The organism is Agromyces sp. NPDC055661, from assembly GCF_053618135.1.
This window is the reverse complement of record NZ_JBSHHC010000001.1, coordinates 1935737-2046681: the sequence shown is the minus strand read 5'-3', so window position 1 is coordinate 2046681 and position 110945 is coordinate 1935737. Positions and strand designations below refer to the sequence as shown.

108 protein-coding genes (1 of these 108 cut by a window edge) are annotated in these 110945 nt (G+C 72.3%); 56 read left to right on the top strand and 52 right to left on the bottom strand.

Annotated features, from left to right (window positions below; translation table 11 throughout):
• The 4 genes in view from ACWGO8_RS09405 to ACWGO8_RS09390 are tightly spaced (each overlapping or abutting the next) and all read left to right on the top strand, a layout consistent with a single transcriptional unit that may run on beyond the window.
• Positions 1-131: the 3' end of a sensor histidine kinase gene (locus ACWGO8_RS09405; protein ID WP_452042800.1), read on the top strand. Its footprint begins 1189 nt before the window's first position; 131 of the gene's 1320 nt are visible here — the last part of the coding sequence; its start codon lies off the left edge, out of view; the stop codon is at positions 129-131.
• Complete coding sequence (locus tag ACWGO8_RS09400) at positions 128-871, top strand: LytR/AlgR family response regulator transcription factor (protein WP_376953218.1); 744 nt, start codon at positions 128-130, stop codon at positions 869-871. Before ACWGO8_RS09405 ends, ACWGO8_RS09400 begins: the two co-directional genes overlap by 4 nt.
• Positions 868-1251, top strand: coding sequence for a hypothetical protein (locus ACWGO8_RS09395; RefSeq protein WP_452042799.1), 384 nt, complete (start codon positions 868-870; stop codon positions 1249-1251). Before ACWGO8_RS09400 ends, ACWGO8_RS09395 begins: the two co-directional genes overlap by 4 nt.
• Positions 1248-2729, top strand: coding sequence for a sodium/solute symporter (locus ACWGO8_RS09390; RefSeq protein WP_452042798.1), 1482 nt, complete (start codon positions 1248-1250; stop codon positions 2727-2729). Before ACWGO8_RS09395 ends, ACWGO8_RS09390 begins: the two co-directional genes overlap by 4 nt.
• Positions 2730-2786: 57 nt before the next feature.
• Here ACWGO8_RS09390 and ACWGO8_RS09385 read toward each other — a convergent pair whose 3' ends face one another.
• The gene (locus tag ACWGO8_RS09385; RefSeq protein ID WP_452042797.1) at positions 2787-3425 is read right to left on the bottom strand and encodes a GNAT family N-acetyltransferase; all 639 of its coding nucleotides are present in this window, start codon (positions 3423-3425) and stop codon (positions 2787-2789) included.
• 263 nt (positions 3426-3688) lie between these two features.
• On the opposite strand from ACWGO8_RS09385, the gene ACWGO8_RS09380 reads away from it, so the two are divergent.
• Positions 3689-3910 (top strand): antitoxin, encoded by a 222-nt coding sequence (locus tag ACWGO8_RS09380; protein WP_452042796.1) that lies wholly within the window; start codon positions 3689-3691, stop codon positions 3908-3910.
• 70 nt (positions 3911-3980) lie between these two features.
• On the opposite strand, the gene ACWGO8_RS09375 is transcribed toward ACWGO8_RS09380, so the two are convergent.
• The gene (locus ACWGO8_RS09375; protein ID WP_452042795.1) at positions 3981-4796 is read right to left on the bottom strand and encodes a helix-turn-helix domain-containing protein; all 816 of its coding nucleotides are present in this window, start codon (positions 4794-4796) and stop codon (positions 3981-3983) included.
• Positions 4797-4856: 60 nt separating this feature from the next.
• On the opposite strand from ACWGO8_RS09375, the gene ACWGO8_RS09370 reads away from it, so the two are divergent.
• Positions 4857-5306, top strand: a complete 450-nt coding sequence (locus tag ACWGO8_RS09370) for an SRPBCC family protein (protein ID WP_452042794.1) — start codon at positions 4857-4859, stop codon at positions 5304-5306.
• On the opposite strand, the gene ACWGO8_RS09365 is transcribed toward ACWGO8_RS09370, so the two are convergent.
• The 3 genes from ACWGO8_RS09365 to ACWGO8_RS09355 all read right to left on the bottom strand — a co-directional run bounded on the left by ACWGO8_RS09365 (position 5303) and on the right by ACWGO8_RS09355 (position 8701).
• Positions 5303-6589 carry an adenylosuccinate synthase gene (locus ACWGO8_RS09365; protein WP_376953209.1) on the bottom strand — a complete coding sequence of 429 codons (1287 nt, stop codon included), beginning with the start codon at positions 6587-6589 and terminating at the stop codon, positions 5303-5305. The two genes, ACWGO8_RS09370 and ACWGO8_RS09365, sit on opposite strands and share 4 nt — an antisense overlap.
• A 1-nt stretch (position 6590) precedes the next feature.
• Positions 6591-7139 carry a DUF3151 family protein gene (locus ACWGO8_RS09360; protein ID WP_452042793.1) on the bottom strand — a complete coding sequence of 183 codons (549 nt, stop codon included), beginning with the start codon at positions 7137-7139 and terminating at the stop codon, positions 6591-6593.
• A gap of 119 nt (positions 7140-7258) precedes the next feature.
• On the bottom strand, positions 7259-8701 hold the full coding sequence (locus ACWGO8_RS09355; RefSeq protein WP_452042792.1) for a S8 family peptidase: 1443 nt from the start codon (positions 8699-8701) through the stop codon (positions 7259-7261).
• 199 nt (positions 8702-8900) lie between these two features.
• On the opposite strand from ACWGO8_RS09355, the gene argG reads away from it, so the two are divergent.
• From argG to ACWGO8_RS09315, 8 genes are all read left to right on the top strand, one after another.
• Positions 8901-10328: an argininosuccinate synthase gene (gene argG, locus ACWGO8_RS09350; RefSeq protein WP_452042791.1), complete on the top strand. Its 1428-nt coding sequence runs from the start codon at positions 8901-8903 to the stop codon at positions 10326-10328.
• A gap of 126 nt (positions 10329-10454) precedes the next feature.
• Positions 10455-11165, top strand: coding sequence for an ABC transporter ATP-binding protein (locus tag ACWGO8_RS09345; RefSeq protein WP_452042790.1), 711 nt, complete (start codon positions 10455-10457; stop codon positions 11163-11165).
• On the top strand, positions 11162-12463 hold the full coding sequence (locus ACWGO8_RS09340; RefSeq protein WP_452042789.1) for an ABC transporter permease: 1302 nt from the start codon (positions 11162-11164) through the stop codon (positions 12461-12463). The genes ACWGO8_RS09345 and ACWGO8_RS09340 overlap by 4 nt, the downstream gene beginning before the upstream one ends.
• A gap of 208 nt (positions 12464-12671) precedes the next feature.
• Complete coding sequence (gene cls, locus ACWGO8_RS09335) at positions 12672-14144, top strand: cardiolipin synthase (RefSeq protein WP_452042788.1); 1473 nt, start codon at positions 12672-12674, stop codon at positions 14142-14144.
• A gap of 27 nt (positions 14145-14171) precedes the next feature.
• Positions 14172-14840, top strand: a complete 669-nt coding sequence (locus ACWGO8_RS09330; protein WP_452042787.1) for a GAP family protein — start codon at positions 14172-14174, stop codon at positions 14838-14840.
• 50 nt (positions 14841-14890) lie between these two features.
• The gene (locus ACWGO8_RS09325; RefSeq protein WP_452042786.1) at positions 14891-15550 is read left to right on the top strand and encodes a TetR/AcrR family transcriptional regulator; all 660 of its coding nucleotides are present in this window, start codon (positions 14891-14893) and stop codon (positions 15548-15550) included.
• Entirely contained in the window at positions 15547-16215 is a 669-nt protein-coding gene (locus tag ACWGO8_RS09320) for a hypothetical protein (protein ID WP_452042785.1), read from the top strand. The genes ACWGO8_RS09325 and ACWGO8_RS09320 overlap by 4 nt, the downstream gene beginning before the upstream one ends.
• Complete coding sequence (locus ACWGO8_RS09315; RefSeq protein ID WP_452042784.1) at positions 16212-18068, top strand: YhgE/Pip family protein; 1857 nt, start codon at positions 16212-16214, stop codon at positions 18066-18068. Before ACWGO8_RS09320 ends, ACWGO8_RS09315 begins: the two co-directional genes overlap by 4 nt.
• Positions 18069-18087: 19 nt before the next feature.
• Here ACWGO8_RS09315 and ACWGO8_RS09310 read toward each other — a convergent pair whose 3' ends face one another.
• The 3 genes from ACWGO8_RS09310 to ACWGO8_RS09300 form a co-directional block, all read right to left on the bottom strand.
• Positions 18088-18456 carry a nuclear transport factor 2 family protein gene (locus tag ACWGO8_RS09310; RefSeq protein ID WP_376953195.1) on the bottom strand — a complete coding sequence of 123 codons (369 nt, stop codon included), beginning with the start codon at positions 18454-18456 and terminating at the stop codon, positions 18088-18090.
• Between the two features lie 258 nt (positions 18457-18714).
• Positions 18715-19731: a magnesium and cobalt transport protein CorA gene (locus tag ACWGO8_RS09305; RefSeq protein ID WP_452042783.1), complete on the bottom strand. Its 1017-nt coding sequence runs from the start codon at positions 19729-19731 to the stop codon at positions 18715-18717.
• Positions 19732-19858: 127 nt separating this feature from the next.
• Entirely contained in the window at positions 19859-20497 is a 639-nt protein-coding gene (locus tag ACWGO8_RS09300) for a TetR/AcrR family transcriptional regulator (protein ID WP_452042782.1), read from the bottom strand.
• 54 nt (positions 20498-20551) lie between these two features.
• Between ACWGO8_RS09300 and ACWGO8_RS09295 the strand changes: the two genes are divergently transcribed.
• On the top strand, positions 20552-21922 hold the full coding sequence (locus ACWGO8_RS09295; protein ID WP_452042781.1) for an MFS transporter: 1371 nt from the start codon (positions 20552-20554) through the stop codon (positions 21920-21922).
• Here ACWGO8_RS09295 and ACWGO8_RS09290 read toward each other — a convergent pair.
• A complete protein-coding gene (locus ACWGO8_RS09290) occupies positions 21885-22493 on the bottom strand; it encodes a TrmH family RNA methyltransferase (protein WP_452043541.1) in 609 nt (202 codons plus the stop codon). The two genes, ACWGO8_RS09295 and ACWGO8_RS09290, sit on opposite strands and share 38 nt — an antisense overlap.
• Before the next feature lie 181 nt (positions 22494-22674).
• Positions 22675-22986 carry a hypothetical protein gene (locus ACWGO8_RS09285; RefSeq protein WP_452042780.1) on the bottom strand — a complete coding sequence of 104 codons (312 nt, stop codon included), beginning with the start codon at positions 22984-22986 and terminating at the stop codon, positions 22675-22677.
• 206 nt (positions 22987-23192) lie between these two features.
• Here ACWGO8_RS09285 and ACWGO8_RS09280 point away from each other — a divergent pair, with 206 nt between their 5' ends.
• Complete coding sequence (locus ACWGO8_RS09280) at positions 23193-24650, top strand: Nramp family divalent metal transporter (protein WP_452042779.1); 1458 nt, start codon at positions 23193-23195, stop codon at positions 24648-24650.
• A 164-nt stretch (positions 24651-24814) separates the two neighbouring features.
• On the opposite strand, the gene ACWGO8_RS09275 is transcribed toward ACWGO8_RS09280, so the two are convergent.
• A complete protein-coding gene (locus tag ACWGO8_RS09275; RefSeq protein ID WP_452042778.1) occupies positions 24815-27322 on the bottom strand; it encodes a rhamnogalacturonan lyase in 2508 nt (835 codons plus the stop codon).
• Between the two features lie 146 nt (positions 27323-27468).
• Here ACWGO8_RS09275 and ACWGO8_RS09270 point away from each other — a divergent pair, with 146 nt between their 5' ends.
• From ACWGO8_RS09270 to ACWGO8_RS09255, 4 genes are all read left to right on the top strand, one after another.
• The gene (locus ACWGO8_RS09270) at positions 27469-28122 is read left to right on the top strand and encodes a metal-dependent transcriptional regulator (RefSeq protein WP_452042777.1); all 654 of its coding nucleotides are present in this window, start codon (positions 27469-27471) and stop codon (positions 28120-28122) included.
• A gap of 114 nt (positions 28123-28236) precedes the next feature.
• Positions 28237-29862, top strand: coding sequence for an FAD-dependent oxidoreductase (locus tag ACWGO8_RS09265; protein WP_452042776.1), 1626 nt, complete (start codon positions 28237-28239; stop codon positions 29860-29862).
• Positions 29859-30191, top strand: coding sequence for a UBP-type zinc finger domain-containing protein (locus ACWGO8_RS09260; RefSeq protein WP_376953183.1), 333 nt, complete (start codon positions 29859-29861; stop codon positions 30189-30191). The genes ACWGO8_RS09265 and ACWGO8_RS09260 overlap by 4 nt, the downstream gene beginning before the upstream one ends.
• A 98-nt stretch (positions 30192-30289) precedes the next feature.
• The gene (locus ACWGO8_RS09255) at positions 30290-31084 is read left to right on the top strand and encodes an HAD-IIA family hydrolase (RefSeq protein WP_376953182.1); all 795 of its coding nucleotides are present in this window, start codon (positions 30290-30292) and stop codon (positions 31082-31084) included.
• 13 nt (positions 31085-31097) lie between these two features.
• Here ACWGO8_RS09255 and ACWGO8_RS09250 read toward each other — a convergent pair whose 3' ends face one another.
• The 6 genes from ACWGO8_RS09250 to ACWGO8_RS09225 all read right to left on the bottom strand — a co-directional run bounded on the left by ACWGO8_RS09250 (position 31098) and on the right by ACWGO8_RS09225 (position 37668).
• Complete coding sequence (locus ACWGO8_RS09250) at positions 31098-31274, bottom strand: hypothetical protein (RefSeq protein ID WP_452042775.1); 177 nt, start codon at positions 31272-31274, stop codon at positions 31098-31100.
• Between the two features lie 222 nt (positions 31275-31496).
• A complete protein-coding gene (locus tag ACWGO8_RS09245) occupies positions 31497-32429 on the bottom strand; it encodes a nucleoside hydrolase (RefSeq protein ID WP_452042774.1) in 933 nt (310 codons plus the stop codon).
• Positions 32426-33409, bottom strand: coding sequence for a ribokinase (locus tag ACWGO8_RS09240; protein WP_452042773.1), 984 nt, complete (start codon positions 33407-33409; stop codon positions 32426-32428). Before ACWGO8_RS09240 ends, ACWGO8_RS09245 begins: the two co-directional genes overlap by 4 nt.
• A 1-nt stretch (position 33410) precedes the next feature.
• Positions 33411-36761 (bottom strand): septum formation family protein, encoded by a 3351-nt coding sequence (locus ACWGO8_RS09235; protein ID WP_452042772.1) that lies wholly within the window; start codon positions 36759-36761, stop codon positions 33411-33413.
• Positions 36761-37333, bottom strand: a complete 573-nt coding sequence (gene pyrE, locus ACWGO8_RS09230) for an orotate phosphoribosyltransferase (RefSeq protein WP_452042771.1) — start codon at positions 37331-37333, stop codon at positions 36761-36763. The genes ACWGO8_RS09235 and pyrE overlap by 1 nt, the downstream gene beginning before the upstream one ends.
• Positions 37334-37545: 212 nt before the next feature.
• Positions 37546-37668 (bottom strand): hypothetical protein, encoded by a 123-nt coding sequence (locus tag ACWGO8_RS09225; RefSeq protein ID WP_376953176.1) that lies wholly within the window; start codon positions 37666-37668, stop codon positions 37546-37548.
• Between the two features lie 135 nt (positions 37669-37803).
• Between ACWGO8_RS09225 and ACWGO8_RS09220 the strand changes: the two genes are divergently transcribed.
• The 3 genes from ACWGO8_RS09220 (at position 37804) to ACWGO8_RS09210 (ending at position 40404) form a co-directional block, all read left to right on the top strand.
• The gene (locus ACWGO8_RS09220; protein ID WP_452042770.1) at positions 37804-38751 is read left to right on the top strand and encodes a LysR family transcriptional regulator; all 948 of its coding nucleotides are present in this window, start codon (positions 37804-37806) and stop codon (positions 38749-38751) included.
• 62 nt (positions 38752-38813) lie between these two features.
• Positions 38814-39530, top strand: a complete 717-nt coding sequence (locus tag ACWGO8_RS09215; RefSeq protein WP_452042769.1) for a hypothetical protein — start codon at positions 38814-38816, stop codon at positions 39528-39530.
• Between the two features lie 64 nt (positions 39531-39594).
• Positions 39595-40404, top strand: a complete 810-nt coding sequence (locus tag ACWGO8_RS09210; protein WP_452042768.1) for an enoyl-CoA hydratase/isomerase family protein — start codon at positions 39595-39597, stop codon at positions 40402-40404.
• A 52-nt stretch (positions 40405-40456) separates the two neighbouring features.
• Here ACWGO8_RS09210 and ACWGO8_RS09205 read toward each other — a convergent pair whose 3' ends face one another.
• The 9 genes from ACWGO8_RS09205 to ACWGO8_RS09165 form a co-directional block, all read right to left on the bottom strand.
• On the bottom strand, positions 40457-41989 hold the full coding sequence (locus ACWGO8_RS09205) for a CoA-acylating methylmalonate-semialdehyde dehydrogenase (protein ID WP_452042767.1): 1533 nt from the start codon (positions 41987-41989) through the stop codon (positions 40457-40459).
• 3 nt (positions 41990-41992) lie between these two features.
• Positions 41993-43321 carry an aminotransferase class III-fold pyridoxal phosphate-dependent enzyme gene (locus ACWGO8_RS09200; protein WP_452042766.1) on the bottom strand — a complete coding sequence of 443 codons (1329 nt, stop codon included), beginning with the start codon at positions 43319-43321 and terminating at the stop codon, positions 41993-41995.
• 137 nt (positions 43322-43458) lie between these two features.
• On the bottom strand, positions 43459-44601 hold the full coding sequence (locus ACWGO8_RS09195; protein WP_452042765.1) for an ABC transporter substrate-binding protein: 1143 nt from the start codon (positions 44599-44601) through the stop codon (positions 43459-43461).
• A 96-nt stretch (positions 44602-44697) separates the two neighbouring features.
• Positions 44698-45540, bottom strand: coding sequence for an ABC transporter permease (locus ACWGO8_RS09190; protein WP_452042764.1), 843 nt, complete (start codon positions 45538-45540; stop codon positions 44698-44700).
• Entirely contained in the window at positions 45537-46424 is an 888-nt protein-coding gene (locus tag ACWGO8_RS09185) for an ABC transporter ATP-binding protein (protein ID WP_452042763.1), read from the bottom strand. The genes ACWGO8_RS09190 and ACWGO8_RS09185 overlap by 4 nt, the downstream gene beginning before the upstream one ends.
• Positions 46421-47344 carry an ABC transporter permease gene (locus ACWGO8_RS09180; RefSeq protein ID WP_376953165.1) on the bottom strand — a complete coding sequence of 308 codons (924 nt, stop codon included), beginning with the start codon at positions 47342-47344 and terminating at the stop codon, positions 46421-46423. The genes ACWGO8_RS09185 and ACWGO8_RS09180 overlap by 4 nt, the downstream gene beginning before the upstream one ends.
• Positions 47341-48357, bottom strand: coding sequence for a TIGR03842 family LLM class F420-dependent oxidoreductase (locus ACWGO8_RS09175; protein WP_452042762.1), 1017 nt, complete (start codon positions 48355-48357; stop codon positions 47341-47343). Before ACWGO8_RS09175 ends, ACWGO8_RS09180 begins: the two co-directional genes overlap by 4 nt.
• 60 nt (positions 48358-48417) lie before the next feature.
• Positions 48418-49854: a dihydropyrimidinase gene (gene hydA, locus ACWGO8_RS09170; RefSeq protein WP_452042761.1), complete on the bottom strand. Its 1437-nt coding sequence runs from the start codon at positions 49852-49854 to the stop codon at positions 48418-48420.
• A 30-nt stretch (positions 49855-49884) separates the two neighbouring features.
• A complete protein-coding gene (locus ACWGO8_RS09165; protein WP_452042760.1) occupies positions 49885-50733 on the bottom strand; it encodes a nitrilase-related carbon-nitrogen hydrolase in 849 nt (282 codons plus the stop codon).
• A 261-nt stretch (positions 50734-50994) separates the two neighbouring features.
• Between ACWGO8_RS09165 and ACWGO8_RS09160 the strand changes: the two genes are divergently transcribed.
• Entirely contained in the window at positions 50995-52404 is a 1410-nt protein-coding gene (locus ACWGO8_RS09160; RefSeq protein ID WP_452042759.1) for an aminotransferase-like domain-containing protein, read from the top strand.
• A gap of 287 nt (positions 52405-52691) precedes the next feature.
• Complete coding sequence (locus ACWGO8_RS09155) at positions 52692-55289, top strand: M64 family metallopeptidase (protein WP_452042758.1); 2598 nt, start codon at positions 52692-52694, stop codon at positions 55287-55289.
• 257 nt (positions 55290-55546) lie between these two features.
• Here ACWGO8_RS09155 and ACWGO8_RS09150 read toward each other — a convergent pair whose 3' ends face one another.
• Complete coding sequence (locus tag ACWGO8_RS09150) at positions 55547-57631, bottom strand: elongation factor G (RefSeq protein ID WP_452042757.1); 2085 nt, start codon at positions 57629-57631, stop codon at positions 55547-55549.
• A gap of 89 nt (positions 57632-57720) precedes the next feature.
• Here ACWGO8_RS09150 and cofD point away from each other — a divergent pair, with 89 nt between their 5' ends.
• The 5 genes from cofD to ACWGO8_RS09125 all read left to right on the top strand — a co-directional run bounded on the left by cofD (position 57721) and on the right by ACWGO8_RS09125 (position 62491).
• Positions 57721-58731: a 2-phospho-L-lactate transferase gene (gene cofD / locus ACWGO8_RS09145; protein WP_452042756.1), complete on the top strand. Its 1011-nt coding sequence runs from the start codon at positions 57721-57723 to the stop codon at positions 58729-58731.
• Positions 58732-58878: 147 nt separating this feature from the next.
• A complete protein-coding gene (locus tag ACWGO8_RS09140) occupies positions 58879-59898 on the top strand; it encodes a putative F420-0 ABC transporter substrate-binding protein (RefSeq protein ID WP_452042755.1) in 1020 nt (339 codons plus the stop codon).
• Positions 59898-61091, top strand: a complete 1194-nt coding sequence (locus ACWGO8_RS09135) for a putative F420-0 ABC transporter permease subunit (RefSeq protein ID WP_452042754.1) — start codon at positions 59898-59900, stop codon at positions 61089-61091. The genes ACWGO8_RS09140 and ACWGO8_RS09135 overlap by 1 nt, the downstream gene beginning before the upstream one ends.
• 34 nt (positions 61092-61125) lie before the next feature.
• Complete coding sequence (locus tag ACWGO8_RS09130) at positions 61126-61971, top strand: ABC transporter ATP-binding protein (RefSeq protein ID WP_452042753.1); 846 nt, start codon at positions 61126-61128, stop codon at positions 61969-61971.
• 10 nt (positions 61972-61981) lie between these two features.
• Complete coding sequence (locus ACWGO8_RS09125) at positions 61982-62491, top strand: hypothetical protein (protein WP_452042752.1); 510 nt, start codon at positions 61982-61984, stop codon at positions 62489-62491.
• Here ACWGO8_RS09125 and ACWGO8_RS09120 read toward each other — a convergent pair.
• From ACWGO8_RS09120 to ACWGO8_RS09110, 3 genes are all read right to left on the bottom strand, one after another.
• Positions 62469-63218 (bottom strand): ABC transporter permease, encoded by a 750-nt coding sequence (locus ACWGO8_RS09120; RefSeq protein WP_452043540.1) that lies wholly within the window; start codon positions 63216-63218, stop codon positions 62469-62471. The genes ACWGO8_RS09125 and ACWGO8_RS09120 overlap by 23 nt on opposite strands.
• A 184-nt stretch (positions 63219-63402) precedes the next feature.
• A complete protein-coding gene (locus ACWGO8_RS09115) occupies positions 63403-64395 on the bottom strand; it encodes an ABC transporter ATP-binding protein (protein ID WP_452042751.1) in 993 nt (330 codons plus the stop codon).
• Between the two features lie 11 nt (positions 64396-64406).
• Positions 64407-65702: a LolA family protein gene (locus ACWGO8_RS09110; protein WP_452042750.1), complete on the bottom strand. Its 1296-nt coding sequence runs from the start codon at positions 65700-65702 to the stop codon at positions 64407-64409.
• A gap of 172 nt (positions 65703-65874) precedes the next feature.
• On the opposite strand from ACWGO8_RS09110, the gene ggt reads away from it, so the two are divergent.
• Entirely contained in the window at positions 65875-67752 is a 1878-nt protein-coding gene (gene ggt, locus ACWGO8_RS09105; protein ID WP_452042749.1) for a gamma-glutamyltransferase, read from the top strand.
• Positions 67753-67891: 139 nt separating this feature from the next.
• Here ggt and fgd read toward each other — a convergent pair whose 3' ends face one another.
• The 4 genes from fgd to ACWGO8_RS09085 form a co-directional block, all read right to left on the bottom strand.
• Complete coding sequence (gene fgd, locus ACWGO8_RS09100; RefSeq protein WP_452042748.1) at positions 67892-68923, bottom strand: glucose-6-phosphate dehydrogenase (coenzyme-F420); 1032 nt, start codon at positions 68921-68923, stop codon at positions 67892-67894.
• A complete protein-coding gene (cofC, locus tag ACWGO8_RS09095) occupies positions 68920-69597 on the bottom strand; it encodes a 2-phospho-L-lactate guanylyltransferase (RefSeq protein WP_452042747.1) in 678 nt (225 codons plus the stop codon). The genes fgd and cofC overlap by 4 nt, the downstream gene beginning before the upstream one ends.
• Positions 69594-70592: a TIGR03557 family F420-dependent LLM class oxidoreductase gene (locus ACWGO8_RS09090; RefSeq protein WP_452042746.1), complete on the bottom strand. Its 999-nt coding sequence runs from the start codon at positions 70590-70592 to the stop codon at positions 69594-69596. Before ACWGO8_RS09090 ends, cofC begins: the two co-directional genes overlap by 4 nt.
• Before the next feature lie 169 nt (positions 70593-70761).
• Positions 70762-71541 (bottom strand): coenzyme F420-0:L-glutamate ligase, encoded by a 780-nt coding sequence (locus ACWGO8_RS09085; protein ID WP_452042745.1) that lies wholly within the window; start codon positions 71539-71541, stop codon positions 70762-70764.
• 107 nt (positions 71542-71648) lie between these two features.
• Here ACWGO8_RS09085 and ACWGO8_RS09080 point away from each other — a divergent pair, with 107 nt between their 5' ends.
• The 6 genes from ACWGO8_RS09080 (at position 71649) to ACWGO8_RS09055 (ending at position 75733) form a co-directional block, all read left to right on the top strand.
• A complete protein-coding gene (locus tag ACWGO8_RS09080) occupies positions 71649-72116 on the top strand; it encodes a DUF6264 family protein (RefSeq protein WP_452042744.1) in 468 nt (155 codons plus the stop codon).
• A gap of 61 nt (positions 72117-72177) precedes the next feature.
• On the top strand, positions 72178-72738 hold the full coding sequence (locus ACWGO8_RS09075) for a DUF6328 family protein (RefSeq protein WP_452042743.1): 561 nt from the start codon (positions 72178-72180) through the stop codon (positions 72736-72738).
• Positions 72739-72785: 47 nt separating this feature from the next.
• Positions 72786-73628 carry an exodeoxyribonuclease III gene (locus ACWGO8_RS09070; protein WP_452042742.1) on the top strand — a complete coding sequence of 281 codons (843 nt, stop codon included), beginning with the start codon at positions 72786-72788 and terminating at the stop codon, positions 73626-73628.
• Between the two features lie 117 nt (positions 73629-73745).
• Positions 73746-75035, top strand: a complete 1290-nt coding sequence (locus tag ACWGO8_RS09065; protein ID WP_452042741.1) for a protein kinase domain-containing protein — start codon at positions 73746-73748, stop codon at positions 75033-75035.
• Entirely contained in the window at positions 75035-75499 is a 465-nt protein-coding gene (locus ACWGO8_RS09060; protein WP_452042740.1) for a hypothetical protein, read from the top strand. Before ACWGO8_RS09065 ends, ACWGO8_RS09060 begins: the two co-directional genes overlap by 1 nt.
• An 84-nt stretch (positions 75500-75583) precedes the next feature.
• The gene (locus ACWGO8_RS09055; protein ID WP_452042739.1) at positions 75584-75733 is read left to right on the top strand and encodes a hypothetical protein; all 150 of its coding nucleotides are present in this window, start codon (positions 75584-75586) and stop codon (positions 75731-75733) included.
• On the opposite strand, the gene ACWGO8_RS09050 is transcribed toward ACWGO8_RS09055, so the two are convergent.
• A complete protein-coding gene (locus tag ACWGO8_RS09050) occupies positions 75700-76536 on the bottom strand; it encodes an SDR family NAD(P)-dependent oxidoreductase (protein WP_452042738.1) in 837 nt (278 codons plus the stop codon). The genes ACWGO8_RS09055 and ACWGO8_RS09050 overlap by 34 nt on opposite strands.
• A 46-nt stretch (positions 76537-76582) precedes the next feature.
• On the bottom strand, positions 76583-76954 hold the full coding sequence (locus ACWGO8_RS09045) for an iron chaperone (protein ID WP_376953140.1): 372 nt from the start codon (positions 76952-76954) through the stop codon (positions 76583-76585).
• A 69-nt stretch (positions 76955-77023) separates the two neighbouring features.
• Between ACWGO8_RS09045 and ACWGO8_RS09040 the strand changes: the two genes are divergently transcribed.
• Positions 77024-77491: a GNAT family N-acetyltransferase gene (locus tag ACWGO8_RS09040; protein ID WP_452042737.1), complete on the top strand. Its 468-nt coding sequence runs from the start codon at positions 77024-77026 to the stop codon at positions 77489-77491.
• Here the strand turns inward: ACWGO8_RS09040 and ACWGO8_RS09035 are convergent.
• Together ACWGO8_RS09035 and ACWGO8_RS09030 are read right to left on the bottom strand one after the other, a co-directional pair.
• Entirely contained in the window at positions 77488-78765 is a 1278-nt protein-coding gene (locus tag ACWGO8_RS09035) for an RNA polymerase sigma factor (RefSeq protein WP_452042736.1), read from the bottom strand. The genes ACWGO8_RS09040 and ACWGO8_RS09035 overlap by 4 nt on opposite strands.
• Positions 78766-78803: 38 nt before the next feature.
• Positions 78804-79148, bottom strand: coding sequence for a YciI family protein (locus ACWGO8_RS09030; protein ID WP_274379492.1), 345 nt, complete (start codon positions 79146-79148; stop codon positions 78804-78806).
• Between the two features lie 194 nt (positions 79149-79342).
• Here ACWGO8_RS09030 and ACWGO8_RS09025 point away from each other — a divergent pair, with 194 nt between their 5' ends.
• Positions 79343-80044: a DUF998 domain-containing protein gene (locus ACWGO8_RS09025; RefSeq protein WP_452042735.1), complete on the top strand. Its 702-nt coding sequence runs from the start codon at positions 79343-79345 to the stop codon at positions 80042-80044.
• A 95-nt stretch (positions 80045-80139) separates the two neighbouring features.
• On the opposite strand, the gene ACWGO8_RS09020 is transcribed toward ACWGO8_RS09025, so the two are convergent.
• On the bottom strand, positions 80140-80751 hold the full coding sequence (locus ACWGO8_RS09020) for a TetR/AcrR family transcriptional regulator (RefSeq protein WP_452042734.1): 612 nt from the start codon (positions 80749-80751) through the stop codon (positions 80140-80142).
• A gap of 69 nt (positions 80752-80820) precedes the next feature.
• Between ACWGO8_RS09020 and ACWGO8_RS09015 the strand changes: the two genes are divergently transcribed.
• A complete protein-coding gene (locus tag ACWGO8_RS09015; protein WP_452042733.1) occupies positions 80821-82338 on the top strand; it encodes a DHA2 family efflux MFS transporter permease subunit in 1518 nt (505 codons plus the stop codon).
• 76 nt (positions 82339-82414) lie between these two features.
• Here the strand turns inward: ACWGO8_RS09015 and ACWGO8_RS09010 are convergent, their stop codons facing one another.
• The 4 genes from ACWGO8_RS09010 to ACWGO8_RS08995 form a co-directional block, all read right to left on the bottom strand.
• Positions 82415-82693 (bottom strand): DUF4190 domain-containing protein, encoded by a 279-nt coding sequence (locus ACWGO8_RS09010; protein WP_452042732.1) that lies wholly within the window; start codon positions 82691-82693, stop codon positions 82415-82417.
• A gap of 171 nt (positions 82694-82864) precedes the next feature.
• A complete protein-coding gene (locus ACWGO8_RS09005; protein WP_452042731.1) occupies positions 82865-83233 on the bottom strand; it encodes a DUF4190 domain-containing protein in 369 nt (122 codons plus the stop codon).
• Between the two features lie 122 nt (positions 83234-83355).
• Positions 83356-84141 (bottom strand): DNA alkylation repair protein, encoded by a 786-nt coding sequence (locus ACWGO8_RS09000; protein ID WP_452042730.1) that lies wholly within the window; start codon positions 84139-84141, stop codon positions 83356-83358.
• A 99-nt stretch (positions 84142-84240) separates the two neighbouring features.
• Complete coding sequence (locus tag ACWGO8_RS08995) at positions 84241-84771, bottom strand: hypothetical protein (RefSeq protein ID WP_452042729.1); 531 nt, start codon at positions 84769-84771, stop codon at positions 84241-84243.
• Between the two features lie 365 nt (positions 84772-85136).
• On the opposite strand from ACWGO8_RS08995, the gene ACWGO8_RS08990 reads away from it, so the two are divergent.
• On the top strand, positions 85137-86654 hold the full coding sequence (locus ACWGO8_RS08990; RefSeq protein ID WP_452042728.1) for a DUF6421 family protein: 1518 nt from the start codon (positions 85137-85139) through the stop codon (positions 86652-86654).
• Position 86655: 1 nt separating this feature from the next.
• Positions 86656-87342 carry an SDR family NAD(P)-dependent oxidoreductase gene (locus tag ACWGO8_RS08985; RefSeq protein WP_452042727.1) on the top strand — a complete coding sequence of 229 codons (687 nt, stop codon included), beginning with the start codon at positions 86656-86658 and terminating at the stop codon, positions 87340-87342.
• Positions 87343-87369: 27 nt separating this feature from the next.
• Here ACWGO8_RS08985 and ACWGO8_RS08980 read toward each other — a convergent pair whose 3' ends face one another.
• Both ACWGO8_RS08980 and ACWGO8_RS08975 read right to left on the bottom strand, forming a co-directional pair.
• Positions 87370-88014 (bottom strand): hypothetical protein, encoded by a 645-nt coding sequence (locus tag ACWGO8_RS08980; protein ID WP_452042726.1) that lies wholly within the window; start codon positions 88012-88014, stop codon positions 87370-87372.
• Between the two features lie 115 nt (positions 88015-88129).
• Positions 88130-89449, bottom strand: a complete 1320-nt coding sequence (locus ACWGO8_RS08975; RefSeq protein WP_452042725.1) for an MFS transporter — start codon at positions 89447-89449, stop codon at positions 88130-88132.
• A 92-nt stretch (positions 89450-89541) separates the two neighbouring features.
• On the opposite strand from ACWGO8_RS08975, the gene ACWGO8_RS08970 reads away from it, so the two are divergent.
• The 4 genes from ACWGO8_RS08970 to ACWGO8_RS08955 all read left to right on the top strand — a co-directional run bounded on the left by ACWGO8_RS08970 (position 89542) and on the right by ACWGO8_RS08955 (position 92521).
• Positions 89542-89928, top strand: a complete 387-nt coding sequence (locus ACWGO8_RS08970) for a phage holin family protein (protein WP_452042724.1) — start codon at positions 89542-89544, stop codon at positions 89926-89928.
• Positions 89929-90081: 153 nt separating this feature from the next.
• Complete coding sequence (locus ACWGO8_RS08965) at positions 90082-90927, top strand: PIG-L deacetylase family protein (RefSeq protein WP_452042723.1); 846 nt, start codon at positions 90082-90084, stop codon at positions 90925-90927.
• 83 nt (positions 90928-91010) lie between these two features.
• A complete protein-coding gene (locus ACWGO8_RS08960; protein ID WP_452042722.1) occupies positions 91011-91838 on the top strand; it encodes an alpha/beta fold hydrolase in 828 nt (275 codons plus the stop codon).
• 23 nt (positions 91839-91861) lie between these two features.
• Positions 91862-92521 (top strand): TMEM175 family protein, encoded by a 660-nt coding sequence (locus tag ACWGO8_RS08955; protein WP_452042721.1) that lies wholly within the window; start codon positions 91862-91864, stop codon positions 92519-92521.
• A gap of 10 nt (positions 92522-92531) precedes the next feature.
• On the opposite strand, the gene ACWGO8_RS08950 is transcribed toward ACWGO8_RS08955, so the two are convergent.
• From ACWGO8_RS08950 to ACWGO8_RS08940, 3 genes are all read right to left on the bottom strand, one after another.
• The gene (locus ACWGO8_RS08950) at positions 92532-94298 is read right to left on the bottom strand and encodes a SulP family inorganic anion transporter (RefSeq protein ID WP_452042720.1); all 1767 of its coding nucleotides are present in this window, start codon (positions 94296-94298) and stop codon (positions 92532-92534) included.
• Between the two features lie 23 nt (positions 94299-94321).
• Complete coding sequence (locus ACWGO8_RS08945) at positions 94322-95740, bottom strand: FAD-binding oxidoreductase (protein ID WP_452042719.1); 1419 nt, start codon at positions 95738-95740, stop codon at positions 94322-94324.
• A 69-nt stretch (positions 95741-95809) separates the two neighbouring features.
• A complete protein-coding gene (locus ACWGO8_RS08940) occupies positions 95810-96205 on the bottom strand; it encodes a UBP-type zinc finger domain-containing protein (RefSeq protein ID WP_452042718.1) in 396 nt (131 codons plus the stop codon).
• A gap of 257 nt (positions 96206-96462) precedes the next feature.
• On the opposite strand from ACWGO8_RS08940, the gene ACWGO8_RS08935 reads away from it, so the two are divergent.
• The gene (locus ACWGO8_RS08935; RefSeq protein ID WP_452043539.1) at positions 96463-96783 is read left to right on the top strand and encodes an SHOCT domain-containing protein; all 321 of its coding nucleotides are present in this window, start codon (positions 96463-96465) and stop codon (positions 96781-96783) included.
• A 53-nt stretch (positions 96784-96836) separates the two neighbouring features.
• On the opposite strand, the gene ACWGO8_RS08930 is transcribed toward ACWGO8_RS08935, so the two are convergent.
• Together ACWGO8_RS08930 and ACWGO8_RS08925 are read right to left on the bottom strand one after the other, a co-directional pair.
• Positions 96837-97406 carry an EXPERA domain-containing protein gene (locus ACWGO8_RS08930; protein WP_452042717.1) on the bottom strand — a complete coding sequence of 190 codons (570 nt, stop codon included), beginning with the start codon at positions 97404-97406 and terminating at the stop codon, positions 96837-96839.
• 142 nt (positions 97407-97548) lie between these two features.
• A complete protein-coding gene (locus ACWGO8_RS08925; protein WP_452042716.1) occupies positions 97549-97926 on the bottom strand; it encodes a cupin domain-containing protein in 378 nt (125 codons plus the stop codon).
• Positions 97927-98160: 234 nt separating this feature from the next.
• On the opposite strand from ACWGO8_RS08925, the gene ACWGO8_RS08920 reads away from it, so the two are divergent.
• From ACWGO8_RS08920 to ACWGO8_RS08900, 5 genes are all read left to right on the top strand, one after another.
• The gene (locus ACWGO8_RS08920; protein ID WP_452042715.1) at positions 98161-98499 is read left to right on the top strand and encodes an ArsR/SmtB family transcription factor; all 339 of its coding nucleotides are present in this window, start codon (positions 98161-98163) and stop codon (positions 98497-98499) included.
• A complete protein-coding gene (locus ACWGO8_RS08915) occupies positions 98496-98969 on the top strand; it encodes an SRPBCC family protein (RefSeq protein WP_452042714.1) in 474 nt (157 codons plus the stop codon). Before ACWGO8_RS08920 ends, ACWGO8_RS08915 begins: the two co-directional genes overlap by 4 nt.
• Positions 98969-99532, top strand: coding sequence for a dihydrofolate reductase family protein (locus tag ACWGO8_RS08910; RefSeq protein WP_452042713.1), 564 nt, complete (start codon positions 98969-98971; stop codon positions 99530-99532). The genes ACWGO8_RS08915 and ACWGO8_RS08910 overlap by 1 nt, the downstream gene beginning before the upstream one ends.
• Before the next feature lie 85 nt (positions 99533-99617).
• Entirely contained in the window at positions 99618-100952 is a 1335-nt protein-coding gene (locus ACWGO8_RS08905) for a sensor histidine kinase (RefSeq protein WP_452042712.1), read from the top strand.
• Complete coding sequence (locus ACWGO8_RS08900) at positions 100949-101764, top strand: response regulator (RefSeq protein ID WP_452042711.1); 816 nt, start codon at positions 100949-100951, stop codon at positions 101762-101764. The genes ACWGO8_RS08905 and ACWGO8_RS08900 overlap by 4 nt, the downstream gene beginning before the upstream one ends.
• Here the strand turns inward: ACWGO8_RS08900 and ACWGO8_RS08895 are convergent, their stop codons facing one another.
• Together ACWGO8_RS08895 and ACWGO8_RS08890 are read right to left on the bottom strand one after the other, a co-directional pair.
• Positions 101765-104470, bottom strand: a complete 2706-nt coding sequence (locus tag ACWGO8_RS08895) for a CocE/NonD family hydrolase (protein WP_452042710.1) — start codon at positions 104468-104470, stop codon at positions 101765-101767.
• Positions 104471-104563: 93 nt separating this feature from the next.
• On the bottom strand, positions 104564-105922 hold the full coding sequence (locus ACWGO8_RS08890; protein WP_452043538.1) for an MFS transporter: 1359 nt from the start codon (positions 105920-105922) through the stop codon (positions 104564-104566).
• Between the two features lie 253 nt (positions 105923-106175).
• Between ACWGO8_RS08890 and ACWGO8_RS08885 the strand changes: the two genes are divergently transcribed.
• From ACWGO8_RS08885 to ACWGO8_RS08870, 4 genes are all read left to right on the top strand, one after another.
• On the top strand, positions 106176-107060 hold the full coding sequence (locus tag ACWGO8_RS08885) for an ABC transporter ATP-binding protein (protein WP_452042709.1): 885 nt from the start codon (positions 106176-106178) through the stop codon (positions 107058-107060).
• Entirely contained in the window at positions 107057-108253 is a 1197-nt protein-coding gene (locus ACWGO8_RS08880; RefSeq protein ID WP_452042708.1) for an ABC transporter permease, read from the top strand. Before ACWGO8_RS08885 ends, ACWGO8_RS08880 begins: the two co-directional genes overlap by 4 nt.
• A gap of 130 nt (positions 108254-108383) precedes the next feature.
• Positions 108384-109430 (top strand): hypothetical protein, encoded by a 1047-nt coding sequence (locus ACWGO8_RS08875; RefSeq protein WP_452042707.1) that lies wholly within the window; start codon positions 108384-108386, stop codon positions 109428-109430.
• 93 nt (positions 109431-109523) lie between these two features.
• Complete coding sequence (locus ACWGO8_RS08870; RefSeq protein WP_452042706.1) at positions 109524-110687, top strand: chaplin family protein; 1164 nt, start codon at positions 109524-109526, stop codon at positions 110685-110687.
• Positions 110688-110945: the final 258 nt, after the last annotated feature.

The window sequence follows — 110945 nt, the reverse complement described above, 5'->3', positions numbered from 1 at the left end:
CCGCTTCGACGAGCTCAGCGGGCGGAGGGAGCTCAGCGGGCGGTACCACTTCGCTCCCTGAGCCCGTCGAAGGGGCATCCGCCTCGACGGGCCCAGCGACCCGGAAGCCCGATGGGAGACTGGAACCGTGATCTCCGTGCTCATCGCCGACGACGAGCAGCCCGCGATCGACGAGCTGGCGTTCCTGCTCGGGCAGGACCCGCGCATCGGGATCATCCACCAGGCCGCGTCGGGCGCCGAGGCGATCCGGCTGCTGACGCGCGAGCCGGTCGACGCCGCGTTCCTCGACATCCACATGCCCGGGCTCAACGGCTTCGACCTCGCCCGGGCCATGCAGCGCTTCGAGCGCCGGCCCGCGCTCGTGTTCGTGACCGCCGACGAGGAGGGCGCGCTCGAGGCGTTCGACCTCGCCGCGGTCGACTACCTGCTGAAGCCCGTGCGCACCGAGCGGCTGCAGCGCTCGGTGACCCGCATCGTCGAGGCGATGAAGGCGCAGGCGACGCCGGCGACGGATGCCGCGGCATCCGCGCAGCCCGAGATGATCGCCGTCACGCTCGGCGGCACCACCCGCATGATCCGCCGCGACGAGGTGCGGTACGTGCAGGCGCAGGGCGACTACGCGCGGCTGCACACCGAGGAGGCGAGCTACCTCGTGCGCGTGCCGATGTCCGACCTCGAACGGCAGTGGTCGGACGCGTTCGTGCGGATCCACCGTTCGTACCTCGTCGCGATCCCGCACCTCGCGCGCATCCGGCTCGGCGGCGACCATCCGAGCGTCACCGTCGGCGCGGCGGAGCTGCCCGTGAGCCGGCGCCTGCTGCCCGCGCTGCGCGAGCGGCTCGAGTCGGCGACGATCCGGCCGCGGTCATGAGCGACGACCAACCACCACCCCGCGTCCGCGTGACCGCACCGCATGCGGGCTCCGCCGCGGCATCCGCCCGACCCGTGCCGCACCACGGCGCCGAGGCGCCGACGAGCGACATCGCGGGCGTCTACGTGCGCTCGCTGATTCGATCGCAGCTGCGCCTCGGGATCGTGTTCGCCGTGGGCTTCGCGGTCGCCACCGCGCTGTTCGTGCTCGCCATCGCCCTGGTGCCGCAGCTCGACGAGACGTTCGTGGTCGGCGTGCCGCTGTCGTGGCTGCTGCTCGGCGCGGGCGTCTATCCGCTCGCCATCACGGTCGGTGCGCTGTATGTTCGCGCGGCCTCGCGCAACGAGGCGCGGTACCGATCACTCACGGAGGACGAGTGAACGCCGCGATCGGCTACATCGCGATCGCGGCCGTGGCGATCGCGTCGGCGCTGATCGGGTTCTACGGGCTGCGGGTCTCGCGCACGACGAGCGACTTCTACGTGGCGAGCCGCACCGTGCGTCCGTGGTGGAACGCGTCGGCGATCGGCGGCGAGTACCTCTCGGCGGCGTCGTTCCTCGGCATCGCCGGACTCATCCTGCTCACGGGGTCGTCGGCGCTCTGGTTCCCGATCGGCTACACGGCGGGGTACCTCATGCTGCTGCTGTTCGTGGCGGCCCCGCTGCGGCGATCGGGCGCGTACACGATCCCCGACTTCACCGAGGCGCGGCTCGAGTCGGTGTGGGCGCGGCGGGTCACGAGCACGCTCGTCATCGTGATCGGCTGGTTCTACATCGTGCCGCAGCTGCAGGGCGCGGCCCTCACGGTGCGGATCACGACGGGCCTGCCCGCCTGGGTGGGCTCGCTCGCCGTCGCGGTCATCGTGGCCGTGGTCGTCGCGGCGGGCGGCATGCGCTCGATCACGTTCGTGCAGGCGTTCCAGTTCTGGCTGAAGCTGACGGCGCTCGCGGTCCCGGTGTGCGCGCTGCTGCTCCTCGTCGGCGACGTGCAGCCCGCGCTGCCGCCCGTCGAGGCCTTCCCGCCGAGCGCCGGACCCGGCGACCTCGAGGTGTACCGCACGGTGTCGCTCATGGTCGCGCTGCTCCTCGGCACGCTCGGGCTCCCCCACGTGCTCGTGCGCTTCTACACGAACCCCGACGGGGTCGCCGCCCGCCGCACGACCGTCATCGTGCTCGTGCTGCTCTCGGTGTTCTACCTCTTCCCCACCGCGTTCGGGTTCCTGGGGCGGGCGTTCGCCCCCGACCTCGCGGCCTCGGGCGACGCCGACGCGCTCATCCTTCTGCTGCCCGAGCGGCTCATCCCCGGGCCCCTCGGCGACGTGCTCACCGCCTTCGTCATCGCGGGCGCGTTCGCGGCGTTCCTCTCGACGTCGTCGGGCCTCGTCGTGTCGCTTGCGGGCGTGATCAGCCAGGACCTGCTCGGCGGCAGCGTGCGCGGCTTCCGCATCGCCGCCGTGCTCTCGTCGTTCGTGCCGCTCGTCGTCGCGCTCGCGACGCAGTCGTCGGGGCTCGCCGGCAGCGTGGGCCTCGTCTTCGCGTTCACCGCATCGACGCTGTGCCCGGTGCTCCTCCTCGGCATCTGGTGGCGCGGGCTCACGGCGCGCGGCGCCATCGCCGGGATGCTCACGGGCGCCGTGCTCTCCGGCGTCGCGATCCTCGGCGGCGCGGCCGTCTCGTCGTGGCTGCCCGCCCTGCGCCCGTTCCTCGAGCAGCCGGCGGCCTGGACGGTGCCGATCGCGGTGCTCGTGACCGTGCTCGTCTCGCGCGGCGACCGCCGCGGCATCCCTCGCGGCACCGACCGGTTCCTCACCCGCCTGCACGCGCCCGAGCCGGCGGGGCACCACCGCCGCGAGGGGTGAGCGCCGGGCCCGCAGTCGACGGATGCCGCGCGCTCGCGCCGCGCCGTCGCCGCTGACTCAGGCGGCGAGACGGACCGGCTCGTCGCCCCAGGCCGCGAGCCGCTTTTCGAGCCCCGCCCGCACCGCGGGCCAGTCGTCGACGATCACGGAGTACACGGCGGAGTCGCGCCACGACCCGTCGGCGCGCGGCTTGTGCCGCCGCGCGATGCCCTCGAACCGCGCGCCGAGCTTGAGGATCGCCGCCCGCGACCGGTCGTTCAGCGCGTCGGCCTGCAGCTTCACGCGGCCGAACCCATGGTCGAACGCGAGCCCGAGCAGCAGCAGCTTCGCCTCGGGGTTCACGGCCGTGCCCCAGACGCGCGGGTCGTAGGCGGTCCAGCCGATGTGCGCCGACTCGCTGCCGAGGTCGAGGTCGCCGAGCTTCGTCGCACCCACGATCGCGCCGTGATCGGGGCCGCCCTCGAGGCGCACGGTGAACGGCATCGCCGCCGGGCCGCCCGCGTAGTACCCGCTCGCGAACGACGCGAACGCGTCGGCGTCGCCCGGCAGGCCCGCGGGTCCGCCGCCGTAGCCGCCCGCGAACACCTCGGGTCGGCGCAGCGCGCGCTCGAGCTCGGAGAGGTCGGCGTCGGAGAACGGCGTGAGGCTGATGAACCGGCCGACGAGCGGCCGGTCGGCGGGGCGGGAGGCGGTCACCCGTCGAGTCTGGCATGTCGCGCCGAGGGGCCCGACCGCCCGGAGACGCCCGCGCGATCGACTCGACCCCGTGCGCGATTCAGGTGCGGAGGCGTGTCGTGGGCGCGATCCTCGGCGCGTCCGGGTGACACGCCGAGCGCGCACCTGAATTGCGCACACGACGGGAACGACCGGGGGCGCCGCCGGAGGCGCCGAGGGTTCCGGTTCCCAGGGCCGGACCCTACGATGGCCAGAGCACCGTCCGACGATGAAAGGTGGGGCACATGGGAGCGCTGGACGACCTGACCAAGAAGGCCCAGGACTTCGTGGAGGAGAACAAGGACACCATCAACGAGGCGCTGAACAGCCAGCAGGCCGAGGACATCAGCGACAAGGTCCTCGACGCCGTCTCCGACGCCGCGAAGAAGGTCACGCCCGACGAGCACGACGACAAGGTCGACTCCGTCCGCGACAACATCGACAAGGCCATCGGCACCGAGCCCTGAGCCGAGCCGACCTCCAGGTCTTCGAGGGCGGATGCCGCGCGGTCGCGGCATCCGCCTCGTCATGTGCGGCTCAGCGGAACGCCGCATCGGGATCGGGCACGAACCGCACGGCGTCGGGACCGGCGGCACTGACCCGCCGGTGGTAGTCGGCCGGCGTGTACCCGGTGAACCGCCTGAAGTCGCGGATCACGTGCGACTGGTCGTAGTAGCCGCCGTCGGCGGCGAGCGAGCTCCACGGCGCGGCGCCGGCCACGGGCGTCGCGTCGATGAGCCGGTGGAACCGCACGAGCTCGGCGTAGCGCTTCGGCGTCGAGCCGGTCGCCCGGCGGAACCTGGCGACGAATGCCGGATGCCGCAGGCCGTGCTCCGCGGCGAGCGCGCCGATCGGGTGCGCGGGGTCCGCCTCGAGCCGCCCGATCGCGTCGCGCACGACCGGGTCGGCCGCGCGACCCACGGCAAGGCGGTCGCTCAGCAGCGCCTCGATCGCGTCGAGCACGTCGTCGGCCGCGGCATCCGGACCGAGCGCCGCCGGCCCGTCGAGCCACGGCTGCGAGGTCACCGCGCCGGCGAGCCGTTCGGGGTCGAGCCCGAGCACGCGGAGCCCGTCGGCGCGCACGACCGCTCCCGCGTTCACGATGGCGTCGGGCGCGTCGCTCACGACGAACCGGGAGCGCATGCCCGAGCAGAACGCCGGCCCGAGCGTGCGCCACGGGGCATCCGCCGACTCGAGCACCCGGTAGGGCCGGGGCGAGAGGTTCACGACGAGGTGCACGTCGGTCATCGGGAAGATGCGCTCGTAGCGGGTCGGCGCCGGCCCGCGCAGGAACCAGAGCTCGCGCACCGCCTCCGCGAGCGGGCCCCGCGCCGGGCGACCAGCGACCTCCACGCGCCACCTCCGTGAAATCCATCCAATCGGATGCCGCGTGCGGCGGTCTAGCCTCGCCGCATGACGGCGACGACGGCAGCACCCATGAAGACCGCATTCACCGACGAGCAGTCGATCGCGGCTCCGGCCGACGCGGTCTGGACGCGGCTCACCGACTGGTCGGGCGCGGCCAACTGGATGCCCGGCGTCGACTCGATGCGCGCCGACGGCCCGCTCGCGGTCGGCACCGTGCTGCACTTCGTCGCGCGCGGCAAGGAGTGCACGTCGACGATCACGGCGATCGAGCCCGGTCGCGCGCTCACCATGCGCAGTGCCGTGGGCGGCGTGACCGCCGACTACGCGTACTCGATCGAGCCGGGCGCAACGGATGCCGCGGGCAGCCGCGTTCGGCTCGACGCCGCCGTGGGCACCCGCGGCCTCGTCTCGCTCCTCGCGCCCATGATCCGCGGCGCGATCGCCCGCGAGGACGGCGTGCAGCTCACCCGCCTGAAGGCGTGGGTCGAAGGCTAGTCGAGCAGGTCGTGCAGCTGGACGATCTCCTCGCGACCGGGGCCGACGCCGATCGCCGAGATGCGCGACCCGCTCATCGCCTCGAGCTCGCGCACGTACGCCTGCGCGTTCGCGGGGAGCTCCGAGAACTCGCGGGCGCCCGAGATGTCCTCCTGCCAGCCCGGGAACTCCTCGTAGACCGGAACGGCGTGGTGGAAGTCCGACTGCGACACCGGCACCTCGTCGACGCGCTGCCCGTCGACCTCGTAGGCGACCGCAACGGGGATCTTCTCGAGGCCCGTGAGCACGTCGAGCTTCGTGAGCACGAAGTCGGTGACGCCGTTGATGCGCGACGCGTACCGGGCGATGGGCGCGTCGTACCAGCCCGTGCGCCGGCGGCGCCCGGTGGTGGTGCCGAACTCGAAGCCGCGCTCGCTGAGGAACTCGCCCCACTCGTCGAACAGCTCGGTGGGGAACGGGCCGGCGCCGACGCGCGTCGTGTACGCCTTCACGACGGCGATCACGCGGTCGATGCGGTTCGGCGCGATGCCGGAGCCGGTGACGGCCCCGCCGCTCGTCGCGTTCGACGACGTGACGAACGGGTAGGTGCCGTGGTCGACGTCGAGCATCGTGGCCTGGCCGCCCTCGAAGAGCACGGTCTCACCGCGCTCGAGCGCCTGGTGCAGCAGCAGCGACGTGTCGGTGACCATGGGCCGCAGGCGGTCGACGTAGCCGAGCAGCTCGTCGACGACCTCGTCGACGCCGATCGCGCGGCGGTTGTAGACCTTCACGAGCAGGTGGTTCTTCTGGTCGAGCGCGCCCTCGACCTTCTGCCGCAGGATGTTCTCGTCGAACAGGTCCTGCAGGCGCAGGCCGACGCGGTTGATCTTGTCGGCGTACGCCGGGCCGATGCCGCGACCCGTGGTGCCGATCTGGCGCTTGCCGAGGAATCGCTCGGTGACCTTGTCGAGCGTGCGGTGGTACTGCGTGATGAGGTGCGCGTTCGCCGAGATGCGCAGCTTCGAGACATCCACGCCGCGGCTCGCGAGCCCCTCGAGCTCCTCGAAGAGCACCTCGATGTCGACGACCACGCCGTTGGCGATGACCGGCGTGACGCCCGGGGTCAGGATGCCCGACGGCAGCAGGTGGAGTGCGTACTTCTCCTCGCCCACGACCACGGTGTGCCCGGCGTTGTTGCCGCCGTTGAACTTCACGACGTAGTCGAGCCGGGAACCCAGCAGGTCGGTCGCCTTGCCCTTGCCCTCGTCGCCCCATTGCGCTCCGATGAGTACGGCTGCGGGCATGTCAGTCCTCTCCTGCCGCGTCGACGGCGGCGGTGGGTTCGGCGAGCGGCTCGCCGGTGCGTGCTTCGAACTCGGTCGCGGGCGTGATGACAGCCGCGGATGCCACGATCGGCATGAGCTGGGTGGGCGTGAACTCCGACGCGATGCGCGCCGGCGCCTCGGCGTCGGCCGCGGCGAGCTCGTCGGCGAGGCGCCCGGCGTGGCCGTCGAGCCCGAGCGCGAGCGCGGCCCGGCGCTGCGCGTCGAGCGCACGGAGGTAGGCGCGGTTCGGCTCGGTGCGCCACGGCACGGGGTTCCCGGGCTGCCAGCCGGATGCCGCGAGCTGCTCGCGCGCGAGGTCGACGGCGACGGCCGCGTAGGCGAACGCCTCGATGGAGTGGCCCTCGGAGTCGGCCAGGTCGGCCAGTTCGGCCCATGCGAGCGGTGACGACGGATGCCCCGCCACGACGGACGCGACGGATGCACGATCGGCCTCGGCGAGCGCCTGCCGCACCTCGGGCTCGTCGGCGAGCGACGCCTCGCCCTCGGGTGCTGATTCGTCTGGGGTCACACTCGAGTGTATCGCGGGGGTGTTCCGCGACCCGGGACCTTGACACGGGGCGTGACCGCGACGGCATGGACGAGGGGCCGGGCCATCCGGCCCGGCCCCTCGCGTTGCGGCTCAGCGGATCACTGCACCGCGTTGAGCGCGTTGACGTTGCCCGCGCCGTAGAACCCGTTGCGCTGGCCGCCCGTGCACGTGGCGGGGTAGCCGGGACGGGGCTCGAACACACCGGGCGGGCAGGCGATCGGCGTCGCCGTGCGCTCGAGGAACGAGGCCAGCTGACCGGGGTTCATGCCCGGGTGCGCCGACAGCGCGAGCGCCGCGACGCCGGCCGCGTGCGGTCCGGCCATCGAGGTGCCCTGCGACCAGCCGTAGCCGCCGCCGGGGATCGTCGAGAGCACGGCGTCGGTGATGGTGGACGACGCGCCGCCGGTGCGGAAGCGCGTGTCACCGCCGGGAGCCGTCACGTCGACGACGCCCTGGCCGTACGACGAGTAGTAGCTCTTCTGCTCGTTCGGGCCGACGGCCGACACGGTCACGACGCCGGGCGCCTCGGCCGGGAGGTCGCGGCACGCGCCGTTGATGGTGCGGTCCTCGACGGGGTAGCTGCCGTCGTTCGGGCTGCTCGAGTCGGTGAACTTGTGCTGCAGGTCGACGTTGCTGTTGCCCGCCGAGGCGACCGTCAGGGTGCCCTGCGCCGACGAGTAGCGCAGCGCGCGCTGCACGGCCTGCCACACCGGACGCTGGCGCGGGTCGTTCACGCAGTTGAACTCCCACGGGTCGATGAAGTAGCTGTTGTTCGTGATCGGCATGCCGTGGTCGGCGGCCCAGAGGTATCCGCAGATCGCGGCCTCGGGGTAGATGAAGCCGTCGTCGTTGACGACCTTCACCGACGCCACCTTCACGCCGGGCGCGACACCGGCGATGCCGATGCCGTTGATCGCGGCGGCGATGGTGCCCGCGACGTGGGTGCCGTGCGACGAGGTCGTCGGGCTCCACGCGGCCTGGCTCGTGTCGACGATGCCGCCGATGCACGAGGCGCTCTGGTCCTTCGCGACCTGGGTCGCGAGGTCGGGGTGGGTGGCGTCGATGCCCGAGTCGAGCACGCCGACGACGACCGAGGGGTCACCCGTCGTGATCGCGTGCGCGGCCGGCACGTCGATCTGCGCCATGTCCCACTGCGAGCCCCACAGCGGCTCGGCGGTCGGATCGCCCGACGCGTCGACGGCGGCGGTGCCGGACGCCTCGACGATGTCGTCGTCGATCAGCGTCGTGCCGAGCCCGTTCGTCGAGGCGACGGCGTCGACGCCGGCACCCGCGACCGCGGTCTGGAACGACGCGTTGGTCGAACGCGCCACGAGCACGCCGATCTGGTCGTAGGCGGCGACGACGGTGCCGCCCGCCGCGGCGACGCGCGCCGCGGCCTTGGCCGTGCTCTTGCCCTGCGGCGCGAGCACGAGGTAGGTGGTGTCGGGTCCGGCTGCGGCGGCCGGGACGGCCGCGGTGCCGATGAGCCCGACGGCGAGGGCGGCGGCACATGCCGCGCCGATCACCTTGCGGTTCTTCATCCAGTTCTCCGTTCAATGCGAAAAGCGCCGCCGCCCTGTTGGGCGACGGCCCGGCTCGTCCAGTGGATGCGACGCGCGACGGCATCTTTGGAGCCGCGCGACCGGTGGCGCGAGTCTAGGCGATACCGACCCCCGGGCGGGGGCCATTGACACCGGCCCGCGTCGTCGTGTGCCGAACCGCACAAGTAGGCTGGAGGCCATGTCCAAAGTCCTCACGAGCCTCCCCGTCGGCGAGCGTGTCGGCATCGCGTTCTCGGGAGGTCTCGACACCTCCGTGGCGGTCGCCTGGATGCGCGAGAAGGGTGCGGTCCCCTGCACCTACACGGCCGACCTCGGCCAGCCCGACGAGCCCGACGTCGAGGCCGTGCCCGGTCGTGCGCTCGAGTACGGGGCGGAGATCAGCCGCCTGGTCGACGTGAAGACCGCGCTCGTCGAGGAGGGCCTGGTCGCGCTGCAGTGCGGCGCGTTCCACATCCGCTCGGGCGGCAAGACGTACTTCAACACCACGCCCCTCGGCCGTGCGGTCACCGGCACGCTGCTCGTGCGCGCCATGATGGAGGACGGCGTCGACATCTGGGGCGACGGCTCGACCTACAAGGGCAACGACATCGAGCGGTTCTACCGCTACGGCCTCATGGCCAACCCGCGACTGCGCATCTACAAGCCGTGGCTCGACCAGACGTTCGTCACCGAGCTCGGCGGCCGTGCCGAGATGAGCGAGTGGATGCAGCAGCGCGACCTGCCCTACCGCGCCTCCGGCGAGAAGGCGTACTCCACCGACGCGAACATCTGGGGCGCGACGCACGAGGCGAAGAAGCTCGAGGACCTCGACGCCGGCATCACCATCGTCGAGCCGATCATGGGCGTGCGCTTCTGGGACGACGCGCTCGTGGTCGACGCCGAGGACGTCACCGTGCGCTACGAGCAGGGCCGCCCGGTCGCGCTCAACGGCGTCGAGTTCGACGATCCGGTGGAGCTCGTACTCGAGGCGAACCGCATCGGCGGCCGTCACGGCCTCGGCATGAGCGACCAGATCGAGAACCGCATCATCGAGGCGAAGTCGCGTGGCATCTACGAGGCGCCGGGCATGGCGCTGCTGCACATCACGTACGAGCGGCTGCTCAACGCGATCCACAACGAGGACACGATCGCGAACTACCACCAGGAGGGCCGCCGCCTCGGCCGCCTGATGTACGAGGGCCGGTGGCTCGACCCGCAGTCGCTCATGCTGCGCGAGTCGATCCAGCGCTGGGTGGGCTCGGCCGTGACCGGCGAGGTCACGCTGCGCCTGCGTCGCGGCGACGACTACACGATCCTGAACACCGAGGGTCCGGCGCTGAGCTACCACCCCGACAAGCTCTCCATGGAGCGCGTCGGCGACCAGGCCTTCGGCCCCGAGGACCGGATCGGCCAGCTCACCATGCGCAACCTCGACATCGCCGACTCGCGCGCACGCCTCGAGCAGTACGCGCAGCTCGGGATCGTCGGCGGCGCGACCGCGCAGCTGGTGGGCGAGATCGCCTCGGGCCAGGCCGCGCAGATCGCCGCGGGCGAGGCCGAGACCGAACTCGAGGCCGCGACGGATGCCGCGAACGAGGCCGCGGCGTTCGACCTCGGCACCGACTGACCGTCACTCCGCGTACTGCGACGGCGGTACTCGGAGTTACCTCTCCGGGTGGACGCGTCGCGCGTCGGCGCCGACGAGACTCGATGACGGTGCGCGACGCGCGCGCCGAACCCGAGAGGACTCGACATGGCGACCCCCATCCTGCAGGTCGACGACCTGCACAAGACGTACGGGCGAGGCGCGACGCGCTTCGACGCGCTCAAGGGGGTGAGCTTCGAGGTGCGCGAGGGCGAGTCCCTCGCGATCGTCGGCAAGTCGGGGTCCGGCAAGTCGACGCTCATGCACCTGCTCGCACTGCTCGATCAGCCGACGACGGGTACGGTCCGCCTCGCCGGGCGTGATGCGGGGACGCTCCGCGGCCGCGAGCTCAATCGCGCCCGCAACCGCACGTTCGGCTTCGTGTTCCAGCAGTTCTTCCTCACGTCGAACGCGAGCGTGCTCGAGAACGTCATCCTGCCGCTCAAGATCGCCGGCGTCGGCCGTGCCGAGCGCCGCCGCCGGGGTCTCGCCGCCCTGGCACAGCTCGAGCTCGAGGACAAGGCCCGCAACCGCGCCTCCGACCTCTCGGGCGGGCAGAAGCAGCGCGTCGTCATCGCCCGGGCGCTCGTGAACTCCCCGCAGGTGATCTTCGCCGACGAGCCGACGGGCAACCTCGACTCGGCGACCGGCGCGGTCGTCGAGGACATCCTGTTCGACCTCAATCGCGAGCAGGGCATCACGCTCATCATCGTCACGCATGACGAGGAGCTCGCCGCACGCTGCGACCGCCGGATCCACATGCGCGACGGCCTCCTCGTCGAGGCATCCGTCGACGCTGAGGAGGTGTTCGCCGCATGAAGACGACCGACGTGATCGCGACCGCGATCTCCAACACCTTCCGCTCGAAGACCCGCACGATCCTGACGATCCTCGCCATCTTCATCGGCGCGTTCACCCTCACCATCACGACCGGGCTCGGCACGGGCATCAACCGGTACATCGACCAGACGGTCGCCGAGATCGGCGCGGGCGACGTCATGACCGTGACGCACGCGCCCGACGAGGACGCCGGCGACGGCCCGCAGGAGTACGTCGCCGACCAGGTGGCGCAGCAGCGCACGGCTCCGGGCCCGCCGTCGGGCCAGTCCATCGATCCGATCACCGCGTCCGACCTCGAGGAGCTCGCCGCGACCGACGGCGTGGTCTCGGTCGAGCCCGTGAAGGCGATCGACGTGGACTACGTCCGGCACGGCGACGGCACGGCGTACCGGATCGACGTGGGCTCCTTCATCCCGGGCATGGAGGTGCAGCTCGCGGCCGGGGAGCAGCCCGACGCGGCATCCGACGCCCTGCAGGTGGTCGTGCCGGTGGACTACGTCGAGCCGCTCGGGTTCGACGACGACGCGGCCGCGATCGGGCAGGAGGTCCTCTTCGGACTGACCGACGGCGACGGCGCCGAGCAGACCGTGACGGCGACGATCGTGGGGGTCTCGGAGGCGGGACTCGGCGGTGCGGGCGGCAGCGCCTCGCCCAACACGGCGCTGACCGACGCCCTCTACGCCGCCCAGGAGACCGGTGCGCCGGCCGGGCAGGCGGAGTCGTACGGCTCGGCCACCGTGCGGTTCGACCCCGCGTCGACGCCCGAGCAGGTCGAGGCGCTCCGCGCCGACCTCGCGGATGCCGGGTTCCAGGCGACGACCGTCGACGACACGCTCGGCGCGTTCAAGACCGTCATCGACGGCATCGTGCTCGTGCTGAACGCGTTCGCGATCATCGCGCTGCTCGCCGCGAGCTTCGGCATCGTGAACACGCTCTTCATGTCGGTGCAGGAGCGCACGCGCGAGATCGGCCTCATGAAGGCGATGGGCATGGGCAGCGGACGGGTGTTCGGGCTGTTCAGCTCGGAGGCGACGTACATCGGCCTGCTCGGCAGCCTCGTCGGCATCGGCGTCGGGATGCTCGCGGGCACCGTCGTGGGCGGCGCGCTGTCGTCCACCCTGCTCGCCGACCTGCCCGGACTCACGCTCATCGCGTTCGACCCGGTGTCGATCCTGACGATCGTGCTCCTCGTCATGGGCATCGCGTTCGTCGCCGGCTCGCTGCCCGCCGCTCGCGCGGCACGGCTGAACCCGATCGACGCGCTCCGGTACGAGTGATCTGTTCCGCTGGTCGAGGAGCCGCGCAGCGAGCATCTCGGAACCGTCTTCGCGGGGGGTTTCGAGACGGCCCTGCGGGCCTCCTCAACCCGCGGACGCGGGCCTCCCCGGCGCGGAGGCCCCGTGCCATACTCAGTCAACTGCTCCGCGACCGTACTGGGGAGGACGCGATGACCGCTGGTGGACCCTTCGTGACGGGAGCCGGGCGTTGAGCGCCGAGCTGGCGAACCTCATCGGCGGCATCATCATCCTCGCCGACCTCGCCATCCGGATCGCCGCGCTCATCATCATCCCGCGTGATCGCAAGCCCACCGCGGCGATGGCGTGGCTGCTCGCGATCTTCCTCATCCCGTTCGTCGGCATCATCCTGTTCCTCATCATCGGCAACGTGAAGCTGCCGAAGAAGCGGATGGAACGGCAGAAGGAGATCAACGCGATCATCGAGCAGCGTGCGGAGGGCGTCGACCTCGATACCGACCCCGCGTCATGGCCCTCCTGGTTCCGCACGATCACGGAGCAGAACCGCCGACTCGGGGCGCTGCCGGCCACCGGCGGCAATCGCGCCGAGCTCATCGGCGACTACCAGGCGTCGATCGACCGGATGGCCGCCGACCTCGACCTCGCCGAGCGGTTCGTGCACGTCGAGTTCTTCATCGTCGCGTTCGACGACACCACGCGCGGGTTCTTCGCCGCGATGGAGCGGGCGGTGCAGCGCGGCGTGACCGTGCGGCTCCTGATGGACCACATCGCCTCGGCGAAGGTCCCGATCCACAAGGAGACCGTGGCCGAGCTCGACCGGATCGGCGTGATCTGGCGGTACCTGCTGCCGGTGCAGCCGTTCAAGGGCCACTACCAGCGGCCCGACCTGCGCAACCACCGCAAGCTCGTCGTGGTCGACGGCCGCATCGCCTACACCGGTTCGCAGAACCTCATCGACCGCAGCTACGACTCCCCGAAGAACCAGAAGCGCGGACTCAAGTGGCAGGAGCTCGTGACCCGCGTCACGGGCAGCTCCGTGACCGCGATCAACGCGGTCTTCCTGTCGGACTGGTACGCCGAGACCGACGAGAACCTCCTCGCCGTGGAACACGTGCCCGCGGCCGACGTGCCCGACGATCCGTCGCCCGACGCGCTCGTCTGCCAGGTCGTGCCGAGCGGCCCCGCCTACGAGCTGGAGAACAACCTGCGCCTGTTCCTCGGCCTGGTCAACGCTGCGCAGGAGCAGGTGATCATCACCAGCCCGTACTTCGTGCCCGACGAGGCCATGATGTACGCGATCACCTCGGCCCGGCTGCGCGGGCTCGAGGTGCAGCTGTTCGTCTCGGAGATCGGCGACCAGGGCTCGGTGTGGCACGCGCAGCGCTCCTACTACGGGGCGCTGCTGCGAGCGGGCGTCCGGATCTTCCTCTACCCGGGGCCGTACATCTTGCACGCCAAGCACCTCTCGATCGACGACGACGTCGCGGTGATCGGCTCGAGCAACATGGACATCCGCTCGTTCAACCTCAACTTCGAGATCTCGCTGCTCGTGCGCGGGCGCTCGTTCGTGGCCGACATGCGCCAGGTCGAGGCCGAATACCGGACCCTGGGCCGCGAGCTCACGCTCGAGGAGTGGGAGCGCGAGCCGGCGACGGCGACGTTCCTCGACGGCGTCGCGCGACTCACGTCGGCGCTGCAGTAGGCGGATCGCGGACACGCGGGGGCACGAATGCTGGAGGCGATCGGGCACGTCCTGCCGATCTCGATCGCGGTCGCGATCAGCTCGGTGCCGATCATGGCGACCATCCTGATCCTGCTCTCGCCGAACCGGTCGCGGTCGGCGCTGCCCTTCCTCATCGGGTTCGTGCTCGGACTCGCCCTCGTGGTCACGCTCTGCACGCTCTTCGCGCAGGCGATCCCGACGTCGCGATCGGAGCGCCGCCCGGATACCGCCGTCGGCACGGCTGAGATCCTGGTCGGACTGGCGCTCGTCGTGATCGCCGTCGTCGCCTGGGTGCGGGCCCGGCGGAACCCCTCCACCGCCATCCCGAAGTGGCTCGACGGCGTGGCCAAGCTCGGCCCGTGGTCGTCCTTCGGACTCGCGTTGCTGCTGAACGTGCGTCCGAAGGCCCTGCTGCTCGCGATCGCCGCCGGGCTCGCCCTGCGAGGAGACGGGGTGACGACGTCGCAGTCGCTGATCGTCATCGGGATCTACACCGTGATCTCCGCGTCGACGGTGGCGGTGCCGATCATCGCCACGTTGGTGGACCACCGCCGCATGGAACCCCGGCTGCTGAGTGCTCGCGAGTGGCTCGGCCGGAACAGCGGCACGATCGGCGCGCTCATCCTGCTGCTGATCGGCGTGGTGATCATCGGCACGGGGCTCGCGCGCCTGTGAGCTTGCCGAGATAACTTGCACACTGATGTGCAACTTCATAGCATAGTCCCATGCCGTCCGACATCGACGCGGGCCGTCGCCCTCGTCGAGACGCCACGGCCAACCGCGAAGCCCTCCTGGCCGCCGCCGCCGACGCCCTCGGCGAGGCATCCGATGCCCCGCTCGAGCGCATCACGAGTGCGGCCGGCCTCACCCGTCGCGCCTTCTACGGGCACTTCGCGAACCGCGACGAGCTCGTGGTCGCCGTCATCGACGTGGGCGCCGCGCGCCTGAACGCGATCGCCGCCGAGACCGACGCCCCGCACGCCCCCACCGCCATCGCGCTGCTCGGCGCGCGGCTCTGGGGCGCCGTCGAGCACGTGCGCCTCCTCGCCGGCATGGCCGTGCGCGAGCCGTACGCCACGCACGCCGCCGAAGCGCTGGCACCCGTGCGCGAGCGGCTGCGCGCGCTCGTCGAGCGCGGCGTCGCCGAGGGCACCGTGCGCCCCGACATCCGCGCCGACGTGCTCGCCCGCCTCATCGAGTCGGCCGCCATCGCCGTGCTGCTCGAGGCGGCCGTGACGGGCATCGCCGACCTCGAGGGACGGCGCCTCGTGATGCTCGCCGTGCTCGGCACGGCGGGGCTCTCGTGGCAGGACAGCGCCGACCTCATCGACACCGCGCCCGCGCTCGCGGCACCGCCGATCGCGTCAGGGGAGCCCACGGCATGAGGATCGAGCTGCGCGGCGTCGGCAAGGGACGCCGCAGCGAAGCGCTGCCGCCGACGACGGTCGGCTTCGAGTCGGGACGGGCGACGCTGGCCCGCGCCGAGACCGAGCAGCGCCCCACCGTCCTGGGCCTCCTCGCCTCGGGCCGCATGCGACCCGACACGGGCACCGTGACCATCGACGGGCGAGCGGATGCCGCCGCGATCCGTCGCACGGTCGCCCTCGTCGACGCGCCCGACGTCTCCGATCCCGCGCCGAACGTGACCGTGGCCGGCGTCGCCGCCGAGGAGCTCATGTTCGCGGGCGTCCCCTCGAACCCCGTATCGGTCGCCCGCTGGCTCGACGACCTCGGCCTGCGCGACGTCGCGCGGATCCCGATCGCGAACGTCGAGCCGGTCGTGCGGCTGCGCCTGCTCACCGAGCTCGCGATCCTCCGCGACGACGTCGAGGGACTCGTGCTCGTCTCCCCCGACCGCCACGGCGGCGACCCGCTCGAGTGGTGGGACCTCGCCAAGCGCCTCGCCGATCGCGGGTTCGCGGTGCTCGTCATAGCAGGCGACGCGTCGGCCGCCGCCATCGGCGCCGCCGCGATGATCGAGCGCATGCAGGCCGACGAGGTCGACGAGCTCGCGGAGCACGCGGCCCTCGCCGAAGGGGGACTCGCGTGAAGGTCCCCCAGATGATCGCCGCCGAGCTCCGGCGGCTCACGTCGACGCGCATGTCGGTCCTCGCGCTGCTCGCACTCGTCGCCGTGCCGGTGCTCTACGGCGGCCTGTACCTCTGGGCGAACCAGGATCCGTACGCGAAGTTCCCCGAGGTGCCCGTCGCGCTCGTCGTCGAGGACGAGGGCACGCCGGCCGACGATGCACCCGCGCGCAACGTCGGCGACGAGGTCGCCGACGAGCTGCTCGCCGACGGCGCCTTCGACTGGCACCGCGTCTCAGCCGAGCAGGCGGCGACCGGGCTCGACGAGTCCGACTACGACTTCGCCATCACCATCCCCGCCGACTTCTCCGATGCGCTCGCCTCGGTCGGCACGGATGCCCCGCGGCAGGCCGAGATCGTGCTGTCGACGAACGACGCCAACAGTTACCTCGCCGGCACGATCGGGAAGCAGGCGGTCGAACAGATCCGCGCGGCGGTCGCCGAGCAGGTCGGGCGCGAGGCCGCATCCACGCTGCTCGACTCGATCGCGACCATCCGCACGAACCTGTCCGACGCCGCCGACGGCGCCGCGCGACTCGCCGACGGTGCGGCGCAGGCGCTTGACGGCTCGGGTCGGCTCTCCGACGGGGCATCCCGCCTCGCCGACGGGAGCGCGCAGCTCGCCGACGGCACCGCCCAGCTCGCGGACGGCTCGGCACAGCTGGCAGCGGGCGCGCAGCAGGTCGCCGACGGGAACGCGCAGCTCGCGGCATCCGCCGATCGGGTGGGCGCGGCTGTCGACCAGGCCACCGCTGCGCTCCCGCAGGTGCGCGACGACGTGGCTGCGCGGCTCGCCGCGGCGGGCGTCGACCAGGCCACGATCGACGACGCGCTCGCGCGGCTCGACCCCCTCGGCGACGACCTCGCCGCCGGCAACGACCGCGTGCAGGAGGTCGTCGGGCAGATCGACCAGCTCGCCGCTGGCAGCGCACAGGTCGCCGACGGGTCCGCGTCGCTCGCGGCCGGGGCGCGCACCGCCGCCGACGGCGCGGCCGAGGTGGCGTCTGGCTCGAGCGCGCTGCGCGACGGGATCGGCACGCTCGGCGACGGGCTCGGTGAGCTGAGCGACGGCGCGGGCACGCTGCGGGACGGGCTCGCCGACGGCGTCGACGCGATCCCCGACTCCGACCAGGCCACGCGCGACGCGCAGGCGTCGACGATCGCCGACCCGATCGACCTCGAGACGAGCGCGGTGACCCAGGCGGGCAGCTACGGCGCCGGACTCGCGCCGTTCTTCGCCGCGCTCGCGGGCTGGATCGGCATCTACGCGCTGTTCCTCATCGTGAAGCCGATCTCGCGACGCGCGGTCACGGCGCTGCACTCGCCGATCCGCGTGACGCTCGCCGGGTGGCTGACACCCGGGATCCTCGGGGCCGTGCAGATGATCGGGCTGTTCGTCGTGCTCGCGGTGACGCTGGGGTTCCACATGGCGAACCCGTTCGGGACGCTCGGCGTCATGGTGGTCGCCTCGGCGACGTACGCGGCGATCATCCTCGCGCTCAACGTCTGGCTCGGATCGGTCGGGCAGTTCCTCGGGCTCGTGCTCATGGTGCTGCAACTCGTGACTGCGGGCGGCACGTTCCCGTGGCAGACCCTGCCGGCGCCGCTCGCAGCCCTGCACCACGTGCTGCCCATGGGCTACGTCGTCGACGCGATGCGGCAGTTCATGTACGGCGGCGACCTCTCACGGGCGGGTGCCGATGCGCTCGTGCTGCTCGCGTGGCTCGCGGGCGGGCTCGTGTTCGCGGCGCTCGGCGTGACGCGGATGACCCACTACCGCACGCTGCGCGACCTGCAGCCGAGCCTGATCGGCTGACGCCGCTCGCGGGTCGTGCTCAGGCGGGCGTCTGCTGGTGCGCCGCCACGCGCCAGGCGCCGTCGTCGTAGAGGTAGGTCGTCGACATGCGGAGGTCGGCCGTCTCCTCGCCGCGGCGCGCGACCGCCCGGTACACGAGCACTCCGGCGTGCTCGCCGAGGCGGATGACGGCGGGCTCATGCAGCTCGTACGAGTCCCACGGCGGGGCGCTGCGGAACGCCGCGCGCACCTCGTCGCGACCGAGCACCGCGCCCTCCACGACCATGAGGCCGTCGCGCGTCATCGCGCGCTGGTAGTGCTCGCCGCCATGCCCCTCGAGGATGGCCTTCCATCCGGCGTGCTCCTCGTGCAGGAGGCGGGCGGGCAGATCGTCGGTGATCTCGGTCATGCCCCAACGCTACTCGCCGCGCGTGCGCAATTCAGGTGCGGAGGCGTGTCGCTCGCGGTTGGTGCGGCGTGTCGCGCCGGCACGCCGCACGCAGACCTGAATTGCGCACGCTGGCCCCGACTTCTCCTCCACGAGTGGGCGATCCTTGCTGCGAATCCGGGCGGATGCCGCCAAGATCGCCCACTCGCGACATTGGAGGAGGAAGAAGGGCGACCGGATGCCGCGGCGGCGCCTCGCGGCATCCGCTCGGGACTTCGCTCAGAGCCAGCCGCGGCGCTTGAAGACGGCGTACAGGCCGGCGGCGAAGCCGAGCATGAGCGCGACCGCGAACGGGTAGCCCCAGGGCCAGTCGAGCTCGGGCATGTAGACGAAGTTCATGCCGTAGACCGCGGCGATGAGGCTGGGCGCGAAGATGATGGCCGCCCAGCTCGAGATCTTCTTCGTCTGCTCGCTCTGCGCCAGCGCGGTCTCGGAGAGCACCCGGATCTCCTCGTTCTGCCGCTGCGCGACGAGCGTGGAGTGCACCTGCAACGCGTTCTGGAGGAGCTGGCGGAACCCGTCGCCGTGCTCGACGATGCGGATGACGTGGTCCTTCACGTCGCGGAGGTACCGCTGCAGCTCGAGCTCGACGCCGTACTTCTCGAAGCCGCGCTCGAGCGCGTCGAACATGCCGACGAGCGGGCGCGTCGCGCGCTGGAACTCCATGACCTCGCTCGCGAGGTCGTAGATGCGCCGGGTCACCTCGGGGTCGCCCGAGAAGAGCTGCTCCTCGATCTCGTCGATGTCGTTCTCGAGCCCCAGGTCGACCGGCACGTACTCGTCGACGACCTCGTCGAGCACGGCGTAGAGCACGGACTCGGGCCCCTTCGCGAGCAGCTCGGGGTTGCCCTCGAGCCGGCGACGCACGCGCGCGAGGTCGGGGGACTCGGCATGGCGGATCGTGATGGCGAAGTCGGGTCCGATGAACACGTGCAACTCGCCGAACTCGACCTGCTCGACGTCGTCGAGGTAGCGCGCCGGACGGAGCACGACGAAGAGGGTGTCGCCGTAGCGCTCGAGCTTCGCGCGCTGGTGGCCCTTCTTCGCGTCCTCGACCGAGAGGGGGTGGAGCCCGAACTCGCTCGCGAGCGCGTCGATCTCCGCGTCGGTCGGTCGGTAGAGGCCGATCCAGGCGAATCCGCCGTGCGCCTCGCGGGTCTCGAAGGTCTCCTCGAGGGACGCCGGCGTGGCGACCCGGCGGCCGCCCCGGTAGATCGCGTTGTCGACGACGGGCATCGGCTCAAGTCTCGTGCGCGGCGGGGCGCCGCGGCATCCGACACGCGGCGGGGTCTCGGGCGCCGGCCGCCGGTCGCGGGCAACGGCAGCGGGGTCGCGGCAGTGCGGAGGGGGGCCGGGCGCCGGCTCAGGCGCTGTCGCTCGCGGCCCACTGGCCGCGCACGGCCGTGGGGCGCGACCGCTCGAGCGTGCCCTGGGCGAGCCCGAGCCGCCCCTCGGCCGCGGTGTAGACGACGTGGTCGGCCTCGGCGCGCGTGACCAGGCCGATGGCGTGGTGCTGCACGGCCATCCCGTCGACGAGGGCGGTGAGCATGCGCGCGTCGCCGGCCGGATCCTCGCTGCGGCCCAGCCCCGCCTCGTCGAGCCGCTCGATGATGCGCGCGAGCCGTCGCTCGCAATCGCGGTGGTGGCGCGTGAGCGAAGCGTGCAGTTCGGGGTTGCGGGGGGCCTCGCTCCACGCGTCGATCCAGACGAAGTAGTGCTCGCGGGGCGTCGAGGTGAGCCAGTCGGCCAGCGCCTCCACGGGCTCGACGCGCTCGGCGACCTCCTCGTCGCCCTCGAGCTCGGCGAGGACCGCGGCGTCGAAGGCCGCCGCAACCAGCTGCTCACGAGTGGCGAAGTAGTGCCGGATGAGGCCGTGCACCACGCCGACCTCCGCGGCGACGTCGCGCAGCGTGACGCGTGCGAAGCCGTCACGCGCCACCAGGCGGAGCGTCGCGGCCAGGATCTGCTCCCGCCGTTGCGCCGGATCGAGCCGATTCGCCATGCCTCCATGCTACCCCTCTTGTCCATGCGGACAATGACTGCTAGCGTGTTATCCATGTGGACAAGAAGGGGTCCAGCGCTCGACGCGATCGATCGTCACCGCCGCCGTCTCACGGCCGGCGTCGTGGCCGCCACCGTGCTCATGTCGTCGGGCGCCATGGTCATCTTCCCCCTGCTGCCCACGCTCCAGTCGCAGCTCGACATCTCGACCGCCGACATCGGCTTCGTCGCCGCGGCCGGCTTCGCGGCGTCCCTCGCCGCCGAGCTCCTCGTCGCGCCGTTCGCCGACCGCGGTCGCGCCCGCACCATGGGCGTCGCCGGGGTCGTGCTCATGACCGCCGCACTCCTCGGTTCGGCCATGGCGACCGAGAGCTGGCACCTCATCGCCGGTCGTGCGCTCGGCGGCCTCGGCCTCGGCGTCTTCATGGCCGCGGCGAGCGCGCTGCTCGTGCGCGCCGATCCCGCGCGCGCCGGCGAGGCGCTCGGGCGCCTCGGCGCCGCCGAGCTGGCCGGCATCGCGCTCGGCCCGCTCGCGTCGGGCCTCGCGATCGCGTTCGCGTCGCCCGCGGCGATCCTCGCGTGGTCGGGCGCGGTGGTGCTGATCGGCGTCGCCCCGGTCCTGCTCGCGTTCCGCGAGCGCACCGACCCGGATGCCGCGGCGGCGGGCCAGGCGGCGGGAGCCGCCGAGGCGCGTGCAGCCGGGGGCGGTTCCGCCGCGGCATCCGTGGACCCTGCAGCACGACCGCCTCGGGTGAGCTTCGATCTGCTGCGGTCGCCGATGGTGGTCGGCGTGCTGCTGCTCTACGGCGCGGTCATGGTGCCGACCGGCGCGTACGACGGCATCTGGCCGCGGTTCATGGCCGACATCGGCGCGAGCGAGTGGCTCACGGCGCTGAGCTACACGCTCTTCGCCGTGCCGTTCGCCCTCGTGGCGGGCTGGGCGGGTCGGCTCGCCGACCGTCGCGGCGGCGTCTCGGCGTACGTGCGCGGAGCCGTCGTGCTCGTGCCGATCGTCGCGCTGTACGGCGTCATCGGCAATCCGTGGGTGGCCACCGGCGTCGGCTTCGTCGAGTCGAGCGGTCAGGCGCTCGCGTTCATCGGCGCCGCGGCCGCGATGGCACAGGCCGTGCCGGCCGCCCGTGCCGGCGCCTCGCAGGGGCTCATGCGCGCCTTCGGGCTGCTCATGGCCACGATCGCGGCCGCCCTCTCGGGCATCGCCTACGAGTCGGGCGGGCCGCTCGTGCTGTTCGGCGGCACGGCGATCGTCGTCGTCGTGATCGCGGCCGCGGGGCTGCTCGTGATCCGGTCTGCGCGGCGGCGGGCGCGGGCGGATGCCGCGGCGGTCGCGGCATCCGTCGACACCGAGGTCGCATCAGCCGACGGCGAGCTCACCGGCCGGCGTGCCGGCGCACCCACTCGTGCATGACGATCGCCGCGGCCGCGCTCGCGTTGATCGAACGGGTCGAGCCGTACTGCGTGATCTCGACGACGAGGTCGGCGGCGGCGAGCGCCTCGGCGCTGAGCCCGGGGCCCTCCTGGCCGAAGAGCAGCACGCAGCGCTCGGGCAGCTCGATGTCGTCGACCGGCACCGAGCCCTCGACGTTGTCGACCGCGATGATCGGCAGCTCCTGCTCGCGGGCCCACACGACGAAGTCGGCGACATCGGGGTGGTACGCCAGGTGCTGGTAGCGGTCGGTGACCATGGCGCCGCGCTTGTTCCAGCGGCGGCGGCCGATGATGTGCACGGTCTCGGCGGCGAACGCGTTGGCGGTGCGCACGATCGAGCCGATGTTCAGGTCGTGCTGCCAGTTCTCGATCGCGACGTGGAACGGATGCCGCCGCGTATCGAGGTCGGCGACGATCGCCTCGAGGCGCCAGTAGCGGTAGCGGTCCACGACGTTGCGCCGGTCGCCGTGCTCGAGCAGCTCGGGATCGAACCGCGGGTCGTCGGGCCACGCGTCGCGACCCCCCGGCCACGGTCCGACGCCCTGCGGCACGGTGGGGTCGTCGTGCGCCTCGTCGGCGCCGGCCGCGGGCGCGTCGGCGCCCGCCGCGGGCGCGTCGGTGTCGGCCGCGGGCGCGTCGGTCTCGTGGGTCACGCTGCAACGCTACCTGCGCCGACCGGGCGACGGCCCCGGCGCGATGCCGGGGCCGTCTGGTGGATCGGACGGATCGCGTCTATCCGGGGAACGGCACGCCACCGCGGCAGGCGTCACCCGGGCTCGGGACCTCGCCCTTGAGCCCGGCGCGCACGTACATGCCGTAGCTCTGCACGTGTCCGCCCGTGACGGCGTCGTCGTCGAAGCCGGGCGGGTTGCCTTCGATGGAGTCGGGCAGGTCCCTGCCCGAGAAGGCGCAGGCCGAGTTCGCCTTCTCGGCACCCGGCACGGGATCGCCCTTGCCATTGGTCTCGCCCGCGAAGGCGGCGCCGGCGCCTCCGCCGACGACGAGGCCGAGTGCGACGATGCATCCGATCACAGCTCGCTTCATGGTTCTCACCTCTCTGTGGAGCCACGAGCGATCATCGGCCCGTTCCTGGTCGGCAGGGACGCGCGGCCCCCGGGAGATCGCCCGATGCATCGGAACCTACTCCTCAACCACCTCAGCCGGTTACCCGCGTCCGGGTGACATCGCGAGGCGGAAGCGACACGCGGCGGCAGGGTTTCGGTGTACCGAAATCCGGGTAATCTTTCGGTATGCCGAAATCCACGGATGCCGCAGCGACGCGGCCCCCGATCGAGAGCGACCCGAACCCCGCCGGGCTCGACGCCGAGCCGCGCAGCGATTCCGCCGCCCGCGCCGACGAGGCCACCGCGCCGCGCGAGCTCCGCACCCCCGCACGACCTACGATCCCGCGCCTCGCGTGGCTGATCGGCCCCGCGCTCGTGGCGGGCGTGGCCTACCTCGATCCCGGCAACGTCGCGAGCAACATGACGGCGGGCGCCCAGTACGGCTACCTGCTCGTGTGGGTCGTGGTGCTCGGCAACGTCATGGCGTGGCTGATCCAGTACCTCTCGGCGAAGCTCGGCATCGTCACCGGACGCAGCCTCCCCGAGGTGCTCGGTGGCCGTATCCGCAATCCGTGGGGACGACGGGCGTACTGGCTCCAGGCCGAGCTGGTCGCCATGGCCACCGACCTCGCCGAGGTCATCGGCGGCGCGGTCGCGCTCAACCTGCTGTTCGGCGTCCCGCTCATCTGGGGCGGGCTCATCACGGGCGGAGTCTCGATCGTGCTGCTCGTGCTGCAGTCGCGGCGCGGCCCGCGCACCTTCGAGTTCGTGATCATTGGCCTGCTCGTGATCATCGCGATCGGGTTCACGGTCGGCGTGTTCATCGCCCCGCCGAGCCCGGCCGGCATCCTCTCGGGCCTCGTGCCGCGGTTCGACGGCGCCACGTCGGTGCTGCTCGCCGCCTCGATCCTCGGCGCGACGATCATGCCGCACGCCATCTACGCGCACTCGGCGCTCAGCCGGGACCGCTTCGCCACCCACCGCGGCGAGCAGGCCGGCGCACGCGTCGACGGTCCGTGGCACGGCTTCGGCATCCGCCGAGGCACGGATGCCTCGCCCGAGCTCCTGCCCGGCACCGCGACCGCCGTGCCGACGAACCGGCTCCTCCGGGCGACGCGCTGGGACGTGTCCATCGCGATGGCGATCGCGGGGACCGTGAACCTCTGCATCCTCCTGCTCGCCGCCGTGAACCTCTCGGGTGTCGAGGGGACCGACACGCTCGAGGGCGCGTACGACGCCCTCGGCGTCGCGCTCGGCCCGGTCATCGCGACGCTGTTCGCGGTCGGCCTCCTCGCCTCGGGCCTGGCGTCGACCTCGGTGGGCGCCTACGCGGGCGCCGAGATCATGTACGGGCTGCTCCGCGTGCGCGTGCCGCTCATCCTCCGCCGGCTCGTCACGCTCGTGCCGGCGCTCGCGATCCTCTGGCTCGGGTTCGACCCGACGCTCTCCCTCGTGCTCAGCCAGGTCGTGCTGTCGTTCGGCATCCCGTTCGCGCTCGTGCCGCTCGTCGTGCTCACCGCGAAGGCGGGCGTGCTCGGCAGGTGGCGCAACCACTGGGCGACGACGGCGGCCGGCATCGCGGCATCCGTGTTCCTCATCACGCTCAACGCCGTGCTGCTCTGGCTGGTGTTCACCGGCGCCTAGCGCGCCGCGGTCGTCGCGGCAACGGCCCACAACCGCCGCGACATGGGGGACCGCCCCGGGTGCCGGCACGGAATTGCGGAACCCGGGGCGGTCGTCTCGAGCCGGGTGACGGATGCGGCCGGAGGGGGAACCGGCGCATCCGTCACTCGGATGCTCCGACGACGTCAGTCGTCGAAGTCGGCGCTCCACTGCGAGGTCGAACCCTCGGCGATGGAGTACCAGGCGGCGGGGACGGCCACCACGGTGGCCTCGCCGGTGACGCGGACCTTGCCGTTCGCCGACGTGACCTCCTCGCCGTTCACGTAGTACGTGATGCCGGCGATGTTCTTCGGCACCTGCACCTCGTCGTGGGCCGTGCCGGGGCGATCCTTGAACGTCGGCTCGCCCGGCGTGGCCGGCGTGGTGAGCACCGGCACCTTCGACCAGTCGAGGTCGCTCGCGAAGTAGTACGAGGTGTACGCCGGCTGGTTGTAGGTGGTCTGCTGGCGCGCGGTCTCCGCGCGGTACTGCACGTCGTGCATGAGCGTCGTCAGCTTGTGCGTCGTGATCTCGGTCGGCGTGAAGATCCGCAGCGCGCTCGAGTCCGCCGTGCGCACGAGCAGTTCCTCGCGCCAGTCGCCGAACACGTCGGCGACGAGCGACGGGTTGCCCTTCGTGCCGTTGTTCGTGCGCGTGTTCGTGGCGGTGAGCACGCGACCGCGCTTCCAGTCGTCGATGGTCGTCGTCTGGTTGCCGCTGCCGTTCACGACCTGCGTGGTGAGGTCGGGCGACCAGCGGATCGACATGTTCGTACCCGGCGAACCGCCCGGGATCACGGTGCCGTCGGCCGCGCGCAGGCGCATGCCCCAGTTCTCGATGCCGGGCACCTCGGGCAGGATGTCGCCGATCATGCCGCGGCCGGTGTCGCGACCGGAGTACTCGCCGAAGAGCACCTCGCCCGTCGCGGCATCCCGCATCGCGGAGCCGTACGGCGCGGAGGTCGCACCCTCGTGCACCGTCCAGACCTCGAGGCCCGGACGCGCCGGGTCGATGTCCGCGACGTGCATGGCGTCGCCGTGCCCGAGGCGGGCGTTCTGGCCGGGCGCCGCACTGCCCGCGGGAAGCACGCCGAACGAGCTGTACAGCAGGCTGCCGTCGTCGTCGATCGTGGCCGAGCCGTAGACGAGCTCGTGCTTCCCGTCGCCGTCGACGTCGGCCAGGCTCAGCGAGTGGTCGCCCTGCGTGGTGATCGTCGCGTACTCGGGGTTCGTGCCGTCACGTCCGTGGGGCGAGTCGTTGAACGGGTTCGTCATGGGCACGTGGCCGCTGTCGACGTACCAGTGCTCCTTCAGGTGCTTCCCGTCCCAGTCGTAGGTCGTGACCGTCGTGCGCGTGTAGTAGCCGCGCGCGAACACGGCGGTCGGGTGCTGCCCGTCGAAGTAGCCCACGCCCGAGAGGAACCGGTCGACGCGGTTGCCGGGCTCGATGCGGGTCATCGCGTAGTCGCCCCAGAGCAGGCCGTCGTCGCCGCGGCCGGGCTTGTAGGGGATCGTCTGCAGCTCTTCGCCCGTCGCGCTGTCGAACACCGTGAGGTACTCGGGCCCGTCGACGATGAACCCCTCGAACTCGCGCAGGCGGTTGTTGGCGCTGCGGCTCGGCGCGTAGACGTCGATGAAGTAGTCGGCCAGCTCCTCGGCGCTCTCGCGCGACAGCGGGTACTCGTGCGTCACGGGCACGCCCCACGCCTGCTCGAGCGTCGCCGGCCACTGGCCGGACACGACCTCGGGGCGCTCGCTCCAGCCCTGGAACATCTCGACGAGGTGGTCCTGGTAGCCGGCGGCGCTCAACCGGTAGTCGTCGGTGTGCTCGTAGCCCGCCTCGACGTCCTCCTCGGGCATCGTGACGAAGGCCTCGCCCGCGACCGAGCCGTCGGCCGCGTAGCGGATCGACTTCGTGCCCGGCGCGGTCTTCAGCATGGTCTCCGAGCGGCCGTCGCCGTCGAAGTCGTACACGAGGAACTGCGTGTAGTGGGCGCCGGCGCGGATGTTCACGCCGAGGTCGAGGCGGTTGAGCAGCGTGCCGTCGAGCTCGTACGTGTCGAGGTAGACGGGGCCGGTGTAGCCGCGCTGGGAGACGTCCTTCGAGTTCGATGGGTCCCATTTCACGACGAACTCGTACTGCCCGTCGCCGTCGACGTCGCCGACCGACACGTCGTTGGCCGAGTACGTGTACGCCTCGCCCTTCGGGGTGACGCCGTCGGCGGGCTTCTGCAGGGGAAGGTCGTGGTAGCCCTGCGCCCAGGCGGTCACGGGGTCGGATGCTGCGAGCTCGATGCCGTTCACCACGGGGGCGACGGTGTACTGCGCGCTCGCGGTGCCTGCGGCATCCGCGTAGTTCGTGCTGTCGGTGACGGTCGCGAGCTTCACGCCGTCGCGGTAGACGGCGAAGTCGGGACCGGCCAGGCCGGTGTCGGTGGCTCCGGTCGCCTCGGAGGCGAGGAGGCGCCAGCTGAGGAACACGCCCTGGGCGGTCGACACCGCGACGAGACCTCGGTCGAGGGCCTCGAGCTGCGGGACGCCCGTGGGCACGGAGTCGGGAGGTGCGGCGGTCGCGGGCTGCGCGACGCCGGCGATCAGGCAGCCGGCGGCGGCGACCGCCAGCGCTGCGCGGAACGGATGGTGTCCGAGATTCATCGTCGAATCCTTCTCTGGGCTGGTGACCCGGTGTGGGATAGCGCTTTCCGTGCGGGATCGAAACTATCCCCCTCACGAGGGACGGTCAAGTCCCAGTCGGACGAGTGACACGATTCACGGGTCCGGGCACCGCTATCCTGAGGCCGATGCCAGCCACGAGCCCCGCGATCGAGGACTACCTCAAGACGGTGTACGCCCACACCGAGTGGCAGCCCGACCCCATCACGCCGAAGGTGCTCGCCGACCGGCTCGGGGTCGCGCCGTCGTCGGTCACCGAGATGGTGAAGAAGATGGCCGCGGCCGGGCTCGTCTCGCACGTGCCCTACGGCGCGGTGCGGCTGACGGATGCCGGGCTGGCACGTGCGCTCGCGGTCGTCCGACGCCACCGCCTCATCGAGACCTGGCTCGTGCAGGAGATGGGGTACGGCTGGGACGAAGTGCACGACGAGGCCGAAGTGCTCGAGCACGCGATCTCCGACCGGCTGCTCGAGGCGATCGACGCCCGACTCGGGCGACCGGTGCGCGACCCGCACGGGGACGCGATCCCGGCCGCCGACGGCACGCTGGTCACGGAGCCCGCGGTGCGGCTCGACGAGGCGCCCGTCGGGCACACCGGACGCGTCATCCGGATCAGCGATCGCGACCCCGCCGTGCTGCGCGAGCTCGAGGAGGCCGGCGTCGGCCCGGGCAGCGAGCTCGCCGTCGACGCGGCCGACGCGGCATCCGTCGCCGTCGCCGTCGCCGGGTCCACGCGCGCCATCGCCCGCGACGCGGCCGCGGCCATCTGGGTCACCGCCTGAACGGACGGCACCGGTCAGCGCCTCGATCGAGCCCGTTGTCCGCCCCTGACGAACGCCCTCCCCTTCCGCGCCTCCGTCGTGCACGATGGTGTGATGGGACACAAGGCACCCAAGATGACCCCTGAACTCACCGACGCGCAGTGGGAGCGGATGCTGCGCTACGGCGTGTCCATCCGCGCCGAAGCGGGCGATGTCCTCTTCAAGTCCGGCGACCGCTGGTACGACCTCATCCTCGTCGAGTCCGGCTCCGTCGACGTCGTGCGCGATCCCCTGAAGTGGATCGACGAGACCCTGATCGCGAACCTCGGCCCGCGCACCTTCGTGGGCGAGCTCGGGCTGCTCAACGGGCAGCGCGCCTTCCTCACCGCCCGGGTCGCCGAGCCCGGGCGGATGCTCCGGGTCGACCACGACGCCCTCCAGCGCATGATGGCCGAGGACGACGAACTGTGCGACCTCATGCTCCGCACGCTCTGGGCGCGCCGCGAGGAGCTGCGCCGCGGGCCTGCGGCGTGGACGCTGAAGATCATCGGATCCGAGCGGTCGCGCGAGGCGGTCGCGCTGCGGCGGTACGCCGAGCGCCTCGATCTCGTGCACACATGGGTCGACGCCGACGATCCCGAGCGGGCCGCGGCGTTCGCCGGCCACGGCTTCACCCGCGACGACCTCCCGGTCGCGATCGTGCAGGGGGAGAACCTCCCGCACGCGACCCCCGGCCAGCTCGCCGAGCTGCTCGGCCTCGCGTACGCCGCCGAGGACGACGCCACCGTCGACCTCGCGGTCGTCGGCGCCGGGCCCGCCGGCCTTGCCGCGGCGATCTACGGGGCATCCGAGGGCCTCGACACCGTGCTGCTCGACGCCGTCGCACCCGGCGGGCAGTCGTCGGCCACCTCGCGCATCGAGAACTACCTCGGCTTCCCGTTCGGCGTGTCCGGCGACGACCTCACGGCACAGGCCTCCCTGCAGGCGATCAAGTTCGGGGTCCGCGTCGTCGCCCCGTGCGAAGCGGTGCGACTCGAGTCCGACACCGGCGCACTGCGTCTCACGCTCACCGACGGCGCGGTCGTGAACGCGCGCGCGGTCATCGTGACCACCGGGGTCGCCTACCGCTCGCTCGGACTCGACCGCTGGAAGGAGTTCGAGGGCGCCGGCATCCACTACGCGGCCTCCACGATGGAGCTCCGCCAGGTGGCGGGCTCCGAGGTCGTGGTGGTCGGCGGCGCGAACTCGGCCGGTCAGGCGGCGCTCGCGCTCGCCGCGAACGGATGCCACGTGCGCCTCGTCGTGCGCGCGAGCGAGCTCGGCGGCCAGATGTCGAGCTACCTCGTCGACCGCATCGTCGACGACGCCCGCATCGACGTGCACACGAGCACGCAGGTGGTCGGCCTGCACGGCGACGAGAACCTCGAGCGCGTGACGCTGAGCGGCGCGCTCGAGGACACCGTGGACTGCCGAGGCCTGTTCTGCTTCATCGGCGCCGAGCCCGCAACCGAATGGCTCGCCGACGTCGAGCGCGACGAGGCCGGATTCGTGCACACCGGTGCCGACGTCATCGCCCTCGACGACGCATGGCGCGACCTCGGACGCATGCCGCTGCCGTTCGAGACCTCGGTGCCGCGGGTGTTCGCGGCCGGCGACGTGCGGCGCGGCTCGATGAAGCGGGTCGCCGCCGCGGTCGGCGAGGGGTCGAGCGCCGTGGCCTCCGTGCACCGGGCGCTCGCCGCGGCCGAGGTCTTCGCATGAGCGACCTCGCTCCGCCGCCGTCGGGCACCGGCTGCGGCGACTGCGACGAGGGCGGCGGCTGGTGGTTCCACCTGCGCCGCTGCGTCGAGTGCGGGCACGTCGGATGCTGCGACGCCTCCCCCGCGCAGCACGCACGACGTCACTCGGAGCAGACGGGGCATCCGGTGGCCACCTCGTTCGAGCCCGGCGAGCACTGGTTCTGGAACTACGTCACGGAGTCTTCGGCGCCGCGCGTGCCCTTGAGCCCGCCGCTGTCGCGTCCCGAGGAGCAGCCCGCGCCCGGGCCCGAGGGACGGGTTCCCGAGGACTGGGAGTCGCTGCTGCACTGAGCCGCACGTCCCGGGGTCGACGTGGCCGTGCGAGCGGCGAAGCGCCCGCGGCATCCGCCGTTCATCGTGCTGTGATGTGCGCGCCCTAGGCTTGACGCATGGGACGACGTGAAGAGGTCGAGGCCTGGCTGACCGACATGGACGGCGTGCTCGTGCACGAGAACCACGCCCTGCCCGGTGCGGCCGAGCTCCTGCAGCAGTGGGAGGACTCGGGCACGCCCTACCTCGTGCTCACGAACAACTCGATCTTCACGGCCCGCGACCTCTCGGCGCGGCTCCGCGCGAGCGGGCTCAACGTGCCCGAGGACCGCATCTGGACCTCGGCGCTCGCGACGGCCGACTTCCTCAAGCAGCAGCTGCCCGGCGGCACCGCGTTCGTCATCGGCGAGGCCGGCATCCTCACGGCGCTGCACGAGGCGGGCTTCGTGATGACCGAGACGAACCCCGACTTCGTGGTCGTCGGCGAGACGCGCAACTACTCGTTCGAGGCGATCACGAAGGCCATCCGCCTCATCGGGAACGGATCGCGCTTCATCGTCACGAACCCCGACGCCACGGGGCCGTCTGCCGAGGGCCCGCTGCCCGCGACCGGGGCGATCGCCGCGCTCATCACCAAGGCGACCGGCAAGGAGCCGTACGTCGTCGGAAAGCCGAACCCGATGATGTTCCGGTCGGCGCTCAACAAGATCGGCGCGCACTCCGAGAACACCGCGATGATCGGCGACCGCATGGACACCGACATCGTGGCGGGCATCGAGGCCGGCCTGCACACCGTGCTCGTGCTCACCGGCATCAGCGACCAGGCCGAGATCGAGCGCTACCCGTTCCGGCCCGAGGAGATCCTCGCGGGCGTGCACGAGCTCGTGACCGAGCCGGCCGAGACCGAGCTCTAGGGCTCGAGCGCGCTCAGCGGAACCAGAACTTGAGCTCGCGGCGGTACTCCTCGGCCGCCATGATGGCCTCGGCCTGCTCGCGGTCGAGCTTGCGCACCTTGCGCGCGAAGCGCCGCTCGGAGAACAGCCACTGGAACAGCAGCCACAGCGCCACCAGCACACCCGCACCGACCCAGAACGTCCAGTCCACACGCACCTCCGAGCACACCCTAGCGGCTCGGCGGGTGGGGCTCGGCGCCGCGAGCACCCCTGTGGATGAGCGCGGGTTCAGGCGATCGGTCGCGATTCAGGCGCGGATCCGTGGGATCGGCCTGAGGCGCGGCCGATCGCCTGAATCGCGGCCGTCGCTCCGATAGGCGCGGGCGACGGATGGCGCGGACGACGCTCCGCTGGGCGAGGCGGCCGATCGCCGTCAGGCGAGGCGGCCGATCGCCTCGTCGAGCAGGTCCCAGAACCGGTCGACGTCGAGACCGGTCGCGACCCACGCGTTCGGCTCGCGCCGCAGCATCCCGTCGAGGTCGACGCTCGTGGCGCCGGCCGTCTCCGTGCCGGCGAGCTCGACGTCGAGCCGGGTGTGCACGCTCGTCACCACCTCGGGGTCGACGAGCACGGCGACGGCGACCGGGTCGTGCAGCGGCCCGTCGGGCATGCCGAACACCTCGGCGTTCGTGCGGCAGAAGAACTCGAGCAGCTCGTCGCCGAACGCCGCCGTGGCCGTGCCGACCGCCGCGAGCCGCTCGCGCACCGCCGCCGTGACGAGTGCCGAGTGCGTGACGTTGAGGCCGACCATGGTGAAGCGCACGCCGCTCGCGACGACGATCGCGAGGGCCTCGGGGTCCACCCACGCGTTGAACTCCGCGTACGGCGTGACATTGCCGCGTCCCGTCGAGCCGCCCATCCAGACGATCTCGCGGATCCGGCCGGCGAGCTCCGGTCGGTCGCGCAGCAGGATCCCGACGTTCGTGATCGGACCGGTCGCCACGATCGCGACGGGCTCGTCGGCGGCGAGCAGCACGTCGGCCATGAGCCCGACCGCGCCGCGGGGATGGAGGTCGATCGCGGGCTCGGGCAGCTCGGGCCCGCCGAGCCCGTTCTCGCCGTGGATCCACTCCGCCGTCTCGAGCCGCCGGGCGATCGGTCCGGCCGCGCCGGCGGCGACGGGCACGTCGGTCACACCCGCCACCGTCAGCGCGATGCGCGCGTTGCGGCTCGTGTGCTCGAGCGGCACGTTGCCGCCGACCGTCGTGATCGCGAGCAGCTCGAGCGACGGATGCCCCGCGGCCAGCCAGATTCCGAAGACGTCGTCGTGCCCGGGATCGCAGTCGATGATGACGGGGATCGTCATGCGGTCGACCCGCCGTCGCTGCCGTCGTCGGCGAGCCCGGCGGCGCGCAGCACGGCGCCCCGCGAGGCGTACGAGTCGACGGTGCCGCGGGCCTGCACCGCGAGGGCGCCTGCCGCGACCGCGATCCGCAGCGCCTCCTCGAGCGACCGGCCCTCAGCGAGGAACGCCCCCAGGGCGCCCGTGAACCCGTCGCCCGCGCCGGTCGTGTCGACGGCGTCGACGTGCGGAGCGGGGGCGGTCCACGAGTCGTCGGCGGAGGCCGCGACGGCACCGGCCGAGCCCAGTGTCACGACGATCGAGCGCGCGACGCGTCCCACGGCGGATGCCGCGGCGGCGCGCCAGGCGTCGAGCGAGGCGTTCGCGGCATCCGTGCCGTCCGCGGCGGCCGTGCCGATGCCGACCGCGCGCGCCTCGTGCTCGTTGAGCACGAGCGGATCGGCGACCGCGAGCGTGGCGGCGGCGACGGGCGCCGGCGGCGCGAGGTTGAGCACGAAGCGCACGCCCGCCGCGCCGGCGACCTCGGCGACCCGGTCGATCGTCGCCACGGCGAGCTCGCCCTGCGTCAGCACGAGCGCGGCCGCGGCGATCCGATCCCGCTCGGCGTCGACGACGTCGGGGGTCACGGCGACGTTGGCGCCGCTCGTGATGACGATGGTGTTCTCGCCGGAATCGGCGACCGTGATCTGGGCGACGCCGGTCGGGGCATCCGCCGCTCGACCGATGGCGCCGGTGGGCAGGCCGAACCGCTCGAGCGTCGCGACGGCGAAGTCGCCCGCGGCGTCGGCACCGATGCGCGCGACGAGGTCGACGGAGGCCCCGACCACGTGCGCGGCGACCGCCTGGTTCGATCCCTTGCCACCGAGCGCGACCTGGAACCCGTGCGAGCGGATCGTCTCGCCGGGCTGGGGGAACGCCTCGACGTAGCTCGTCGAGTCGACGTTGAGCGAGCCGACGACGACCACCCGAGCGGATGCCGCCACGCTACGCCGCGGGTCCGGGTCCGGCGATGCTCGCGGTGAGCGGCTCCCCGCCCGCGCGGTTCGCGAAGCAGTAGTACGAACGCTCGCCCGAGGTCCACTGCTCCTCGGTCACCGGGAACGCGGCCTGCACCTGCAGGTCCTCGACGCCCGCGACCGCCGCGACGTCGATGACGCCCGGCGCCGTGCAGAGGGGGTTCATCTGCGAGGCGATCTCGGCCTCACCCGGGAAGGGTGCCGCCTCGTCGCCCTGCAGCTGACCGCGGTACACGAGCTGGGCCGCGTGCGGGGCGGCGCAGTCGACGACCGTGAACTCCTCGGCCCAGGCCGACTCGAACGGGTCGAGGCACTCGCCGCCGAACAGCGTGTTCCAGGGGTGCACGCCCGCGGGCTGCGGTGCCGTGGGCGCCGCGACGGGCGTCTCCGTCGGGGTCGGCGTCTCCGAGGGGGCGGATGCTTCGCCGCTGCCGCCCGAGAGCTGCGTGCCGAGGAAGAACAGGCCGACGAGCACGAGCGCCGCGACGAGGCCGCCGGCGACCCACGCGAGGATGCGCACGGTGCGGTTGCCGCCACCGGACCCCGAACCGCCGGATCCCGTGCCGGTGCCGGAGCCGCCGCCCGAGCCGCCGCCGGTGCGCGGCGCGGAGGCCGGGCGCGGGGTCACGACCGGCGCAGGCGCCTGCGACGGTGCCGCTCCGGATGCCGCGTAGGCGGCGAACGGGCCCGCGTCGGCGGCGAACCGGTCGGCGGGCGCGGACGTGCCGGCGGACGCGCCGAACGGGGAGCCCGTGTTCCACGGATCCTCGATGGGCTGCGGATCCTCCGGGGTGGGACGCGCACCGAAGAGCGCGGCGAGCGGGTCGTCGTCGTGACCGCCCGTCGCGTTCGGACCCGCGGCCGGTGCCGACGGGAACATCGCCGTCGGCGCGTCCTCGCGGTGGCCGGCCGACTCGTCGGGCACGTCGTCGCCGAACGACCAGCTCGGCTCGGCGTCCAGCTCGGGCTCGGCCTCGGGCTGCGGTGCCGGCGGGGTCACGAAGAGCGATGCGGTGAACGTCGGACGCTCGGGCTCGGGCGCGATCGGCTCGGGCGCGATCGGCTCGGGAACGACGGGCTCGGTCGCGATCGGCTCCGGCTCCTCGGGGAAGAGCTGGGGGGCGCGCAGGAAGGGCTCGGGCTCGGGCACGATCGGCTCGGGCACGATCGGCTCGGGCTGCACGGGCTCGGCGGCCCACGGCTCGGCGTCGTGCGGCTGCGCGGACGCGGACGCGGCCCATTCGTCCTCGAACGCGCTCGAACGGTCGGCCACCGCGGGCCCGTCGGCGTTCGGGTCGCCTGCCGAGGGGTCGGGCGTGAGGTTCCAGAAGTAGCCGGTCTCCGCGATCTCCCTCGCGATCGGCGACTCGGGCCGCGGCGGCTCGGCTGCAGCAGGAGCGGCCGGGGCCGGAGTGGGCGCCGGCGGCGAAGCGACCGGGGGCACGGCCGGGGCGACGGGCGGCGCAGCCGCGGCCGGTGACGGCGGCGCGAAGGCCCCGGTCAGGTCGTCGTCGTGGGCCGCCTCGTCGGCAGCGTCGTCGTGGGCGTCCGCGTTCCGTCCCCGACCGAAGAGGCGCTCGCGGATGCTCGGTCGGGCGGGGCGCTCGTCGTCCTCGTCGACCGGCTCCTCGTCCTCCTCGTCGTCGCCGAACGAGAATCCGAGGGCGTCGAAGCCGCCGCCGGTGGGCGGACCGCCGCGCTCGGGTGGCGTTCCGGAACCACTGTCGTCGGCACCGCCGGCCGGGCCGGAGGAGTCGTCGCGCTTCGGACGTGCCGTGCCGGAGCCGAGCGCCGCGAGCAGGTCGTCGACGGGCTCGCCGGGATCGGGCTCGCCGCCGGTACGGTCGCCGGCCGCGGCCGCGAATGCGGGCAACGGCGCGCGGCGGTTCGCGGCCGACTCGGCCTGCATCGCCACCGGCTGGGCCACGGACTCGACGACGGGCTCGTCGGCCTCGCCGCGCACCTCGATGAAGGGGAAGCCGCGCGGCGTCGTGTTCTCGCTCGGGATCGACGGCGTGAACGCCGCCGGTGCCGGCTCGGGGGAGGCGACGGGCGACGCCGACGGGGCCTCGGGATCACGGGGCGTCGATGCCTCGATGAGCGCGCGGAACGGGTCGGCGGCCTCGGCCCCGAACGTGTCGGTCGCGAACGCGCCGAAGCGCCCGCTCGTCGGTGCCGGTGGCGCGAACGGCGCGGGCTCGGGCTGCGCCGCGAACGACGCGGCGGGCGCGAACGGCTCGGACTCGGGCTCGGGCTGCGGTGCCGGGCGGGCGGCGAGCTCGTCCCAGCCGGCGGGCGCCGTCGACGGTGCGATCGGATGCCGCGGCGGCACGACCGGCGGTGCGGGCGGCTCCTCGGCCGTCGGCGTCAGGCCCGGGGCGGGTGTGAACGACTGCCGCGCCACGGGCGGCGACGGGTATCCGGCGAACGGCGACTCGGAGTCGGCGGACTCGGATCCGGCGGGCTCGGGGGCCGCCGACTCGAACGTCGGCGCCTCGAACGCAGCCGACTCGACGATCGGCACCTCGAACGTCGGCACCTCGAACGTCGGCGCCTCGAACGCGGCCGGCCCGGGAGCGGTCGGCTGAGCCGCAGGCGGCTGCGGCGCGGGCGCCTCGGACACCGGCGTCGACGGCTCGGACACCGCCGGGCCGGGTGCGTTCGGCGAGGGCTCGGAGAGGCTGCGGAAGGCGGCGCGGATGGCGGCCTCGGAGTCGAGGTCGCCGTTCCCCCAGGTGAGGGCGAACGGGCCCGTCGGCGTCACGGGGCCGGGCGGCGGATCCGCAGGGTCTGCGGCCGCCGGCGTCGGGACAGCCGACGACTCGGGGATGAGCGGAGCGTTCGCGTCGGGGCGGCCGACCGTGAACGGCGGGCTCCACGCGGGAAGCCCCGTCGACGGCTCGGCGACCTGCGCAGGCGCGACCGGCGACAGCGGGGCAGTGGCGGGCGGCAGCGGGGCAGCGGCGGGCGGCAGCGGGGCAGCGGCCGGCGGGAAGGCAGCGGGGGGCAGCGGTGCCGCGGGCGGCTCGACGGCGGCGGGGACCGACGGCGCCGCGGGCGGGTTGCCGATGACGGGCAGCACGCGCGTCGCGGCATCCGTCGCCGAGGGCGGCTCGGCGACCGAGAACCAGTCGAGCACTTCCTCGCGGCGGGGGCCCGGCTCGATGGAGCGCGGCGGGATCACGGGCTCGGGCGCGGCCGGCACGGCGGCCGCGGGCGGCGGAGCGACGGGCGGCTCGTCACGCGCCGCCGGGCCTGCCGCGAGTTGGGCGAGCAGCCAGTCGGCGGCGTCGTCGGAGTTGCGTCCGTCGCGTTCCATCAGGCCAATCCCAGGTCTTCGAGGCCGATCGCGGCCAGGTAGGGGACGCCCGCGCCCTCGATCACCTCGCGGGCTCCCGTGGCGCGGTCGACCACCACGGCCACTGCGACGACCTCGGCCCCGGCAGCGCGCAGGGCCTCGATCGCCTTGAGCGGCGAGCCGCCCGTGGTCGACGTGTCCTCGAGCACGATGACGCGCTTGCCCGCGACGTCGGGACCCTCGACCTGCTTGCCGCGGCCGTGGTCCTTCGGCTCCTTGCGCACGACGAACGCGTCGTACGCGAGTCCGCGGGCCGCGCCCTGGTGCAGCACGGCGGTCGCGATCGGGTCGGCGCCCATGGTCATCCCTCCGACGGCGGCCACGTCGGGCACGTCGGCGATGAGGTCGAGCATGACCTGCCCGATCAGCGGGGCCACGCGGTGGTCGAGGCTCGCCTTGCGGAGGTCGACGTAGTACGACGCCTTCTTGCCGCTGGTCAGGGTGAAGTCGCCGTGGAACACCGCGTCGGCCGAGATGAACTCGATGAGCTGGCGGCGGGCGTCGGTACTGGCGTCCTGGGAGGCGAGGGTCACCCGAATACTCTACGACTCCGCCGCCTGTGAGGAAGGTTTCGATGCCCCGTCGGCACCCTCCGATCCCGCGGCATCCCTTCGCGCGCGGGCCGTGCCGGCCGCCGGAATGAGTGCGTCGACCGCCAGTGGGGACGACGAAGGGCCGCCCCGCGGGGTGTCCCTCCCCCGCGCAGCGGCCCTGCTCCCGGGCGCGAGCCCGGGTGTCGCGCGACCTAGGCGGTGCGCGCGATGGTCGCCTTGGGCTGGCGACGGTAGCCGTCGCGGGCCGAGGTGACGATCGAGCCGACGATGCCGGCGACGGAGACGATCCCGAGGAGGGCGAGGAGCGTGAACACGATGGTTCCTTTCAAGAGAAGGTGGCTTCGTCGAGCGACGGATGCGCCGTTGCACGTGTTCGACTCCTCAATTCTGACGCTCGAAACCTTGCAGCACAAGCGCACAATACTTCAATGACGATGTAGCCTGTCTACATGGACGTTCGCCGCCTCGACCTGCTCAGGGAACTCGCCGAACGGGGCAGCGTCACGGCCGTCGCCGAGGCCACCGGCCGCACGCCGTCGGCCGTGTCCCAGCAGCTCAAGGTGCTCGAGCGCGAGGCCGGGATGCCGCTGACGGAACGCAGCGGGCGGGGGCTCGTGCTCACCAGCGCCGGGCACGCGCTGGCCCGCAGCGCCACCGACGTCGCGATCGCGCTCGAGCGCGCCTCGTCCCTCTGGGACGAGTTCCGCAACCACCCGAGCGGCGAGGTGACGCTCCTCACCTTCCCCACCGTCGGCGCGACCCTCCTGCCGAGCGTGCTCAAGGACCTCGGGCAGGTCGCCGGCCTCGTCGTTCGCTGCACCGACCTCGACCCCGAGCTCGCCGAGTTCCCCGACCTCACCGCCGACTACGACATCGTGCTGGCCCACACCATGCCCGGCGTCCTGCCCTGGGGCGGTCGAGGTCTCCGGGCCGTGCCGCTGCTCACCGAGCCGCTCGACATCGGACTGCCGGCCGATCACCGCCTCGCCGACCGGGCGTACGTGACGCCCGCCGACCTGGTGGACGAGACCTGGCTGGGCGTGCCGCCCGGCTTCCCCTTCGAGCGAATCCTGCACGCCATCGAGCAGGAGGGCGGCAAGCGGGTGCACGTGAGCCAGCGCTTCAGCGACATGCGCATCATGGAGGCCTTCATCGTGGCCGGCCTCGGCATCGCGTTCGTGCCGCGCTTCACGTCGGGGCCGGTCGCGCCCGGCATGGTGCTGAAGCCGATCCGGGGCGTCGCGTCGGCGCGCCAGATCGTCGCCCTGGTGCGGCCGGATGTCGCGGAGCGACTCGCCGTGCGCACGGTGCTCGACGTGCTCGTGGCGCGGGCCGCCCGGCTCGAGCAGGCCTATGGGCATCCGTCGCGAGGTGGCGGCAGCATCGCGGACGCCTGACTCGCTGCGCATCAGGGCCGCCCCCGATCGCCCCATCGACGGCCCGCCGCTACGCTCTGCCCATGACCCTGCGAAGCGCGCTGTTCGCGCTGGCCGCCGTCGCGGCGACCCTGACCCTCTCTGCCTGCGTTCCCGGAGCATCGGCGGGCGGCTCGCCCACTCCGACACCCTCGCCGACGATCGCCGCCGAGCCGACGCCGACCCCGACGCCCGAGCCGGTGGCCGCCGCGATCACGGTCTCCGCGGAGGCGATCGAGGTGCTGGACGAGAGGGACGCGACGCTCGCGAGCTTCGACTACTTCACGCCGGCCGCAGACGTGGTCGCGGGTCTGTCCGAGTACCTCGGCGCTCCGGTCAGCAGCCCGCACCCCGGCGGTGGCGAGTCCGCGCCCGGCACCGTCCACGAATGGGGCGGCCTCCGCATCACGGATCCCGACGAACCGGCGGCCACGGCACCGTACTCCGTCGACTACTGGGTGAACGTGACCGGGCCCGATGCGAACGGCCTCCCCGTGGGCACCCCGGCCGGCGTCGGGTCGCCGGCGGGCGTCCACGTGGGCGATCCGTTCACGAGCGTGGCCCTCCTCGACGAGCCGGTCGCGGAATGGACCGACGCGGATGGTCGTCCGAGAGCGTTCACGCGGGTCGGCCTGGTCCCGCTTCCGCCTGGCGGGGGCGAGTACGGCGACTCGCCGAGCTTCGGGATCCTCGTCACAGGCTTCACCGACGACGACGCGGTGACGGACCTCCGTGCACCCTCCCCCAACTGGGGGAACTGAGCGAGCCGCGACGGCCGGCCGCGGCCGGGTCCGCGATCCCCCACCGTGGCTAGACTCCTCGGACATGAGCAGCGCAGCCGAGCCCGACCCGATCCTGTTCCACGTGTCCGACGGGCTCGCCCGCATCACGCTCAACCGCCCCGAGCGCCTCAACGCCGTCGACCCCGCCGCGATCGAGCGCTGGCAGTGGATCGCGCACGAGGTCGCCGACCGCGACGACATCGGCGCGGTGCTCTTCGACGCGGTGGGACGCGCGTTCTGCGCCGGCGGTGACGTGCTCGCGATGGCGCAGCTCGCCGGGGACCAGTCGGACGCGAGCGCGACGATCCGGGCGCTCGCCGACCGCATCCACGACGGCCACCGCACCCTCCGCGAGAGCACGAAGCCGATCGTCGCGGCCGTGCAGGGACCCGTCGCGGGCGGCGGGCTCGGGTTCATGCTCGTGGCCGACCTCGTCGTGGCATCCGATCGCGCGACCTTCGCCAGTCGCTACTCGGACGTCGGCCTCACGCCCGACTGCGGCGTCAGCACGCTGCTGCCCGAGGCCGTCGGCACACGGCGCGCGCTCGAGCTCACGCTCACGTCGCGCACCCTCGACGCGGCCGAGGCGCTGGACTGGGGGCTCGTGACCGAGGTCGTCGCACCCGACGCCGTCGCCGACCGCGCGCGCGGCATCGCCGAGGCGTGGCTGCGCGGCGCGACCGGCGCGTTCGGCCAGGCCAAGCGCCTCGTGCGATCGGGGCTCACCCGCACGTTCCAGGAGGCGCTCGACGACGAGGCCGGCACGATCGGGGCGGCGTTCGCGACTCCCGACGCGCAGGCGGCGATCGCCGCGTTCGCCGCCCGGGCCTCGCGTCCGCGTCGCGCGGACTGACCGCACGCGAACGCGGCCGACCCCGCATGGGAGCCGGCCGCGTCGCGGTGGATCAGTCGTGCTGCGGGAACCCGAGGTTCAGGCCGCCGTGGCTCGGGTCGAGCCAGCGCGACGTGATCGCCTTCTCCTGCGTGAAGAAGTCGAAGCCGCGTGGGCCGTAGGCCTTGGCGTCGCCGAACAGCGAGTCCTTCCAGCCGCCGAACGAGTGATAGGCCACGGGCACCGGGATCGGCACGTTGATGCCGACCATGCCGACCGTCACCTCGCGCTGGAAGCGCCGTGCGGCGCCGCCGTCGTTCGTGAAGATCGCGGTGCCGTTGCCGTAGCGGCTCGAGTTGATGAGGTCGAGGCCGTCTTCGTATCCGTCGACGCGCACGATCGACAGCACGGGCCCGAAGATCTCGTCGCGGTACACCGCCGACGACGTGGGCACCTTGTCGACGAGGGTCGGCCCGAGCCAGAAGCCGTCGGGCTCGCCGTCGACCTCGGGGTCGCGTCCGTCGACCACCACGGTGGCGCCGTCGGATGCCGCGACGTCGAGGTACCCGGCGACCTTGTCGCGGTGCTCGCGCGTGATGAGCGGGCCCATGTCGCAGCCGCGGGTGCCGTCGCCGGTGGTGAGGCGCGCCATCCGCTCGGCGATCTTGTCGACCAGCTCGTCGGCGACGGAGTCGACCGCGACCACGGCCGAGATCGCCATGCAGCGCTCGCCGGCCGAGCCGAAGCCCGCGTTCACGGCGGCGTCGGCGGCGAGGTCGAGGTCGGCGTCGGGCAGCACGAGCATGTGGTTCTTCGCGCCGCCGAGGGCCTGCACGCGCTTGCCGTTGGAGGTGGCCGTCGAGTAGATGTACTGCGCGATGGGCGTCGAGCCGACGAACGAGATCGAGCGCACCGTGGGGTGGTGCAGCAGCGCGTCGACCGCGACCTTGTCGCCGTGGACGACGTTGAGCACGCCGTCGGGCAGCCCGGCCTCCTGCATCAGCTTCGCCAGCCACACCGATGCGCTCGGGTCCTTCTCCGACGGCTTCAGCACCACGGTGTTGCCGGTCGCGATCGCGAGCGGGAAGAACCACAGCGGCACCATGGCCGGGAAGTTGAACGGGCTGATGATGCCGACCACGCCGACGGGCTGGCGCGTCGTGTAGACGTCGATCCCCGTCGAGACGTTCTCGGAGTACTCGCCCTTCGTGTAGCCGGGCATCGCGCAGGCGAGCTCGACGACCTCGAGTCCGCGGGCGATCTCGCCCGCGGCATCCGACGTCACCTTGCCGTGCTCGCTCGTGAGGATGTCGGCGAGCTCGCCCGAGCGCGCGTTCAGGAGCTCGCGGAACTTGAACATCACCTGCTGGCGCTTGGCGATCGACGTGTCGCGCCAGACGGGAAACGCGCGCGCCGCGGCCTGCACCGCGAGGTCGACGTCCTCGGTGGAGGCGAAGCGCACGCGTTTCGTCTCGACGCCGCGGGCGGGGTTGTAGACGGGTCCGCTGCGGTCGGATGCCCCGGCGACGGATGCCCCGTCGATCCAGTGCTCGACGGTCGTCGTGGTGGCGGCCGACGCCTGGTTCTCGGTCAGTGTCTGGCTCATGAGTCAGCCCTCTCCTTCGAGTGCGGTGCTCAGTACTTCATCGTAGATCGGCATCGCCTGGGCGACGTCCTCGACCGTGACGACGCACGGCGGCACCACGTGGATGCGGTTGTCCTGGATGAACGGCAGCAGCCCGCGCGCCACCAGTCCGGACTTGATGCGGCCCATCGCGGCCGCCGGCAGCGGCTCGCGGGTCTCGCGGTCGGCCACGAGCTCGACGGCCCAGAACACGCCCTCGCCGCGGACCTCGCCGATGACCTCGTGGCGCTCGGCGAGCTCGGCGAGCGCCGGGCCGATCTCGGTCTCGCCGATGGCGCGCGCGTTCTCGACGATCCCCTCGGACTCCATGGCGTCGAGCGCGGCGACGATCGAGGCCATCGCGAGCGGATGCCCCGAGTACGTGAGCCCGCCCGGGAAGACGCGATCGACGAACGTCGCCGCGATCGGGTCGGAGATGATCACGCCGCCGACCGGCACGTAGCCCGAGTTCACGCCCTTCGCGAAGGTGATGAGGTCGGGTCGCACGTCGTAGCCGTCGAATGCAAACCACCGGCCGCTGCGCCCGAACCCGCACATGACCTCGTCGAGGATGAGCAGGATGCCGTGGCGGTCGGCGAGCTCCCGCACGCCCGCGAGGTAGCCCGGCGGGGGCAGCATGATGCCGGCCGTACCCGGGATGGTCTCGAGGAGGATTGCCGCGATCGACGACGGCCCCTCGGCCTCGATCACGCGGCGCAGGTGGTGCAGCGCGCGCTCCGACTCCTCCTCGGGCGTCGTCGCCCAGAACTCGGAGCGGTAGAGGTACGGCCCGAAGAAGTGCACGTGGCCGCGGGCGAACTCGTTGGGGATGCGGCGCCAGTCGCCCGTCGAGACGATCGCGGCGCCGGTGTTGCCGTGGTACGAGCGGTAGGTCGAGAGGATCTTGTCACGGCCGGTGTGGAGTCGAGCCATCCGGATCGCGTTCTCGTTCGCGTCGGCGCCGCCGTTCGTGAAGAACACCTTGTGGAAGCCCGACGGCGCGTGCCCGATGATGCGCTTGGCCGCCTCGCCGCGGGCGAGGTTCACGGTCGACGGCGCGATGGTGGTGAGGAGCTCCGCCTGCTCCGTGATCGCCTGCACGACCGCCGGATGCTGGTGGCCGATGTTGACGTTCACGAGCTGGCTGGAGAAGTCGAGGTACTCGCGTCCGGCGTGGTCCCAGACGCGGCATCCGCGCCCGCTCGCGACCACGAGCGACGAGAGCTGGGACTGCGCGGACCACGAGTGGAACACGTGGTCGCGGTCGAGGGCGCGGGCGAGCTCGTCGAGGTCCTCGGCGAGGTTCTCGGTCATGGCTTCGGTGCCTTTCGTTCGGTGGTGTTGCGAAGCCGCTGGTCGAGGAGCGCCGGGCGGAGCCCGACGCGTATCGAGACCCTGGTGGATCTCGATCCGCGTCGCCTGACGGCGGCGCTCCTCGATCACCGGTGGATCTAGTTGCCGCCCTCCTTCAGGCCGACCTCGATCGCCTTGTAGTCCTCCCCGCGGATGTCGACCCCGTCGGCCTCGAGGTTCTTCAGCGCCTGGTCGACGTACTCGTTCGTGAACGCCGTGTCCGGCGGGTCGGTCGTGATGACCTGGGCGCCGTCCTGGTTCTTGGTGGCGAGGGCCATCTCGACGGTCGCGTTCCACTGGTCCTCGTTGATGTGGCCGATGCCCGACGTGGACGGCCAGATCAGCTTGTTGATCTCGTTGGCCATCCAGAGCTGGTGGCTCGTGCCGAGCGTCGATCCGGCCTCGGTCACCGCGTCGGCGGCGGCCTGCGGGTCGTCGCGCTGGTCGATCCAGCCGAGGATCGCGCCCTGGATGAGCTTCACCGCGGTGTCCTGGTACTCCGGGTCGTTCTGGAGTCGCTCGGTGTTCGCCCAGATGGCGTCCTGGAGCATCGCCGTGCCGACCTTGTTCCAGTCGATGACCGAGAAGTCCTCGGGCTGGTAGAGCTCGCCGGTCTCGGGGTTCGTCGCCTCGAGCAGCTGCGCGTACTCGTTGTAGGTCATGGCCTGGGCGGCGTCGATCTCGTGGTTCAGCAGTGCGTTCATGTCGAAGTTCTGCTGCACGATCGTGTAGCCCGACGCGTCGGCCTCGGTGAGGCCCGCGAAGAGCTCCCACTCGTTGCCGAAGCCCCAGCTGCCGACCTGCTTGCCCGAGAGGTCCTCGGGGCCCTTGATGCCGCTGTCGGCCCAGGAGACCTGCAGCGTGGCGCTGCGTTCGAAGATCTGGGCGATGTCCGTGATGTTCGCCCCCGCCTCGATCGACGCGAGCGCCTTCGGCACCCACGCGATGGCGAAGTCGACGTCGCCGGCGGCCAGCACGTCCTGCGGCACGATGTCGACCGCGCCGGGGATGATCTCGACGTCGAGGCCGAGGTCCTCCCAGTACCCGTTGGCCTTCGCGAGGTAGTACCCGCCGAACTGGGCCTGCGTCAGCCACTGGAGCTGGAGGGTGACCGGCGTGAGGTCGCCGTTCCCGCCATCGGTGGCCCCGCCGTCGTCGGTGCCCCCGCTGGAGCATCCGGCGAGCACGAGCGCCGTCGCGGCGGCTGCTGCCGCGCCCGCGACGATCCTGTTGCGCTTCATCTGCGTTCCTCTCTTGGTGGTGGTGCTGTGGTGCGGATCCGACCGGCAGGGGTGCCGGTGGCGTGGGCCGGGCGTCGTCGCCCGGCGGGGTCGGGGTCATCGGTGTCGGGAGGCGAGCCTCTCGATCAGGCTGGTGAGGGCGAAGAAGACCAGGCCGAGCAGGATCGCGCCGATGACGAACGCCCAGGCGCGTGCATAGGCGCTGGATGCCGCGGCGGTCGTGATCGCCGAGCCGAGGCCCTGGCGCGGACCGCCGAAGTACTCGGCGACGAGGGCCGAGATCACCGCGAGCGACGAGGCGATCCGCAGGCCCGTGAAGAAGTGCGGAAGGGCGGACGGAATGGTCACCGACCGGGTCTCCTGCCAGTTGCTCGCGGAGTAGGAGCGCATGAGGTCGCGGTGCACCGGCCGCACCTGCCGGAGCCCGCGCAGGGTGTTGAGGAAGACCGGCACGAACGCGGCGATGGACGCGATGATGATGCGCGAGACCTCGGACGTCGACCCGAACATCGTGTACAGCACCGGGGCGACGGCCACGATCGGCACGACCGCGACGGCCGCGACGACGGGCGCGAGCATGCCGTCGATCGCGCGGATGAGCGAGGCGACGATCGCGAGCACGACGCCGATGACCGCGCCGATGACGAGCCCGATGAGCGCGTTGAGCCCGGTGGCGAGCGTCGCCTGCAGCACCTGCGGCGCGTACTGCACGAGCTGCGCCCAGATCGCCGACGGGCTGGCGAGCACGAACGGCGGGATCCCGAGCGAGACCACGACGAGCTCGACGAGCAGCACCAGCACGATGAACAGCGCGACCGGCGGCAGCACCAGGCGGGCGAACCGTCGCCACGGCCCGTCCCGGCCGCGACGGCGCTTCGCCGCAGCCGACGAGGGCGGCGTGAGCTGCGTCGCGATGGCGGCGTCGGGCAGCCCGGTCATCGCACGTCCACCCCTCGCGCGGCTCCGGCCGCCGCGGCCGCCTGGGGACCGTGGAGCGCCTCGCGCACGGCGGTCACGCCGGCGAAGAACGCCGCGTCCTCGCGCAGGTCCTCGCCGCGCTCGGCCGCCTCGCCGAGCCGCACGTCGATCTCGTCGGTGATGCGGCCGGGCCGTGGCGACATGACGACCACGCGGTCCGAGAGGTACACCGCCTCGGGGATCGAGTGCGTCACGAACACGACGGCCGCACCGGTCTCGGCGCGGATGCGGAGGAGCTCGGTCTGCATGCGCTCGCGGGTCATCTCGTCGAGCGCGCCGAACGGCTCGTCCATGAGGAGCAGTCGGGGTCGCTCGGCGAGCGACCGGGCGATCGCGACGCGCTGCTGCATGCCGCCCGAGAGCTGGTCGGGGTAGTGCCGCGCGAAGTCGGTCAGGCCCACGAGCTCGACGAGCTCCGCGACGCGGGCCCTGCGGTCGGCCGAGGAGACTCCGTGCAGCTGCAGCGGCAGTTCGATGTTCGCCGCGACCGAGCGCCACGGCAGGAGGCCCGCCTGCTGGAACGCGATGCCGTACGCCTGGTCGACGCGGGCCTGCCGAGCCGTCCTGCCGAAGACGCGGATGTCGCCCTCGGTCGGCTCGTCGAGGTCGGCGATGAGCCGGAGCAGGGTCGACTTGCCGCAGCCAGAGGGTCCGATGAGCGACACGAACTCGCCGTCGTGCACCGTGAGGTCGATGCCCGTGAGCGCCGTCACCGTTGCGCCCTTCGCGCCGACGAAGATGCGCTCGACGCCGCGGACGACGACGGCCTCGGCCGCGTCGGCCGGCGTCGTCGGGGCGGCGGCGGGCGTCGGGCCGGTGGACGGCTGGGGCGCGGGCGAGCTCATGCGACGGTCTCCTGTCGGCGGAACGGGGTGAGGAAGGCGGCGAGGAGGGCGACGAAGCCGGCGGCCACGAGGCCGAGCAGCACGGCGCCGAGGATCGGCGCCCACGGCTTGGCGGGGTCGCTCGACGCGGCGACGGCGGTCTCGAGGATGAGCCGGCCGATTCCGCCCGAGAACCCGACCGAGATCTCGGCGACGACCGTGCCGACCACGGCGTTGGCGGCGGCGAGCCGCAGGGCGGGGATGAGGAAGGGCACGCTCGCCGGCAGGCGGAGGCGGAACAGCGTGGTCCACCAGCCCGCCGCGTAGCTGCGCATGAGGTCGAGGTGCGCGGCATCCGGACTCTGCAGGCCGCGCAGCGCACCGACGGCGACCGGGAAGAAGGCGAGGTAGCTCGCGATGATGACGACCGACATCCAGCTCTGCCACGAGAAGTCGCCGAACGACAGGCGGGAACCCCAGTTGCGGATGAGCGGCGCGAGCGCGATGAGCGGCACCGTCTGGCTGAGGATGACGAACGGCAGCACCGCCCGCTCCGCGATGCGGAACCCGAGCATGAGCAGCGCCAGCGCGAAGCCGACCACGACCCCGACGAGCCAGCCGAGCGCCGCGACGCCCAGGCTGACGAGCGCCGCGAGGAGCACGACGACCCCGAGCGGCAGCGCGCCCGACGCGCGCGTCACGGGTTCGACCGCGCGCGCCAGCATGTCCCAGGTGTGCGGCATGGCCTGGTCGCTCGTGCGGGGCAGCAGTCGGATTCCGCTGCCGGTCACGCCCTCCTGCGCGCCGACCAGCCAGCCGTCGGCCGGCCCGACGAGCTTGTACAGCTCCCAGAGCGCGGCGAGCGCGAGGATGCCGAGCGCGCCCCAGAGGACGGCGCGCCATCGGCGTGCGCGCCTGGTGGCCGGGGTCGTCGTCGTCATGCCTTCGCCGTGATGTGCTCGGTCATGGCGGGGATCACCGTCTCGCCGTACACGCGCAGCGTCTCCTCCTTGTTGTCGTGCTGGAGGTACCCGGCGAACTGGTCGACGCCGAGCTCCGCGAGCTGCTTGAGCTTGTCGAGGTGCTGGTCGGCGGTGCCGAGGAGGCAGAACCGGTCGATGATCTCGTCGGGCACGAACTCGGTGTGCAGGTTGCCGGCCCGGCCGTGCTCGTTGTAGTCGTAGCCCTCGCGACCCTTGATGTACTCGGTGAGCGCGTCGGGCACCGTGCCGTGCATGCCGTACTTCGCGACGATGTCGGCCACGTGGTTGCCGACCATGCCGCCGAACCAGCGGCACTGGTCGCGCATGTGCGCCCAGTCGTCGCCGATGTAGAACGGCGCGGCCACGCAGAACTTCACCGACATCGGGTCGCGGCCGGCGGCCTCCGCGGCATCCCGCACGTGCTTGATCATCCAGGCGGCGATGTCGACGTCGGCGAGCTGCAGGATGAACCCGTCACCCACCTCGCCGGCGAGCTTCAGCGCCATCGGGCCGTAGGCCGCGACCCACACCTCGAGCTCGGAGCCCCGGCTCCACGGGAACTGGATCGTCGAGCCCTTGTACTCCACCGAGCGCGAGTTGCCGAGCTCGCGGATGACGTGGATCGACTCGCGCAGCTCCGCCATCGTCGTGGGCCGGCCGTTCGTGACCCGCACGGCCGAGTCGCCGCGGCCGATGCCGCACACCGTGCGGTTGCCGAACATCTCGTTCAGGGTCGCGAACACCGACGCCGTGACCGTCCAGTCGCGCGTCGCCGGGTTGGTCACGAACGGGCCGACCTTGATGCGCTGCGTCTGCGCGAGGATCTGGCTGTAGATGACGTAGGGCTCCTGCCAGAGCAGGTGCGAGTCGAACGTCCACACGTGCGAGAAGCCGTGGACCTCCGCGAGCTTCGCGAGCTGGATCGTGCGCGACGCCGGCGGGTTGGTCTGGAGGACCGCTCCGAATTCCATGGTGTTCCCTTCCGGTGGTCGAGGTGCGCCGACGCAGTCGACGCGTCTCGAGACCCGCTGTCAGATCAGGTACTGGCTGAGGCCGCGCTTCAGGTACTTCCCGTCGCCCTTGGCGCCGAGATACTCGTCGCCGTCGACGACGACCCTGCCGCGGGAGAGCACGGTGTCGACGTGGCCGTCGATCTCGTAGCCCTCCCAGGCCGAGTAGTCCATGTTCATGTGGTGCGTCTTCTCGAGGCCGATCGAGGTGTGCCCGTTGGGGTCGTAGACCACGATGTCGGCGTCGGCACCGGGCTGGATGACGCCCTTGGTGCCGTACAGGCCGAACATCCGCGCGGGCGTGGTGCTCGTGAGCTCCACCCAGCGCTCGAGCGTGATCTCGCCGGTGACGACGCCCTGGTACATGAGGTCCATCCGGTGCTCGATCGAGCCGATGCCGTTCGGGATCTTGCGGAAGTCGCCGACCCCGAGCTCCTTCTGGTCCTTCATGCAGAACGGGCAGTGGTCGGTGGAGACCATCTGCAGGTCGTTCGTGCGCAGCGCCTGCCACATCGCGTCCTGGTGGCGCTCCTCGCGCGAGCGCAGCGGCGTGGAGCACACCCACTTCGCACCCTCGAAGTGCCCCCACTGCTCGCTCTCGGCGCCGAGCTGCTCCTCGAGCGAGAGGTAGAGGTACTGCGGGCAGGTCTCGCCGTAGACGTTCTGGCCCTTGTCGCGCGCCCAGGCGAGCTGCTCGACGGCCTGCTTCGCCGACACGTGCACCACGTAGAGCGGGGCGCCCGTGAGCTTCGCGAGCATGATGGCGCGGTGGGTGGCCTCCTCCTCCATCTCCCAGGCGCGGGCGATGCCGTGGTAGTACGGGTCGGTCTTGCCCTGCTCGACGAGCTGAGCCGCGAGCACGTCGATCGCCGGGCCGTTCTCGGCATGCATCATCGTGAGCATGCCCGTGTCGCGCGAGACCTGCATGGCCTTCAGGACCTGCGCGTCGTCCGAGTAGAAGACGCCCGGGTAGGCCATGAAGAGCTTGAAGCTCGACACGCCCTCGTCGGGCAGCCGGCGCATGGCCTCGAGCGACGCCTCGTTCACGTCGCCGACGATCTGGTGGAACCCGTAGTCGATCGCGCAGTTGCCCGCGGCCTTCTCGTGCCACGCGGCGAGGCCGTCCTCGATGCGCTGGCCGTAGGTCTGCACCGCGAAGTCGATGATCGACGTGGTGCCGCCGTGGGCCGCGGCCCGGGTCCCGCTCTCGAAGGTGTCGGATGCCTCGGTGCCGCCGAACGGCAGCTGCATGTGCGTGTGCGCGTCGATGCCGCCGGGGATGACGTACTTGCCCGTCGCGTCGATGACGCGGTCGACGGAGGCCGCGACATCCGTGCCCAGCAGGGTGCTGCCGGGCTCGAGCACGGCCCGGATCGTCTCGCCGTCGACGAGGACGTCGGCGGCGGCGCGCCCCGTGGCGCTCACGACCGTTCCGCCGGTGATGAGGGTGGTGGTCATCGTTGTTCGCTCCCTGAGCTTGTCGACGGGCTACGGCTTGGGGATGGAGGTGTACGAGTCGGGACGGCGATCGCGATAGAACTGCCACGCGTTGCGCACGTCGCGGATCATGTCCATGTCGAGGTCGCGCACCACGACCTCCTCGTCGGTCTCCGAGCCGTAGTCGCCCACGATGTTGCCCTGCGGGTTCACGAACTGGCTCTTGCCGTAGAAGTTCACGGCGAGGTCGCCGTACTCGTTGTCCTCGAGGCCGACGCGGTTGGCCGCGCCGATGAAGTAGCCGTTCGCCGCGGCGGCCGCCGGCTGCTCGATCTCCCACAGCCGGTTCGAGAGGCCGGGCTTCGTCGCGTTCGGGTTGAACACGATCTGCGCGCCGTTGAGGCCGAGCTCGCGCCAGCCCTCGGGGAAGTGCCGGTCGTAGCAGATGTAGACGCCGATCGGGCCGACGGCCGTGTTGAAGACCGGGTACCCGAGGTTGCCGGGGCGGAAGTAGAACTTCTCCCAGAACTTGTCGAGGTTCGGGATGTGGTGCTTGCGGTACGACCCGAGGATCGTGCCGTCGGCGTCGACCACGACCGCGGTGTTGTAGTAGACGCCGGGCTGCTCCTCCTCGTAGATCGGCAGCACCATGACCATGCCGAGCTCCTTCGCGAGCGCGGCGAAGCGCTGCACGATGGGCCCGTCGGCGGGCTCGGCGTAGTCGTAGTACTTCACGTCCTCGGTGATGCCGAAGTAGGGGCCGTAGAAGAGCTCCTGGAAGCAGATGACCTGGGCCCCCTGCTCCTTCGCCTGGCGCGCGAACTGCTCGTGCTTGTCGAGCATGGACTCCTTGTCGCCCGTCCAGGTCGTCTGCGTGATGGCCGCTCGGACGATCGTCATGTTGCCTCCTGAGTCGGTCGGCGCCGTTGCCGTCCGCTCGGTGCTCCTGGCATGGGACTCGTGCGCAGGGGTCACCGGGCGATGCGTCGACGCCGAGGGGTGGTGATGCGAGGGACTGCCGAACGGACCGTGCGACCCGTTCTGTTATTGTTCGGCGTGAACATTTCTCTTATGTTTCACATTGTGACGTTGTGGTTAATCATGATGTCCCTTGCTCCGTGAGGAGGCAATGGTCGTGTCAGGTATTCCTGTGGTGCTCAGATGACCGAGATGCGAGTGGATGCCCCGGCGCTCGTCGCGCTCGCGGACTTCCCCGACACGACTCCCCGCGGCATCGCCGGGGTCATCGCCCGGCTCGTGAACGCCGGCGAGCTCGACGCAGGAGACCGCCTGCCGACCGTCCGCGAGCTCGCGGTCACGCTCGGCGTGAGCCCCGCGACCGTGAGCCAGGCCTGGCAGGCGCTGTCGCGCGCGGGGCTCATCGAGTCGCGCGGCCGGGCCGGGAGCTTCGTGCGCGGCGCGGCATCCGCTCGGCTCGCCCCGCGCATGCGCGGCATGGCGGCGCCCGACGACCCGGTGCGCCTCGACCTCTCGCGCGGCACCCCCGACCCGCTGCTGCTGCCCGCGCTGGGGCCGGCGCTCTCGCGCGTCTCCGTGCGCGCCGAGACCGGCAGCTACCAGGACGAGCCCGTGATCCCGGGGCTCGCGAGCGTGCTCGCGACGTCGTGGCCGTCGCGAGCCGAGGCGATCGTCGTGGTCGACGGCGCGCTCGACGCGATCTCGCGCACGCTCGACCAGGTGGTGCGGTTCGGCGACCGCGTGGTGGTCGAGCACCCGGGGTTCCCGCCGTTCCTCGACCTGCTCGACGCGTTCGGCGCCGAGGCCGTGCCCGTGCGGCTCGACGAGCACGGGATGCTGCCCGAAGCGCTCGCTGCCGCGCTCGCCCGCCGCCCGGCCGCGCTCCTGCTGCAGCCGCGCGCGCAGAACCCGACCGGCGCCTCGATGACGATCGAGCGCGCCGAGGAGCTCGCCCGGGTCATCCGCTCGAGCGACGACGCCGAGGACCTCGTGGTCATCGAGGACGACCACTCGGGCCTCATCTCGACCGAGGGCGACGTGACGCTCGGCACCTGGCTGCCCGACCGCGTCATCCACGTGCGCAGCTTCTCGAAGTCGCACGGCCCCGACCTGCGCATCGCCGCGCTCGGCGGGCCGCGCTCCCTCGTCGAGCGGATCATGGCGCGCCGCATGCTCGGGCCCGGCTGGACGTCGCGCATGCTGCAGACGATCCTGCTCGACCTGCTCACCGACGGCGCCTCGATCGACGCCGTCGCCGAGGCGCGGCGCCAGTACTACACGCGGCAGCGGGCGCTCGGCGACGCGCTCCGCGCCCGAGGCGTGCCGGTCGCGCACGCCGACGGGATCAACCTGTGGATGCCGGTCCTGAGCGAGCGGTCGACGCTCGTGCAGCTGGCGGCGGCGGAGATCCGCGTGGCCGGAGGGACGCCGTTCCTCGCGGCGGCGAACGGGTCGTCGGTCGCGGGGACGACGCGGCGGGCGAGCGAGCGCGAGTTCGTGCGGGTCACCGTCGGCGTCGTGCGCGAGGATGCGGCATCCGTCGCCGACGCGCTCGCGCACGCGGCGCAGCACCTCGTCGCCGGCGGGTACTGACGCAGGTCGGCGGGCCCGCGCCCACGACGGTTCACAGGGCTCGGCTCTGGTCGCTGCGCGTTGCATGCCGAGCACGGCATGTTCGCTCGACCATCGCCCGACACGCCGTCGGATGCTCGAGAGCCGCGCGTTTCTGCGCCGATTTCGTTGCACAACCTTGAGTAATGCGTGAAATATCACTAGGCATGTAACCAAGGGTCGACCGGTCGGTCGACCCCCAGTCGCACCGTCGAGGCTTGTGGCGGTGCCGGAGCGGCGCCGCCCGAGGCGCCCGGGAGAAGGGTGCTATGAGACGCAGGACAACCATGGTCGCCGCGGTGTTCGCCGCCGCCGCGACCCTCATCGCGGGGGTGATCATCGCCTCACCCGCGAACGCGGAGGAGGTGACGCCGCTGCCCGCGCCGAACGTGGTCCCGATCCAGGTGACCGGGCCGGCGACGGACCGACTCAACCTCATCGTGCTGGGCGACGGCTACCAGGCCGACCAGCAGTCGATCTTCCGGGCCGACCTCGACCGGAACCTCTCGGTGCTGTGGGCCACGGAGCCGTTCCGCACGTACCGCGACTACATCAACGTCTACGCCGTCGAGCTGGCGTCGATCGACTACGGCGTGCGCTGCGACCCCGACGGCCGCATCCGGGACGCCGACGGGACGATCCGCGACACCGGCGTGCGCGAGGGCCCGATCAACGAGAAGAACACCGCGCTGCGGATGATCTACCAGAACGGCTGTGCGGACCCGCTCTCCCGCGGCACCGTCTACGGCGGCGCACCGGTGAACTGCCAGGCCGCCGCGCCGTACTACCCCGCAGGCGTGAACCCGTGCGAGACGGGCAACCAGGCGCTCAACCGCATCCTCGACACGTACGTCGCCCCGGTGCTGGGCATCCCGCGCACGTCGCAGAACCTGCAGACGCTCGCGATCTTCAACACGTTCACGTACGGCGGCATCGGCGGCACGCAGGCCACGACCTCCGGCGGCTCGCCGCAGGGGCCGCTGATCTCGCTGCACGAGCTGGGCCACTCGCTCGGCACCCTCGCCGACGAGTACCCGTACTCGTCGCGCGACGTCGTGCGTCCCTGCTACACCGGTGGTGAGCCGAGCAGCTTCCACCACACGACCTACACGTCGACCGACCAGATGATCGCCGACCAGCACAAGTGGTTCCGCTGGATCGGCGAGGAGTCGATCTCGGGCGGCACCATCGGCCTGCACGAGGGCGGCGGCACGTACCCGTGCGGCCAGCGTCGTCCGAGCGAGCACTCGATGATGCGCTGGATCGGCTTCGACCTCGACCAGATCGGCCGAGAGAACATGGTCGCGCGCATCACGGGCATGCGGAACGCCGGCCAGATGAACGTCGACACGAACGCCACGGGCACCGTGCCCGGCGACAGCGTGCTCTGGGCGGAGTCGGGTCACCCCCGGTTCCACGAGCTCCAGTACACCTGGCGCGCGGGTGGGGCATCCGGTGAGGCGCTCGCGACGAACGGCAACCCCTACCTCGACCTCGAGCCGCTCGACCTGCCCGCGGGCACGATCGTGCACCTCGAGGTGCGCGATCCCGTCGGCCCCGACGGCATCGACTGGGTGCGCAACCCGTCGACGAACAACACCGCCTCGAACTCGGGCTTCAACGGTCCGCGCTTCGTGCAGACGCGCGAGTGGACGGTCGGTCCCGACGGTGCCCAGGCATCGGCGCCGCAGGCCGAGATCACCAACGCGACGATCGACGTCCAGCCGGTCGCCGGCGACGAGGTGCTCTTCGTCGAGACGAACCACCCGGCCGACCGCGTGATCGACGTCGCGTGGAGCGTCGACGGGACGGTCGTGCCGAACCCCGGCAACAAGCGCACGCTCGACCTCGGCGCGCTCGGCCTCACGGCCGGCACGCACGAGGTGGTCGCGACCGCGACCGACCCGGCCGACCCGTCGGTGTCGGACTCGCAGACGTGGACCGTCGACAACGTGCTGCCGACCGCGCCCCGCACGCTGAGCGAGCCGCTCGTGAAGCTCACGGGTGGCGACCTCGAGCACCTCGTGTACTTCAACGGGTGGGACATGTGGCTCGAGCCGCAGGACGACACGACCGGATACGAGGGCGAGCGCGCCGTGGTGGGCCAGCTCCGCCTCGACGACGACGGCTGGTTCAACTACTTCGGGTTCCCCGAGCAGCCGATGCCCGAGAGCCCGTTCGAGTTCCGTCACTCGGGCACCGTCGTGAAGGCGCTCACCTACGGCAACCTCGGCACGGGTGGGCTCTCCAAGGCCGCGTTCGAGCAGACGCTGCCCGACGAGCACCCCGCGGGCGGGTTCATCCCCGGATTCGGGACGCACGTCGTCGACCACCGGGCGATCGACCCCGCCGGCAACATCGGCGAGTCCGAGAGCTACCGCACCACGGTGCTCCCGGGCGGCATGCCCGAGTGCGACACGACGCTCACCGGCGCCCAGAACAAGATCACCGTCACGAGCGGCGTCACCTGCGTCGCGGACGCGACGGTGCGCGGTGGGATCACGGTCCGAAACGGCGGCACCGTCGTCGTCACGGACTCGACGATCAACGGCGGACTCACGGCCTCGGCCGCCAAGGCGGTGCAGCTCTTCGGCACGACCGTCCACGGCGCGACGAAGGTGACGGGCACGACGACCGACGTCACGATCGCCGGCGCGTCGTTCACCGGTGACGTCACGTTCACGGGCAACACGCAGGTGAGCGCGAACGAGCGCTTCACGCGGCTCGCGGGCGCGTACGGTCCGGTGTTCGTCGGCAACTCCGTGACGGGCGACCTCGTCTGCACGGGCAACAGTGCGGCGCTGTCGGACTTCGGCGCGGCGAACTCCGTGAAGGGCGCCAAGAGCGGCGACTGCTCGGCGCTCTGACACGACGGCAGCGGGGCGGCGCGCGATGCGCCGCCCCGCTGTCGTGTGTCCGGGCGCGGCATCCGGGCGCGGCATCCGCTCGCTCGCAGCAGCCGCCCGTCAGGCGATCGGCCGCTGTTCAGGCCCGGATATCGGATTCCTGCCTGAATGGGCGACTCCTGCCTGAATCCGGATCGACGTGCGCGCGGTGCGGCGCCGTGGGGTCGCGGCATCCCCTCGACGCGCTGGCGCGCCGCCGGGGCATCCGCTCGCGCTCGTCAGGCCTTCGCGGTGCTCGGCGCCTTCGCGTAGCGGTCGGGGGTGATGGTGAGCTCGGCCTGGCCGCCCGTCATCGAGCGAAGGTCGAGCACGTAGCGGGCGAGCTCGGCCTCGGGCACGGTGGCCACGACGCGGGCGCGTCCGTCCTCGGCGGACTCGGTCGCGCTGACGCGGCCGCGCCGTCCGGAGAGGTCGGTGAGCACCGTGCCCTGCAGGTCGGACGGCACCGTGACCGTCACGAGCGACACCGGCTCGAGCACGACCGTGCCCGCTTCGGCGAGCGCCGCCTTCACGCCCATCGCGGCAGCGGTGCGGAACGCCATCTCCGACGAGTCGACCGAGTGCGACTTGCCGTCGTAGAGCTCGACCCTGACGTCGACGACCGGATGCCCCTGCGGCCCGCCCTGCGCGAGGGCGTCGCGGGCGCCCTTCTCCACCGCCGGGATGTACGCGCGGGGCACCGAGCCGCCGACGACCTTGTCGACGAACTCGAAGCCGTCGCCCGGAGGCAGCGGGGAGACCCGGAGCTGGACGACCGCGAACTGGCCGTGCCCGCCCGACTGCTTCTTGAGCTTGCCCTCGGCGTCCGCCGATCCGGCGATCGTCTCGCGATAGGCGACCGGAGCGGGGCCGGTGGTGACGTTCACGCCGAAGATGCGGGCCAGGCGCTCGACCGCGACCGCGACGTGCGTGTCGCCGAGCCCGCGCAGGATCGTCTGGCCGCCGGCGCGGTCGACCACGAGGGTCGGGTCCTCGGCGAGCAGCCGGCCGAGCGCCGTCGACAGCTTCTCGTCGTCGGACTGCGAGTTGGGCGTGAGGCTCACCGCGAACACCGGGGCACGCAGCGGCAGCTTCGCCGGACGCGCGGTGCCGCTCGAGCGCGCCCAGAGCAGCGAGCCCGACGGCGAGCCCGTGAGCTTGGCGACCGCACCGACTTCGCCGGCGCGGAGCTCGCCGACGGGCAGGTGCTCGGCGCCCCGCAGCCGGAACAGCCCGTGGATGCGCTCGTCGGCGCCGGTCGTGGCGTTGTGGAGCTTGTCGCCCGTGCGCAGCACGCCCGACAGGACCTTGAGCATCGAGATCTGCCCGACGAACGGGTCGGCGACCGTGCGGAACACGTGCACGAGCGTCTCGCCGCCCGCGCTCGTCGCCACCCGGTGCTCGGTGCCCGCGTCCGCGGCGGCGTCGTCGCCGGCCGTCGAGCCGCCGATCATGATGCGGCCGTCGTGGTCGAGCGCCGACGGCGAGAGCGCGCAGAGCAGGTCGGCGAGCCGGTCGACGCCGGTGCCGGTGACGCCGGATGCCACGACCACGGGCACCGCCTCGCCGCTCGCGACCTCCGTGGCGAGCGTCCGCTCGAGGTCCTCGACCGGTGGCTCCTTGCCGTCGAGGTACGCCTCGAGCTGCTCGTCGTCGTGCGAGACGATCTCCTCGGTCACCTCGAGGTGCATCCGGTGCTCCTCGGCCTCCGCCTCGGGCGGCATCGGCTCGTCGTGATGGCGGCCCGAGTCGTCGTAGACGAGGGCGTGCTCGCTCAGCACGTCGGCGATCGCGCGGAACGCCTGCTCCTCGCCGAGCGGCAGCTCGAGCGCCCAGAGCCGGTCGCCGAACGCCGCGTGCAGCTCGCCGAGCACGCGGCGGAAGTCCGCCCGCGCCTTGTCCTCCTGCGTCACGACCACGATGCGCGGCACGCCCGCGGCCTCGGCCGCCGACCAGGCGAACCTCGTGCCCGCCGTGACGCCGTCGACCGCGCTCACGACGATGAGCGCGACATCCGCCACCGCGAGCGCCGTGTCGACGCCGCCGACGAAGTCGGGATGCCCCGGGGTGTCGGCGAGCGTGACCGCGTGCGAGGTGCCGTCTGGGCCGGTCCAGTCGAAGTGCGCAAGCGAGAGCCCGAGGGTCGTGCCTCGCGCGATCTCCTCGGGCTCGTGGTCGCAGACGGTGTTCCCCTGCTCCACCGAGCCTGCTCTGCCGATGGCGCCCGCCCGGAACAGCAGGGCTTCCGCCAGTGTGGTCTTTCCCGAGCCTGCCCCGCCCACGAGGGCGATGGTCCGGTGGGTCGGGGACGATGCAGAGTTCATGGGGCCTCCCGCGCCGGTGCGGATCTGTCCGTCCATCGTGTACCCGTCGGCTCGGGATTTCCAGTGGTCGGCCCACCTAGGCTGGATCCGTGCGGATCACGGTGCTCGCGGGCGGGGTCGGAGGCGCGCGCTACGTGCGCGGCGTGCGCGAGGAGGTCCGACGCCGGTGGCCCGACGCGAGCGGCGGGAGCGACGCCGCCGTCGACGTCGTCGTGAACACCGGCGACGACCTGTGGCTCGCCGGCGTTCGGCTCATGCCCGACTTCGACTCGCTGCTCTACGCGCTCGCGGGCGTCAACGACGCCGAGCGCGGCTGGGGCCGCGCGGGGGAGACCGAGCGCGTCGCCGCCGAGCTGCGTGAGTGGGGTGTCGGCTGGCCGTGGTTCACGCTCGGCGACCTCGACCTCGGCACGCACCTGGCCCGCACCGCGTGGCTGCGCGAGGGACGCACGGTGTCCGAGGTGACCGAGCGCCTGCAGCTGCGCTGGCCGCTGGGCGTGCACCTGCTGCCGGCGACCGACGCCGAGGTCGACACGCACGTGCTCGTGGCCGACCCCGACGAGATCGACGGCGAGCGCGAGCTGCACTTCCAGGAGTGGTGGACGCGGTACCGCGCGAGCCTGCCCGCCATCGCGTTCCGCCAGCGGAACCTCGACGTCGCGCGGCCGGCCCATGGCGTGGTCGAGGCGATCCTCGGTGCCGACGTCGTGCTCGTCGCGCCGTCGAACCCGGTCGTGTCGATCGGCACGATCGTCTCGATCCCGGGCATCCGCGAGGCCATCGCCGAGACGCACGCGCCCGTCGTCGGCGTCTCGCCGATCATCGGCGGCAAGGTCGTGCGCGGCATGGCCGACGCCTGCCTGCCCGCGATCGGCGTCGCCACCACGGCCGAGGCGGTCGGCCGCCACTACGGCGCGCGCAGTGAGGGCGGCCTGCTCGACGGCTGGCTCGTCGACGAGTCGGATGCCGCCGCGGTCGACGCGCTCGCCGGCACCGGGCTCGTCGCGGCATCCGTGCCCCTCTGGATGCGCGACCTCGACACCTCGGCCGCCCTCGCCGGCGCCGCATTCGACCTGGCCGCGCGGATCCGCGAAGCTTAGGGTCGACGGGCGATGCCGCCCGCCATCCGCCGCACTAGGATGGCGACGACCCCTCGGTCTGGATCTGACCGATGCGTGCAGCCCGGGATTGGGCCGCGAGTCGCCGACCTCGTCGGAATCACGCTTGCCTGCCGTCCCGGAGAGTCCATGCCCGCACGCCGTTCCCACACCACTCGCCGCCTCGACCGTCGAGCCCGTGTCGGCGCCGTCGCCGCCGTCGCGGTGGCCGCGCTCGCCCTCACCGGCTGCACGTACGGTCCGTCGAACACCTACGAAGCACCCGACATCGACGCGTACCCGATGACGCTCGACAACTGCGGCACGGTCGTGACGTTCGACCACGAGCCCGAGCGCATCGTCGCGATCAAGTCGTCGACGCTCGAGCTGCTGCTCGCCCTCGGCCTGCAGGACCGCATCGTCGGCACCGCGTTCAGCGACGGGCCCGTGCCCGACGAGTACGCCGCCGCGGCATCCGGCCTCGAGGTGCTCTCCGACAAGGTGCCGTCGCAGGAGGTGACGCTCGCCGCCGAGCCCGACCTGGTCTTCGCGGGCTGGGAGTCGAACCTCTCGGCCGAGGGCGCGGGCGACCGCGCCACGCTCGACCAGCTCGGCGTCGCGACCTACGTCGCACCCTCGGCGTGCAAGGAGGCGGGATACATGCCCGATCCGCTCACGTTCGACGAGGTCTTCGCGGACTTCGAGGAGGCGGGCTCGATCTTCGGCGTCGCGACCGCAGCGGCCGACCTCATCGCGCAGCAGCGCGCCGCGCTCGCGGCGATCACGCCGAGCGACGACGGCCTCCGTGCGCTCTGGTACAGCTCGGGCGACGACATCCCGTACGTCGGCGCGGGCATCGGCGCGCCGCAGATGATCATGGATGCCGCGGGCCTCACCAACGTGGCCGCCGAGGTGCACGACTCCTGGACGTCGATGGGCTGGGAGGCGATCGTCGCCGCGAACCCCGACGTGATCGTGCTCGTGGACGCCCCCTGGAACACTGCCGCGTCGAAGATCGCGAAGCTCGAGGCGAACGCGGCCACGGCCGCGCTGCCCGCCGTGCAGCAGCGGAAGTACCTCGTCGTGGACTTCCCGTCGACCGAGGCCGGCGTGCGCAACGTCGGCGCGGTCGCGTCGCTCGTCGAGCAGCTCGGAGAGCTGGGCTACTGATGCCACGGACCGCCGAGGGTCGGGCCGCGGACGCGCTCCGCGTCCCGGAGACCGCTCCCCCCACGGAATCCGGGTCGGCCGCATGGCCCGCCCGGCCCTCGGCCTCGTTCCATCGTCCGGGAGGCGAGGGCGGCGCGCGCCGCACCCGCACCGGACTCCGCACGGGCGCGTGGGCGGCGGCGCTCGGCGTGCTGCTCGCGGCATCCGTCGTCGTCGCCGTCACCATCGGGCCGGCCGGGCTCAGCCCCGCCGACGTCTGGGCGAGCGTGTTCGCGCACCTCGGCATCGGCGAGCCGACGCTGTCGCCGCTGCGCGACGGCATCGTGTGGCAGCTGCGGATGCCGCGGGTGCTCACGGCCGCGGCGGTCGGCGCGGGCCTCGCCCTCTGCGGCGCGGTCATGCAGGCCCTGACGCGCAACCCGCTCGCCGACCCGTACCTGCTCGGCCTCTCGTCGGGCGCGTCGGTGGGCGCGGTGCTCGTCATCGTGCTCGGCATCGGGCTCGTCCTGCCGCTCGCGGCCTTCGGGGGCGCCCTCGTCGCGCTCGTCGCGACCCTCGCGCTGGCGGGAGCGGGCTGGGGCGCAGGAGCGGGCGGCCGGGCCGGCAGCGGCGGCTCCCTGACCCCGACGCGCACCGTGCTCGCGGGCCTCGCCGTGTCGGCCGTCTTCGGCGCCGTCACGAGCCTGGTCATCTTCTGGAGCGCAACGGGCGACAGCTACCGCGAGATCCTCAATTGGCTGCTCGGCTCGCTCGCCGGCACCGACTGGACCTCGGTGGCGATCGCCGGCGGCGCGATGCTCCTCGTCGGCCTCCCGCTCATCGCGAGTGCCCGCACGCTCGACGCGTTCGCGTTCGGCGATACGGCGGCGGCCGCCCTCGGCGTGCACGTCGGCCGCAGCCGGGCCCTGCTGCTCGGCGGCACCGCACTGCTCACGGGAGCGCTCGTCGCGGTGAGCGGGGCGATCGGCTTCGTCGGGCTGATCCTCCCGCACGCCGTGCGGTTCCTCGTGGGCTCGCGGCATCGCGCGCTGCTCCCGCTCTCGGCGCTCGCCGGCGCGATCTTCCTCGTCTGGGCCGACACGGGGGCGCGCACGCTCTTCGATCCGCGCGAGCTGCCGGTCGGCATCCTCACCGCCCTCATCGGCGGGCCGGTCTTCGCCGTGCTCATGCTCCGCAACCGGAGGCTGGCATGATGCCCCGCAGGATCCGTCGCGACCGGAGGCCGGCATGACCGATCCGGCGGACCACCGCGAGCTGCACGCCGACCGCGTGCGCTTCACGCGCGGACGCCGGCTCATCATCGACGACGTCGACTGCACCGTGCCGGGCGGGTCGGTCGGCGCGCTGCTCGGCCCCAACGGGGCAGGCAAGAGCACGCTCCTGCACCTCATCGCCGGCGTCGACCACGCGGATGCCGGCGCAGCGCGCCTCGGCGACCGCGACCTCGCCGCGCTGCGGCGTCGCGACCGTGCCCGGCTGGTCGCCCTCGCCGAGCAGGAGGTGCAGGATGCCCCGGGCCTCCGGGTCGCGGAGGTCGTCGCGCTCGGCCGCACCCCCTACCTCGGCGCGTTCGCCGGCCCTGACGACCGGGACCGGCTCGTCGTGCGCCGGACCCTCGACGACCTCGGACTCGTGGGACTGGCCGACCGCGACTACGCCACGCTCTCAGGCGGCGAGCGGCAGCGCGTGAACCTGGCCCGCGCAATCGCGCAGGAACCCGAGCTGCTGCTGCTCGACGAGCCGACGAACCACCTCGACGTGCACGCGCAGCTCACCACGCTCGGGCTGCTGCGCTCGCTGGCACGCGACGGGCTCACGGTGCTCGCGGCCCTGCACGACCTCTCGCTCGCGGCGGGCTACGCCGACCACGTCGTCGTGCTGGCCGAGGGGCGCGTGCGCGCGGCGGGCGCCCCGGGCGCGGTGCTCACGCCCGCCCTCATCCGCGAGGTCTGGGGCGTGGAGGCGACCGTGCTCGAGCACCCGGCGACCGGCCGCCCGCTCATCGCGTACTCGGAGGTCGCCGAGCGTGCGTCCGTCGCACCCGACCGGCACGGGGCATCCGCTCGGGCGTAGCCTTGACCGCATGGACACCGACGCCATGAACGAGGTGACCGACCGGCAGCTGCTGCTCGACTGGATCGCCGACGAGTTCCTCCACAACTCGTGGGCGGGCCGACGGCTCGTCGCGGTCGAGGGAGCGACGACGGGGCCGGCGGCACGCTTCGCCGACGACCTGGCCGGCGTGCTGTCGGCCCGCGGGCAGGTCGTGGTGCGCCGGTCGCTGGGCGAGGTCGATGAGCCGACGCTGCGGCGCGAGACGATCGAGCCGTTCCGGGCGGGCACGCTCGAGGGCGCCGAGGGCGCCGACACCGTGCTCGTCGTCGACGGCATGCGGCTGCTCAACGACTCGGTGCGCGGCATCTGGCACTTCTCGGTCTGGACGCTCGTCGGCGAGGAACTTCCGCACTCGGGCGCGAACGTCATCGTCGACGACACCGACGAGTCCCGGCCGATGCGGTACTTCTACGACTACTGCAAGCTGCCGCCGAGCTTCGGCGAGCGCCGGGAGGCTACGACAGCACGTCCTTCGTGAGGAACCGCCCGACGGCGAGCGCCCCGAACACGACGAGGTAGCCCGCCTGGAGCAGGGCGTTGTCGACGAACGAATCCCACACCATGGGCTCGCGGAGCAGGTCGGCGAAGCCCAGCCAGTAGTGCGTGAACAGCCACGGATGCAGCCACTCCAGCTGCGGCAGCACGTCGAGGATCTGCGACACCACCGCGAGGATCGCCGTGGCCGCCATGGCGCCGACGGGCACGGTCGTGAGCGAGGAGAGGAAGAGCCCGATCGCGGACATGCCGAGCAGCGAGACCGTGACGTAGGCGGCGATCGCGAGGAAGCGCACCAGGGACTCGCCGACGGTCACCGTCGCGCCCGAGAGCAGCGTCACGGGCCCGATCGGGAACAGCAGCCAGCCGACGAGCGTCCCGACCACGACCACGGTCAGCGTCGCGGCCGCGCAGAACGCGGCGGCGGCGAGGTACTTCACGAGCAGCAGCCGCACGCGTCCGGCCGGCGCGATGAGCAGGTACCGCAGGGTGCCGTGGCTCGCCTCGCCGGCGATCGTGTCGCCCGAGACGACGCCGATCGTGAGCGGCAGGAACAGGGGGATCGCCACGATGAGCGAGGTCATGCCGACGAACAGCCCGTTGTTCGTGATCTCGCTGAGGAACGCCGGGCCGCGACCGTTCGGCGCCGGGCCGGCGATGATGAGCGCCACGCCGATGAGCACCGGGATGGCCGCGAGCGCCGCGAGCATCGCCCAGGTTCGCAGCCGACGGAAGAGCGTGAGCAGCTCGGAGCCGAGCAGCCAGAACGTGCCGCCGCCCGAGGGTCGGGCGGGCACGGCGTCGTCGACCGCGGTGTCCAGAGCCGGTCGAGCGGATGCCGCGGCGACGCGCTCCTCGACCCGCTCGGCGGATGCGCCGGCCCCCGCCTCCGCCTCACTGGACAACGTCGAACCCCTCCCCCGTGAGCTCCACGAACCGCTGCTCGAGGCTCGCGTGCACGGTCTCGAAGCCGCGCACCCGCACGCCGGCGCGCACGAGCGCGGCGACGACCGCCTCGGGCGCAGTGCCGCCGAGCCGCGCGGTCACGGCGCCGTCGGGATCGCTTTCGGCGGGGGCTCCAGAACCGACCTCGGCGTCGGCCGAGACGTCGACCGCCCCCTCGCCCAACGCCCGGGCCAGGACCTCGCGGGCCGCCGCCACGTCGGGCGTGCGCACCCGCACCCGGGCCTCGCCCTCGTCGCGGAAGTCGTCGAGCGTGCCCTGCGCGACGAGCCGGCCCGCGCTCATCACGCCGACGTGCGTGCAGACCTGCTCGACCTCGGCGAGGAGGTGGCTCGACACGAACACCGTCGTGCCGTCGTCGGCGAACGAGCGGATGAGCGCGCGCACCTCGCGCGTGCCCTGCGGGTCGAGTCCGTTCGTCGGCTCGTCGAGCACGAGCAGCTCGCGCCGCATGAGCAGCGCGTTCGCGATGCCGAGGCGCTGCTTCATCCCGAGCGAGTACGCGTGCACCCGCTTGCGCGCGGCGTGCGAGAGGCCGACGCGGTCGAGCGCCTCGGCCACGCGCTGGTCGCGGCTGCGCCGCGGTGCGTGCCGGTCGGCCGCGTCGAACCGCCGCAGGTTCGCCGCGCCCGACAGGTACGGCGAGAACGCCGGTCCCTCGACCAGCGCACCGACCCGCGGCAGCACCGAGTCGACGTGGCGGGGCATGGCGGCGCCCAGCACGCGCGCGTCGCCGGCGTTCGCCGCGACGAGGCCGAGCAGCATCCGGATCGTGGTGGTCTTGCCCGAGCCGTTCGGCCCCAGGAAGCCGAACACCGAGCCGCGCGGCACCGCCAGGTCGATGCCGTCGACGGCCACCTGCGAGCGGAAGCGCTTGGTGAGGCCGTGCGTCTCGATGGCGAGCTCGGACGTCGGCGCGGCCACGCGTCGGCCCGTCAGCCTGCGCTCGAGGCGACGGCGAGCAGGTGCTCGGGGGTCACGGCTCCGGCGAAGACGCGGCCGTCGTCGGTGATCAGCACGGTCGCGAGCGACGTCGAGATGATGCGTCCGCCCTCGACGCGCTGGGTGATCGAGTCGAGCAGCGTCGAGGCGTCGGCGAAGCCCTCTGCTGCTCCGGTGCCGGAATCGCCGGCATCACCGGACGCGCCGCCCTCGAGCATCGCCGCACCCGCAGCGCCGGCGGGCAGCTCGACGACCGTCGACCAGCCCGAGCCGTGCACGACCGGCCGCGGCATCCCCTCGGCCTCGGCACCGGGGCCCGACTCGGCGTCGGCCTTCCACTGCTCGACCTCGGCGACGGTCGGCACCGGCACCTCGTGCTCGGTCACCGTCGCACCGTCGGGCGGGGTGAATGCGAACACCGAGGCATCGGGCGCCGCGAACGACACGTCGGTGAAGGCCACGCTGAAGGCGGGCTTCTCGGCGCCCGCTGCGGTGACGGATGCCGCGAGCGCGACGCCCGTGTCGGCGTCGATCGCGACCGACACCTCGCCGACGAGCGTGGGGTCGTCGCGCGGAACGAGCACCAGTTCGTACACGTCGCGTCCGGCCACGCGGCCGTCGGTGCCGACCGAGACGTCGGTCGTCTCGTCGAGCCTCGCGAGGGCCTGGTCGAGCACTTCCTCGGGCGTCGGCAACGTGCCGACCTCCGCCTCGAGCTTCGCGCGCGCCTCGTCGGCGTGCGACGCGGCCTCGGTCTTCAGCGCGTCGAGCGCCGCCTGGTCGACCGTCACGTGCGTGGCCGACTGCTCGCGCGAGTCCCAGAGCCACACGCCCTCGCCCTTCGCGACGTAGACGTCGCGCTCGCCGAGGCGGTCGAGCACCTGCAGGCGCGCGTGCGATCCGTCGACGTAGACCTTGGCGGTGTGGTCCCCCGTGATGAGCGAGAGCAGCTCGTCGATGCCGGCACCGGATGCCGCGTCGCCGCCCTCGCCGCCGGCCGAGCCCTCGGCACCGGGCGTGGCCGAGGCGGAACCGCCCATGCCGCCGGTCAGGCCCGAGAGATCGGGGAGCCCCAGCTCGGACGTCTGCTCGACCGTGCCCGACATCGCCTCGACGTCGCTCGACGAGGCGAGCTCGAGCAGCTCCTTCGGCGTCAGGTCGGGGAGATCGACGGCGGCGTTCGCCTGCAACGGCACGAGCACGACGGCGGCGCCGACCACGATCGGCGCGGCGATGGCTGGGATCCAGCGGGCGAACCTGCGGGACGCCCCGGTGTCGCGGGGGCGCATGCCCTCAGGCTACGCCTTCCCGCGGCATCCGCACCCGGTCGGCGGCGAACGCTCAGGATCGACGATCGCGCCCGAGTCGACGACGCATCCGGGGCAACCCATTGCCTCACGACGTGCGCGGGGTCTACGGTGAGGGGCACTGTCGTGTGTCACCAGTTCGGGGGGTACGCTCATGGTCACCGTCGATCGTCGCCGTTCACTTCGCCACGCGGGCATCGCCCTCGCGGCGGCCACCTCGCTCGGCATCCTCGCCGCAGGCGCGCCGGCGTCCGCCGCACCGCCGACCGCGCCGGCCGCCGCTCCACCGGGCACGGTCTCGACCGGGCGGCCCGCGCCCGCGGCGCCGTCGACCTCGACCGGCTATGGCGGCGCGGTCTCGTCGGTCGACGCCGAGGCCAGCAACATCGGCCTGCAGGTGCTGCGCGCCGGCGGCAACGCCGCGGATGCCGCGGTCGCGACGGCGGCCGCGCTCGGCGTCACCGAGCCCTACAGCTCGGGCATCGGCGGCGGCGGGTACTTCGTGTACTTCGACGCGGCGTCGGGCGAGGTGACCACGATCGACGGACGCGAGACGGCGCCCGCCGACATGGAAGCGAACGCGTTCATCGACCCATCCACCGGCCAGCCCTACGCATTCGCCAGGGCCGTCACCTCCGGCCTCTCGGTCGGCGTGCCCGGCACGCTCGCGACCTGGGAGACCGCGCTCGACCGCTTCGGCACCGACTCCCTGCGCGAGGCACTGCAGCCCGCGATCGTGCTGGCGAACCGCGGCTTCACGGTCGACCAGACGTTCCGGCAGCAGACCCTCGACAACGCCGCCCGGTTCTCGCAGTTCCCCGACACGGCCGCACTCTTCCTCCCGGGCGGCGATGCGCCGAAGGTCGGTTCCACGTTCAAGAACCACGACCTGGCGCAGACGCTGAAGCTCATCGCGCAGCGCGGCACCGACGTGTTCTATGACGGCCCGCTCGCCGAGGAGATCGCAGACGTCGCGCAACAGCCACCGCTCGCATCCGACGCGACGATCAACCCGCCTCCGGGCGTGATGACGGCGGAGGACATCGCCGCCTACGAGGTGCTCGAGCAGGCACCCACCCATGTGGAGTACCACGGCCTCGACGTCTACGGCATGGCGCCGTCGTCGTCGGGCGGCACCACGGTGGGAGAGTCCTTGAACATCCTCGAGGACTTCGACCTCTCGGCCGACGACCAGGCGCAGGCGCTCCACCTCTACTTCGAGGCCACCGCCCATGCCTTCGCCGACCGCAATCGCTACGTCGGCGACCCCGCGTTCGGCGACGTGCCCACCGAGACGCTGCTCAGCCAGGAGTTCGCCGACTCCCGCGCCTGCCTGATCGACCCGGCGCAGGCGCGCCCGAAGCCCGTCGCACCGGGCGACCTCGCGGCCACCGGCTGCGAGGCGGCCGCCGCCGCAGCGTCCGACGGTCAGGGCGTCTCGACCACGCACCTCTCGGTCGTGGACCGCTGGGGCAACGCGGTGGCCTACACCCTCACCATCGAGCAGACCGGCGGATCGGGCATCACCGTTCCCGGGCGCGGCTTCCTGCTCAACAACGAGATGACCGACTTCAACTTCACGCCCGCCTTCGTGGGCGACCCGAACACGCCCGAGCCCGGCAAGCGCCCGCGCTCGTCGATGTCGCCGACGATCGTGCTCGACGACGGCGAGGTGCGGTACGTGCTCGGCTCGCCGGGCGGCGCGACGATCATCACGACCGTCGTGCAGATCCTGCTGAACCGCCTCGATCTCGGCATGACCCTGCCCGAGGCGGTGGCGGCGCCGCGGGCCTCGCAGCGGAACGCCGCGACCACCCCGGCGGAACCGGCCTTCATCGCGGCCTACGCCGCCGACCTCGCATCGTACGGCCAGGTGCTCGTCCCGGTGCAGGGCACGAACCCGAGTCCGTTGGCGGCGGAGATCGGCGCGGCGGCGGCCATCGAGGTCGATCAGGGCGGGCTCATGACGGCTGTAGCCGAACCCGTCCGGCGCGGCGGCGGCACCGGGCTGGTGGTGAAGCCGGCCGGCTGACGCCGCCCGAGACCGGGGCGGGGGCCGGGACACCCCCGCCCCCGTGGTGGATGCACGCCCGAGTCACCCCGAATCGCGCCGGACGTCGTGTCCCGGCGCGATTCGGGGTGAGTGGGTGTGGTCGGGAGGCCTCTGGCCCCTACCGCGCGCGCAGCCGCGGCGCCAGGTCGCGCTCGAACAGCTCGAGGAACCGACGCTGGTGGTGCCCCGGGGCGTGGAACACGAGGTGGTCGAAGCCCCAGTCGATGTACTGGCCGATCTGCTCGACCACCGCGTCGGGGTCGGACCCGACGATCCAGCGCCCGGCGATCTCCTCGATCGGCAGCGCGTCGGCGGCGCGCTCCATCTCGACCGGGTCGGTGATGTCGTGCTTCTGCTGCTTGGAGAGCGAGAGCGGCGACCAGAACCGGGTGTTCTCGAGGGCGGCCTCCTCGGTCTCCTCGTACGAGAGCTTGATCTCGATCATGCGGTCGATCGCGTCGTACCCCGCACCATCCCCCTGAGCCTGTCGAAGGGCGGCGCCCTCCTTGACCGCGGGGATGAGCTGGTCGACGTAGAGCTCGGCGCCCTTGCCCGACGTGCAGATGAAGCCGTCGCCCGCACGCCCGGCGTACTTCGCCACGGTCGGCCCGCCGGCCGCGATGTAGACGGGCACCGGGACATCCGGCCGGTCGTAGATCGACGCGTCGTGGGTCGAGTAGTACTCGCCCTCGAAGTTCACGCGCTCGTCCTTCCACAGCGCGCGCATGAGCCGCACGGCTTCGCGCAGGCGGGCGAACCGCTCGCGGAATTCGGGCCAGTCCTGCTCGTCGGCGCCGCGGAAGCCCGTCGCGATCTCGTTGAGCGCCTCGCCCGTGCCGAAGCCCGCGATGATCCTGCCCGGGTAGAGCACGCCGAGCGACGCGAACGCCTGCGCCAGCACGGCCGGGTTGTAGCGGAACGTCGGCGTCATCACGCTCGTGCCGATCCGCACGGTCGACGTGCGCTCGCCGACCGCGGCCATCCAGGTCAGCGAGAACGGCGCGTGCCCGCCCGTGTGCCGCCACGGCTGGAAGTGGTCGCTCGTCCACACCGACTCCATGCCGTGCCCCTCGGCCGCGACCGCGATCTCGACGAGCTCGCGGGGGTCGAACTGCTCGGCCGAGGCCTTGTATCCGAGAGTGAGCGTCATGTGGTTCCCTTCCGATCGGCGAGGCGCGCCACCGCTTCTGCGGTGTGGTCGCCGACTCCATGGTGCAGCACGGTTTCGAGGCCGTCGACCGTGTCGACGTCGCGAGTGAGTCCCGGTGCGTCGGATGCCGCGAGCTCGACGAACCCGGCGGCAGCGTGCCGCTCGGCGGATCCGGGCCCGAAGCGCGGGTCGAAGGCGATCTCGGCGACCGCAGTCGCGAGCGTCGTGCCGGTGCCGTCGGCGTCGCGAACGAAGGCGAGCGGATGCCGCGACGCCGCGTCGAGCGCCCGGTCGAGCTCCTCCGGGCGCAGGCCGGGCAGGTCGCCGAGCAGCACCGCGACCGCCACGGGCGACGCCGAGCGCGCGTGCGCGATGCCGTGTCGGATCGCCGGAAGCAGCCCCCGCTGGGCCGTCGCGTCGCCGTCGGCGCCCGGCTCAGCGAGGAACTCCGCGCCGTCCGCGAGGTCGGGGTCGTCGCCGACCACGATGACCCGGTCGACGGATGCCGCCGCGCGGGCGGCCGCGATGGTGTCGAGCGCGAACGCCCGCGCCAGCTCGGCGCGCGCGGCATCCGCCACCGCCGGCGACAGCCGGGTCTTGCCCGCGGCGGGCGCCTTCACGGGGATCACGACGGTCCAGCGCGTTCCTGCCGCGGCATCCGGTGCAGCGCTCATGCCCGCAGCCCCGGCAGCACGTCGCGGCCGAAGGCCTCGAGGAACTCCGCCTGGTTGCGACCGACGTTGTGCAGGTAGATGCGCGTGAAGCCGAGGTCGAGGTGGCGCTGGATGTCGGCGCGGTGCACCTCGAGGTCGGCCGAGACGACCATGCGGCCGGCGAAGTCCTCGGGGCGCACGGTGCGGGCGAGCTGGTCGAACTCGTACGGCGAGCGGATGTCGCTGCGCGGGAACCGCATGCCGCCGTTCGGCCACTCGACGAGCGCGTTGCGCATGGCCTCCTCGTCGGTCGGCGCCCACGACAGGTGCAGCTGCACGACCTTCGGCATGGCGCGTGCGTCCCGCCCGACCTCGCGGGCGCCCTCGGCGAAGCGCTGCAGCAGCGGCGCGAGCCGGTCGGTGGGTCCGCCGAGCGTGATGAACCCGTCGACGCTGCGGCCCGCCCGGCGCGCGGTCACGGGGCCGGATGCCGCGACGAGGATCTCGGGGGCGGTGGGCGGCATCGTCCAGAGCCGCGTCGACTCGAGGCGGAAGTGCGGGCCCGAGTGGCGCACGTCGCGGCCGGCGAGCGACCCCGCGAACAGCTTGCGGATCACGTCGACCGCCTCGAACATGCGGTTGATGCGCTCGGGCGCCTCGGGCCAGTACTTCCCGACGATGTGCTCGTTGAGCGCCTCGCCCGAGCCGATGCCGAGCCAGTGCCGGCCGGGGTAGAGCGCGCCGAGCGTCGCGCTCGCCTGCGCGACGACCGCCGGATGCATGCGGAACGTGGGCGTCGTCACACCCGGGCCGAGGTCGCCCGCGGTGCGCTCGCCGATGGCCGCGAGCACGGCCCACACGAACGACGACTCGCCCTGCGCCGGGACCCACGGCTGGAAGTGGTCGGTCGCCATGACCCCGCGGAAGCCGTGCGACTCGGCGAGCGCGGCGAGCGCCACCGCCTCGGCGGGCGGGAACCGCTCGAGCATGGCGGCGTAGCCGATGTGCGCTGACACCCCTCCATCCTGCCCGTTCCCCGTGCGCAATTCAGGTGCGGAGGTGTGTCGCCGGGCCGGTTCCCGGCGTGTCGGGCCGACGCGCCGCGGGCGCACCTGAATTGCGAACCCGAGCACACCCGTGGGTTGAGGAGGCGCGAAGCGCCGTCTCGAAACCCGGCCGCCCGCGCTAACCCGCGGAGTCCGCGCCCTCCTCGGCCTGCGACTCGTCGAACCCGTCGCGGTAGCCCTCGTTGTACGCCTCGTCGGCGCCCACCCGGAACAGGTCGCGCTCGGCCGGGCGGAGGATGCTGCGCGCGCCCGGGAGGTCGAGGTCGCCCACGTAGCGGCCGAGTCCTCGCACCACGGCGACCGGGACGCCCGACGACTTGCCCTTCACGAGCTCGGCCGCGCCGGCGACCTGGTCGGCCACGCACGGCATCGTGACCGCGAGCGGCTTGCCCGAGGCATCCGCCGACCCGCGCAGGTCGTCGAAGACGTGCACGCCCGCGGCGCCGATGGCGATATCGGTCTGTCCCTCGCGCCAGGGTCGACCGAGCGTGTCGGAGAGGATGACGCCCACGTGCCGTCCCGTGAGGGCGCGCAGCCCGGTGGCGAGCGCGCGCGCCGACGCGTCGGGGTCGAGCGGCAGCAGGAGCACGGTGCCGTGCGGGGCGTTCGACGCGTCGACGCCGGCGGCGGCCCCGATGATGCCCTGCCGGTTCTCGACGATGCGGGTGACGCCGCCCTCGTACTCGCGCGTGGCGACGACTCGCACGGTCTCGGCGGTGATCGCGGCCTCGCGGTCGTCGGCCTGCACGATGCGGCCCTCGGACTTGGACACGACCTTCGAGGTCACGACGAGGATGTCGCCGTCCTCGAGCTCGGTGGCGGAGGCGATGAGCTGGGCGAGGTCGTCGCCCTGCCGGATCTCGGGCAGCCCCTCGACGCCTTCGATGCTGTATGCCACGGGTGACCGCCTCCCTCGCTCCTGCCCCGATCCTTGCAGCATCGGGCGCGCCGCTGCCAGAATTCGGCTGGTGGGGCGCCCGTCCTGGGGCGAGAGGGGAGGCCGTCATGAGCGATGCCGTCCAGCCGAAGCCGGTCCAGCCGCCTCCGATCCAGCCGGAGCCGGTCCAGCCGCCGCCGGTCCAGTCCGAGTCCGTGCCGGCGTCGCCGTACCAGCCCGCGGCACCCGCGAAGCGACCGATCATCATGTGGGACCTCGTGACCACGATCGTGCTCCTCGTGCTGATGATCGGCGCAGCGCTCCTCGCGTCGTTCCTCTCCTTCTTCCTCGCGTTCGCCGGCGACTCCTGCGGAGCGAGCTCGGTGTGCGACTACGACCGCATGGCCACCGGCATGATGGTGGCGATGATCGGCCCGCTGCTCGTCGGACTGCTCGCCCTCATCGCCGCGATCATCCTGCTCGTCCTGCGGCGGATCGCGTTCTGGATCCCGCTCCTCGGCATCCTGCTCATCGTCGGGGTGTTCATCGGCGGCTTCGCCCTCACGGCCTCGGGCGTGGTCCCGGCCTCGCCGTGATGCCGGGCCCGAGCGGCGCAAGGGGTTGAGCGCGGGGCCCTCCCCGTGCCTACGATCGGTCATGAACGCGCGGCACGCCGGCTCCCTCGACGACGACGCCATCCCCTCCGACGGGCGGGACGAGACGCCCAACGAACGCAGCGACCGCCACTGGACCGACATCCTGCAGGAGCTGCGCGTCGCGCTGACGGGTACGCAGCTCATCGGCGGTTTCCTCCTCGCGGTGGCCTTCCAGCAGCGGTTCACGGAGCTCGACACCTACCAGCTCGCGCTCTACCTGACGCTCGTGGCGCTGGCGGGCCTCGCGACCGTCATCGGCCTCGCACCGGTGACCCTGCATCGCACGCTCTTCGGGCGCCGGGTCAAGGGCCGCATCGTCCGGATGGGCAACCGGCTGCTGATCGCCCACCTCGCCGTCGTCGCGCTGCTCGTGTTGGGCGTCACGACCCTCGTCTTCGACTTCGCCGTCTCGCGCGCGGCCGGCATCGTCGCCTTCTCGCTGGGAGCGGTCATCATCATCGGCTTCTGGGTGGTGCTGCCTCGGCTGCGGCCGGTGCGCGGCGAGGACGACGGGGCCCGGCGCACCCTCGCCGAGGACGCCGACGGCGACGTCGAGGCGTGACGTCCGCGCCGCCGTTCGGCGTCGGTGCCGCCGCATAGGCTTGCTGCATGCGCCTCGCCACCTGGAACGTCAACTCGATCCGCACCCGCGTCGACCGCGTCGTCGACTGGATGGTGCGCGAAGACGTCGACGTCCTGGCCATGCAGGAGATCAAGTGCAAGCCCGAGCAGTTCCCGGCCGAGAAGTTCGAGGACGCGGGCTACGAGCTCGCCCTGCACGGCTTCGACCAGTGGAACGGCGTCGCCATCGCGAGCCGCAAGCCCATCGAGTCCGTCGAGACGGCGTTCCCCGGCATGCCGGGCTTCGCGAAGGGCGTCGAGGGTCCCGACCAGCCGCAGGAGGCGCGCGCGATCGGCGCCACGGTCGACGGCGTCCGGGTGTGGAGCCTCTACGTCCCGAACGGCCGCTCGCTCGGCGACCCGCACTACGCGTACAAGCTCGACTGGCTCGCCGCCCTCACCGAGTACACGCGTGAGCAGACCACCTCGTTCCCCGAGGTGCCGTTCGCACTCGTCGGCGACTTCAACATCGCGCCGTTCGACGTCGACAACGGCGACCCCACGGTCATCGTCGGCCAGACCACGCACGTCTCGCCGCCCGAGCGCGAGGCGTTCTTCACCCTCGAGAACGCCGGGGTCAGCGACGTCGTGCGATCGCGCGTGCCCGAGGGCCTCTTCACGTACTGGGACTACAAGCAGCTGCGCTTCCCCCGCAACGAGGGCATGCGCATCGACTTCATCCTCGGCTCGTCGGCGTTCGCCGAGGCGGTGACGGATGCCTCGATCCACCGCAACGAGCGCAAGGGCACCGCGCCCTCCGACCACGTCCCCGTACTCGTCGATCTCGCCCTCTCGCGCGCCGACGACGACCTGCCGATGATCTTCGGCTGACCCGCACGCCGCACCCGCGGCATCCGGGCCCGGCGCCCGCGTACCAGAACGGATGCCGCGTGCCAATCCCCGGCCGCGGCTGGGCGGCTCCCAGCCGCGGCCGTTACCCTCGGAAGCGTGACGACGACCCCCAGCAGCGTGAAGGGCGACTCCTTCGCCGGCACGACGCTCGTCGACCGCTACCGGCTCGACGGCCTCATCGGCCGCGGCGGCATGGCGGCCGTCTACCGCGGCGTCGACCTCTCGCTGGGACGCCCGGTGGCGGTGAAGGTCTTCGCCGAGGCCGCCGAGGGGATCGACGACACCGAGCGCCGTCGCAGCGAGACCGCGCTGCTCGCGAGCCTCTCGCACCGTGCGCTCGTGCGGCTCTACGACGCGGCGCGAGATGAGGCCACCGGCCGCGAGTTCCTCGTGATGGAGCTCGTCGAGGGCCGCGACCTGCGCGAGACCCTGAAGCTCGGCCCGCTGAACGCAGCGGATGCCGCCGGCATGCTCGCCGACCTCGCCGAGGGCCTGCACGTGATCCACGATCGCGGCATCGTGCACCGCGACGTGAAGCCCGCGAACGTGCTGCTCGAGTCCGCGCACCTGCCGACGCGCACCTGGAACGCCAAGCTCGCCGATTTCGGCATCGCCCGGCTCATCGACGACGCGCGCCTGACCCGCACGGGCATGCTCGTCGGCACACCCGGCTACCTCAGCCCCGAGCAGGTGAACGGACGCCCGCCGACGCCCGCCGCCGACGTCTACTCGCTCGGCCTCCTCCTGCTCGAGGCGCGCACGGGCGAGACCGCGTTCCCGGGCCCCGCCGTCGAGGCCGCGAGCGCGCGGCTCGCACGCGACCCCGACATCCCCGAGTCGCTCGGCCCCGACTGGGTCACCCTGCTGCGCACGATGACCGCGCGCGAGCCCGCCGATCGGCCGACCGCACTCGAGGTCGCGGTCGCCGCCACGCAGCTCGACACCGCGGCATCCCCCGACCCGGGCGTCACGGCGCCGACGATCGCGTTCACGGATGCCGCGGCACCCGACACGGTCGCAGTCACCCCCGCCGCCACGGCTCCGCCTTCGGTCGACGAGGAGGACGGCACCGCCGCGACGCGCGTGCTCCCCGCGGCCGACCGCTCGTTCTTCGCCACGCCTGCCGCGGCCCGGCCCGATGCCACGCCCACGCGGTCGGAGGTGCGCGCACAGGCTCGCGCCGACCGCGACGGCGAGCGTCGCTGGGTGCGCCCGCTCATCGCGATCGGGCTCCTGCTCGTGGTCCTCGGCGTCGCCGCGTGGATCGTGATCGGCGCGCTCAGCGCCCCCACGACGGCGCCCGAGCCCGCGCCGCTGCCCGCTGTTCCCGGCGAGCTCGGGGTGCACCTCGAACAGCTCGACGAGGCCGTGACCGGAGGCGGATGATGCGATTCGCGAAGTCCCGAACGGCCCTCTCCGCGACGGTGCTCGCGGCGGGGCTCGTCCTCGGCCTGTCCGCGTGCGCCGCGTCGAGCGAGAACACGGCGGCCGCCATGCACGACTCCGTCGTGCAGATCTCCGAGCGCGCGGCTGCCGGCGACTACGCCGGCGCCCTGGCCGAGCTCGCCCTCCTCGAGCGCGACGTCGCGACGGCCGCCGACAACGGCGCGATCGACGCCGCACGCGAGGCCGAGATCCGGTCGGCCATGGACGTCGTGCGTGCCGACCTCGAGGCGGCCGATGCGCCCGCCGCGCCGGCGCCGGCGCCCGAGCCGACGACCGAACCCACGCAGAACGGCGACGACAACCCCGATCCCGGCGAGGACAACCCGAACAAGGGTCCGGGCAACAACAACGGCAACAACGGCAACGGGAACGGCGGCAAGGACGGCGGAGGAGACGACGACTGACGCGAGTCGCGGCATCCGTCGCCCCTCGGTCGTCGCCCCGGCGATTCGCGGCTGGCGTCCAGCTTGCGCGCGTACGGTCTCGGCATGACCACGGAAGTCCTGACCGTCATCTGCGCTGTCGGCGTCGTCGTGCCGGTCCTGCTCGCCGCCGCGCGGCTGCGCTCGCGTCCGGTCCCGGTGCGCGTCCGTTCCTCGGACGGTCAGCGCCCGGTGAACCGCTCCATCGAGCGGTAGACGCCGAACCCGTCCCCGACGAGCCGATCGAAGACCCGCGTGGGCAGGATGCCACGCAGCGCGCGCGAGAGCCCGACGCTCCAGGGCAGTTCGACGAGCGGCGCCCCGGCGAGCATCGCCCGCCAGACCCGGTCGACCACGATCTCGGGCTCGAGGACCGGGGCGAGCAGCGGCCCCTTCGCTCCCGCGAACATGCCCGTGGAGATGTAGCTCGGCGTCACGGTGGTGACCTTGACGTTCCCGTGGTCGGCCTGCTCGAGCTCGAGCCGCAGCGAGTCGCTCCAGCCGATGAGCGCGGCCTTCGACGCGGCGTACACGGCCATGCGCGGGTTGGCGAGCGTGCCGGCCGCCGACGCGATGTTGACGATGCGCGAGGGACGATAGGCGTTCGCGATCATGCCCGGGATGAACTCGCGCGTGATGTACATGGGCGCGAGCGCGTTGACCTGCATGGTCGGACGGGTGTCCTCCCCGTTGTCGGTCTCCCAGAAGTACCGGTTGCCGCGCACGATGCCGGCGTTGTTGATGAGCACGTCGGGGTTGCCGACCTCGCGGCGCACGCGCTGGGCGGTCTTGGCGATCGCGCCGAGGTCGCCGACGTCGACGACGTACGATCGCACCGCGGTGCGTCCGCGCGAGATCGCGCCGAGCTCGTCGGCGGCCCTGGCGAGCGCGGCCGCGTCGCGGTCCCAGAGGGTGACGGATGCCGCGTGCTCGGCCACGGCGCGCTCGGCGTACATGCGCCCCATGCCGCCGGCCGCACCCGTGATGAGCACCTTCGCGCCCTGCACCGTTCTCGTCATCGCTCCATCTTCGCGCACGCGGATGTCGACGAGTTCCGCGCCGTCGTCAGTCGGCGGATGCCCCGGCCTCACGGCGCTGCCGCACGATCTCGGCCGACACCCGCGTGATGAGGTCGTAGGGCACGGGCTTCGCGTAGGGGAAGTTCACGGAGTCGGTCTTGGCGCGGAACGGTGCGATCTCGGCCTCGAGCCCGCCGTCGAACCGGGGCACGGGATAGAGGCCGACGTGGTGCTTCCACCCCGCGAAGTGGATGGCGTAGCGTCCGCCGAGCATGACCGCGGCGATGCCGTAGCGCATCTTCTCCTCGCCGTCGGGCACGGCCGCGTGGATCGCCGCGCGCACGCGTTCGAGCACGTCGCGCACGTCGTCGGGGAAGGTCGCGAGGTACTCGTCCACCGTCTGCGGTCCGGCTGCCATGCCTGCAGCGTACAACACTGAACCGATCGGTTCAACGATTGGTCCCTCGGCACGTGCGAGCATGGGCGGATGACGACTCCCGACATCCGCCTCGTGCCGAAGTCCGACGACGCGACCGCGGAGTGGCTCCCGATCGCGATGGCCGCCTACGAGGCGGCGCGCATGCGCGCGGGCGACACGGCCGAGCAGGCGGCCGCAGCGCGGAAGCTCTCGGAGGAGCAGTTCTTCCCCGGCGGACGGCTCGTCGCCGGGCACTTCCTCTTCACGGTCGAGGCCGACGGCGAGGACGCCGGGTGGCTGTGGATCGGGCCGTCGGGCGACGCGTCGAGCTGGTGGGTGTGGGACGTCGCCGTGCACGAGTCGTTCCGCGGGCGCGGGATCGGGCGCGCGACGATGCTGCTCGCCGAGGACGTCGCCCGCTCGCAGGGCGCCGCGTCGATGCGGCTCAACGTGTTCGCCTACAACACGCCGGCGATCCGGCTCTACGACGAGCTCGGCTACGAGACCGCGTCGATGCACAAGCAGAAGCTGCTCTAGGGATCCGCGTTCCGCGCGGCATCCGCCCGGCGCAGCAGCAGCTGCCGCTCGCGCTCGTTCGCGGTCATCGCCGCCGCACGCTCGAACTCGGCGGCCGCCTCGGCACGGCGTCCCTGGCGTTCGTAGAGGTCGCCGCGCACGCTCGGCACGAGGTGGTAGCCGCGCAGCGCGGGCACGTCGTCGAGCTGGTCGAGCAGTGCGAGCCCGGCGGCAGGGCCCTGCGCCCGTCCGAGCGCGACGGCCCGGTTGAGCTCCGCCACGGGCGATCCGGTGCGGCGCCCGAGTCGTTCGTAGAGCTCGGCGACCCGGTCCCAGTCGGTGTCGTCGACGGATGCCGCGCGCGCATGCTCCGCGGCGATCGCCGCCTGGAGTGCATACGGGCCGGCCTCGGCGCCGGGGCCGACCTCCGCCACGAGTGCGTCGGCACGGGCGAGGGCGTCGAGCCCCCGGCGGATGCGCGCGGCATCCCACCGCCTGCGGTCCTGGGCGTCGAGCAGGATCGGCTCGCCGTCGGGGCCGGCGCGCGCGGCGAGGCGTGAGGACTGCAGCTCCATGAGCGCCGCCAGCCCGTGCACCTCGGGGTCGTCGGGCACGAGCGCCGTGAGGATGCGGCCGAGCCGGACGGCCTCGTCGCAGAGCGCCGGCCGCATCCAGTCGTCGCCCTCGGTGGCCGAGTAGCCCTCGTTGAAGAGGAGGTAGACGACGCCGAGCACGGTCTCGAGACGTGCGACGCGCTCGGGCCCGCTCGGCTCCTCGATCGCCGCGCCGGCGTCGGCGAGGGTGCGCTTCGCCCGCGAGACGCGCTGCGCGATGGTCGCCTCGGGCGCGAGGTAGGCGCGTGCGATCTCGCGCGTCGTGAGTCCTGCGACGAGCTTCAGCGTCAACGTCGTCTGCGACTCCGGCGTGAGCGCCGGGTGGCAGCAGATGAACATGAGGCGCAGCACGTCGTCCTCGACGTGGTCGATGCCGGCGCCGGGGTCCTCGTCGATCGCCTCCGAGAGCTCGCGCGCGAGCGCCGCAGCGGCCGCGTCGTGCTTGGCGCGGGCGCGGAACGCGTCGACCGCGCGACGCTTCGCCGTGGTCATGAGCCACGCTCCCGGGTTGTCGGGGATGCCGGACGCCGGCCACTGCGCGAGGGCGGCGACGATCGCGTCCTGCGCGACGTCCTCGGCGAGGCCGACGTCGCGCACGATGCGCACGAGCGCGGCGATGAGCCGCGTCGACTCGAGCCGCCAGACGGCCTCGATCGCGGCGCGCGTCGTCTCGTCGCCCACGCGAGCATGAGACCACGCGCGCCGCGCGGGTGCAAGCGTCAGAACTCGGCGATCTGCCGGATCTCGACGCTGCCCTCGAAGCCGGGCCAGTTGTCCTTGTGGATCTGCATCAGCCGCCGGCCGAGCTCGAGCGCCTCGTCGTACGAGCGCACCTCGATGACGGCATAGCCGCCCACGAGCTCCTTCGCCTCGGTGAACGGCCCGTCGACGGCCTTGATGTTCCCGTCGACGAGCGAGACGATCGCCCCGGCGTCGCTCGGCAGCAGTCCCTGGCTGTCGATCAGCACCCCGTTCGCGCGGCCCCAGCGGTCGTACTCCGCCATCGCCTCGTAGACGGCCGGCGGCGTCTCGCCGTTCGACTCACTGGACTTCATCAGGCACATGTAACGCATGGGATCCCTCCTCGGTGCGGCGTGCTCCGTCGGCTCGCCCTCACGATAGCGTCGGCGGCTCGTCGCCGTTCTCGACATGCGTCCGAGAAAAGTTCCGACTCGATGTCGAGAACGGATGCCGCGACGCGACGCCATGGTGAACGACCCGATCGACCGACCGGGTCAGGACCGGAAGGAACGACGCCATGGACATCCGCACCGACACCGCGACCACTCGAGTCGCACCGACCTCGGCGAGCCGACGCTCGGCGCACGCCGGCGATCGCACGACCCGCGCCCTCGTCACGGCTGGCGTCATCGCGGGGCCGCTCTTTGTCGCCGTGGGCCTGGTGCAGGTGCTCACGCGCGAGGGCTTCGACCTGACGCGGCATCCGCTCAGCCTGCTCTCGCTCGGCGACCTCGGCTGGATCCAGATCGCGAACTTCATCGTCGCGGGCGCACTCATGCTCGCGTTCGCCGTCGGCACCCGGCAGAGCCTCGGCGACGGACCCGGCCGGACCTGGGCGCCCGTGCTGTTCGCGCTCTACGGCGTCGGACTCGTGCTCGGCGGCGCCTTCACCGCCGATCCAGCGCTCGGGTTCCCGGTCGGCACGCCCGACGGCTACCCGACCGAGTGGACGTTCCACGGCACCGTGCACGCGTTCGCCGCACCGCTCGCCTTCCTCGCGCTCGTCGCCGTGACCTGGGTGGTCGCCCGACGACTCGCGTGGGAGGGGCACCGCGCGGCGGCCGCCTGGTCGCGCGTGATCGGCGTGGCGTGCCTGCTGCTCTGCCTGCCGTTCGGGCCGGCGACGAGCGTGCGGCTGTTCGTGGGCGTCGCGCTCGGGTTCGCGTGGATCACGGCCTACGGGATCTCGCTGCTGCGGGGTCGCGACACCGTGGGTTGAGGAGCCCGCGCAGCAGGCGTCTCGAAACCCGCGCACGGGATGCGGTTTCGAGACGCGTCCGGCTCCGCCGGGCGCTCCTCAACCAGCGGAACGCGTCACCAGGGCTCGCCGACCTCGGGCAGGAACGCGCGCACCTTGCCGACCGCATCGGGGAAGCACGCCTCGAGCACCTCGGTGGCCGAGATCTCGTTGCCGTAGTCGCCGGTGAGCCGCAGGCCCACGATGGCGTTGATGAGCATGCCGGTCGCCATGAACTCGCGCGTCTCGTCGGCCGAGAAGCCCGCCTCGTCGCGGAGGAAGCGCCAGATATCGCTGAAGCCGGCGCGGGCGACCCGCCCGATCTCGGGCTCGCCGCCCAGTGCGGTGGAGTTCGCGATCACGGGCAGCATGCCGCGCTCGGCCAGCAGGCCCGTGTAGGCGGAGCCCATGCGCTCGGCCCGGCCGTCGGCGTCGCCCGGGAGCGCCGCGCGGAACTCGTCGATGAGACGTGAGTATGCCCGCTCGATGACCGCGATGAACAGCTTCTCCTTGGTGCCGAACAGCCGCACGACGTAGGGCTGGCTCACGCCCGCGGCGCGCGCGACCTCGTCGGTGGTGGTGCCCACGTAGGTCTTGGCGCCGAACACGGCCGTGGCCGCCTCGAGGATCAGCTCGCGGCGGTCGGCGGCCTTCATGCGAGCGGCCGGCGCGACGTCTTCGATCGTCATGCTTGACATGTTATCAGTCGATTACTACAGTCCCAAGTAATCATCCGATAACAACTTCAAGGAGCCGACGTGTCCACCGTCCTCGATGCCGCACCCGGGCCGCGTTCGCGGTCCACCGCCGGCCGCCGGCCGAGCCCGCTCTGGCTCGTGCTCGTCGCGACCGCGCTGCCGATGTTCATGGCCACCCTCGACAACCTCGTGATGACGAACGCGCTGCCCGTGCTGCACGCGGAGTTCGGGGCATCCGTCGAGGAACTGCAGTGGTTCATGAACGCCTACACGCTCGCGTTCGCGAGCTCGATCCTCATGGCGGTGGCGCTCGGCGACCGCTACGGGCGCCGCACGCTGTTCCTCATCGGCATCGTCGTATTCACGCTGAGCTCGGCGTTCGCCGCCCTCGCCGCCGACCCGGGCCAGCTCATCGCCGCCCGCGCACTGCAGGGCTTCGGCGCCGCGGCGATCATGCCGCTCTCGCTCACGCTCCTCGCCGGGAACGTGCCGGTCGCCAAGCGCCCGCTCGCGATCGGCATCTGGGGCGGCGTCGCCGGACTCGGCGTCGCGACCGGTCCGCTCATCGGCGGCGCGGTGCTCGAGGGCTGGGCCTGGCAGGCGATCTTCTGGATCAACGTGCCCGTCGGCGTCGTCTCGGTCGCGCTCGCCCTGCTCGCCCTGCCGAACAGCTTCGGCGCACGCCTTCGGGCCGACGTGCTGGGGCTCGTGCTCTCGGGCGCCGGCCTGCTCGCCTTGGTCTACGGCATCGTCCGGGGCAACGAGGCCGGCTGGGACAGCATGGAGGTGCTCGGCAGCCTCATCGCGGGCGCCGTGCTGCTCGCCGCGTTCGTCGTCTGGGAGTCTCGGGCCTCGGCGCCGCTCCTGCCTCTGCGACTCTTCCGCGATCGCAGCTTCTCGGTGGCGAACGTCGCCGGGTTCGGGTTCAGCTTCGGCGCGTTCGGGTCGATCTTCATCCTGATCCAGTTCCTGCAGGTGGTGCAGGGCGCGACGCCGCTCGAGGCCGCGCTGCAGACCTCGCCGTGGACCCTCGCGCCGATGGTGGTCGCGCCGCTCGCGGGCTTCATCGCCCCGCGGGTGGGCACGCGCGCACTCATCGTGTCGGGCCTGCTGCTGCTCGGCGGCGCCCTGTTCTGGCTGTCGGGCCTGCTCGACGCGTCGGTCGAGTACCCCGCCTACATCGCGCCGTTCGTGATCGCCGGCGTCGGCATGGGGCTCGTGTTCGCGCCCTCGTCGACCGCCGTGCTGGCCACCATGGTGCCCGACGACCACGCCAAGGCGAGCGGCACCAACTCGATGCTGCGCGAGGTCGGCGTCGCGCTCGGCATCGCCGTGTCCACCGCCGTCTTCACGGGCGCGGGCGGCCAGCTCACGCCGGCCGACTACGCGGAGGGCGCCCAGCCGGCCGTGCTGGTGGGAGCGGCCGTGCTCGTGGCATCCGCGCTCGTCGCCACGCTGCTGCCCGCGGGACGGGCCGTGAAGGCCGCGACGACGGACGAGCGTGCGACCGGGACGGCCGAGACGGCCGACTCGTCGGCCGCGGCCGAACCCGTCGGCGCGGGCACTCCCGTCGGCTGACTCGTATCACCGCATTCGAGGCCCCGTCCGCGCGATCGCGCCGGGCGGGGTCTCGGTCGTCGCGGGCGGTGTCGCGCTAGGCGCCGGCCATGAGTCCGGCGAGCCCGAAGAAGCCCCAGATGATGCCGAGGATGATCGTCACCAGGCCGATGATGATCGCCGCGTTGGCGAAGCCCTTGCCGCGATCGCCGCTCTTGCCCACCTGGTTGAGCGCGATGAAGCCGAGGATGACCGCGATGATGTTGAAGCCGAGGAGCGAGATCACGAACGCGACGATCGAGAGCACGTTCCATTTCCCGGTCGAGGCGGGTGCCGGCGGCAGGTCGTACTCGGCCGGCAGATCGGAGTCGGACATCTGGCCCTCCACTACGTGATGGATGACGGTCGCTGCCTGCATCGTGGCAGCAGCGCCGTAGGGGTGTCAACGACCCAGATCAGGGTACCGATGCGGCCCCGACACGACGGAGCCCCCGCCTCCGACCCGCACGGGCCGGCGACGGGGACTCCCGCGTCGTACGCGAATCGGCTAGTTGACGGTGACCGTCGAGTTCGCCATGAGCGCCGTGGCGAAGATGATCCAGAAGATGATGCCGATGATGATCGACACGAAGCCGAGGACGATCGCCCAGATGGCCAGGCCTCGGCCGCGCTCGCCGGTCTTCTTGATCTGGTTGAGGCCGATGAAGCCCAGGATGATCGAGATCAGGCTGAAGCCGAGGAAGACGATCACGAAGGCGACGATCGACAGGACGTTCCACTTCTCACCGGTCGCCGGCGCGGGAGCCGCGGCGGCAGCGGGAGCAGGAGCAGGAGCAGGAGGGGCCGGAGCCGGCGCCGGCGTCGCGGCCGGAGTGGGCTCGGGCTGCGATGCCGGGGGAGGTACTGAATCAGTCATGTGAGCGTTCCTCGCGATCTTGGTGGACGAATGGCCGTTCCGCATACTGGCAGCGTGCCGAACGGCTGTCAACGACCCACAACGGGCGAGTCGTCATCGGGTGACGCAACCGTAATCCGACGTCATCGGACACGCCGCATGGCGCGATAGGCCAGCCGCTCCTCGGGGGACAGGTGCTCGGTCGCGTACGACAGCATCGTCCGGGGCATCCGCGGGGCGTACTCGTCGAGGAAGGCGGTGAGCTCGGCCCGGCCGACGCGCTTGCCGACCTCCCGCAGCATCCAGCCGACCGCCTTGTGCATGAGGTCCTCGCGGTCGTCGAGGAGCCGGGCCGCGAGCCGCAGCGTCGGGGCCGCGTCGCCGGCCTTGATGAACGCGAACGTCGCGAGCACGGCGACCCGGCGTTCCCAGAGCGAAGCGGATGCCGCGAGCCCGTCGAGCAGCGGGTCGTCACCGCGCCCGGCGTCCACCAGCACCTCCCCGACCAGCCACTCGGCCGAGCAGTCCACGAGGTCCCAGTTGTCGACGTGACCGGACCGCACCGCGTCGAGGTACGCGACGTGCAGGTCGCGCCGCACGGCGTCGTCGCGGGTGCGGGCACGGCCGGCGACCTGGAACCGGCGCACCATGATGAGCAGGCCCGCGAGCCGGTGCTCGTGCACGCCGCTCGCGAGGAGCCGTTCCACCTCCGGCTGCGGGAGGGCGGCGAAGCGCGCGACCACGGTGCGCGTGGCGGGCACGGTCACGCCGATGAACTCGTCGCCCTCGCCGTACTCCCCGGGTCCGGTCTTGAAGAACCGAGCCGAGCCGGCGGCCCGCTCTGGGGAGGCGAGCTCGGCGAGCGCCGCCTGCACGTCCTCGGCGGTGGCAGCGGCATCCGGCGCCGAAGCCCCGCTCATGCGACCCATGTGCGGCACCCTACCGGCCGTGACCGCAGGCATCTCGAACGGGCGCGGCGGTCGTCACCGACTCGCCGCGCCCGTGCAGGGATCGCTCGGAAGCGCGGTTCAGAACGAGCCTCCGATCGGCGACAGGTCGTCGTCGACGGTGTCGCTGCTCGGAGCGGTGTCACCGCCACGGCTGGGGGACAGGTCGTCGTGCACGGCGACCGGCGCGCTGCGCTGCACCTCGGTGCTGCCCTTCAGCTCGCGCATGGCGTCGGCGCTGAACGCCGTCTGCTCGACCGCGACGGGCTGCGAGTGCAGCTCGCGCCGAGCGTCGGCGCTGACGCTGCGGGCGGACTGGGGGGCCGTGCCCTGCGCGTGCAGCTCGCGGAGGACGTCCGCGCTGAACCCACGGGGCTCCTGGGCGGCCAGCTCGGCCATGCGCTCGGTGACGCGGTCGTGCACCTGCGTGGGCGAGAGGTCGTCGCGCACGATGACTGCGCCCTCGGCGAGGCCGATGACGCTTGCGGCGTTCGCCGCCGGGCGCAGGTCGTCGCGGACCTGTCCGCCCTGTGCGGCCACGCCGGCGCAGCCGCTCATCAGAACCATCAGCGACGCGATCGCGATGACCGGCGCCGCCCTCCTTGCATCCATGGTTCCGTTCCTTCCTGGTTGGGGCTCCACGGGGTGTGGGGTAGTCGTGAAGGTACGGATGCCGCGAAGAGGCCGGATCCGGGATGCCACCCCGAACCGCGTCCGATAATCCTGAGCTTTTCTCAGTGCTGGCCGCAGGCGTAGGCTCCGAACGGAGGGGGACGCCGTGGTTCGGGGCCGCGCGGCGCAGGCGTGCACGAGGTGGCGGAGTCCGTCGCGGGATCGCGCGTGCACGCAAGAAAGTCGCAGCCGACCGCAACACATCGCGGGAAGCCTGCGTCTAGCCTTGGAAGTGCGGCCGATCCGGCCGCAACGGGATCGCACTCGCGACCGCATCCACGCACCCACGGGGAACGGAGGTTCACATGTCGAACATCACGATCGACGCCATCATCGGCGAACCCGAGGTCCTCGAGGACGAGGTCACCGCCGCCGACATCGCGCTCGCGCACGGCGTCGAGTCCGATCCGGCGTGGCTCCGGCTCAAGGAGTCGGCCACGAAGCTGCAGGCCCTGCAGGTGAAGGACGGGTCGGTGCCCGCTTCGACGGGCTCAGGGACCCCTTCGACGGGCTCAGGGACCCCTTCGACGGGCTCAGGGACCGATGCGGTCGGCGAGGCATCCGTGCTCGTCGACGCCATCGTGGAGTCGATCGAGGCGCTCGCGCCGCGGTTCCCGCACGAGCGCGCGTACCTCGCTGCATCCGTCGCGGACTTCCGGCGCTGGCAGGGCGAGGGCTTCGGCGTGCCCGACTTCCTCGACTCGCTCCTCGAGTTCCAGCCGCAGCGGCACCGCATCGACGGCATCCGCCACCTCGTGGTCTTCCCCATGTACACGCAGAACGGCTCGGCCGACCGGCACGTCGAGGCGCTCGTCGTCGAGACGGTCTGGCCCGAGTTCATCGCCGCCCTCGAGGCGGGCGACTACTCGAACAAGCTGTTCGTCTCGCTCAGGCTGGTGGACTTCACGCCCGGCTACGACACGAACTCGGCGGTGCTCTTCCCCGAGACCGTGGCCATGCGCGAGATCCCCCCGTTCACCTGGGGTGCGATCTTCCAGGATCGCGAGGCCGCCCGGTACCGTCGGGTGGTGCGCGCCGCCGCCGAGATCACGAAGCTCGAGCTGCCCGCCGACGCCGCGTCGCTGCTCGACGACCAGGAGCTCGCCGAGCGCACGTTCGTGATGTGGGACATCATCCACGACCGCACGCACATGCGCGGCGACCTGCCGTTCGACCCCTTCATGATCAAGCAGCGCATGCCGTTCTTCCTGTACTCGCTCGAGGAGCTGCGCTGCGACCTCACCGCGTTCCGCGAGTCGGTGAAGATCGAGCGGCAGCTGCAGGCACGCACCACGGATGCCGCGGCGGCCCCGCTCTCCGACGTCGAGCAGCAGCTGCTCGAGCACGCCAAGCTCGTGCAGTACGCCGTGATCTTCGACCGGATCTTCCGGTTCGCGATCACCGGCTCGCGCGTGCGCAACTACGACGGGCTGGGCGGCCAGCTCCTGTTCGCCTGGCTCCACCAGAAGCACGTGCTCGAGTGGACCGACGTCTCGCTGAGCTTCGACTGGTCGGCCGTGCCCGACGCGGTCGTGGAGCTCGGCGACGCCATCGACGAGCTCTACTGGAAGTCGATCGACCGTCCGAAGACGGCGCACTGGCTCGCCGCCTACGAGCTGGTGCGCGGCGTGCTCACGCCGAACCCGGCGTCGGTGTGGGCCGAGGGACTGCCGCGCGACGTGCTCGCCGGCGCCCCCAAGGGCTACACCGACCTCGTGATGGACGACGAGTTCCCGCTCTCGATGTTCTACGAGGCGCTCGACAAGAAGATGAAGCCGGTCATCGAGTCGACGGTCGGCATCACCGGCGCCTCGGAGGCCTGACGTGGCGGTCGCCGGCCGGACCGTGCTCATCGCGGGGGCGACGAGCACGTCCGGCCGGGCCGTCGCGCGGGCCCTGCTCGACGCGGGCGCCCGCGTGGTCGCCGTCGGCAGCGACGAGGAGCGCATCCGGGCGCTCGAGCAGGAGCTCCCCGGCGTGCTCGGCGAGCACGCCGACCTGACCGACGGCGACGACGTGCTCGAGCTGTCGATGCGGGTGCGTGCGCGCACCGGCGACATCGACGGCGTGATCCACCTCGTCGGCGGCTGGCGCGGCGGCGGCGGCATCATGGGCCAGACCGAGGAGGACTATCGCGTCCTCGAACGGTCGTTCACGGCGCTCCGCTACGTGAGCCGCGCGTTCTGGCAGGACATGATCACCTCGACCGCCGGCAGGATCGCGATCGTCTCCTCGACGACGGTCGAGAACCCGACCACCGGCAACGCGAACTACGCGGCCGTCAAGGCCGCCAGCGAATCGTGGATGCGCTCGCTCGCGAAGGGCTTCGCCCCTCGGCCGGTCGATTCCGCCGGAGCGCGACAGCCGGTGGAGCCCGGCGGCGGGGCCGCGGTCATCTACCGCGTGCGCTCGCTCTCGGGGCTCGAGGACGAGCTCGCGGCATCCGTCGTCGAGCTGTGGAACGGCTCGGCGAGCGAGCTCAACGGGGCCGTCATCACGCTGGGCGGCTGAGGCTCGGGCCGGGCGAGCAGCCCGGGTTCAGGACTCCGGCGTGATCCCGATGCCGTCGGCGGGCGGTGACTCGGTGCCCGAGCGCAGCGAGCTCTGGTCGCTGCAGCGCTCCAGCGCCGCCTGCCACCGGCCGACCTGACCGTGCGAGAGGTCGGGCGGCATCGCCGGGAACCGGTTCGACGTGTCGGGCCCCGGGTTCCACCACTCCCAGTAGAGGTACTCCTCGCCGGCGGCGGCCATGCACTCGCGCAGCACCTGCTGGAACGCGAGCCAGGACTCGCGCTCGGCCTGCGTCGGCGGTACGGCGACGTCGGGCACCCCGTTGCCCCGGCCGGGGTCGTCGGCGCCAGGCGTCGGCGACGGCACCGGCGCGGGAGTGGGAGACGGGGCCGGTGCAGCAGGCGCCGTGGCCGGTGCGCGGTCGGGCGGGGTCGGGCCGGTCGAGGGGACCGGCGCACCACCGGCCTCCGCCTCGTCGAGGGCGCCGTTCGTCGGCGAGCCCGGGTCGGCGCCCGCCGACACGTCGTACTCGCCGGCGTCGGTCGAGGCGGGCGCCGGGTAGCGCGCGTCGTAGAAGACGGGTGCGCCCGTGGTGGCCGCAGCGGCGCCGACGAACAGGGCGGCTCCGACGGCCGCGGCGACCCCGAGGCTCGCGAGCCACGCCTTGCGCATCCCGCACCCCCAGCCGTCGTCCTCCATCGAGGCGCCGGCGGCGGCGCCCGTGTCCGGACATGCTAGCCGCGACCACTGACCCCCGAAAGAGGTACGGCGATTCGAGACCGGATCGTCACACGGCCGGCGGCGCCGAGGCATCCGCCGTCGGCTCGTCGCCCGACGCGGCATCCGGCGTCACGTCTCGTGCCGTGTCGGCCGGGGCGTGCTGGCGACGGCTCAGCAGCACGAAGGGCGCGGCGAACACGGTGATGACGCCGCTCCAGAGCATCGACGCACCGTAGCCGCCGAGGTCGGCCGAGCGCCCGAGGATCGGCTGGAACACCACGCCGCCCGCGCTGCCGAGGAGCGAGTCGAACGAGAGCACCGTCGCACGCTGCTTCGACGGGATCATGTCGTTGAGGTAGGCGCGGTGCACGGGATCGTCGATCGACGAGGCGACGCCCCAGAGGGCGATGAGCACGACCGCGACCCAGAAGTTCGTCGTGAACGCCAGCGCGATCAGCACCGCGGTGCTCGAGAGCGTCGCGAGCAGGATCGTCGACGTCCGCTTCCGGAACAGCCGGCGGACGCGCGGCGCGAGGAGGCCGCCGACGATGCCGGCACCCGAGAGGAGCGCGGCGGCGAGGCCGGCGATCGTGTACGCGCTCTCGTCGCCCCACAGCTCGAGCAGGTACGGCTGCAGCGCGTAGAACGCGTAGATGCCGACGCCGGCCGTGAACGGCGTCGCGAGCATGAGCCAGCGCACGGGCGGGTTGCCGAGGCCGTACTTCACCGAGGCGCGGAACACGTTCCTCGTGGCCTTGATCGGCCCCGCGCCGCGCTCGGGTGTGAACCCGAGGTCGTGCATGAGCAACGCAGCCACGACGAGCATGACGACGAGGATGCCGGCTCGCAGCAGGAAGGGGACGCCGAGGTTGGTGAGCTGCGCCACGATGCCGCCGAGCACCGAACCGCCGAGCATCGCGACGTTGCCGACGACGATGGCACGCCCGAACACCGTCTCGAGGCTGCCGCGGTAGTCGGTCGCATGCAGCGCGTCGACGAGCCACGCGTCGACCGCGCCGGAGAAGAACGTGAACCCGAGGCCGAGCAGCACCGACACGATCGCCCACGCCCAGAACGGCGACTGCCAGACCCAGAGCAGCCAGTACAGCACCGTCGTCACCGCGAGGGTCAGCGTGCCGAGCAGGTACGACGCACGCCGCCCGACCGTGTCGGCCACCACGCCGGTCGGGATCTCGAAGAGGAACATGCCCGCGCTGAAGAACGCGTTGGCGGCGAACGCCTCGAGGTTCGACAGTCCGGCGTCGAGCAGGAACAGCGTGTTGATGCCCCAGATGAACGAGGCCGCAAGGGTGTTGCCGAGCATCAGCGTGTAGTACACGCCCTGGACACGGCGGGCGGCCCGGTTCGTCCCGGCCGCCTGGGTCATGCCGCTCCCCGTCGTGGCGTCATCCGTTCATCTTCCACCGCGGCGGCGCGCCACGCCAAGGGGTCGGATGCCGCGTTCGATACCCTCCGGACATGGTGCGCTTCCTCATCCGCATTGCCGTCTTCCTCGGCTCGGCCGCGCTCGGACTGCTGCTCGCGGCCCTCCTCATCCCCGGCTTCCACGTGCACGCAGCGGGCTTCATCGTCGCGATCCTCGTGTTCGCCGCCGCGCAGGCCCTGATCGAGTGGCTCATCGAGCGCATCTTCCACCGGTCGGCGCCCACCGTCGCCGGCATCGCCGGGCTGGCGTCGACGTTCCTCGCGCTGTGGCTCGCGACGCTCCTGTCCGACGGCCTGAGCTTCGACGGCGTCGCGGCGTGGATCCTCGCCGCCGTGGTGGTCTGGCTCACGACCGCGCTGCTCGGGTGGCTCGCGGCGAAGTTCCTCATCGATCGCCGCCGGAGCGAGAAGAAGGCCTGACCCGAGCCGGCCGCGCGCAGGCAGACGACGCGAAGCCGAGCGTGATTCGGCGTTCGCGTCGCGCCGGGTTAGCATGCTCGTCGCCCCCACCCGCGGCGCATTCCGACCCTTCCGGCGCGCCGCGACCCCGACCCGAACCCGAAAGCCCCGCCCATGCGCAAGCGCACCGTCGCGCTCCTCGTCACCGTTGCCGTCCTGCTCGCCCTCGTCGGCGGCGTGTACTGGGCCGGCCGACACCTGTTCTACGAGCCCACCGCGCGGGGCGTCGACTCCGTGGTCGGCGAGCTCGGCGGCACGCGGGTGCTCGGCGTGTTCGCCCACCCCGACGACGAGCAGACGGTCAACGGCCTGTTCTGGCGCGCCAAGCGCGACGACGGCGCCTACACCGCGATGATCACCGCGACGCAGGGCGAGGCCGGCGAGCAGTCGCCGCCGGTCGGTCGCCAGTCCGACCTCGGCGAGATCCGCAAGGCCGAGGCGCTGAAGAACAGCTGGAACCTCGGCGTCGATCGGCACGTGGTGTGGGACTACCCCGACGGCGGCGTGCCCGAGGTCGACGAGGACGAGCTCGTCGAGCGGGTCGTCGCGGAGATGAAGCGGGTCCGTCCCGACGTCGTCGTCGGGTTCTGGCCCGAGTCGGGGGCGACCGGCCACAAGGACCACATGCGGATGGGCGAGGTCACCGAGCGGGCGATCGCCGAGCTCGCGGCATCCGACGGCGACTATCGCGGCCCGAAGCACCTCGTGTACACGATCAGCCCCTCGACGGCGCTGTCGATCTTCGGCGGCGAGACCGGAGCGTTCGTGGTGGCGAACCAGCCGAAGCCCGAGTACGCGATGCCCGCAGAGGTCCAGAAGAAGCACGAGGGCTGGAGCATCCACGCGTCGCAGGCGAACTTCCTCCAGGAGTCGTACCTGCTGCCGACCTGGCTGGTCTACGCGCTCTGGGACCAGGAGTTCTACACGGTGCGCGACCTCGAGGCCGACCCGATCCGCTGAGGGCTTGCCCGGCCCGCTCGAGCGGACCCAGACTGGGGGCAGCCCGGATCACTCCGGTCGCCCACCCGAGGAACGAGGCGACGATGCCGACCATCACGAGCTCCGACGGCACCCGGCTGAACTACGTCGAGGCGGGCGACCCGGCGGCCCGTCCGGTGGTGCTCATCGCCGGGTTCAAGGCGGCAGCGACGACCTGGTCCTACCAGGTGAAGCCGCTCGCCCGGGCCGGCCTCCGCGTGATCGCGTTCGACCGGCGCGGTCACGGCGCCTCCGAGATCGGCCCAGACGACCACACCATGGACCGGCACGGCGCCGACATCCACGACCTCCTGCGTGAGCTCGAGCTCGACGACGTCACACTCGTCGGGCAGTCGATGGGCGGCAACGCGATCTGGTCGTGCGTGCGACAGTTCGGCACCGGCGGCATCCGGGACATCGTCATCGTCGACCAGACGCCGAAGATGCTCAACACGGCCGACTGGCCGTTCGGGTTCTACGACTACGACGCCTCGAACGTCGACACCCTGTTCTCGAACGGCATCCCCGACCCCGGCCGGCACCCGGCGAAGTCGAAGGGGCTCGTGCGCATCGCCCGCGTGCTGAAGGCGATGGACCTGCCGAAGGGCGGCAAACCCACGTTCACGGCCGCCGAGCTCGAGCTGCTCGACGACCACGCCAAGCGCGACTGGCGCACCACGGTCGCGGAGGCGGACGTGCCCGTGTTCTTCATCGCCGGCGCCGAGAGCGAGTTCTGGCCGTCCGAGCACGCCGCGGCCTCCGCAGCCCTGAACCCCCGCGCGTCGTCGACCGTGATCGAGCGCGACGGACACGCCGCGAACATCGAGCAGCCCGGGCGGTTCAACACCGAGCTGCTCGGGTTCCTGCAGCCGGCCGCCTCCCCCGGCCGATGACGGGGCTGTCCTAGCATGAGGGCGTGACCGGAAGCGATCACGCGGCCCACGAGATGCGCGCGCCCTACGAGGTGGCGCGCGTCGTCGCGTTCGTCGACGCGGTCGTCGCGATCGCGATGACGCTGCTCATCCTCCCGCTCATGGAGAGCGTCAGCGAGGTGGCGGCCGCCGACGAGGACACGGCGCAGTGGTTCGCAGGGCACGACGGGCAGCTCATCAGCTTCGTCATCAGCTTCGTCATCATCGCGATGTTCTGGATGATCCACCATCGCCTCTTCGTGCGGGTCGACCATGCGACGCAGGGCCTCCTGTGGACGCTCATGGCGTGGCTGCTCACGATCGTGTGGCTCCCCGTCGCGACCGCCATCTCGGGACAGATGCCCGGTGAGGACCCCCTCGCGAAGACGGCCTACATCGGCAGCATGATCGCCACCTGCCTCACCTCGCTGGCGATCCGGCTCTACCTGCGGCGGCACCCGACCCTGCATCGCATTCCGGCCTCCAACATCACGGCGGGCATCGCTGCGGATGTCTCGACGGCCGTGCTGTTCACGATCGCCCTGGTGGTCGCGGTGGCCGTCCCCGCGATCGGCTACTGGGCCCTCTTCATCATGCTGCTGGCCGGACCGGTCCAGGCGCTGTTCGCGCGAGTGCTCGGAACCTCGCGAGGACGCGCGGCCTGACGGCCACCCGTCACCCGTGCTCGCGCACCCACGCCTCGGCGTCGGCGTGCGCGAGGTGCACCGCCTCGCCGATCCACTCCGAGCTCGTGTAGACGCGATCGGGACCGAGGCGATCGAGCAGACCGCCGGCGGCGAGCTGGTTCCGGATCCGGTCGCCCGCCACCACGAGCCACAGCGTCGAGCCGCGCTGCTCGAGGTCGTCGAGGTAGCGTCCGAGCACTGCGACCAGCGAGAGCCCGAGCTCGTCGATCCCGCGGAGCCGGAAGATGACCACGGAGCCGCGGGACGCGTCGTCGACCTTCGGCAGCTGCTCGTCGAAGACCGGCGCCGTCGCGTAGGCGAGGTTGCCGTACGGCTGCAGCACCACGACATCGTGCGGTGGGACGACGGCCACCGGGTCGGTCTCGCGCATGCGCCCCTCGCCGTGGAACTCGAGCTGCCGGACCCGCAGCCGGTTCGACTGCTGCGCGACGAAGAGGATGATCGCGAGGCCCACGCCGATGAGCACCGCGAACTGCAGCGGCACCACCAGCGTCAGGCCGAACGTGACCGCCATGATGGTCGTCTGCAGCGCGCCCGTCTTCACGACCGACTGGATGCGCAGCGGCTTGATCGCCTGGATCCCGACCACGATGAGGAGGCCGGCGAGCGCGGGCATCGCGACGAGGGCGACCACGCCCGACGCCACCAGGATGACGATCGCCATGACGGTCGACGCGATGAAGAGCGCGAGCCGAGTCCGTGCGCCGGCGGCGACGAGGAGCCCCGAGGCCGACATCGACCCGCCGACGGGCATGCCCCGGAACACGCCGGCCACGATGCTGCCCGCGCCCTGGCCGATGAAGTTGCGCGAGGCGTCGGCCGGCTTGCCGTCGGCGTTCGGCACGCCGCCCGCGACGCCCGCGCCCTGCACGAGGCCGACGAAGGCGAGCGAGAACGCGGGCAGCAGCAGGTCGGGCACGTCGGCGAGGCTCGGCAGCACGGGCGCGGGCAGGCCGTTCGGCACGTCGGCGATGTCGCCGACGGTGAGCACCTCCCAGTCGAACGCGGAGGTGAAGAGCGCGGCCAGCCCCGATCCGAGGATGATCGCGACGACGAGTCCCAGCGCACGGAGCGGGGTGCGCGTGAGCGTGACGATGAGGGCGATCGTGACGAGCCCGACGACGAGCGTGGGCACGTGGAACTGCCCCAGGTGCAGGAGCGTGTCGAACGCCCGAACGAGGCGGTTCGCCCCGCGCCCGGTGTAGCCGGTGAGGTTCGCCAACTGTCCGAACACGATGTTGATGCCCACCGCGGTCACGAAGCCGACCATCACGGCCGTGGGGACGAAGCGCAGCAGCCGGCCGCCGCCGACCAGGCCCGCGACGACCATGATGAACCCGGTGAGCATCGCGAGCGTGTACAGCGCGCGGTCGGGGTCGGGCGACGCCGCGACGTCGCTGTCGGCGACGATGAGCGCCATCGCGCTCGTCGCGTTCACGGCCATGAACGTGCTGCTCGTGAACAGCGCCGCCCCGGCCATCCCGAACAGGAACGCGTACAGGCCCGCCACCGGGTTGACGCCGGCGAGCAGTCCGATCGCGAGCCCGTCGGGCACGCTCTCGACGCCGAGGATCGTGCCGGCCACGGCGTCCTTGCCGAGGGTCTCGCGCCGGAACACGCTGCGGATCGCACGCCAGCGCGCGGTGACCCACGACTCGCGCGAAGGCGTCGAGTGCGGCGACGGCGGCGATGGCTCGGCAGCCGCCCCCTCCGGCTCGTCCGGCGCCCCGACCATCGCGCTCCCCTCCGACCCCGAGGCTACGCCGGGTAGGCCTTGCCCGGGTTGAGGATCCCGTTCGGATCGAGTGCCTGCTTGATCGCGACGTGCAGCCCGATGACGCGATCGCCGAGCTCGGCGCGCGCGCCGGGCAGCTTCAGCAGGCCGACGCCGTGCTCGCCCGTGACCGTGCCGCCGAGCTCGCGGCAGTCGTCGACGATGCGGTCGAACGCGCGCTTCGCCCGCGCCTTGGCGTCGTCGTCGCCCTCGGGCGCGATGATCAGCGGGTGCAGGTTGCCGTCGCCGGCGTGCGCGATGTTGGCGATCACAACGTCGTTCGCGGCGGCGGTCGCCTGGATGCGGGCGAGCATCTCGGGTACGCGGCCGCGCGGCACGCAGATGTCCTCGGTGAGCACGGGCCCCAGCCGCTCGAGGGCCGGGTACGCGAGGCGCCGGGCGAGGAAGAGCCGGTCGGCCTCCGCGGCATCCGCGGCCTGCTCGACCGACATCGCCCCGGCATCCGCCATGATGCGGGCGACGGATGCCGCGAGCTCGTCGCCCGCCGCACCGACCTCGTCGACGCGGGCGAGCAGCATGGTGTCGGCCCCGTGCGGGAGGCCGAGGCCCTGCCACGCGTCGACCGCCTCGATGCAGGTGCGGTCGATGATCTCGAGCGCCGACGGCACGATGCCGGCCGCGGTGATCTCGGCCACGGCGACGCCGGCCGCCGTCAGCGAGCCGAACGAGCCGACGATCGCGCGGTCCTCCCGTCCGCCGAGGGGCAGCAGCCGCAGCGTGACCTCCGTCACGATGCCGAGGGTGCCCTCCGACCCGACCATGAGCGCGGTGAGGTCGTAGCCGGTCACGCCCTTCGCGGTGCGCCGGCCGAGCGACACGACGTCGCCGTCGGCGAGCACGACGCGCAGGCCGAGCACGTAGTCGCGGGTCACGCCGTACTTCACGCAGCAGATGCCGCCCGCGTTCGTCGCGACGTTGCCGCCGATCGTCGAGATGCGGTAGCTCGCCGGGTCGGGCGGGTACCAGAGCCCGTGCTCCGCGACCGCGTCGCGGAGCGTGTCGTTGATCACCCCGGCCTCGACCACGGCGTACCGCTCGGCGGCGTTCACCTCGACGATGCGGGTCATCCGCTCGAGCGACAGCACGATCGAGCGCGCCATCGCGTTGGCTCCGCCCGAGAGCCCGGTGCCCGCGCCGCGCGGCACGATCCGCAGGCCGGATGCCGCGGCGAGCCGCACGACGGTCGAGACGTCCTCCTCGCGCTCGGCGAGGACCACGGCGACGGGCGGCTCGAACGGCGCCCACTCGGCGTCGTCGTGCGCGTAGGCGTCGAGGGACGCGGCATCCGTCAGCACCTGGTCGGCGCGCAGCATCCGTCGCAGGGCGTCGCGGACGGCCTCGGGGTCGACGGCCCCCGCGTCGACGGCGCTGTCGATGCTCATGCGGATGCTCCTCGCGTCGGCGGCCGGCGACGGCCGTGAGCCCATTCTGCGGGAACCGGCGTCCGCCGACTACGGATGCGCGTGTCGTCGCCGGTGCGGCGGCAGCACCTGCACGTCGTGCAGGTGGGTCTTCCAGTCGGGCGGCACGCGGTCGCGCGGCGCGGGCGAGCCCTGCTCGACCGGTCGACTGGTCGGTGACGCCAGCACCGGGCCGGGCACCTCCTGCGACGAGGCGTAGTCCCAGAACCAGTCCTCGCCCGGCTCGAACGACTGCGCGATCGGATGCCCCTGCTCGCGCGCGTGCCGAGAGGCGTGCTGCTCGGGCGAGCTGTCGCAGCATCCGACGTGGCCGCACTGGGCGCAGCGGCGCAGGTGCAGCCACCACGTGTCGCCCGCGAGGCACCCGACGCACCCGTCGCCCGTGGGCGGCACGTCGGGGTCGATCGCCGGCGTCTCGTCGGTCATGGCAGCAGGCTAGCCCCGCGCAGGGCACGCCGGTGGACGCCTCGGTGAACTCGCATCGATGGCTCTTCCGCAGCGCTCACGGCGGTGCTAGCCTGCCCCTCACCCTGGGAAGGAGGGGGTCGCCCGGTCGAGGTCCCGCCTCCGCCAGTGCGCCGCCCGACGGAGCCGGGACCGACGAGACGGAGGTCTGCAGCGTGGACAACTTCTGGAACCTGTTCTGGTGGTTCCTGTGGGTGTGGGTGTTCGTCGCCTACCTCATGGTGCTCTTCTACATCATCGCCGACCTGTTCCGCGATCACACCCTGAACGGGTGGTGGAAGGCCGTGTGGATCATCTTCATGATCTTCTTCCCGTTCATCACGGCGCTGGTCTACCTCATCGCGCGCGGTCGCGGCATGGCCGAGCGCTCCGGGCGTGAGGCGGCCCAGATCCGGACGGCCCAGGACGACTACATCCGCTCGGTCGCGGGCGCGGGCGCGAGCCCCACCGACGAGATCGCGAAGGCGAAGGCGCTGCTCGACGCCGGCACGATCGACCAGACCGAGTTCCAGGCGCTGAAGGCGAAGGCGATGAGCTGACGCCCCGCCCGCGACGAGCGGCCCGCTCCCGTTTCCGGGGCGGGCCGCTCGCGTCAGAACCGCCGTGCGAACGGCAGCGGCGTGCGCATGCGCACGAGCAGCAGGATCGGGATGAGCACGTACGGCAGGTTGAACGCGAGGAACTTCACCGGGTTCGGCGTGATCCACTCGGGCTCGCCGAAGAACTCGACGCCGAACACGATGACGCCCGTGATCGTCGCGATCATCGTGGCGTAGATGACGCTCGGCAGCTGGATCCAGTTCCAGCCGCGGAACAGCGAGATCACGAGCAGCACGTAGAACACCGGGTACACGAACGCCGACAGCCCGGTGACGATGCGCATCCACACGGGCGGATCCATGAACAGCGGATCGGTGTCGTGCGCGTACCACCAGTTCGAGTTCACGAGGAAGTTCGGCGACGGCTGGGAGAAGTCCACGCCGAGCGTCGGCAGCATGTCGCTGATCATGCTCGTCACCGTGAACAGGGTGAACACGACGATGAAGAACCAGTCGAACGGCCGCTGCCGCAGCGGCAGGTTCGGCGGCCGACACGGGTCGGCGCCCACGCCCGGTTCGTCGGCGGGGTTCGGGGCGTGGGCGTCGGTCGACGGCGCGGTCATGCGCATGGAGCGTAGCGGTCGGATGCCGCGGGCGCCACGCGCGTCGCGTCTGCGCCCACGCCATTCCGCGAGTGGGCGATCCTGGTGATGTCGTCGCTCGTCGGACCGCCGGCATCGCCCACTCGCGAGACGGTCCGGATCCTCAGTCGTCGAGTTCGCGCAACGTCGCGGTGCGGGCGCTCGGGGTGTCGCCCGTGTTCACGGTGCCCTGCGGCTCGATGAGCAACGCCGACACCTCGCCGTCGGCGCGCGGGCAGTGCTCCACGCCGCGGGGCACCACGTAGACGTCGCCCGGGCCGAGCTCGACATCGCCGCCGTCGGCGTTCCGCTGCTGGATGACGAGCCGCCCGGAGACCACGAGGAACAACTCGTCGGTGTCGGGGTGCGAGTGCCAGGTGAACTCGCCCTGCGCCTTGAACACCTTGACGTCGTAGTCATTGACGCTCACGAGGCGCCGGGGCGACCACGGCTCCGAGAACGAGTCGAGGGCGGCCTGCAGGTTGCGCACGGGCTGGGTCATGACCCGATCATCGCGGATGCCTCGAGCCGGCGGCATCCGAATGCAGGAAGAATCGACGACCCGCCGATGAGTCGCGCCCGTCCACACGGCGTGTCGGCCGGAAGTTCCTGCATTCGTGCTCCGGGGTGACGCGGGGTCCCGAAGGAACCGGCGGCGCGGGATCAGGAAATGGGGTTGACGCGGCATCCGTGTCGACCTATGGTTAAGGAAATCATTACATAAGGAGTTGCTTACATGGCAGCCGCGGACGACGAGCTCAGCCTCGTGTTCCAGGCGCTCGCCGATCCGACGCGACGTGCGATCCTCTCGCGCCTGCGCGTCGGGCCGACGACCGTCGGGGAACTGGCCGAGCCGTTCGCGATGAGCCGGCCGGCGATCTCGCAGCACCTCAACGTGCTCGAGCGGGCCGGGCTCATCGAGCGCACCGCGCACGCGCAGTGGCGCACCTGCACCCTGCGCACCGAGCCGCTCGACGAGGCATCCGAGTGGGTCGAACGACACCGCGGCGAGTGGAACGAGCGATTCGACCTGCTCGACCAGCAGCTCCGCCGCATGAAAGGGGAGACCTCATGACCGAGACGACCGAGCGCACGCAGGAGGCGCAGTTCACCATCACCCGCATCTTCGACGCACCCCGCGAGCTGGTCTGGCGCGCCTGGACCGAGTCGGCGGATGCCGCGGAGTGGTGGCACCCACGCGGCATCGAGATCAAGGAGGGGAGCGTCGCGATCGACGTCCGCCCCGGCGGACGGTACGCCTACACGATGGTGAACCCCGCCGACGGGGAAGAGTACCCGACGGTCGGGGTGTACCGCGAGGTCGACCCGCCGAAGCGGCTCGTCTTCACGTGGGGTTCGCCCGGCGACCCCGACGACACGGCACCGCTCATCACCGTCGACCTGCGCGAGCTCGAGGGCGACCGCACCGAGATGCTCTTCCACCTGAAGGGCATCGCCGCCGAGCCCGGCGACGAAAACGTCTACGACGGGTGGGACTCCGCGTTCGACCTCCTGGCCGAGCAGCTCACCGCCAAGGCGCGCTGATGGGTCACCTCATCGTCGAGCAGGTCGTGACCGTCGACGGCTACGCCGAGGATGCCGACGGCGGGATCTCGTTCTTCGGCGCGATGGGGGACGACCTCACGCCGAACGAGCCCGGACAGGTCGAGCTGCTGGAACGGGTCGACGCGATCCTGCTCGGCCGGCGCACCTACGGGATGTTCGCGGACTACTGGCCGAAGGCGGATCCGGTCGTCGAGCCCGTGGCCGAGCCGATCGGCCGGCTACCGAAGTACGTCGTGTCGAACACGCTCGACTCGGCGCCCTGGGGCGACGGCGCCATCGAGGTGCTGCGCGGGGATGCGGCCGAGGCGGTGGCGGCGCTGAAGGACCGCGCGGGATCGATCATCGTCTGGGGCAGCCTGACCCTGACCGACGCGCTGTTCGCGGCGGGCCTCGTCGACGAGCTGCGGCTCCGCGTGGTGCCCGCGGTCATCGGGTCCGGCCGCTCCTTCACGCCCGGAGGCCTCGGCGAGCGCCGGCTCCGGCTCGACGACGTCGTCACCTACCCGGGCGGCCTGGTCACGATGCAGTACGCGGTGCGGTGACGGCAGGGACGCGATCGACCGTGAGGCGCGAGACATCCGTCGCGTGACGGATGCCTCGCCCCGCCGCCGCGGCTAGCGTGAACGGGTGACCGCCGCAGCATCCGCAGCCTCGCCCGACGACGCAGTCGAGGTCGTCGACGGCGCCGAGTGGCGGCGGCCGGGACCCACACCGGCGCAGCGGCGCAACGACGTGCTGCTCGCGCTCGTGCTCTTCGGCGGCACGCTCGGGAGCACCGCGCTGTACCGCGCCGCCGGCGTCGCCGACGGGGCGCCGTACTGGCACTCGGCGATCTGGGCCGCGACGATGTCGCTGCCGCTCGCGTGGCGCCGCGTCGCCCCCGAGATCGTCGCGATCACGGCCTCGGTCGCGTTCTTCGTCGGCGCGATGGCCGAGATCGGCGAACTGCTGTTCTCGAACATCACCCTGTTCATCGCGATCTACACGCTCGGCGCGTGGGGGCGCAACCGCCGCGTCGCGCTGCTCGTGCGCGCCGGCATCGTGCTCGGAATGTTCGTATGGCTCATCTGGGGGCTCGTCGTGGCGGCCAACGCCCCCGATCACCTGCCCGAGATGTCCCGCGAGGGCGGCCTCGTCTCGCCCTACGTGGCGTACGCGCTCATCAACGTGGTCACGAACCTCCTCTACTTCGGCGGTGCCTGGTACTTCGGCGACAACGCCTACCGGTCGGCGCGCGAGCGGGTCGCGCTCGAGCAGCGCACCGAGGAGCTCGCCGCCGAGCGCGAGCGCACGCGCGAGCAGGCCGTCGCGATCGAGCGGCTGCGCATCGCCCGCGAACTGCACGACGTGGTCGCCCACCACGTGTCGGTGATCGGCGTGCAGGCGGGTGCGGCCCGGCGGGTGCTCGCACGCGACCCCGAGGCGGCCACGGCCTCCCTCACGGCGATCGAGCACAGCGCGCGCGAGGCGGTCGCCGAGCTGCACGGCCTGCTCGGCACCCTGCGCCAGGGCGACGGCGACGTCGCTGACGGCGGCACGGATGCCCCGGCCGAGGCGGCCCCGCACGGACTCGACGACCTCCCCGACCTCGTCGCCGAGTCGTCGGCGAGCGGCGTGCCCACGACGCTCGGCGTGATCGGGACGCCCCGCGAGACGAGCGGCCTCGTCGGCATCACGGCGTACCGGCTCGTGCAGGAAGCGCTCACGAACGTGCGCAAGCACGCCGGCGCCGGCGCGACGGCCGACGTGCGCGTGCGCTGGGCCGACGAGGAGCTCGAGCTCGAGGTCAGCGACACCGGCACGGCGCGGTCGGCCGCGACCCGACCCGGCGGGCTGGGGCACGCCGGCATGCGCGAGCGGGTCTCCGCGGTCGGCGGCGAGCTCGAGCTCGGTGCGCGCCACCGCGGCGGCTACCTCGTGCGCGCGACCCTGCCGCTGCGTCGCGCCGGGGCGATCTCGTGACGATCCGCGTGCTCGTGGTCGACGACCAGGCGCTCGTGCGCGGCGGCTTCCGCACCATCCTCGACTCGGAGCCCGGCATCGAGGTCGTCGGCGAAGCCGCCGACGGCGCGGCCGCGATCACGGCCGTCGCCGAGCTCGACCCCGACGTGGTCTGCATGGACGTGCAGATGCCCGGCGTCGACGGGCTCACCGCGACGCGCAGCATCGTCGCCGAGCACGGCGACCGCCCCGCGGTGCTCGTGCTCACGACGTTCAACCGCGAGGACTACCTGTTCCAGGCGCTCGACGCCGGTGCGAGCGGCTTCCTGCTCAAGAACTCCAGCCCCGAGCAGCTCATCGACGCCGTGCAGGTCGTCGCGCGCGGCGACGCGCTGCTCTCCCCCGACGTCACGCGCAAGGTCATCGAGGCGGCCGCCGCGCGCCACCGGGCGGGCGCCGACGCCGGCCGGGCGCCGCAGCCGCAGCCGCAGCCGACGGATGCCGCGAGCCCGGCGTCGTCCGCGCCGCGGCCAGCCGCGGCATCCGCCGTCGCCCCGCCCGTGCCGCAGGAGCTGGCATCGCTCACCGAGCGGGAGCGCGAGGTGCTCGAGCTCCTCGCCGAAGGACGCTCGAACGCCGAGATCGCGTCCCGGCTGTGGGTCGGCGAGGCGACCGTGAAGACGCACGTCTCGAAGGTGCTGCAGAAGCTCGGCCTCCGCGACCGCGTGCACGCGGTCGTCTACGCGTACGAGCACGGCGTCGTGCGGCCCGCCACCGCAGAGCCGGGCAGGCCGGAGGCCGGGGAGCGATCCACTCCCCGGCCTCCGGGATGATCACGGCTGGAAGCCGCGAGGGTTGGGCAGCACCGTCACGCCGTCCGTCGACGCCGAGCCGGCCGGCAGGCCGATCGCGCGCGCGGTGACCGTGAGCACGAGCTCCTTGCCCGAGATCGACGGGTTCACCTTCAGCGTTCCGTCCTTCGCAAACGGGACGACCCAGCCGTCGGCCGTCCACTGGTAGGTGAACCGGACGCCGTCGACATCCCAGACGCCGGGGTCGGCGACGAGCGTGACGCCGGGAACGGGCGTGCCGACGATCGTCGGCGCCACGACGGCCACCGGCGCACCGGGGCGCACCGTGATCGTCGTGGTCCCGGTCGCCGCGCCGAGCTTCGCCGTCAGCACGTGCTCGCCGGCGTAGGCCGGGAGCGTGACGGATGCCCCGTCGACCACGTCGGTCGCGCGCGAGCTCGTCACCGTGACGAGGTCGGTGACGTCGCCCAGGGCGGCGCCGTCGGCACCGAACGCAGCGACGGTGAGGTCGACCGATCCGCCCTTGTCCACGGTCGTCGCGCTCGGCGTGACCGTGAGCGAGGTCGCGACGGATGCCACGTCCGCCCACTTGGCGTAGGCGGTCGCGTCGTCCACGAGCACCGTGCCGAAGTCGTACGGCGTCGTGAGCGCGGCATCCGCGTACCAGCCCTGGAACACCCAGCCGTGCTCGCTCGGAGCGGTGGGCGCCGTCGGCGCCGCGCCGTACGCGACCGACTGCGGCGCGATCGCCGAGCCGTGCCCGCCGAGGTCGAACGCGAGCGACACCGGGTCGACCACGCCGAACGCGCCCGACGCGGCCGCCGCGGCGGGACCGCCGACGACCGGCAGCACCACGCGGCTCAGGGTCGTGTCGACCGTGACGTTCGCGTTGGCCGTGCCGCCGGTGTTGTAGCCCGAGAGGTTCGTCGTGACGACGATGCCGATGCGGTGACCGGCGGCGAAGGTGGTGTCGTACGGCTCGAGCGGGAAGTCGAACGCGTTCGCCTCGCCCGGAGTCACCGGCACGGCCGTGCCGTCGGCGAGGGAGAAGCGGTTCGACGAGTCGAGCGCGCCACGCGAGGCCCGCCAGACGTCGGTCGTCTGCGAACGGAGCGCGACCTCGAGGTAGCACGCGTTGTCGTTCACGCTCTCCGCGCCCCAGCAGGTGCGGGTGGTCGTGTTGATGACGCCCTCGCCCGTGCGCGACGTGCGGGTCGAAGGACCGTAGTCCACGAGCACCGTGCTGAGGTTCGCCTGCGACTGTCCGAGGGAGGCGGTCAGCTCGACGCGCGTGGTGCCCGAGATGCGCAGCGGTGCGGTGAGCGGCTCGGAGAGGAACACGAGGCGGTTCGCCTGCGAGCCCTCCGGGCTGTTCATCGCGGTCGCCTCCGTGATCGAGCCCGACGGGCCGGTGAAGGTCGCCGAGGCGACGCCGTCGCCCGGCTGGAGGAGCAGGTCGCCCGCGGCGCCGGCCGTCGTGCCCGCGAGCAGCACGTCGACGTCGGACGTGCCGGGCACCGGCCAGCTTGCGACGTCCTCGAAGACGCCCGGGTCGGTCTCGACCTTGGCCATCGGCTCGTCCATGATGCCGTTGTCGATGCCCTGCAGCCAGTAGTCGTACCAGCGGTGGATGGTGTCGACCCACTCCGCGCGGTCGAACTCGAACGGGTCGGTGTGGCCGACCTTCGCGAGCCAGATCTTGCGCGGCACGTCGCGCTCGCCGAGGGCCTTCCAGTACTCGCCGACCTGACCCATGCGCACGTTGTCGTCGTTGAGGCCGTGCACGAGGAACACGGAGGCCTTCACGTCGTCGATCGTGAGGCGGTAGTCGCGCTCCGACCAGAACTGGTTGATGTCACCGGTCTCGTCGCCGTCGATCGCGTCCAGGGTGGCGCGAACGGGCGCGCACAGGGCGCGTCGGGCCGGGTTGGTGACGGTGTTCGACAGGCTCGACGGGTAGTTGGTGTTGTGCCGGATGCCGCCGGTGCGCGAGTAGCCGTACCAGTCCGAGATCGCCGAGATCGGCACGATCGTGCTGAGGCCCTCGACGCCCGTCGCCGCGACGCCGTTGGCGAGGGTGCCGTCGTACGACTTGCCCATCATCGCGGCCTTGCCGTTGTGCCAGCCCGCGACGGCGGCGGTGCCGTCGGCGTAGTGGCCGGCGACGCGGCCGTTCAGCCAGTCGATGACGACCTTCATGCTCTGGATGTCGCCGGGTCCACCGTGCATCGGGCAGCCGGTGGAGTTCGCGGTGCCGTCCATCTGGGCGAGGATCATCGCGTACCCGCGCGGGACGAAGTAGTTGTCGTAGAACAGCGGCCACTTGTCGTTGAGGCCGTCGCCGTCGATGTCCTGGATGAGCTGCGACTCGTTGCCGCGCCCGAGGGTCGTGTAGTACGGGCTCGTGTCGATGATCGCGGGCACCTTGAGGCCGGCGTCGCTCTCGGCCGGGCGCATGATCTCGATCGCGGTGACGTCGTCGACACCGTCGCGATCCTGGTCGACGCCCGCGACCGGGATGAACACCCGCTCGCGGATCGCCTGGGAGTAGTCGAAGACGGGCGCGGTGACGCCGTCGACGATGCTGAGCGCCGGCGCCTCGTCGGCGACGGCGGCGCTGGCCGGGAACAGGAGGCCGCCGACGAGCGCGGCGGTGAGTCCGGCGACGAGGCCGGCGGCCCCGCGGCGACGCGCGGGGGGCGGTGGAACCGTAGTAAGCGGTGACATGTCACATGTTTACAGGCGACCCCGAGCTCGGCGCTAGGAATGTTGCACAATTTCATGCGCCCGCAACACGGCGGGCGAGCACGAGAGAGCGGCTCAGCGCCGTGGGTCGGCGGCCGCCTGCTCCTCGGCGCCGGCCTCGGGGGCGGGCACCGACCCGGTGGTGCCCGCGTACTCCGCCGACAGGATCCGATACGACTTGGTCGTGAAGGCGAGCAGCGCCAGCACGACCATGACGAGGCCCGAGAACAGGAACACGAGCGCGATCCCGCGGGCGTCGCCGTCGCCGAGCAGCCAGCCCCAGGTCGCCAGCCCTTGCTCGGACTCCATGTACGGGATGATCCAGAACTGCGCGATCGGCGCGATGAGGAACGCCGTGACGGGCGCCGCCGCCGACTCGACGGCCGCGGCGAACCCGAAGACCCGGCCCTGGCGCTGGAACGGCACGACCTTCTGGATCACGGTCTGCTCGGACGCCTCCACCACGGGGATGATCGACATGTAGGCCCAGATGCCGAGCGCGTAGAGCAGCCACCACTCGCGGATCGTGAAGAGCGCGCCGAGCACCCCCATGCCGATCACGACGAGGAGCATCGTGCGGATCGGATTCCTGCCCAGTCCGAACTTCGCGATCACGAGCCCGCCGATGATGAAGCCGGTCGCGGTCACGCCGAGGACGATCCCCCAGACCTCGACCGTGAAGATCGTGAGGCCGTAGGGATCCATGAGCGCCATGTAGACGCCGCCGATGAGGTTGTTCAACGTCGAGAAGAGGATGAGCGCGAAGAGGCCGGGCGCCCGGCGCACCGCCGCGACGCTCCCGCGGAAGTCGATCGCCGGCGCGCGCTCGCCCTCGGCCGGCTCGGGCCGCGCCTCGGGCACCTTCAGGAAGAGCAGGTGCACGAGGGCCACGAGCGTGAGGGCGATCGCGATCAGCAACGTCCACCCCATGCCGAGGAGCCCGATCGCGAGGCCGCTGAACACGCTCGTCACGATGAACGCGACGCCCTGCACGGTGCCGACCAGGCCGTTGGCGTTGGCGTGCCGCTCCTCGGGAACGAGCAGCGTGACGGTCGTCGAGAGCGCGATGTTGCGCATGTGCTCGACCACCGAGCCGAACAGGATGATGCCCGAGAAGGCCCAGAACCACGGCCCGCCGAGGTCGAGCAGCGCCGACTCGGGCTGGAGCAGGTAGAGCACGCCCGCGATGACGAACGACCCGAGCGTGACGAGGCTCGAGAAGACCATGACCTGGAGCTTGCGGTGCCGGTCGACGATCGTGCCGAACAGCATCGCGAAGAACGCGATGAGCAGCATGTACGCACCGCCGATGATGCCGGTGGCGAGCACCGACCGCGTCTCGAGGTAGACCCAGAACGTCAGCGCGAACCAGAGGAAGCTGGTGGTGACGTTCGCGATCGCGGTGTTGACGAGCACCTGCAGGAAGGTGCGCATGCCGTTCGGCGGCGGCTGCGGGCCCGCCGCTCGCCGGGTCGCCGTTCCGGCCTCCGGTTCCGCCGCCGCATCCGTCGCTGCTGTCGCCCCCGCCTCGGGCACGTCCGTTCCCTCGGTCACCATGCGAGGGTAACCAGCGCCGCCGACATCGGAAACCCCTTGCCCCGATCGCGGCGCCTCCCCCGCGCGGTGGAGCCCCCGAACCATCCGGCCGACGGATGCCGCGCCGTCGCGGCATCCGTAGCGTGAGGCCATGCTCGAACTCCACGACCTCACCAAGCGCTACGGCGACCGTCTCGCGCTCGACGGCGTGACCTTCGCCGTCGGCGACGGCCGCCTCACCGGATTCGTCGGCGGCAACGGCGCCGGCAAGACCACCGCCATGCGGATCGTGCTCGGCGTGCTCGCCGCCGACTCGGGCACGGTGACGGTCGACGGCGCGGCCGTCACCGCGGCCGACCGCCGTCGCTTCGGGTACATGCCCGAGGAGCGCGGCCTCTACCCGAAGATGCGCGTGCTCGAGCAGACGGTCTACCTCGCGCGACTGCACGGCTGGACGCCGGCCGCCGCGCGGCGCAACGCGACCGAGCTGCTCGAGCGACTCGGGCTCGGCGAGCGGCTCGACGACACGGTCGAGTCCCTCTCGCTCGGCAACCAGCAACGCGCGCAGATCGCCGCGGCCCTCGTGCACCGCCCAGAGGTGCTCGTGCTCGACGAGCCGTTCTCGGGCCTCGACCCGATGGCCGTCGAGACCGTGCAGTCGGTCCTGGCGGATGCCGCCGCGCAGGGCGCGCCCGTGCTCTTCTCGTCGCACCAGCTCGACGTGGTCGAGCGCCTCTGCGACGACCTCGTGATCATCGCCGACGGGCGCATCCGGGCCGCCGGCTCGCGCGAGGAGCTCAGGGCCGAGCACGGCTCCGAGCGCTGGGAGCTCCTCACGACGGGCGACGCCGGCTGGGTGCGGGGCATCCCCGGCGTCGAGGTCGTGAGCTTCGACGGCGGCTGGGCGCTCTTCGAGGCGTCGACCGAGTCGGCCCGCCATGCGGTGCTCGCCGAGGCCGTCTCGCGCGGCGACGTCGTGAGCTTCGGTCGCGAGCAGACCACGCTCGCCCAGATCTTCAAGGAGGTCGTGCGATGAGCCGGAACCTCACGACGACGGCGCCGCGTCGATCCACGGATGCCGCGGCCGAGCGCCACGAGCCGCGCTTCACCGAGGCCGCCTGGCTCATCGCCGCGCGCGAGGTCTCGTCGCGGCTGCGCAGCAAGGCGTTCGTCATCTCGACGATCGTGCTCATGGCCGCCGTGCTCGCGTCGGTGATCCTGGGGTCGGTGTTCGCGTCGAACAGCGAGCCCACGAAGGTCGCCGTCGTCGGCGCGGCATCCGGTGCGGTCGCCGACGCACGTGCGCTCGAGGCGGTGCCGGCCGACGACCTCGACGCGGCCGAGGCCATGCTCCGCGACGACGAGGTCTCGGCCATCGTGGCGCCGACCGAGCTCGTCGCGGCATCCGGCCTCGAGGCGACCTCGGGGGCGTCGTCGACGGATGCCGCGGCGGCCGGCCTCGACGTCACCGTCATCGGCCTCGACCAGGTCCCCGACGACGTGGCCCGCACCCTCGCCGTCATCCCGCCGATGGTGGTGCTCGACCCGGCCCCGGCGGATCCGCTCCTCGCCTACCTCGTCGCCTTCGGCTTCGGCATCGTGTTCTTCTTCTCGGCGCTCACGTTCGGGCAGACGATCGCGCAGTCGGTCGTCGAGGAGAAGCAGACCCGCATCATCGAGATCCTGCTGTCGACCGTGTCGGCCCGCGCGCTGCTGACCGGCAAGGTGCTCGGCAACAGCGTCATGGCGTTCGGGCAGATCATCGCGATCGGGGCGCTTGCGATCGTCGGCCTCGCGGTGACCGGCCAGCGGGTGCTGCTCGGCGGGCTCGGGGCATCCGTCGTCTGGTTCGTCGTGTTCTTCGTCGTCGGCTTCGTGATGCTCGCGGCCCTCTTCGCCGCGACCGCCGCGACCGTCTCGCGCGCCGAGGACATCGGGTCGGTGACCACGCCGGTGACGATGCTCGTGATGATCCCGTACTTCCTCGTGGTGTTCTTCAACGACAACGAGACGGTGCTCACGATCATGAGCTACGTGCCGTTCTCGGCCCCGGTGGCGATGCCCGTGCGGATCTTCCTCGGCCAGGCGGCGTGGTGGGAGCCGCTGCTGTCGCTCGTGATCCTCATCGCCACGACCGTCGTCGCGGTGCTCGTCGGCGAGCGCATCTACCGCTACTCGCTGCTGCGAACCGGCGCCCGGGTGCCGTTCTCGGAGGCGCTGCGCGGTTAGTCGGGCGCGGCTCGCCTCGCGGGTCGGCGCTCGGCATTCCGCGAACGAAACACGAGGAATCCTTCCGCCGGAATGGCTGGACCTGTCCATGCCCGGACAAGTACGGTCGGGAACAGGCGAGGGGGAGGCCATGACGACAGCGGATGCCGCGCGGCGGATGCCGTGGGTCCGCTACGCCCTCCTCGCGGTCACCGTCGCCGGACTCTGGCTCGCGCTCAGCCTCTTCGCGTCCTCGACGAGCGCCTCGGCCGACGAGCAGGAGCCGAACGGGCTCCTCGGGGCCGTGGGCTCGGTCGTGGGTGGCGTGACCGACGTCACCGGCTCGGCCGGCGACGCGCTCGGCGGGGTCGTCGACACGGTCGCGGCCCCGGTGCTTCAGCCCGTCGTCGAGCAGGCTCCCGCACCCGTCGCGCAGGCGACTCCCGCGGTCGTCGAGACGGCGACGGATGCCGCGAACTCCGCGGTCTCGGGCGCGAACACGGCAGTCGGCACCGTCATCAACGGTCTCACCGGCACGCTCTCCGACGTGGCGGGCGGCGGCACCGTCGGCACCGTCACGGCGCCCGTCACGGGGCTGCTCGACGGCGTGGTCGGCTCCGTGCCGGTCGTCGGCAGCCTGGTCGGCGACGACGCGATCGGCGACGTGGTCGCTCCCGTCGCCGGACTCGTCGACGGGACGCTCGGCGCCGTGGTCGGCTCGACGGGCGGGCTGCCCATCGACGGCACGGGCATCCTGCCGGGGGTTCCCGCGATCCCGCTGTTCCCCGGTGATCCCGCCCGCCCTGGAACCGACATTCCCGGCGTTCCCGGGCTTCCCGATGGGTCCGCTGCGGCTGCGGCTGCGAGCGCACCTCCGGGCTCCGGATTCCCGGTGCGGGCAACGCGATCCTCCTCGGCATTCGAGACCGACGCGGCCGCGCTCGGCGCGAGCCTGCCCGGGGGCAGCGGCCTGCCGCCCGGCGGCGGTGACCTCCCCGCGACGCCTGCCGCGCCCGCCGGCAGCGGCGCGGGCTCGGGCGCGGCCGGCGCCGGCGGCGCTGCCGGCGGGGCATCCGGAACCTCCGACGCGGCCTTCGCCGCGTTCGGCGTCGACGCGCTCGCGTCGCTGGTGCTGAACTCGGTCGACGACGAGCTCCCGTCGTCGCCGGTGTACGACACCGACACCACCCCTGACTGATCGGGGTCCGCTCCGCCTGCCGTCGGGCAGGTGGAAACGACATCGCTCCCTGCCCGGGAGCGACATTCCGAATCCAGTCAGGAGGACTGAACAATGAAGCGATTGGCATTGAGGGCGCTGTACGCGACCCTCTTCGCCGGGGGGCTCACGCTCCTCGGAGCCGGCGTGGCGCACGCGTCCGAAACGGGCGGCGACGACGGCATCCTCTCCGGAACCCAGCTCGGCATCTCGATCGAGGCCCCGGTCACCGTGAGCGGCAATGCGATCTCGGTCATCGGCGACTCGCACTCGTCGGATGCCGCGACCCTCGTCGCCACCGACGGCGGATCCGACCCCGTCGCCGTCACCTCGGGTGACGACGGCATCGGCTCGGGCACGCAGGCCCTGATCGACGTCTCGGCGCCGGTGACGATCGCGGGCAACGCGATCTCCGTGATCGGCGACAGCACGTCGAGCGACGCCTCGACCGCGGTAGTGACCTCGGAGCAGGCGGCGGCGACTCCGGCATCCGACGGCTGGTCGGCGACGACGAGCGGCGAGGACTCGATCCTCGGCGGCACCCAGCTGCTCGCGGACCTGGACCTCCCGGTCACGGTCGCCGGCAACGCCATCTCGGTGATCGGCGACTCCACGTCGAATGACGCCGAGACCTGGGTCGCCACCGGCGGCACCGGCCCCGGCGCCGGTGGCGACGCCTGGACGTCCGGTGAGGACTCGATCCTCGGCGGCACCCAGTTGCTCGCGGACCTCGACCTCCCGGTCACGGTCGCGGGCAACGCCATCTCCGTCATCGGCGACTCCACGTCGCGCGATGCGGCGACGGTGGTCACGACGGGAACCGGGGGCGGTTCCGCCAGGACGGACGGATCCGACGGGCTGCTCGGGGGAACACAGCTCATCCCGGACCTGTCCCTGCCCATCACGATCGGCGGCAACGCGATCTCGGTCATCGGCGACAGCACGACGGACGGCGCGACGACCGTGGTCGACCCGCCCGTCGGCCCGGTCGAACCGGTCGACCCCGTCGACCCGGTGGACCCGACGGATCCGACCGATCCCTCCAACCCGTCCGGTCCGGGCGGCTCGGGCGGCTCGGACGCCTCGACGGTGGCGTCGACGCACGGGACGAGGGTGATCCCGGCCGCCGTGACGCTCGCCTCCACGGGTGCGAACGTCGACCTCGCGGGCTTCGCCGTGCTGGTGCTCATCGCCGGCGCGGGACTGCTCCTCACGAGGCGGTTCTCGCTCCACCGTTGATCGGATGAGGGCCCGGCGCCGCCCTACCGGCGCCGGGTCTCCTCCCGTCCCACGACGACTCCCGTGCCGCCGTTCGGGTCGGCGGCTCGGTGGGCCGCACCGGGGGCCGTGCAGGTGCCGGTGGCATTCCGGGGCGTGCGATCGGCAGACCTCACGTCAGGTGCGGCGGGGGGGGGGGGGCCCCCCGCCCCCCCCCCCCCCCCACCCCCCCCCCCCCCCCCGCCGCCCGGACCCCCGCCGGGGGGGGGGCGGGGGCGC

What these genes read in the sequence shown, in the direction of transcription:
- ACWGO8_RS09395 (WP_452042799.1), top strand. Translation starts at nt 868, where the DNA reads ATGAGCGACGACCAACCACCACCCCGCGTCCGCGTGACCGCACCGCAT.
- ACWGO8_RS09380 (WP_452042796.1), top strand. Translation starts at nt 3,689, where the DNA reads ATGGGAGCGCTGGACGACCTGACCAAGAAGGCCCAGGACTTCGTGGAG.
- ACWGO8_RS09370 (WP_452042794.1), top strand. Translation starts at nt 4,857, where the DNA reads ATGACGGCGACGACGGCAGCACCCATGAAGACCGCATTCACCGACGAG.
- ACWGO8_RS09365 (WP_376953209.1), bottom strand. Translation starts at nt 6,589, where the DNA reads ATGCCCGCAGCCGTACTCATCGGAGCGCAATGGGGCGACGAGGGCAAG.
- ACWGO8_RS09355 (WP_452042792.1), bottom strand. Translation starts at nt 8,701, where the DNA reads ATGAAGAACCGCAAGGTGATCGGCGCGGCATGTGCCGCCGCCCTCGCC.
- argG (WP_452042791.1), top strand. Translation starts at nt 8,901, where the DNA reads ATGTCCAAAGTCCTCACGAGCCTCCCCGTCGGCGAGCGTGTCGGCATC.
- ACWGO8_RS09345 (WP_452042790.1), top strand. Translation starts at nt 10,455, where the DNA reads ATGGCGACCCCCATCCTGCAGGTCGACGACCTGCACAAGACGTACGGG.
- ACWGO8_RS09340 (WP_452042789.1), top strand. Translation starts at nt 11,162, where the DNA reads ATGAAGACGACCGACGTGATCGCGACCGCGATCTCCAACACCTTCCGC.
- ACWGO8_RS09330 (WP_452042787.1), top strand. Translation starts at nt 14,172, where the DNA reads ATGCTGGAGGCGATCGGGCACGTCCTGCCGATCTCGATCGCGGTCGCG.
- ACWGO8_RS09325 (WP_452042786.1), top strand. Translation starts at nt 14,891, where the DNA reads ATGCCGTCCGACATCGACGCGGGCCGTCGCCCTCGTCGAGACGCCACG.
- ACWGO8_RS09320 (WP_452042785.1), top strand. Translation starts at nt 15,547, where the DNA reads ATGAGGATCGAGCTGCGCGGCGTCGGCAAGGGACGCCGCAGCGAAGCG.
- ACWGO8_RS09310 (WP_376953195.1), bottom strand. Translation starts at nt 18,456, where the DNA reads ATGACCGAGATCACCGACGATCTGCCCGCCCGCCTCCTGCACGAGGAG.
- ACWGO8_RS09305 (WP_452042783.1), bottom strand. Translation starts at nt 19,731, where the DNA reads ATGCCCGTCGTCGACAACGCGATCTACCGGGGCGGCCGCCGGGTCGCC.
- ACWGO8_RS09300 (WP_452042782.1), bottom strand. Translation starts at nt 20,497, where the DNA reads ATGGCGAATCGGCTCGATCCGGCGCAACGGCGGGAGCAGATCCTGGCC.
- ACWGO8_RS09295 (WP_452042781.1), top strand. Translation starts at nt 20,552, where the DNA reads ATGTGGACAAGAAGGGGTCCAGCGCTCGACGCGATCGATCGTCACCGC.
- ACWGO8_RS09285 (WP_452042780.1), bottom strand. Translation starts at nt 22,986, where the DNA reads ATGAAGCGAGCTGTGATCGGATGCATCGTCGCACTCGGCCTCGTCGTC.
- ACWGO8_RS09280 (WP_452042779.1), top strand. Translation starts at nt 23,193, where the DNA reads ATGCCGAAATCCACGGATGCCGCAGCGACGCGGCCCCCGATCGAGAGC.
- ACWGO8_RS09275 (WP_452042778.1), bottom strand. Translation starts at nt 27,322, where the DNA reads ATGAATCTCGGACACCATCCGTTCCGCGCAGCGCTGGCGGTCGCCGCC.
- ACWGO8_RS09270 (WP_452042777.1), top strand. Translation starts at nt 27,469, where the DNA reads ATGCCAGCCACGAGCCCCGCGATCGAGGACTACCTCAAGACGGTGTAC.
- ACWGO8_RS09265 (WP_452042776.1), top strand. Translation starts at nt 28,237, where the DNA reads ATGACCCCTGAACTCACCGACGCGCAGTGGGAGCGGATGCTGCGCTAC.
- ACWGO8_RS09260 (WP_376953183.1), top strand. Translation starts at nt 29,859, where the DNA reads ATGAGCGACCTCGCTCCGCCGCCGTCGGGCACCGGCTGCGGCGACTGC.
- ACWGO8_RS09255 (WP_376953182.1), top strand. Translation starts at nt 30,290, where the DNA reads ATGGGACGACGTGAAGAGGTCGAGGCCTGGCTGACCGACATGGACGGC.
- ACWGO8_RS09245 (WP_452042774.1), bottom strand. Translation starts at nt 32,429, where the DNA reads ATGACGATCCCCGTCATCATCGACTGCGATCCCGGGCACGACGACGTC.
- ACWGO8_RS09235 (WP_452042772.1), bottom strand. Translation starts at nt 36,761, where the DNA reads ATGGAACGCGACGGACGCAACTCCGACGACGCCGCCGACTGGCTGCTC.
- ACWGO8_RS09220 (WP_452042770.1), top strand. Translation starts at nt 37,804, where the DNA reads ATGGACGTTCGCCGCCTCGACCTGCTCAGGGAACTCGCCGAACGGGGC.
- ACWGO8_RS09215 (WP_452042769.1), top strand. Translation starts at nt 38,814, where the DNA reads ATGACCCTGCGAAGCGCGCTGTTCGCGCTGGCCGCCGTCGCGGCGACC.
- ACWGO8_RS09210 (WP_452042768.1), top strand. Translation starts at nt 39,595, where the DNA reads ATGAGCAGCGCAGCCGAGCCCGACCCGATCCTGTTCCACGTGTCCGAC.
- ACWGO8_RS09205 (WP_452042767.1), bottom strand. Translation starts at nt 41,989, where the DNA reads ATGAGCCAGACACTGACCGAGAACCAGGCGTCGGCCGCCACCACGACG.
- ACWGO8_RS09200 (WP_452042766.1), bottom strand. Translation starts at nt 43,321, where the DNA reads ATGACCGAGAACCTCGCCGAGGACCTCGACGAGCTCGCCCGCGCCCTC.
- ACWGO8_RS09195 (WP_452042765.1), bottom strand. Translation starts at nt 44,601, where the DNA reads ATGAAGCGCAACAGGATCGTCGCGGGCGCGGCAGCAGCCGCCGCGACG.
- ACWGO8_RS09190 (WP_452042764.1), bottom strand. Translation starts at nt 45,540, where the DNA reads ATGACCGGGCTGCCCGACGCCGCCATCGCGACGCAGCTCACGCCGCCC.
- ACWGO8_RS09185 (WP_452042763.1), bottom strand. Translation starts at nt 46,424, where the DNA reads ATGAGCTCGCCCGCGCCCCAGCCGTCCACCGGCCCGACGCCCGCCGCC.
- ACWGO8_RS09180 (WP_376953165.1), bottom strand. Translation starts at nt 47,344, where the DNA reads ATGACGACGACGACCCCGGCCACCAGGCGCGCACGCCGATGGCGCGCC.
- ACWGO8_RS09175 (WP_452042762.1), bottom strand. Translation starts at nt 48,357, where the DNA reads ATGGAATTCGGAGCGGTCCTCCAGACCAACCCGCCGGCGTCGCGCACG.
- hydA (WP_452042761.1), bottom strand. Translation starts at nt 49,854, where the DNA reads ATGACCACCACCCTCATCACCGGCGGAACGGTCGTGAGCGCCACGGGG.
- ACWGO8_RS09165 (WP_452042760.1), bottom strand. Translation starts at nt 50,733, where the DNA reads ATGACGATCGTCCGAGCGGCCATCACGCAGACGACCTGGACGGGCGAC.
- ACWGO8_RS09160 (WP_452042759.1), top strand. Translation starts at nt 50,995, where the DNA reads ATGACCGAGATGCGAGTGGATGCCCCGGCGCTCGTCGCGCTCGCGGAC.
- ACWGO8_RS09155 (WP_452042758.1), top strand. Translation starts at nt 52,692, where the DNA reads ATGAGACGCAGGACAACCATGGTCGCCGCGGTGTTCGCCGCCGCCGCG.
- ACWGO8_RS09150 (WP_452042757.1), bottom strand. Translation starts at nt 57,631, where the DNA reads ATGAACTCTGCATCGTCCCCGACCCACCGGACCATCGCCCTCGTGGGC.
- ACWGO8_RS09140 (WP_452042755.1), top strand. Translation starts at nt 58,879, where the DNA reads ATGCCCGCACGCCGTTCCCACACCACTCGCCGCCTCGACCGTCGAGCC.
- ACWGO8_RS09135 (WP_452042754.1), top strand. Translation starts at nt 59,898, where the DNA reads ATGCCACGGACCGCCGAGGGTCGGGCCGCGGACGCGCTCCGCGTCCCG.
- ACWGO8_RS09130 (WP_452042753.1), top strand. Translation starts at nt 61,126, where the DNA reads ATGACCGATCCGGCGGACCACCGCGAGCTGCACGCCGACCGCGTGCGC.
- ACWGO8_RS09125 (WP_452042752.1), top strand. Translation starts at nt 61,982, where the DNA reads ATGGACACCGACGCCATGAACGAGGTGACCGACCGGCAGCTGCTGCTC.
- ACWGO8_RS09120 (WP_452043540.1), bottom strand. Translation starts at nt 63,218, where the DNA reads ATGCTCGCGGCGCTCGCGGCCATCCCGGTGCTCATCGGCGTGGCGCTC.
- ACWGO8_RS09110 (WP_452042750.1), bottom strand. Translation starts at nt 65,702, where the DNA reads ATGCGCCCCCGCGACACCGGGGCGTCCCGCAGGTTCGCCCGCTGGATC.
- ggt (WP_452042749.1), top strand. Translation starts at nt 65,875, where the DNA reads ATGGTCACCGTCGATCGTCGCCGTTCACTTCGCCACGCGGGCATCGCC.
- fgd (WP_452042748.1), bottom strand. Translation starts at nt 68,923, where the DNA reads ATGACGCTCACTCTCGGATACAAGGCCTCGGCCGAGCAGTTCGACCCC.
- cofC (WP_452042747.1), bottom strand. Translation starts at nt 69,597, where the DNA reads ATGAGCGCTGCACCGGATGCCGCGGCAGGAACGCGCTGGACCGTCGTG.
- ACWGO8_RS09080 (WP_452042744.1), top strand. Translation starts at nt 71,649, where the DNA reads ATGAGCGATGCCGTCCAGCCGAAGCCGGTCCAGCCGCCTCCGATCCAG.
- ACWGO8_RS09075 (WP_452042743.1), top strand. Translation starts at nt 72,178, where the DNA reads ATGAACGCGCGGCACGCCGGCTCCCTCGACGACGACGCCATCCCCTCC.
- ACWGO8_RS09070 (WP_452042742.1), top strand. Translation starts at nt 72,786, where the DNA reads ATGCGCCTCGCCACCTGGAACGTCAACTCGATCCGCACCCGCGTCGAC.
- ACWGO8_RS09060 (WP_452042740.1), top strand. Translation starts at nt 75,035, where the DNA reads ATGCGATTCGCGAAGTCCCGAACGGCCCTCTCCGCGACGGTGCTCGCG.
- ACWGO8_RS09055 (WP_452042739.1), top strand. Translation starts at nt 75,584, where the DNA reads ATGACCACGGAAGTCCTGACCGTCATCTGCGCTGTCGGCGTCGTCGTG.
- ACWGO8_RS09050 (WP_452042738.1), bottom strand. Translation starts at nt 76,536, where the DNA reads ATGACGAGAACGGTGCAGGGCGCGAAGGTGCTCATCACGGGTGCGGCC.
- ACWGO8_RS09045 (WP_376953140.1), bottom strand. Translation starts at nt 76,954, where the DNA reads ATGGCAGCCGGACCGCAGACGGTGGACGAGTACCTCGCGACCTTCCCC.
- ACWGO8_RS09040 (WP_452042737.1), top strand. Translation starts at nt 77,024, where the DNA reads ATGACGACTCCCGACATCCGCCTCGTGCCGAAGTCCGACGACGCGACC.
- ACWGO8_RS09030 (WP_274379492.1), bottom strand. Translation starts at nt 79,148, where the DNA reads ATGTGCCTGATGAAGTCCAGTGAGTCGAACGGCGAGACGCCGCCGGCC.
- ACWGO8_RS09025 (WP_452042735.1), top strand. Translation starts at nt 79,343, where the DNA reads ATGGACATCCGCACCGACACCGCGACCACTCGAGTCGCACCGACCTCG.
- ACWGO8_RS09020 (WP_452042734.1), bottom strand. Translation starts at nt 80,751, where the DNA reads ATGACGATCGAAGACGTCGCGCCGGCCGCTCGCATGAAGGCCGCCGAC.
- ACWGO8_RS09010 (WP_452042732.1), bottom strand. Translation starts at nt 82,693, where the DNA reads ATGTCCGACTCCGATCTGCCGGCCGAGTACGACCTGCCGCCGGCACCC.
- ACWGO8_RS09005 (WP_452042731.1), bottom strand. Translation starts at nt 83,233, where the DNA reads ATGACTGATTCAGTACCTCCCCCGGCATCGCAGCCCGAGCCCACTCCG.
- ACWGO8_RS09000 (WP_452042730.1), bottom strand. Translation starts at nt 84,141, where the DNA reads ATGGGTCGCATGAGCGGGGCTTCGGCGCCGGATGCCGCTGCCACCGCC.
- ACWGO8_RS08995 (WP_452042729.1), bottom strand. Translation starts at nt 84,771, where the DNA reads ATGGATGCAAGGAGGGCGGCGCCGGTCATCGCGATCGCGTCGCTGATG.
- ACWGO8_RS08990 (WP_452042728.1), top strand. Translation starts at nt 85,137, where the DNA reads ATGTCGAACATCACGATCGACGCCATCATCGGCGAACCCGAGGTCCTC.
- ACWGO8_RS08980 (WP_452042726.1), bottom strand. Translation starts at nt 88,014, where the DNA reads ATGCGCAAGGCGTGGCTCGCGAGCCTCGGGGTCGCCGCGGCCGTCGGA.
- ACWGO8_RS08975 (WP_452042725.1), bottom strand. Translation starts at nt 89,449, where the DNA reads ATGACCCAGGCGGCCGGGACGAACCGGGCCGCCCGCCGTGTCCAGGGC.
- ACWGO8_RS08970 (WP_452042724.1), top strand. Translation starts at nt 89,542, where the DNA reads ATGGTGCGCTTCCTCATCCGCATTGCCGTCTTCCTCGGCTCGGCCGCG.
- ACWGO8_RS08965 (WP_452042723.1), top strand. Translation starts at nt 90,082, where the DNA reads ATGCGCAAGCGCACCGTCGCGCTCCTCGTCACCGTTGCCGTCCTGCTC.
- ACWGO8_RS08960 (WP_452042722.1), top strand. Translation starts at nt 91,011, where the DNA reads ATGCCGACCATCACGAGCTCCGACGGCACCCGGCTGAACTACGTCGAG.
- ACWGO8_RS08950 (WP_452042720.1), bottom strand. Translation starts at nt 94,298, where the DNA reads ATGGTCGGGGCGCCGGACGAGCCGGAGGGGGCGGCTGCCGAGCCATCG.
- ACWGO8_RS08945 (WP_452042719.1), bottom strand. Translation starts at nt 95,740, where the DNA reads ATGAGCATCGACAGCGCCGTCGACGCGGGGGCCGTCGACCCCGAGGCC.
- ACWGO8_RS08940 (WP_452042718.1), bottom strand. Translation starts at nt 96,205, where the DNA reads ATGACCGACGAGACGCCGGCGATCGACCCCGACGTGCCGCCCACGGGC.
- ACWGO8_RS08935 (WP_452043539.1), top strand. Translation starts at nt 96,463, where the DNA reads ATGGTGCTCTTCTACATCATCGCCGACCTGTTCCGCGATCACACCCTG.
- ACWGO8_RS08930 (WP_452042717.1), bottom strand. Translation starts at nt 97,406, where the DNA reads ATGACCGCGCCGTCGACCGACGCCCACGCCCCGAACCCCGCCGACGAA.
- ACWGO8_RS08925 (WP_452042716.1), bottom strand. Translation starts at nt 97,926, where the DNA reads ATGACCCAGCCCGTGCGCAACCTGCAGGCCGCCCTCGACTCGTTCTCG.
- ACWGO8_RS08920 (WP_452042715.1), top strand. Translation starts at nt 98,161, where the DNA reads ATGGCAGCCGCGGACGACGAGCTCAGCCTCGTGTTCCAGGCGCTCGCC.
- ACWGO8_RS08915 (WP_452042714.1), top strand. Translation starts at nt 98,496, where the DNA reads ATGACCGAGACGACCGAGCGCACGCAGGAGGCGCAGTTCACCATCACC.
- ACWGO8_RS08910 (WP_452042713.1), top strand. Translation starts at nt 98,969, where the DNA reads ATGGGTCACCTCATCGTCGAGCAGGTCGTGACCGTCGACGGCTACGCC.
- ACWGO8_RS08895 (WP_452042710.1), bottom strand. Translation starts at nt 104,470, where the DNA reads ATGTCACCGCTTACTACGGTTCCACCGCCCCCCGCGCGTCGCCGCGGG.
- ACWGO8_RS08890 (WP_452043538.1), bottom strand. Translation starts at nt 105,922, where the DNA reads ATGCGCACCTTCCTGCAGGTGCTCGTCAACACCGCGATCGCGAACGTC.
- ACWGO8_RS08885 (WP_452042709.1), top strand. Translation starts at nt 106,176, where the DNA reads ATGCTCGAACTCCACGACCTCACCAAGCGCTACGGCGACCGTCTCGCG.
- ACWGO8_RS08880 (WP_452042708.1), top strand. Translation starts at nt 107,057, where the DNA reads ATGAGCCGGAACCTCACGACGACGGCGCCGCGTCGATCCACGGATGCC.
- ACWGO8_RS08875 (WP_452042707.1), top strand. Translation starts at nt 108,384, where the DNA reads ATGACGACAGCGGATGCCGCGCGGCGGATGCCGTGGGTCCGCTACGCC.
- ACWGO8_RS08870 (WP_452042706.1), top strand. Translation starts at nt 109,524, where the DNA reads ATGAAGCGATTGGCATTGAGGGCGCTGTACGCGACCCTCTTCGCCGGG.